100 protein-coding genes (2 of these 100 running past the window's edge) are annotated in these 114,946 nt (G+C 71.1%); 57 read left to right on the top strand and 43 right to left on the bottom strand.

The genetic code is table 11. The annotated features are described in order from the left end of the window. From P8A18_RS14195 to P8A18_RS14185, 3 genes are all read right to left on the bottom strand, one after another. Positions 1-1,314, bottom strand: the 5' portion of a protein-coding gene (locus P8A18_RS14195; protein ID WP_306060900.1) for a DUF2637 domain-containing protein. 63 nt of this gene lie to the left of the window's left edge; only the first 1,314 of its 1,377 coding nucleotides appear in the window; its start codon is at positions 1,312-1,314; the stop codon falls past the left edge of the window. A 142-nt stretch (positions 1,315-1,456) separates the two neighbouring features. After that, a complete protein-coding gene (locus tag P8A18_RS14190) occupies positions 1,457-2,248 on the bottom strand; it encodes a DUF3558 domain-containing protein (protein ID WP_306054739.1) in 792 nt (263 codons plus the stop codon). A 177-nt stretch (positions 2,249-2,425) separates the two neighbouring features. Beyond that, a complete protein-coding gene (locus tag P8A18_RS14185; RefSeq protein WP_306054737.1) occupies positions 2,426-3,286 on the bottom strand; it encodes a DUF3558 domain-containing protein in 861 nt (286 codons plus the stop codon). Positions 3,287-3,456: 170 nt separating this feature from the next. On the opposite strand from P8A18_RS14185, the gene P8A18_RS14180 reads away from it, so the two are divergent. Then, complete coding sequence (locus P8A18_RS14180; RefSeq protein ID WP_306054735.1) at positions 3,457-4,650, top strand: RtcB family protein; 1,194 nt, start codon at positions 3,457-3,459, stop codon at positions 4,648-4,650. Positions 4,651-4,757: 107 nt separating this feature from the next. Here P8A18_RS14180 and P8A18_RS14175 read toward each other — a convergent pair whose 3' ends face one another. Together P8A18_RS14175 and P8A18_RS14170 are read right to left on the bottom strand one after the other, a co-directional pair. Next, a complete protein-coding gene (locus P8A18_RS14175; RefSeq protein ID WP_306054733.1) occupies positions 4,758-5,516 on the bottom strand; it encodes an SDR family NAD(P)-dependent oxidoreductase in 759 nt (252 codons plus the stop codon). A gap of 58 nt (positions 5,517-5,574) precedes the next feature. Beyond that, the gene (locus P8A18_RS14170; RefSeq protein WP_136318695.1) at positions 5,575-5,910 is read right to left on the bottom strand and encodes a YnfA family protein; all 336 of its coding nucleotides are present in this window, start codon (positions 5,908-5,910) and stop codon (positions 5,575-5,577) included. 90 nt (positions 5,911-6,000) lie between these two features. Here P8A18_RS14170 and P8A18_RS14165 point away from each other — a divergent pair, with 90 nt between their 5' ends. After that, a complete protein-coding gene (locus P8A18_RS14165; RefSeq protein WP_306054730.1) occupies positions 6,001-6,525 on the top strand; it encodes a hypothetical protein in 525 nt (174 codons plus the stop codon). 131 nt (positions 6,526-6,656) lie between these two features. Further along, the gene (locus P8A18_RS14160; RefSeq protein WP_306054728.1) at positions 6,657-7,154 is read left to right on the top strand and encodes a MarR family winged helix-turn-helix transcriptional regulator; all 498 of its coding nucleotides are present in this window, start codon (positions 6,657-6,659) and stop codon (positions 7,152-7,154) included. 2 nt (positions 7,155-7,156) lie between these two features. Here the strand turns inward: P8A18_RS14160 and P8A18_RS14155 are convergent, their stop codons facing one another. The 4 genes from P8A18_RS14155 to tnpA all read right to left on the bottom strand — a co-directional run bounded on the left by P8A18_RS14155 (position 7,157) and on the right by tnpA (position 9,955). After that, on the bottom strand, positions 7,157-7,894 hold the full coding sequence (locus tag P8A18_RS14155) for a Mut7-C RNAse domain-containing protein (RefSeq protein WP_306054726.1): 738 nt from the start codon (positions 7,892-7,894) through the stop codon (positions 7,157-7,159). A gap of 40 nt (positions 7,895-7,934) precedes the next feature. Continuing rightward, entirely contained in the window at positions 7,935-8,774 is an 840-nt protein-coding gene (locus tag P8A18_RS14150) for an NAD(P)H-binding protein (protein WP_306054724.1), read from the bottom strand. Positions 8,775-8,914: 140 nt separating this feature from the next. Further along, entirely contained in the window at positions 8,915-9,445 is a 531-nt protein-coding gene (locus P8A18_RS14145; RefSeq protein WP_306054722.1) for a GNAT family N-acetyltransferase, read from the bottom strand. Positions 9,446-9,523: 78 nt separating this feature from the next. Further along, on the bottom strand, positions 9,524-9,955 hold the full coding sequence (gene tnpA, locus P8A18_RS14140; protein WP_306054720.1) for an IS200/IS605 family transposase: 432 nt from the start codon (positions 9,953-9,955) through the stop codon (positions 9,524-9,526). Between the two features lie 50 nt (positions 9,956-10,005). On the opposite strand from tnpA, the gene P8A18_RS14135 reads away from it, so the two are divergent. After that, positions 10,006-11,220 carry an RNA-guided endonuclease InsQ/TnpB family protein gene (locus P8A18_RS14135; protein ID WP_306060898.1) on the top strand — a complete coding sequence of 405 codons (1,215 nt, stop codon included), beginning with the start codon at positions 10,006-10,008 and terminating at the stop codon, positions 11,218-11,220. Positions 11,221-11,304: 84 nt separating this feature from the next. Here P8A18_RS14135 and P8A18_RS14130 read toward each other — a convergent pair whose 3' ends face one another. The 7 genes from P8A18_RS14130 to P8A18_RS14100 form a co-directional block, all read right to left on the bottom strand. Further along, entirely contained in the window at positions 11,305-12,126 is an 822-nt protein-coding gene (locus P8A18_RS14130) for a helix-turn-helix domain-containing protein (RefSeq protein ID WP_306054718.1), read from the bottom strand. Positions 12,127-12,137: 11 nt separating this feature from the next. Next, positions 12,138-12,413 carry a hypothetical protein gene (locus tag P8A18_RS14125; RefSeq protein WP_306054716.1) on the bottom strand — a complete coding sequence of 92 codons (276 nt, stop codon included), beginning with the start codon at positions 12,411-12,413 and terminating at the stop codon, positions 12,138-12,140. A 113-nt stretch (positions 12,414-12,526) separates the two neighbouring features. Beyond that, positions 12,527-13,222 carry a formyltransferase family protein gene (locus tag P8A18_RS14120; protein ID WP_306054714.1) on the bottom strand — a complete coding sequence of 232 codons (696 nt, stop codon included), beginning with the start codon at positions 13,220-13,222 and terminating at the stop codon, positions 12,527-12,529. 43 nt (positions 13,223-13,265) lie between these two features. Beyond that, the gene (locus P8A18_RS14115) at positions 13,266-14,507 is read right to left on the bottom strand and encodes a cytochrome P450 (protein ID WP_306054712.1); all 1,242 of its coding nucleotides are present in this window, start codon (positions 14,505-14,507) and stop codon (positions 13,266-13,268) included. Next, positions 14,504-16,288: a beta-ketoacyl synthase N-terminal-like domain-containing protein gene (locus P8A18_RS14110; RefSeq protein ID WP_306054710.1), complete on the bottom strand. Its 1,785-nt coding sequence runs from the start codon at positions 16,286-16,288 to the stop codon at positions 14,504-14,506. The genes P8A18_RS14115 and P8A18_RS14110 overlap by 4 nt, the downstream gene beginning before the upstream one ends. Before the next feature lie 35 nt (positions 16,289-16,323). After that, a complete protein-coding gene (locus tag P8A18_RS14105; RefSeq protein ID WP_306054708.1) occupies positions 16,324-18,144 on the bottom strand; it encodes a non-ribosomal peptide synthetase in 1,821 nt (606 codons plus the stop codon). Then, the gene (locus P8A18_RS14100) at positions 18,141-24,197 is read right to left on the bottom strand and encodes a polyketide synthase (protein ID WP_306054706.1); all 6,057 of its coding nucleotides are present in this window, start codon (positions 24,195-24,197) and stop codon (positions 18,141-18,143) included. The genes P8A18_RS14105 and P8A18_RS14100 overlap by 4 nt, the downstream gene beginning before the upstream one ends. 1,254 nt (positions 24,198-25,451) lie before the next feature. Between P8A18_RS14100 and P8A18_RS14095 the strand changes: the two genes are divergently transcribed. Continuing rightward, positions 25,452-26,804, top strand: coding sequence for an MFS transporter (locus P8A18_RS14095; RefSeq protein WP_306054704.1), 1,353 nt, complete (start codon positions 25,452-25,454; stop codon positions 26,802-26,804). Positions 26,805-26,900: 96 nt separating this feature from the next. Here P8A18_RS14095 and P8A18_RS14090 read toward each other — a convergent pair whose 3' ends face one another. After that, positions 26,901-27,494 (bottom strand): hypothetical protein, encoded by a 594-nt coding sequence (locus P8A18_RS14090; RefSeq protein WP_306054703.1) that lies wholly within the window; start codon positions 27,492-27,494, stop codon positions 26,901-26,903. Positions 27,495-27,624: 130 nt separating this feature from the next. Between P8A18_RS14090 and hemL the strand changes: the two genes are divergently transcribed. From hemL to ccsB, 7 genes are all read left to right on the top strand, one after another. Beyond that, positions 27,625-28,941 carry a glutamate-1-semialdehyde 2,1-aminomutase gene (gene hemL / locus P8A18_RS14085; protein ID WP_078622559.1) on the top strand — a complete coding sequence of 439 codons (1,317 nt, stop codon included), beginning with the start codon at positions 27,625-27,627 and terminating at the stop codon, positions 28,939-28,941. Further along, a complete protein-coding gene (locus P8A18_RS14080; protein ID WP_306054700.1) occupies positions 28,938-29,636 on the top strand; it encodes a histidine phosphatase family protein in 699 nt (232 codons plus the stop codon). Before hemL ends, P8A18_RS14080 begins: the two co-directional genes overlap by 4 nt. A gap of 246 nt (positions 29,637-29,882) precedes the next feature. Continuing rightward, positions 29,883-31,145, top strand: coding sequence for a polysaccharide deacetylase family protein (locus tag P8A18_RS14075; protein WP_306054698.1), 1,263 nt, complete (start codon positions 29,883-29,885; stop codon positions 31,143-31,145). 67 nt (positions 31,146-31,212) lie between these two features. Continuing rightward, positions 31,213-31,821 (top strand): TlpA family protein disulfide reductase, encoded by a 609-nt coding sequence (locus P8A18_RS14070; RefSeq protein WP_306054696.1) that lies wholly within the window; start codon positions 31,213-31,215, stop codon positions 31,819-31,821. 4 nt (positions 31,822-31,825) lie between these two features. Next, complete coding sequence (locus tag P8A18_RS14065; protein ID WP_018552204.1) at positions 31,826-32,587, top strand: cytochrome c biogenesis CcdA family protein; 762 nt, start codon at positions 31,826-31,828, stop codon at positions 32,585-32,587. 6 nt (positions 32,588-32,593) lie between these two features. Continuing rightward, positions 32,594-34,360, top strand: a complete 1,767-nt coding sequence (resB, locus tag P8A18_RS14060) for a cytochrome c biogenesis protein ResB (RefSeq protein WP_306054693.1) — start codon at positions 32,594-32,596, stop codon at positions 34,358-34,360. After that, a complete protein-coding gene (gene ccsB / locus P8A18_RS14055) occupies positions 34,357-35,439 on the top strand; it encodes a c-type cytochrome biogenesis protein CcsB (RefSeq protein ID WP_306054691.1) in 1,083 nt (360 codons plus the stop codon). Before resB ends, ccsB begins: the two co-directional genes overlap by 4 nt. Positions 35,440-35,516: 77 nt before the next feature. Here ccsB and P8A18_RS14050 read toward each other — a convergent pair whose 3' ends face one another. After that, positions 35,517-35,915 (bottom strand): PLD nuclease N-terminal domain-containing protein, encoded by a 399-nt coding sequence (locus tag P8A18_RS14050; RefSeq protein ID WP_306054690.1) that lies wholly within the window; start codon positions 35,913-35,915, stop codon positions 35,517-35,519. A 253-nt stretch (positions 35,916-36,168) separates the two neighbouring features. On the opposite strand from P8A18_RS14050, the gene P8A18_RS14045 reads away from it, so the two are divergent. From P8A18_RS14045 to mqnP, 3 genes are all read left to right on the top strand, one after another. Next, entirely contained in the window at positions 36,169-36,933 is a 765-nt protein-coding gene (locus P8A18_RS14045; protein WP_018552200.1) for an MHYT domain-containing protein, read from the top strand. A gap of 77 nt (positions 36,934-37,010) precedes the next feature. After that, complete coding sequence (locus P8A18_RS14040) at positions 37,011-38,468, top strand: menaquinone biosynthesis decarboxylase (RefSeq protein WP_306054688.1); 1,458 nt, start codon at positions 37,011-37,013, stop codon at positions 38,466-38,468. Further along, positions 38,465-39,382 carry a menaquinone biosynthesis prenyltransferase MqnP gene (gene mqnP / locus P8A18_RS14035; protein ID WP_306054686.1) on the top strand — a complete coding sequence of 306 codons (918 nt, stop codon included), beginning with the start codon at positions 38,465-38,467 and terminating at the stop codon, positions 39,380-39,382. Before P8A18_RS14040 ends, mqnP begins: the two co-directional genes overlap by 4 nt. On the opposite strand, the gene P8A18_RS14030 is transcribed toward mqnP, so the two are convergent. Continuing rightward, positions 39,372-39,950: a rhomboid family intramembrane serine protease gene (locus P8A18_RS14030; RefSeq protein WP_306054684.1), complete on the bottom strand. Its 579-nt coding sequence runs from the start codon at positions 39,948-39,950 to the stop codon at positions 39,372-39,374. The two genes, mqnP and P8A18_RS14030, sit on opposite strands and share 11 nt — an antisense overlap. 109 nt (positions 39,951-40,059) lie before the next feature. On the opposite strand from P8A18_RS14030, the gene P8A18_RS14025 reads away from it, so the two are divergent. After that, positions 40,060-40,743 (top strand): UbiX family flavin prenyltransferase, encoded by a 684-nt coding sequence (locus P8A18_RS14025; protein WP_511101552.1) that lies wholly within the window; start codon positions 40,060-40,062, stop codon positions 40,741-40,743. An 11-nt stretch (positions 40,744-40,754) separates the two neighbouring features. On the opposite strand, the gene P8A18_RS14020 is transcribed toward P8A18_RS14025, so the two are convergent. Then, the gene (locus P8A18_RS14020) at positions 40,755-40,889 is read right to left on the bottom strand and encodes a hypothetical protein (protein ID WP_306054680.1); all 135 of its coding nucleotides are present in this window, start codon (positions 40,887-40,889) and stop codon (positions 40,755-40,757) included. 132 nt (positions 40,890-41,021) lie between these two features. On the opposite strand from P8A18_RS14020, the gene P8A18_RS14015 reads away from it, so the two are divergent. The 6 genes from P8A18_RS14015 (at position 41,022) to P8A18_RS13990 (ending at position 46,435) form a co-directional block, all read left to right on the top strand. Further along, the gene (locus P8A18_RS14015) at positions 41,022-41,477 is read left to right on the top strand and encodes an Lrp/AsnC family transcriptional regulator (protein ID WP_018552194.1); all 456 of its coding nucleotides are present in this window, start codon (positions 41,022-41,024) and stop codon (positions 41,475-41,477) included. A gap of 98 nt (positions 41,478-41,575) precedes the next feature. Beyond that, positions 41,576-42,739: an aminofutalosine synthase MqnE gene (mqnE, locus tag P8A18_RS14010; RefSeq protein WP_136203133.1), complete on the top strand. Its 1,164-nt coding sequence runs from the start codon at positions 41,576-41,578 to the stop codon at positions 42,737-42,739. A 125-nt stretch (positions 42,740-42,864) separates the two neighbouring features. Further along, the gene (locus tag P8A18_RS14005) at positions 42,865-43,389 is read left to right on the top strand and encodes a GNAT family N-acetyltransferase (RefSeq protein WP_306054678.1); all 525 of its coding nucleotides are present in this window, start codon (positions 42,865-42,867) and stop codon (positions 43,387-43,389) included. Positions 43,390-43,553: 164 nt separating this feature from the next. Then, entirely contained in the window at positions 43,554-43,808 is a 255-nt protein-coding gene (locus P8A18_RS14000; protein WP_018552191.1) for a DUF4229 domain-containing protein, read from the top strand. Positions 43,809-44,256: 448 nt separating this feature from the next. After that, entirely contained in the window at positions 44,257-45,600 is a 1,344-nt protein-coding gene (locus P8A18_RS13995; RefSeq protein WP_306054675.1) for a dicarboxylate/amino acid:cation symporter, read from the top strand. A gap of 172 nt (positions 45,601-45,772) precedes the next feature. After that, positions 45,773-46,435: a TetR/AcrR family transcriptional regulator gene (locus tag P8A18_RS13990; RefSeq protein ID WP_306060896.1), complete on the top strand. Its 663-nt coding sequence runs from the start codon at positions 45,773-45,775 to the stop codon at positions 46,433-46,435. A 171-nt stretch (positions 46,436-46,606) separates the two neighbouring features. Here P8A18_RS13990 and P8A18_RS13985 read toward each other — a convergent pair whose 3' ends face one another. Continuing rightward, a complete protein-coding gene (locus P8A18_RS13985; protein ID WP_306054673.1) occupies positions 46,607-47,428 on the bottom strand; it encodes a MaoC/PaaZ C-terminal domain-containing protein in 822 nt (273 codons plus the stop codon). A gap of 4 nt (positions 47,429-47,432) precedes the next feature. Next, positions 47,433-48,752, bottom strand: a complete 1,320-nt coding sequence (locus P8A18_RS13980) for a 3-oxoacyl-ACP reductase (protein WP_306054671.1) — start codon at positions 48,750-48,752, stop codon at positions 47,433-47,435. Between the two features lie 76 nt (positions 48,753-48,828). On the opposite strand from P8A18_RS13980, the gene P8A18_RS13975 reads away from it, so the two are divergent. After that, positions 48,829-50,106 carry an acetyl-CoA C-acetyltransferase gene (locus tag P8A18_RS13975; RefSeq protein ID WP_306054669.1) on the top strand — a complete coding sequence of 426 codons (1,278 nt, stop codon included), beginning with the start codon at positions 48,829-48,831 and terminating at the stop codon, positions 50,104-50,106. Positions 50,107-50,486: 380 nt separating this feature from the next. Next, a complete protein-coding gene (locus P8A18_RS13970) occupies positions 50,487-52,400 on the top strand; it encodes an AMP-dependent synthetase/ligase (RefSeq protein ID WP_306054666.1) in 1,914 nt (637 codons plus the stop codon). A gap of 140 nt (positions 52,401-52,540) precedes the next feature. On the opposite strand, the gene P8A18_RS34300 is transcribed toward P8A18_RS13970, so the two are convergent. Beyond that, positions 52,541-53,278: a helix-turn-helix domain-containing protein gene (locus P8A18_RS34300; protein WP_371933772.1), complete on the bottom strand. Its 738-nt coding sequence runs from the start codon at positions 53,276-53,278 to the stop codon at positions 52,541-52,543. Positions 53,279-53,578: 300 nt separating this feature from the next. On the opposite strand from P8A18_RS34300, the gene P8A18_RS13955 reads away from it, so the two are divergent. The 7 genes from P8A18_RS13955 to P8A18_RS13925 all read left to right on the top strand — a co-directional run bounded on the left by P8A18_RS13955 (position 53,579) and on the right by P8A18_RS13925 (position 61,799). Then, entirely contained in the window at positions 53,579-54,538 is a 960-nt protein-coding gene (locus tag P8A18_RS13955; protein WP_306054664.1) for an ATP-binding cassette domain-containing protein, read from the top strand. After that, positions 54,535-55,311, top strand: a complete 777-nt coding sequence (locus P8A18_RS13950; RefSeq protein ID WP_306054662.1) for an ABC transporter permease — start codon at positions 54,535-54,537, stop codon at positions 55,309-55,311. Before P8A18_RS13955 ends, P8A18_RS13950 begins: the two co-directional genes overlap by 4 nt. 148 nt (positions 55,312-55,459) lie before the next feature. After that, on the top strand, positions 55,460-56,377 hold the full coding sequence (locus P8A18_RS13945; RefSeq protein WP_371933771.1) for an LLM class F420-dependent oxidoreductase: 918 nt from the start codon (positions 55,460-55,462) through the stop codon (positions 56,375-56,377). Between the two features lie 10 nt (positions 56,378-56,387). Then, positions 56,388-57,173, top strand: coding sequence for an SDR family NAD(P)-dependent oxidoreductase (locus P8A18_RS13940; RefSeq protein ID WP_306054658.1), 786 nt, complete (start codon positions 56,388-56,390; stop codon positions 57,171-57,173). Between the two features lie 100 nt (positions 57,174-57,273). Continuing rightward, positions 57,274-58,395, top strand: coding sequence for an LLM class flavin-dependent oxidoreductase (locus P8A18_RS13935; RefSeq protein ID WP_306054656.1), 1,122 nt, complete (start codon positions 57,274-57,276; stop codon positions 58,393-58,395). 204 nt (positions 58,396-58,599) lie between these two features. Further along, entirely contained in the window at positions 58,600-60,339 is a 1,740-nt protein-coding gene (locus P8A18_RS13930; protein ID WP_306054654.1) for an N-acyl-D-amino-acid deacylase family protein, read from the top strand. Beyond that, positions 60,336-61,799 carry an aldehyde dehydrogenase family protein gene (locus tag P8A18_RS13925; protein WP_306054652.1) on the top strand — a complete coding sequence of 488 codons (1,464 nt, stop codon included), beginning with the start codon at positions 60,336-60,338 and terminating at the stop codon, positions 61,797-61,799. The genes P8A18_RS13930 and P8A18_RS13925 overlap by 4 nt, the downstream gene beginning before the upstream one ends. Positions 61,800-61,868: 69 nt before the next feature. On the opposite strand, the gene P8A18_RS13920 is transcribed toward P8A18_RS13925, so the two are convergent. Then, positions 61,869-63,674 carry a serine/threonine-protein kinase gene (locus P8A18_RS13920; protein ID WP_306054650.1) on the bottom strand — a complete coding sequence of 602 codons (1,806 nt, stop codon included), beginning with the start codon at positions 63,672-63,674 and terminating at the stop codon, positions 61,869-61,871. 247 nt (positions 63,675-63,921) lie between these two features. On the opposite strand from P8A18_RS13920, the gene P8A18_RS13915 reads away from it, so the two are divergent. The 4 genes from P8A18_RS13915 (at position 63,922) to P8A18_RS13900 (ending at position 69,644) form a co-directional block, all read left to right on the top strand. Next, positions 63,922-65,253, top strand: coding sequence for an MFS transporter (locus P8A18_RS13915; protein ID WP_306054648.1), 1,332 nt, complete (start codon positions 63,922-63,924; stop codon positions 65,251-65,253). A gap of 111 nt (positions 65,254-65,364) precedes the next feature. Then, positions 65,365-66,204 carry a hypothetical protein gene (locus P8A18_RS13910; RefSeq protein ID WP_306054647.1) on the top strand — a complete coding sequence of 280 codons (840 nt, stop codon included), beginning with the start codon at positions 65,365-65,367 and terminating at the stop codon, positions 66,202-66,204. Between the two features lie 113 nt (positions 66,205-66,317). After that, positions 66,318-67,163: an LLM class F420-dependent oxidoreductase gene (locus P8A18_RS13905; protein WP_306054645.1), complete on the top strand. Its 846-nt coding sequence runs from the start codon at positions 66,318-66,320 to the stop codon at positions 67,161-67,163. Positions 67,164-67,535: 372 nt separating this feature from the next. Beyond that, complete coding sequence (locus tag P8A18_RS13900) at positions 67,536-69,644, top strand: eCIS core domain-containing protein (protein WP_306054643.1); 2,109 nt, start codon at positions 67,536-67,538, stop codon at positions 69,642-69,644. 67 nt (positions 69,645-69,711) lie between these two features. Here the strand turns inward: P8A18_RS13900 and P8A18_RS13895 are convergent, their stop codons facing one another. Then, complete coding sequence (locus P8A18_RS13895) at positions 69,712-70,437, bottom strand: class I SAM-dependent methyltransferase (RefSeq protein WP_306054641.1); 726 nt, start codon at positions 70,435-70,437, stop codon at positions 69,712-69,714. A 191-nt stretch (positions 70,438-70,628) separates the two neighbouring features. Between P8A18_RS13895 and P8A18_RS13890 the strand changes: the two genes are divergently transcribed. From P8A18_RS13890 to P8A18_RS13880, 3 genes are all read left to right on the top strand, one after another. Next, positions 70,629-71,099: a hypothetical protein gene (locus P8A18_RS13890; RefSeq protein ID WP_306054639.1), complete on the top strand. Its 471-nt coding sequence runs from the start codon at positions 70,629-70,631 to the stop codon at positions 71,097-71,099. Between the two features lie 83 nt (positions 71,100-71,182). Then, entirely contained in the window at positions 71,183-71,806 is a 624-nt protein-coding gene (locus P8A18_RS13885; protein ID WP_306054637.1) for an RraA family protein, read from the top strand. 119 nt (positions 71,807-71,925) lie between these two features. Beyond that, complete coding sequence (locus P8A18_RS13880; RefSeq protein ID WP_306060892.1) at positions 71,926-72,546, top strand: DUF4333 domain-containing protein; 621 nt, start codon at positions 71,926-71,928, stop codon at positions 72,544-72,546. A 44-nt stretch (positions 72,547-72,590) separates the two neighbouring features. Here the strand turns inward: P8A18_RS13880 and P8A18_RS13875 are convergent, their stop codons facing one another. The 3 genes from P8A18_RS13875 to P8A18_RS13865 form a co-directional block, all read right to left on the bottom strand. After that, positions 72,591-72,731 carry a prevent-host-death family protein gene (locus P8A18_RS13875; protein ID WP_306054635.1) on the bottom strand — a complete coding sequence of 47 codons (141 nt, stop codon included), beginning with the start codon at positions 72,729-72,731 and terminating at the stop codon, positions 72,591-72,593. 79 nt (positions 72,732-72,810) lie between these two features. Further along, positions 72,811-73,056, bottom strand: coding sequence for a DUF397 domain-containing protein (locus P8A18_RS13870; RefSeq protein ID WP_306054633.1), 246 nt, complete (start codon positions 73,054-73,056; stop codon positions 72,811-72,813). Next, complete coding sequence (locus tag P8A18_RS13865; RefSeq protein WP_306060890.1) at positions 73,053-73,919, bottom strand: helix-turn-helix domain-containing protein; 867 nt, start codon at positions 73,917-73,919, stop codon at positions 73,053-73,055. The genes P8A18_RS13870 and P8A18_RS13865 overlap by 4 nt, the downstream gene beginning before the upstream one ends. Positions 73,920-74,052: 133 nt before the next feature. On the opposite strand from P8A18_RS13865, the gene P8A18_RS13860 reads away from it, so the two are divergent. Next, positions 74,053-74,478 carry an ATP-binding protein gene (locus P8A18_RS13860; protein WP_306054631.1) on the top strand — a complete coding sequence of 142 codons (426 nt, stop codon included), beginning with the start codon at positions 74,053-74,055 and terminating at the stop codon, positions 74,476-74,478. 60 nt (positions 74,479-74,538) lie between these two features. On the opposite strand, the gene P8A18_RS13855 is transcribed toward P8A18_RS13860, so the two are convergent. From P8A18_RS13855 to P8A18_RS13835, 5 genes are all read right to left on the bottom strand, one after another. After that, entirely contained in the window at positions 74,539-74,973 is a 435-nt protein-coding gene (locus P8A18_RS13855) for an NUDIX hydrolase (RefSeq protein WP_306054629.1), read from the bottom strand. 183 nt (positions 74,974-75,156) lie between these two features. Then, positions 75,157-75,363 (bottom strand): hypothetical protein, encoded by a 207-nt coding sequence (locus P8A18_RS13850; RefSeq protein WP_306054628.1) that lies wholly within the window; start codon positions 75,361-75,363, stop codon positions 75,157-75,159. 15 nt (positions 75,364-75,378) lie between these two features. Then, on the bottom strand, positions 75,379-75,798 hold the full coding sequence (locus P8A18_RS13845) for a hypothetical protein (RefSeq protein WP_306054627.1): 420 nt from the start codon (positions 75,796-75,798) through the stop codon (positions 75,379-75,381). A 365-nt stretch (positions 75,799-76,163) separates the two neighbouring features. Next, complete coding sequence (locus tag P8A18_RS13840) at positions 76,164-78,233, bottom strand: serine/threonine-protein kinase (RefSeq protein ID WP_306054626.1); 2,070 nt, start codon at positions 78,231-78,233, stop codon at positions 76,164-76,166. Between the two features lie 97 nt (positions 78,234-78,330). Then, positions 78,331-78,885, bottom strand: a complete 555-nt coding sequence (locus P8A18_RS13835) for an ArsR/SmtB family transcription factor (protein WP_306054625.1) — start codon at positions 78,883-78,885, stop codon at positions 78,331-78,333. Positions 78,886-78,942: 57 nt separating this feature from the next. Here P8A18_RS13835 and P8A18_RS13830 point away from each other — a divergent pair, with 57 nt between their 5' ends. Then, a complete protein-coding gene (locus P8A18_RS13830; RefSeq protein WP_306054624.1) occupies positions 78,943-79,848 on the top strand; it encodes a S41 family peptidase in 906 nt (301 codons plus the stop codon). Between the two features lie 135 nt (positions 79,849-79,983). On the opposite strand, the gene P8A18_RS13825 is transcribed toward P8A18_RS13830, so the two are convergent. Next, entirely contained in the window at positions 79,984-80,697 is a 714-nt protein-coding gene (locus P8A18_RS13825) for an HAD family hydrolase (RefSeq protein WP_306060888.1), read from the bottom strand. Between the two features lie 117 nt (positions 80,698-80,814). On the opposite strand from P8A18_RS13825, the gene P8A18_RS13820 reads away from it, so the two are divergent. Further along, positions 80,815-83,397 (top strand): bifunctional FO biosynthesis protein CofGH, encoded by a 2,583-nt coding sequence (locus tag P8A18_RS13820; RefSeq protein ID WP_306054623.1) that lies wholly within the window; start codon positions 80,815-80,817, stop codon positions 83,395-83,397. A 40-nt stretch (positions 83,398-83,437) separates the two neighbouring features. On the opposite strand, the gene P8A18_RS13815 is transcribed toward P8A18_RS13820, so the two are convergent. The 3 genes from P8A18_RS13815 to eccE all read right to left on the bottom strand — a co-directional run bounded on the left by P8A18_RS13815 (position 83,438) and on the right by eccE (position 87,504). Then, the gene (locus P8A18_RS13815; protein ID WP_371933670.1) at positions 83,438-85,285 is read right to left on the bottom strand and encodes an eCIS core domain-containing protein; all 1,848 of its coding nucleotides are present in this window, start codon (positions 85,283-85,285) and stop codon (positions 83,438-83,440) included. 273 nt (positions 85,286-85,558) lie between these two features. After that, positions 85,559-86,329, bottom strand: coding sequence for a hypothetical protein (locus P8A18_RS13810; protein WP_018552155.1), 771 nt, complete (start codon positions 86,327-86,329; stop codon positions 85,559-85,561). Then, positions 86,326-87,504 (bottom strand): type VII secretion protein EccE, encoded by a 1,179-nt coding sequence (eccE, locus tag P8A18_RS13805; RefSeq protein WP_306054622.1) that lies wholly within the window; start codon positions 87,502-87,504, stop codon positions 86,326-86,328. The genes P8A18_RS13810 and eccE overlap by 4 nt, the downstream gene beginning before the upstream one ends. Before the next feature lie 317 nt (positions 87,505-87,821). On the opposite strand from eccE, the gene eccB reads away from it, so the two are divergent. The 12 genes from eccB (at position 87,822) to P8A18_RS13745 (ending at position 97,876) form a co-directional block, all read left to right on the top strand. Next, positions 87,822-89,372: a type VII secretion protein EccB gene (gene eccB, locus P8A18_RS13800; protein WP_306054621.1), complete on the top strand. Its 1,551-nt coding sequence runs from the start codon at positions 87,822-87,824 to the stop codon at positions 89,370-89,372. A gap of 181 nt (positions 89,373-89,553) precedes the next feature. Then, positions 89,554-90,693 carry a type VII secretion-associated serine protease mycosin gene (gene mycP / locus P8A18_RS13795; RefSeq protein ID WP_306054620.1) on the top strand — a complete coding sequence of 380 codons (1,140 nt, stop codon included), beginning with the start codon at positions 89,554-89,556 and terminating at the stop codon, positions 90,691-90,693. A 156-nt stretch (positions 90,694-90,849) separates the two neighbouring features. Further along, positions 90,850-91,200, top strand: coding sequence for a WXG100 family type VII secretion target (locus tag P8A18_RS13790; protein ID WP_018552151.1), 351 nt, complete (start codon positions 90,850-90,852; stop codon positions 91,198-91,200). An 86-nt stretch (positions 91,201-91,286) separates the two neighbouring features. Continuing rightward, on the top strand, positions 91,287-91,568 hold the full coding sequence (locus P8A18_RS13785) for a WXG100 family type VII secretion target (protein ID WP_018552150.1): 282 nt from the start codon (positions 91,287-91,289) through the stop codon (positions 91,566-91,568). A 111-nt stretch (positions 91,569-91,679) separates the two neighbouring features. Then, the gene (locus P8A18_RS13780) at positions 91,680-92,174 is read left to right on the top strand and encodes a DUF2563 family protein (protein ID WP_018552149.1); all 495 of its coding nucleotides are present in this window, start codon (positions 91,680-91,682) and stop codon (positions 92,172-92,174) included. 31 nt (positions 92,175-92,205) lie between these two features. Then, on the top strand, positions 92,206-93,669 hold the full coding sequence (locus P8A18_RS13775) for a WXG100 family type VII secretion target (RefSeq protein WP_306054619.1): 1,464 nt from the start codon (positions 92,206-92,208) through the stop codon (positions 93,667-93,669). Positions 93,670-93,833: 164 nt separating this feature from the next. Next, positions 93,834-94,964: a type VII secretion-associated serine protease mycosin gene (gene mycP, locus P8A18_RS13770; protein ID WP_306054618.1), complete on the top strand. Its 1,131-nt coding sequence runs from the start codon at positions 93,834-93,836 to the stop codon at positions 94,962-94,964. 54 nt (positions 94,965-95,018) lie between these two features. After that, positions 95,019-95,774 carry a hypothetical protein gene (locus P8A18_RS13765; protein ID WP_306054617.1) on the top strand — a complete coding sequence of 252 codons (756 nt, stop codon included), beginning with the start codon at positions 95,019-95,021 and terminating at the stop codon, positions 95,772-95,774. 38 nt (positions 95,775-95,812) lie between these two features. Then, on the top strand, positions 95,813-96,112 hold the full coding sequence (locus P8A18_RS13760; protein ID WP_018552145.1) for a hypothetical protein: 300 nt from the start codon (positions 95,813-95,815) through the stop codon (positions 96,110-96,112). 15 nt (positions 96,113-96,127) lie between these two features. Then, complete coding sequence (locus P8A18_RS13755; protein WP_306054614.1) at positions 96,128-96,865, top strand: hypothetical protein; 738 nt, start codon at positions 96,128-96,130, stop codon at positions 96,863-96,865. 67 nt (positions 96,866-96,932) lie between these two features. Then, entirely contained in the window at positions 96,933-97,268 is a 336-nt protein-coding gene (locus P8A18_RS13750) for a hypothetical protein (protein WP_306054612.1), read from the top strand. Between the two features lie 26 nt (positions 97,269-97,294). Further along, positions 97,295-97,876, top strand: coding sequence for a PH domain-containing protein (locus P8A18_RS13745; RefSeq protein ID WP_306054610.1), 582 nt, complete (start codon positions 97,295-97,297; stop codon positions 97,874-97,876). 83 nt (positions 97,877-97,959) lie between these two features. On the opposite strand, the gene eccCa is transcribed toward P8A18_RS13745, so the two are convergent. Then, positions 97,960-101,928: a type VII secretion protein EccCa gene (gene eccCa / locus P8A18_RS13740; RefSeq protein ID WP_306054608.1), complete on the bottom strand. Its 3,969-nt coding sequence runs from the start codon at positions 101,926-101,928 to the stop codon at positions 97,960-97,962. 202 nt (positions 101,929-102,130) lie between these two features. Here eccCa and eccD point away from each other — a divergent pair, with 202 nt between their 5' ends. After that, on the top strand, positions 102,131-103,600 hold the full coding sequence (gene eccD / locus P8A18_RS13735) for a type VII secretion integral membrane protein EccD (RefSeq protein ID WP_306054606.1): 1,470 nt from the start codon (positions 102,131-102,133) through the stop codon (positions 103,598-103,600). A 12-nt stretch (positions 103,601-103,612) separates the two neighbouring features. Here eccD and P8A18_RS13730 read toward each other — a convergent pair whose 3' ends face one another. Continuing rightward, positions 103,613-104,521 (bottom strand): aminoglycoside phosphotransferase family protein, encoded by a 909-nt coding sequence (locus tag P8A18_RS13730; protein ID WP_306054604.1) that lies wholly within the window; start codon positions 104,519-104,521, stop codon positions 103,613-103,615. Positions 104,522-104,689: 168 nt separating this feature from the next. Here P8A18_RS13730 and P8A18_RS13725 point away from each other — a divergent pair, with 168 nt between their 5' ends. Next, a complete protein-coding gene (locus P8A18_RS13725) occupies positions 104,690-105,802 on the top strand; it encodes an ADP-ribosylglycohydrolase family protein (RefSeq protein ID WP_306054602.1) in 1,113 nt (370 codons plus the stop codon). Here P8A18_RS13725 and P8A18_RS13720 read toward each other — a convergent pair. From P8A18_RS13720 to P8A18_RS13705, 4 genes are all read right to left on the bottom strand, one after another. Beyond that, positions 105,790-107,379 carry a sodium:solute symporter family protein gene (locus P8A18_RS13720; RefSeq protein WP_306054600.1) on the bottom strand — a complete coding sequence of 530 codons (1,590 nt, stop codon included), beginning with the start codon at positions 107,377-107,379 and terminating at the stop codon, positions 105,790-105,792. The genes P8A18_RS13725 and P8A18_RS13720 overlap by 13 nt on opposite strands. 505 nt (positions 107,380-107,884) lie before the next feature. Further along, positions 107,885-108,091, bottom strand: a complete 207-nt coding sequence (locus P8A18_RS13715) for a DUF397 domain-containing protein (RefSeq protein ID WP_306054598.1) — start codon at positions 108,089-108,091, stop codon at positions 107,885-107,887. 241 nt (positions 108,092-108,332) lie between these two features. Further along, positions 108,333-109,202, bottom strand: coding sequence for a helix-turn-helix domain-containing protein (locus P8A18_RS13710; RefSeq protein ID WP_306054596.1), 870 nt, complete (start codon positions 109,200-109,202; stop codon positions 108,333-108,335). Between the two features lie 307 nt (positions 109,203-109,509). Further along, positions 109,510-110,232, bottom strand: coding sequence for a GOLPH3/VPS74 family protein (locus P8A18_RS13705; RefSeq protein WP_018552135.1), 723 nt, complete (start codon positions 110,230-110,232; stop codon positions 109,510-109,512). Positions 110,233-110,425: 193 nt separating this feature from the next. Between P8A18_RS13705 and P8A18_RS13700 the strand changes: the two genes are divergently transcribed. Beyond that, complete coding sequence (locus tag P8A18_RS13700) at positions 110,426-113,050, top strand: D-alanyl-D-alanine carboxypeptidase family protein (RefSeq protein WP_306054593.1); 2,625 nt, start codon at positions 110,426-110,428, stop codon at positions 113,048-113,050. Positions 113,051-113,465: 415 nt separating this feature from the next. After that, a protein-coding gene (locus P8A18_RS13695; protein WP_306054591.1) for a DUF8823 domain-containing protein crosses the window boundary here: on the top strand, positions 113,466-114,946 show its 5' portion. 385 nt of this gene lie beyond the right edge of the window; only the first 1,481 of its 1,866 coding nucleotides appear in the window; the start codon lies at positions 113,466-113,468; the stop codon falls past the right edge of the window.

Here is a 114,946-nt window from a genome sequence, read left to right as displayed (position 1 = left end):
CATCAGCTGCCGGATCAGCGCCTCGCTGCGCGGGTGCCGCACGTTGTGCCCGTCCGACAGGTGTATGTCCAGCACCGCGATGCTCGGGTAGTCGTTGTTCTCGGTCACGAACGCCGCGAACACCTCGTACGCGATCTCGCTGAACTCCGCGTCCTCCTGCGCCCATTCCTCGGCCCACTCCTCGGCGGCCTCGGCGACGGGCTGCTCCGCGAGCTGCTGCTGCGGAAGCTGCTGCTGCGCGAGCTGTTCCGGGAGCTGCCCCGGGAGCTGTTCCGGGAAGGGGAGCTGCTGTTCGGGGGCGGTGCTGCCGACCGTGCCCACGTTGCCCAGGGGGCGGGTGCGGCCGCCCGGACCCGAGGGGACCTGGAGCGGGGTGGGCTCGGGGCCTTCGTAGTCGGGGTTGTACGTGCCCTCGTAGACCTTGGCGGTCGCCTGCGCGGGGAACCAGGGGTTCTCCTCGTTCTGCGCGGGGGCGGGCTGCTGGGGGTGCTCCTGGGGCTGCTGAGGGTCGGCCGGCGGCTGCTGGTGCTGCTGCTGCGGCTGGTGTGCGGCCTGGGGGAGTTCGGGGTGCTGCTGGGCCGTCTCCACCGCGGGGGCTGCGGCGGCCGGGGCGGGGGCCGGGGGGAGGAGGGCCGGTTCGATGCCGGCGGCTGCCAGACCCGCGGGGCCGGTCTCGGCCAGCGGTACGCCGTACTTCGCGAGGCGGAGCGGCATCAGGGACTCGACGGGGGCCTTGCGGCGCCAGTTGCGGCCGTAGCGGGCCTGGAGGCGGGCCTGATAGATCAGCCGGTCCTGTTCGAGCTTGATGACCTGCTCGTAACTGCGCAGCTCCCACAGCTTCATGCGGCGCCAGAGGCGGAAGGTGGGGACGGGGGAGAGGAGCCAGCGGGTGAGGCGGACGCCTTCCATGTGCTTGTCGGCGGTGATGTCCGCGATCCGGCCCACCGCGTGGCGGGCGGCCTCGACGGAGACCACGAAGAGCACCGGGATCACGGCGTGCATGCCGACGCCGAGCGGGTCGGGCCAGGCGGCGGCGCCGTTGAACGCGATCGTCGCGGCCGTCAGGAGCCAGGCCGTCTGGCGCAGCAGCGGGAAGGGGATGCGCAGCCACGTCAGCAGCAGGTCCAGGGCCAGCAGGACGCAGATGCCCGCGTCGATGCCGATCGGGAAGACCAGCGAGAAGTCCCCGAACCCCTTCTGAAGGGCCAGTTCGCGCACCGCCGCGTAGGAACCGGCGAAGCCGATCGCGGCGATCAGGACCGCACCGGCCACCACCAGCCCGATCAGCACGCGATGCGTGCGCGTCAGCTGCATCGCAGCCACCCCCCATCCCCTCCCTGTTCCCTTGTCCTGTGCTCTCGCCGGCTGCTGTGGCCTGTTGCCGTGGCTTGTTTCCGGCGGGCACAGCCTGGCACATGTGTGCGAGAGGTGTCGCGGGGGGAGGGGAGAAGGCCCGTCAGTCCGACTTCTTGGTGGTGGCCGAGGAACTGGGGGAGTTGGAGGTCTTCGTCTCGGGCGAGGCGCCGGTCTCCTTGCTCCCGTTGGCGTCGGCGACGGCGGCGACCGCGTCCTTGACCGCCATCGTGGCGCCCTTCAGGATCGTCTCCGCGGTGGGCGTCTTCGACCCGGCGTAACCCGCGCCGTTGTAGTTGACGACGACCACGACGTTGCCCGTACGGGCGACGATCGTCGTGTACCTGAAGTCCTCGTCCGCCTTGGACTGGTCGTACGTGACCTTGGTCGCCTGGTCGCCGATGCCGGTGACGGGCTCGGACTTGACGTTCTTCGCGCCGTCCGTCGCCTCGGTCTTGCCGACCTGCTTGGTGAAGTCCTCGCCGGCGCGCGCGGCGCCGCTGCCCAGGGTCTGGTCCGAGGCGAAGCGGGTGAAGCCGACGTCGAGCCAGCGGTACTGGGAACCCTTGACGCCCTTGTCGGCCAGGCCGTTCCAGGAGCAGCTGCCCCGGGCGGAGGAGTCGCTGGACTTGCCGCGGGTGCCGTTCTTGCTCTTGGCCGAGGGGACCAGGGACTTGACGGTCTTCGCCGCGACCGACGAGCAGGGGTCCGGCAGCTCGGCGAACTTCGCGGCCTCGACGGTCGGTTCCGACTTCGTCACCTGCGGCGACGCGGAGGCGGACGCGTCGGCGTCCTTCTTGCCGTCGGAGTCCGACGAGCAGCCGGCGACGACGAGCATCACCGGGACGGCTGCGCAGGCGAGTATGCGGGTGAGTCGCGGGGCTGATCGGTGCATGGTTCCTTCAGTCGGTGGCGCGGCGGTCGGGGGACGGTTGCGCGGCGGTAGCCGTGCGGAGCGGGCGGCGGCGGGTGGCCGCCGGTGGCTCCGAGGGGCCACGGTACGACGGACGGCGGGCGGATGCCGCCTCGGCCGGGCGGCCCGGAGAGCGGTCCGGGCCGGGTTCCGGCGGGGTCAGGCGTTGAACGATTCGACCAGCTGCCGGGCCAGGGCCTGCGCCTTCTCCTGGAGTTCCTTGCCGTCGGGGGCCTGGGTGGAAAGGGCCGGCTGGGCGGTGTACTCGATGGTGACGATGACGTTGGATGTGCGGAATACCACGCTCACCGTGCGGTGCCGCGCGGTGGAACCCGCCCGGGGGAGCGCGTCGTCCAGGAACGCGCTGTCGCCGAGCTTGTCGAGCGGCCGGGGCTGGAGGTTCTCTGCGGGGCTGCCGCCGGTCTCCCCGTCGGACGCGCCGCCGTCGGCGGTTCCGTCCGGTGTCTTGCCGTCGGTGTCCGCGCTCGCGTCGCCGGTCGCGTCCGCTCCGCTCGTGTCCCCGGTCGCGTCCGAGGCCGACTTGCCGGAGCCGGTCGGGGTGGCGCCGGGGGTGTCGCCGGTCGCGCCCGCCGTCGGGAGGTCGGCCGCCGCCTCCTTCTTCGCGTACACCTCGCGGGCGCGGTCGTCGTCGCTCACGGACGTGTCGTAGGAGACGACGCGCTCGAAGTCCAGGTGGATGCTGCGGGCGCCCTCGGGGGCGTCCGACTTCCAGCGGCAGCCGATCCGGCGGTCCGTGTCGTAGGTGACCGTGGGGGCGCCCTCGAACACCTTCTCCTGCTGGGCCTCGGGCATGTCGGCGGTGCCGGGCAGGAGGTCCTTGAGCGTGGCCAGCGGGATGGCGCGGCAGGCGTCGGGGAGGGTGCGGTACTTGCCCGGCGGAGCGGGCGAGGAGGTCGTGTTACCCGGCTTGCCGTCGGGGGCGGAATCGCCGCTTCCGGAGCCGCCGGAGCAGCCGGCGGCGAGCGCTGCGATGAGCACGGCGCCGGTCGCGTACGCCATTCGTCGCACGGTCCTGGGCTCCCTTCGTGCGAAAAACGGTTGCCGCCCGATGGCGGCCGATGGACACAATGTGTATCGCACGCGCCGCTGTGAATGCCGGTCGGCCGACCTCTTTGCCGATCTTGGCGCCGGTTTTGCGCTTTCAGACTTTTCGGGGGAATCGAGGGGTTATGTCGTATGTAGAAGTACCGGGGGCGAAGGTTCCCATCCGTATGTGGGCCGATCCGGCCTCGGTCGAGGACGCGGCGATGCAGCAGCTGCGCAACGTCGCCACGCTGCCGTGGATCAAGGGCCTGGCCGTCATGCCCGACGTCCATTTCGGCAAGGGCGCCACGGTCGGCTCGGTGATCGCGATGCACGGGGCGGTCTGTCCGGCCGCGGTCGGCGTGGACATCGGCTGCGGCATGTCCGCGGTGAAGACCTCGCTGACCGCCAACGATCTGCCCGGGGACCTGTCGGGGCTCCGCTCGAAGATCGAGCAGGCCATTCCGGTGGGCCGCGGGATGCACGACGAGCCGGTGGACCCGTCCGGTCTGTACGGGCTCGGCGCGTCCGGCTGGGACGACTTCTGGGGGCGGTTCGACGGGGTGGCCGAAGCGGTCAAATTCCGTCAGGAGCGGGCCACGAAGCAGATGGGGACGCTCGGATCGGGAAACCACTTCATCGAGTTCTGTCTCGATGAGTCGGGTTCGGTCTGGCTGATGCTGCACTCCGGGTCCCGGAACATCGGCAAGGAGCTGGCCGACTTCCACATCGGCGAGGCGCAGAAGCTCTCGCACAACCAGGGCCTGGTCGACCGGGACCTCGCGGTCTTCCTCGCGGACACCGAGCCCATGCGCGACTACCGCAACGATCTGTTCTGGGCGCAGGAGTACGCGAAGCACAACCGCGCGGTCATGATGGCGCTCTTCCAGAACGTCGTCCGCAAGGAGTTCAAGAAGGCCAAGGTCACCTTCGAACCGGTCATCTCCTGCCACCACAACTACGTGTCGGAGGAGCGGTACGAGGGGATGGACCTGCTGGTCACCCGCAAGGGCGCGATCCGGGCCGGCTCCGGCGACTTCGGGATCATCCCCGGCTCGATGGGCACCGGTTCGTACATCGTGAAGGGCCTCGGCAACGCCAAGTCCTTCAACTCCGCCTCGCACGGCGCGGGCCGGAAGATGAGCCGGAACGCGGCGAAGAAGCGGTTCTCGGTCAAGGACCTGGCGGACCAGACCCGGGGCGTGGAGTGCCGCAAGGACTCGGGTGTCGTGGACGAGATCCCGGGCGCCTACAAGCCGATCGAGAAGGTCATCGACCAGCAGCGCGACCTGGTCGAGGTCGTCGCGAAGCTGAAGCAGGTCATCTGCGTGAAGGGCTGAGCCGGGGGCGGGGTCGGGGCGGGGTCGGGGCGTGGCCGAGCCGGGTCCCGCAGGGCCCGCCCGGCTCGGCTCATGCGGCTCAGCCCGCCCGGCTCGGCTCGTGCGGCTCAGCTCGTGCGGTGCACCTTCGAGTTGGACGCCTGGGCGCGGGGGCGGACCACCAGCAGGTCGATGTTGACGTGGCTGGGGCGGGTCACGGCCCAGGTGATCGTGTCGGCCACGTCGTCGGCGCTGAGGGGGGCATCGACGCCCGCGTAGACCTTGGCGGCCTTCTCGGCGTCGCCCCGGAAGCGGGTGGTGGAGAACTCCTCGGTCCTGACCATGCCGGGGGCGACCTCGATGACGCGGACCGGGGTGCCGACGATCTCCAGGCGCAGGGTCTCGGCCAGGACGTGTTCGCCGTGCTTGGCGGCCACGTAGCCGGCGCCGCCCTCGTAGGTGGCGAAGCCCGCGGTCGAGGAGAGGATCACCACCGTGCCGTCGCCGCTCGCGGTGAGGGCCGGAAGCAGCGCCTGGGTCACGTTGAGCGTGCCGATGACGTTGGTCTCGTACATCTGGCGCCAGTCCTGCGGGTCACCCGTGGCGACCGGGTCGGCTCCGAGCGCGCCGCCCGCGTTGTTGACGAGGACGGCGAGGCCGCGGAACGCGGTGGCGAACTCGTCGACCGCCGCGCGGTCCGTGACGTCCAGGGCGTAGGCCGTCGCCTCGTGGCCCGCCTCGGTGATCTCGGCGGCCAGCGCCTCGATGCGGTCCTTGCGGCGGGCGGTGAGCACGACGCGATAGCCGGCGGCCGCCAGCTGCCGGGCGGTCGCGGCGCCGATGCCGCTGCTCGCTCCGGTGATGACGGCGATGGGGGATGCGGCCATGACGGGCTCCTCGGACAGCTGATCGGTACCCGGCCAGGATATGCGGGGGCGTGGCCGGTCAGTGGTTGCGGGGGGCGTACATGATCACGGCCATCCCGGCCAGGCAGATCAGCGCGCCCGTCACGTCCCAGCGGTCCGGGCGGTAGCCGTCGGCGGCCATCCCCCAGGCGATCGAGCCCGCCACGAAGACCCCGCCGTACGCCGCGAGCACCCGCCCGAACTCGCCGTCCGGCTGGAGCGTCGCCACGAAGCCGTACGTGCCCAGCGCGATGACCCCGGCGCCGATCCAGGCCCAGCCCCGGTGTTCGCGCACCCCCTGCCAGACGAGCCAGGCACCGCCGATCTCGAAGAGCGCGGCGAGGACGAACAGGGCGGTGGAACGGAGGACCGACATGGCAGCAGGGTGCCATGCGTCGCGTACCGCCAGACGCGCCGAACCGGTCGGTAAATACGCGCAATTCGGGGTGATCGGTATCTTCAGGGCATGCTTCTGACGTGTAAGGCTCTGCTCGGGGTGACCGCCGCGGCGGTGACGGCGGTGGCGACGACTCCGGTCGCGGGCGGGACGGCCACGGCCGTGGGCGCGCCGGGCGCCGGTTCGCCGGTGGTGCGCACCCTCGTGCCCGAGGCGGACGTGTCGCACCACGGCCACGTCTCGCTCCGGGGCGACGTACTCGGGATCTGGCTGCGCAGCGAGAACGACGGGCCCTCGGACCTGCCCGGGGTCACCGTGCGGCTGCGGGTGTCCGTGCCGCCGGCCGAGGGGCAGGAGCTGCCCGGCGCGTGCCTGCGGGCCGACCCGCGGACCGTGCTGTGCCGGACCGGCCCGCTGCGGGCCGACGGTTCCCAGCAGCGGCGGCTGGCCCTCCACCTCAAGCTGCGGGGCCGGCCGGACGAGGTCGTCGTGCGGATCGACACCGCGTGGAACGGCGGGGCCACGGACCGGAACGCGAAGAACAGCGAGCACGAGGTGCTGGCCCCGGCGACCGGGGACCCGTACGTGTTCTGAGGACCGGGGACCTGTACGTGTTCTGACGACCGGGGACCCGCGTGTCCTGAGGGCCGCAGAGCCCGTACGTGTTCCGAGGGTCCGGCTCGTTGGGGGCCGGACGCCCGGTCTCCGCTTCGTACACTCTCCGCATGCCGCCCAAGCCGTCCCCCCGCCGCAGCACGCTGCTGGCCGAGCTGTCCACCGCGTCGCGGCGCTACATGGCCGCGTACGCGCTGTTCAACCAGGCCGTAGCCGACCGGCTGGGGCTCCACCCGACCGACCTCCAGTGCCTCAACCTGCTCGGGCTGGAGGCGGCACCCGTCACCACGGGCCGCGTCGCCGAGCTGACCGGGCTCACCACCGGCTCCGCGACCCGGCTGGTGGACCGCCTGGAGCGGGCCGGTTATGTGACGCGCGCCCGGGACACGGCGGACCGGCGGCGGGTGCTCGTGACGACCGTGCCCGAGCGGATGGCGGAGTTCGGCGCGGTCTGGGGGCGGCTGACCGGCGGCTGGGACGGCCTGTTCGACGCGTACGACGACGACGAGATCGCCCTGCTCCTCACCCACATGCGGCGGACGGCGGAGCTGAGCGCGGTGCAGATCGCCCGGCTGCGGGCGGAGGGCGACGCGCCGGACAGCCCTTAGCGTCAGCCGGCGGTCGCGGTGCCGAAGTCGCGGACCGCCTCCGTGACGATCGCCTCCAGGCGGGCGTGGTGCGCGCCGCGCCAGTAGACCCGCTCGCACGCGGCGCACTGCGCGAAGACGTCGTACGAGCGCCGCGTGCCGTGCTCCAGGTGCGGGCCGACCGTGTCCTTGTCGGCCGTCCTCAGCCGTCCGTTGCAGGCGGTGCACCGGGTCCACGGTGCGAGGGCCGGCGCGAACCGGCCCAGCACGTCCCGCAGTTGCTCCTCCGGCCGGTCGCTGTACACGTACGCCCCCGCCCAGATCTCCCGGCGGTGCAGCAGTCCGCGGTCCCGGGAGAGCAGGACGCGACGTTCCTTCGCCGAGAGCGCGGCCAGGGCCGGATCGCCGATGTCCTCGCTCTCGTACGCGGCATCGACGCCGAGCAGCCGCAGCCGCCGGGCGAGCGTCCCGAGGTGGACGTCGAGCAGGAAGCGCAGGGGCGCGCCGGGCACGCTCTGCGGGCGTGACACCGGGCGCACCTCGACCAGTTCCCCCGCCGCCGGGATGTGCGCGGCGGTGACCGGGCTGCCGTCGACGAGGAGGCGGCCCGCCTCGGTGAGCGGGATGCCGAGGGACTCCACGACGTGGCCGAGCGTGGACACGCCGTCGGTGGTCACCGGCGTCCGCCCCTGCCGGCGCCCGTGGGCCACGAAAAGCCTGAGTTCGGGGGCGACTTCGAGGTGGATCTCCGGTCCGTTCACCTGGTCAGGATGCCATCGGGGCGGCGCGCCGCCCACGGATTTAAGCGCGGAAGGATGCGGCGTGGTCGGCGGCCCAGGAGGCGAAGGTGCGGGCCGGGCGGCCGGTCAGTCTCTCGACCTCGCCGGTCACTTCGGCCGGGGTGCCGTCGGTGAGCGCCCAGTAGGCGAGCAGGCCGTCGGCGACCTCGGCCGGCACGAAGGGGGACACCGCCTCCTTCCAGGCTGCCGGGCTCACCTCGTTGACGGTGGCTGGGGTGCCGGAGGCGGCGGCCAGGACGGCGACCTGCTCGGCGGCGCTGAGGGATTCGGGGCCCGTGAGGTGGTACGCGGCGCCCTGGAACGCCGGGTCGGTGAGCGCGGCGAGGGCCGCCTCGGCGATGTCGGTCTCGTGGAGGGGGGCGCCCTCGCTGCGGGGGTGGGGCAGGTCGACGGGGTGCCCGGACCGGAAGGCGCCCGACCACTGGTAGGCGTTGCTGGCGAAGGGGCCGGGGCGCAGGAGCGTCGTGGTCAGGGGCGAGGCGGTCAGGGCCTGCTCGACCGTGTGGTGCGAGGCGGCGACGGGGTTGGACGCCGGGTCCGGGGCGAGGACCGAGCTGGAGGAGAGCAGCACGATGTGCCGTACTCCGGCGGCCCGTGCGGCGGTGAGGAAGGCGTCGATGTGCGCGGGCTCGGCGTACAGGAAGACGGAGCCGACGCCCTCCAGGGCGGCCGGGAAGGTGGCGGGGTCGCCGAGATCGCAGGCCACGGCCGGGACGCCGGCCGGCAGGGCGAGGCCGGCGGGGTTGCGCGAAGCGGCGCGGACGGCGTGGCCGCCGCGGTGCAGGAGGGCGGTGAGCGCGGAGCCGACGCGGCCGCGGCATCCGGTGACGAGCGTGAGCATGGGGCTGGTCTCCTCGGTAGTTCTTCCGCGTCACCCATTGTCTGCGTGGCGCAGATAAATATGCGGGAGGAGCCCGCGCCCGTCAACCGAATTGAGCCGCCCCGCCCCCCGGAGGCGCCTTCCCCCGAGCTGCCTTCCCGTCAGCCGGCCGGGCGCAGGTCCAGGCGCCAGTCGTTCGTGAGGAGCGGGTGCCCCGGCGGGTACTCGACCTCGCACTCGCCGAGCAGCGTGAAGCCCGCCTTGCGGCACACGCCGTTCGACGGGCCGTTCTCCACGGACGGGTAGGCGTGCAGATAGCGGTGCTTGTGCTCGGCGCGCGCCGCGTCGGCCACCGCGCGCGTCGCGGCCGACGCGATGCCCCGGCCCTGGAACTCCGGGAGGACCGTCCAGCCCGTCTCGTACACCTCCTGGTCCCGCCAGGTCCGCTCCCAGAAACCGATGGTGCCCACGGAACCGGCCTCGCCGTCCAGCACGATCCGGAACATCCTGCCCCGGCCCGTACGATCCGCGCTCAGCGCGACATAGCGGGCGTGCCGCCCCATGAGCTGCTCCTGCGACTCGGGGCCGCCGAGGTGGTCCATCAGCTCGGGTGCGTTGGCGCGGCGGAGGAGGTCCAGGTCGTCGTCCGACCAGGGCTCGATCCGTACGGAAGATGCTGCGGTGCGTTCCATCAGGTCCTCCGTTGGGTATCCCCGGCTTCAGCCGGGGCGGGAAAACGGAACGGTGCGGAGCACCGTTGTTCGGTGACGTCAGGACAAGGGGCGACGCTGTCCCTCGATGTACTGACGGACGATCGACAGCGGCGCTCCGCCACAGGATGCTGCGAAGTATGAGCGTGACCAGAAGACCGATCCCATACCGGTCCGGTTGACGCGGCCGGTGTACTCGGCGCGCAGGTACCGGGAGCTGACCCCCTTGAGGCTGTTGACCAGCCTGGAGAGGGCGAGCTTGGACGGGTAGTGCACCAGGAGATGCACGTGGTCGGCCTCGCCGTTGAACTCCCGCAGCTCCACCTCGAACTTGTCGCACACCTCCCGCATGATCTCTTCGCACCGCTGAAGCATGGCGTCATCGAAGATCCCCTTCCGGTACTTGGTGACAAACACCAAGTGAGCATGTAGATGGAAGGTGACATGACGCCCCCTGCGGATATCGGCATCTGGTTCCCAGCGCGGTGACATACACCAAGTCTAGTAAGGTGATCGCGTCGACCTGGAAGGAGGTGGGCTGGATGATCCGTGCGTACAAGTTCCTCATGCGGCCCACCGTGGGCCAGGCCACCATGCTCGGAGAGATGCTGCGCGATCACTGCGACCTCTATAACGGGGCCTTGCAGGAGCGCCGCGACGCCTACCGGCATACCTCGAAGACGAGCATCAAATACGGGCAGCAGTCCGCACAGCTCAAGGAGATCCGGGCGTTCGACCCGGACCGTCAGGGCCGGTGGTCGTTCTCTTCCCAGCAGGCGACCTTGCGCCGGTTGGACAAGGCATTCGCCGCGTTCTTCCGCCGGATCAAGTCCGGGGACACTCCCGGCTACCCGCGCTTTCGCGGGGCGAACTGGTTCGACACCGTGGACTTCCCCAAGGATGGCGACGGCTGCCGCTGGGACTCCACCCCGCACGACCCGCAGACCCGCGTACGGTTCCAGGGTGTCGGGCACGTCAAGGTCAAGCAGCACCGACCGGTGATCGGCAAGGTAAAGACCGTGTCTGCCAAGCGCGAAGGCAAGCGCTGGTACGTGGTGCTCACGGCCGAGCAGGAACAACCCGAGCCGCTTCCGGCGACGGGCTCCGTGGTCGGCGTCGACATGGGCGTCGCCTCGTTCCTCACCACCTCCAACGGTGAGCACGTCGAGAACCCGCGTCACGGCAGGAAGGCCGCCGCCAAGCTGGAGACCACACAGCAGAAGCTCAGCCGGTTCGGCCGGGTCCGCCGCGACAAGCGGACCGCCAACCACCAGCGGGCCGTCCAGCGAGTTGCCGACCTGCACCGCAAGGTCCGCCGCCAGCGCCTCGACCACGCACACAAGACCGCGTTGGGTCTCGTTCGTGAGCACGATTTCATCGCGCACGAGGATCTCAAGATCCGCAACATGGGCAAGGCTCCCGCACCGAAGCCGGATCCCGACAAGCCGGGCAACTCCCTGCCCAACGGGGCCGCCGCGAAGGCGGGTCTGAACCGTTCGATCTCGGATGCCGGTTGGGGGGTGTTCCTGACGATCCTCACCGCCAAGGCTGAAAGCGCCGGACGTGACGTGATTGCTGTGGACCCCCGCAACACCTCCCGGACCTGCCCCGAGTGCGGGCATGTCGCGGCGGAGAACCGGCCCACCCAAGAGAAGTTCCACTGCGTCTCGTGCGGCCATCAGGCGCACGCCGACATCGTGGGGGCTTCCAATGTTCTGCGGGCCGGGCTGGCCCGTCGTCAAGCTCAGCCAGCTTGACGAGAAGCCCCCGCATTCATGCGGGGGAGTAGTCACACCGGCACTGTAGGGCGGGCCACTGACAGTCGGCCCTTGGCCGGCGGGTCAGGGGGCGGTCAGTGCCGTGGGCGGTACGCCGATCGTCGCCGTGAAGTCCCTGACCAGGTGCGCCTGGTCGCTGTAGCCGAGGTCGGCGGCGAGGCCCGCCCAGTCCACGGCCGGGTCCGATCCGGCGCGCTCCAGCGCCTCGTGGATGCGGTAGCGCAGGATGACCCACTTGGGGCCCACCCCCACGTACGCGGCGAACAGCCGTTGCAGGGAGCGGACCGACACCCCCTCGGCGCGGGCGAGCGCGTCCACCCGCAGCACCGTGCGGTCGGTGCGCACCAGGTCGACCAGGGCCATCGCCCGCTCGGCCCGGGGGTCGGGCCCGGGGCCGAGCGCCAGCAGGTACGCGTCGAGCGCGGCGACCCGCTCGTCCTCGTCCGCCGGGTCCAGCACGGCCGAGGCCGGGGCGGGCGGCGCGAACACCTCGGCCACCGGGAGCCGCCGCCCGGTCCACCGCGACACGGGCGCCCCGGGCGCGAAGGGCCGGAAGCCGCCCGGCCGGAACTGCACCCCGCAGACCCGCCCGCGCGCCTCCAGTTTCTGCGTGAACAGCTCCAGGCCGATGCCCGAGACCTCCGCGTACCCCGCCTCCTCGTCGCCGCAGCCCGGGTACCGCTCGAAGACGAGGTTGACGCTGGGGTGCGGGACGAGGTGGGAAGCGTACGGCTGGGGGAGGTCCCAGTCGATCAGCCAGTAGTGCTCCAGGTAGGGCCGCAGCGCGGGGGCGGGCTCGCGGCGCCGGAACTGTACGTGCGCGAACAGCTCGGGGGCGTCGACGATGCCGCGGGTGTCGCGCCGGGGACCTCGTTGACCGGCCATGACGGCCGATTTTAGGACGCGGCACCCACCTGGTGCGAGGACCGCGCGGCGGCCCGGTGCGCCGGGGCGGGCTGCCCGTCGTAGAGGCCGCCGAGCGTCCCGTACGCCTCGTCCACGATCCGCTCGGCGTCCACCAGCATCGCCCGCTCCGCGAGGCGGGCGGCCTGATGCGTGTACGGCGACGGCGGCGCCGGGTGCCTGCGGCGCCACCAGGTCGCGGCCACCGCGTACATACCACTGGCGAGGACCAGCGCGGGGATGGACAGGGCCGGCAGAACGTCGCCCATGGCAGCCTCCTTCAGGGTCGGTGCCTCCTGCATCGGCAGGTCTGCCCGCTGCCCTAAAGATCACTCTCCGGCCAATGAATGGCCGGATGCGGCCTTCCGGCGCACACTCGCCTTCAGCGCGAGTGAATGGCCCACCTGCTGCCCTCGACGGACGTCGTACCGGGCAACGCGATGAGCTCCGGCTTGAACAGCGGCGGCGCGCCCATCGCGGGCTCCCAGGTCGCGAACCGCTCGTCCTGCGGGACCTCGACGCGCCTGCCCCCGGCGAGATCCGCGACCACGCGCAGCAGCAACCGCACACCGAGCGGCGCCAGATGCTCGCGCCACAGGCTCTGCGCGGTCGAACCCGGGGGCACGAACAGGTGCTCCTGGGCGGCGAGCGGCCCGCCGTCGGTGCGTTCGGTGAGGTGGTACACGCTGCCGCCCGTCACCCTGTCACCGTCGCGGATCGTCCAGCGGATCGCGTCCCGGCCGCGGTGCAACGGCAGCAGGCTGGGGTGGTAGCCGATCGTGGCGACGGAGGCCCTGGCACGTGTGCGGCGGCCGAGGAAGGCGTGCGAATGCGCGGCGACGATCACATCCACCCCGTCCGGGACGTGCGCCGCGCGCAGTTCGGCCGAGTCCGTCCACGCGATGCTCCGGGGGTAGGCCCAGGTGCGCAGGCGGTCCCAGGACGACGCGTTGCTCTCGTCCGACTGCCCCTGGCGCAGCCGGGGTGCGGCCACGCCGGAGATCTTGTGCCCTTCGTCCAGCAGGGCCTCCGCGACCTGCACCGCGAATGCTCCTCGTCCTGAGATGTAGATGTTCACTCGTGCTCCAGCCGGTCGCCCTCGCCGGCGAAGGGATTACCACTCATCGGTCGGCCTCTTTCAGTCCGGAGTGATCGGGGTGGAACCGCACGGGCAGCGTGGAGAACCCGGTCAGGAAGTTGGACCGGATAGGCCGCGCCTGTCCGGTCTGCTCGAAACCGGTGGTGAAGTCCCGCAGGGCCATGAGCAGTTCGGAGATCTCCACCTTCGCGAGGAACGAGCCGACGCAGAAGTGCGGGCCGTAGCCGAAGGCGATGTGCTTGTTGGGGGTGCGGCCGAGGTCGAATTCCCCCGGCCGGTCGAAGATCCGCTCGTCCCGGTTGCCCGAGGCGTGCCAGAGCGTGACGATCTCGCCGGGCCGCAGCCGTACGCCGTGCAGTTCGGCCGGCCGGACGACGCTGCGCCCGAAGTGCATCGTGGGCGACGCCCAGCGCAGCACCTCGTCCACCGCGGTGTCGATCGCGACCTCGCCGTGCTTGAGCCGCCGCCACTGCTCGGGGTGGGAGGCGAGCGTACGGACACAGTCGATCATGGTGAGCCGGCTGGTCTCGTCGCCGCCGATGATCAGGCTGTAGCAGTTGAGGACGACGTCCTCGTCCGACAGCGGCACCCCGTCGATGGAACTGGCGATCAGCATGCTGATCACGTCGTCGCCCGGTGACTCGCGCCGCTCCTCGACGATGTCCATGAAGTACATCAGGAGCTCGTTGCGGGCCATCTCGGAGTCGACCTCGTCGATGTCCTCGTCGTCCGTGGACAGCGCGGCCTTCGTCCGGGCCAGCAGGTAGTCCCGGTCCTCCTCGGGCACACCGAGGAGGTTCGAGATCGTGGTCATCGGAATCCGGCCGGCGATCTGTCCGGCGAAGTCGAGGCCGCCGGCCCCGGCGGCCTCGCGGATCAGCTGCCGGGTGCCGGCCCGCACGGCCCGCGCGACCTCGTCGAGCACCCTGGGCGAGAGCACCCGCTGGAGGATCTTGCGCAGTTCGTGGTGCCGGTGCCCGTCGGTCACGGCCAGCATCCGGCCGGCCCCCGCGTCACCGCCGCCCAGCAGCGTGACGAGCACGTTGCCGCGCTCCGACGTGAAGTTCACGTCGTCCCGGTAGGTGGCCATGATGTCGTCGTGGCGGGAGAGCACCCAGAATCCGCCGCGGCCGTCGGCCGGGGGGTTCCAGTACACCGGAGCGGTGTCCCGCACGGTGCGCCAGAACTCGTCCAGGTCGTGGTCCGCGAAGGTGTCCGGGTCGCCGAGGTCCACGGTGTCCGGTGCCGGTGTGCTCATGGTCACCAGTCCGTACGCCAGAACCGGCGCGGCCGGAACGGGTAGGTCGGCAGCGGAACACGGTGACTGGTCTCCCCGGCGTGCAGGGAGGCGAAGTCCACCCGCCGGCCGCTCACCCACGCGGCGGCCAGATCGGGGAGCGCCCGGGTGTCCCCGTCGGACAGCACGATCCCGTCGTCGGTGTGGCGGAAGGAGACCGCGTTCACCCGCGGCGCGTCGGCGGTGGTGACGGCCCGGCCGGCGAACGCGCCGCCGGACAGCGCCTCGACCAGCTCCTCCCTGCTGCGGACCACGGCCGCCCACCGGCGGTCCATCACCCTGCGGCCCATGGTGAGGCTGAAGACGATGTCGTCGAGACGCAGTCCGGGGTTCTCGACGAGCCATTCCCTCAGCCTCGCCCGCTGGTCGGCCAGCGCCTCGTCGTCCATGGCGGACAGGGTGGCCAGCCGGGGCCGGCCGGTGGCCTCGGGAGCCCGGCCGGCGGCGGGCGGCGGCTCCTCCAGCACCAGGTGCGCGTTGTAGCCACCGCCGCCGATCGAGGTGATGCCCGCACGGCGGATGCCGGACTCCGGCGCCCAGTCGGCCGATTCGAGCTGCGGCAGGAACGGGGTGCTGGGGAAGTCGAGGTCCTCGTTGACGTCCGTCAGGTTGACCGTCCGTGCCAGCTTCCTGTGGTAGAGCGACATCACGGCCTTCATCGTGCCGAAGCCGCCCGACACCACACCGCCGTGACCGACGTTGCCCTTGACCCCGCCGATCGAGCTGGTGCCGGTCTGCTTGCCGAACGCCATGGTCGCCGCGTGGACCTCCAGCTCGTCGGTGACCGGCAGACCGAGACCGTTGGCCTCGTACATGGACACGGTGTCGGGTGTGACACCGCCGACCTCCATGGCACTGGCGATGCACGCGCTCAGCCGCTCGGGCTGCGCCAGGCCGTAAGCCATCGCGCTGACACCGTTGTTGTTGACGGCCGAACCCTTGACCACGGCGTAGATGTGGTCGCGGTCGGCGACGGCCTGCGACACCGGCTTGAGCAGCAGCGTGACGACGCCGCTGGACAGCGCGGTACCGGTGCCGTTGGCGTCGAACGGGCGGCAGTGGCCGTCCCTGGACAGGACGCGGTTCTCCTCCCACAGGTGCCCGCGGGGGTGCGGCAGACGGACCATGGCGCCACCGGCGATCGCCATGTCGGTCTGGCCGAGCAGCAGCGACTGGCAGGCCAGGTGCACCGAGTAGTGGAAGCCGGCGCAGACGGCGGCGAGGGTGACGGCCTCGCCGGTCAGGCCCATGTAGTACAGGGCGTTGGACGTCATGGTGTCCGGCGACCAGGCCAGGCTCGCCTCGATCGCCTCGGGGCCGACCGACACCCGGTCGGGCGGGGAGCTGTAGAGCGCGGCGGTCTGCGGGTTGTTGGCGCCGTAGATCCCGACCTCGGCCTCGACCCGGTCCGGGTCGTAGCCACCGTCCTCCAGCGACTCCCACGCGCTCTCCAGGAACAGCCGGTTCTCCGGGGTCATCGCGTTCGCCATCCGGTCGCTGATGCCGAACACCGAGGGATCGAACCGGTCGTAGCCGTCGAGCAGACCGCAGGCCCGCACGTAGAACGGGCTGTGGATCAGCGTCTCGTCGACCAGGATCTCGTCCTTGGAAAGGAACGACACGGTCTCCCTGCCGTGCACCAGGTTGTCCCAGAACTGCTCCTTGGTGGCGGCGCCGGGCGCCCGGCACGACATGCCTATGACGGCCACATCGCCCGGGTCGTACTCCTGCTCGGGGCTCTCGGTCATGGGGAGGCTCCTCTTCGGGTCGTGAGTGGGGTTGCTCAGCTGCCGGTGGAGCCGCCGCGGCCGCGCAGGGCGGCGCGGCGGGCGCCGGCCCGGCGGCGGGCCGACGTGACCACCTCGGGGGTGGCCCCGCTCTCGTCGTCGAGCCAGCGGCCGAGGGAGGAGATGTCGCGGAAGCTGAACAGGTCGGGCACCCGGACGCGGCGGCCGAACCGCCGGGTCATCAGCCGGGCCAGCCGGATGAGCAGCAGCGAGTCGCCGCCGAGGTCGTAGAAGGCGGACCGGACGTCGATGCTCGCCGGTTCGAGGTCCAGGAGCTGACCCCAGATCTCGGACAGCGCCACCTCGGTCGGTGTGCCCGCGGCCCTCAGGGGGCGGCCGGTGTCGGCGGCGGGGGGCTCGGGGAGCGCGGCACGGTCGAGCTTTCCGCCCGGGGCCAGCGGCAGCGCGTCCAGGAACACGATCGTCGCGGGCACCATGTAGTCGGGCAGCTCGGTGGCGAGCTTCCCGGTGATGGCGGCCTGGAGAGCGCCGTCCAGCCGGACGCCGCTCCGTGCGCCGCCCTCGGGCACGACGTAACCGACGAGCCTGCGGCCCGTCACGGTCGCGGCGGCCTCCCGGACGCCGGGGCACCCGGTCAGCCGGGCCTCTACCTCCTCCAGCTCGATGCGGTAGCCGCGCAGTTTGACCTGGTGGTCGGAGCGGCCGCCGAAGCGGAGCTCGCCGTCGTCGGTGAACGAGACGACGTCACCGGTGCGGTACATGCGCTCGCCGTCCATGAACGGGTCCGGCACGAACCGTTCGGCCGTGGTGCGGGGCCGGTTGACGTAGCCGTGGGCGAGGCCGGCACCGCCGATGCAGAGCTCGCCGGACGCGCCGGCCGGCAGCTTCCGCAGGTTCTCGTCGAGCACATAGGCGCGGACGCCCGCCGACGGTGTGCCGATGGAGGGCTCACCGGTCCCGTCCCGCGCCACGAGCTTGAACGAGCAGAAGACGGTCCCCTCGGTGGGGCCGTAGGCGTTGAAGACTCGCTCGGCGCCGGTCTCCCGGTAGGCCCGGTCCACCAGCTTGCGCCGCAGGGGTTCGCCGCCGAACACGACGGTCCGCACGTTCGGTGGCAGACAGGAGGCGTCGAGCAGTCCGTTCATCACCGAGGGGACGACGTTGAGGTGGGTGATCCTGTCGGCGTACCGGCTCTCCGGCAGGTGGACGGCGCTCTCCACCAGGACGACGGCGCCGCCGCGGCACAGCGCGCCGAAGATCTCCATCACGGACATGTCGAAGCAGACCGAGCTCGCCGCCGAGACGCCGCTGAGGTCGCAGCCGTCGAAGATCCGGTCCATCGCGGACAGCATGGCGACGCAGCCGCTGTGGTGGATGGCCACGCCCTTGGGCCGGCCGGTGGAACCCGAGGTGTAGATGATGTACGCGGTGTCGCCGGGCACGACCGGCACGGGCTTCTCACCGGGCTCGGTCGTCACGGTCCCGTCCAGCAGGACCACGGTCGGGCCGGCCGGGCAGTTGGCCCGGGAGGCGGGGGTGGTCAGCAGCAGGCGGGTCCCGCTGTCGCGGACCATGAAGGACAGCCGCTCGGCCGGATACGCGGGGTCCAGCGGCAGGTAGCAGGAGCCGGCGCGCAGAGCGGCCAGGACGGCGACCAGCAGGTCGGGTGTCCGCTCGACGCAGATGCCCACCGGGACACCGGGACCGGCACCGTCCGCGACGAGCCGTTCGGCCAGCAACCGGGAGCGCGCCTCCAGTTCGCCGTAGCTCAGGACGCCGGCCTCGGAGTAGACCGCGGGCGCCAGGGGGTCCTTGACCGCTTGCCCGATGAATTCGGAGTGCAGGGTGGCGGTCACTTGTCCGCCCCCTCGGGGCGTCCGCTCGGCGCGATCTCCCGCAGCGGCAGGCCGGGTTGGGCGATCGAGTCGAAGAGTACGGTGCGGAAGAGCGCGAGCAGTGCCGTCACGGTCTGCCTCTCCAGGTAGCTCGGTTTGTACTGGATGTGGCCGGCCACCTCGCCGTCGATGTCGGCCATCGAGATCTCCAGGTCGAATTTGGCGAGGTGCCGGCGCACCGGCAGCGGTTCGAGCGGCAGGGCGCTGCCGGGCGCGATGGTGGAGCCGACGCCGTGGAAGAGCTTCACGGAGCGGGGGAAGGCGTCCGAGGACAGCCAGTTCACCACCACGTCGAACCACGGCGACCGGCCCTCGGCCCTGGCCGGCTTGAGGTGGGACGCCAGCAGGTCGAGGGGGTAGTCCATGTGTTCCAGCAGGCCGAGCGAGAAGGTGTGGACCTCGCTCAGCAGGTCGCGGAAGCTGCGCTCGCCGGACGGTTCGGCGCGTACCAGCACCGTGTTCAGGTAGTAGCCGACGGCCGACTCCCAGCCGGGTTCGCCGCGTTGGGCGATGGCGGTGGCCAGTACGGAGTCCTCGACCAGCGCCGCCCGGTTGAGCGTGGCGAAGAATCCGGCCAGTACGACGGTGCTGACCGACACGCCCTCGCGTACCGCGAACTCCCGGAGCAGCATGGACTCCTCGGCACTCCAGCGGAAGGTGAGGTCGCGGCCCTCGTAGGTGACACCGGGCGGGCGCTCCTTGGCGGACAGATCCAGGTGCGGGGGCGGATCGGCCAGCTTCCGCGACCACCACTCCAGCGCTGCCCCGGCCGCCGGTCCGGCCAGCCACTCCCGTTCCGCCGCCACGAACTCGGTGTAGGGGGCCACGGGAGCGCTCCGAGCCGGGTCGACGCCGCCGTAGAACTCCTGGAGTTCACGGATCATGACGTCGGCCGACGCGGCGTCCGACGCGATGTGGTGGACCAGGACCAGCAGGTAGTGATCCGCCGGGCCGCGGTTCATCAGCACCACCCGCACCAGTGGCCCGTTGTCCAGGTCGAGCGGCAGGTGGCCGTATTCCGCAAGCTCCTCGCGGGCCTGTTCGTCGTCCAGGTCCGTGCTGTCCACGACGGTGAACTCGTAGACCGGTTCGTCCAGGATGACCTGGACCGGGCTGCCGCCGGCCTCGACGAAGAGGGTGCGCAGGGCGGGGTGGCGCTCCACCACGGCCCGTACGGCGTCCTGGAGCGCCTCCTCGTCCACCGCGGCCCGGATCCGGGCGGTCACCATGAAGTTGTAGGGGACGGCGTCTGGGTCGACCTGCTGCATGAACCACAGGGACGTCTGGCCGTGTGACGCGGGTGCCAGTTCGAGACCGAGACTGTCGGCGCGGAGCTGCTCGGCCGCCGGCGCGTCGGTCGGGTCCAGGAGCCCGCGCGCTGCCAGCTCCTCCAGCAGCTCCTCGGCGTCGAGCTCGGGCAGATCGTCGAGGAAGGTGCCGGCCGGCCTGTCCCGGGGCCTTCGAGCCGGTACGGGCACCGCCTCGCCGGGCAGCCGCGCGGTCCGGGCCGGTTCCGGCCGGGCGGCCGGCCGCTCCGGCTCGGCCGTACCGGGCCCGGCGGCCGGGGCCGCGGGCGGGCGGCCGATCGTCGTGACGATGTGGTCGACCACCTCGGATATGGAGCGGCCGTCCAGGAACACCACCGGCGACACCCGCTGCCCGAAGAGTGCCTGGAGCCTGTTGATGAGGCGTATCGCCAGCATCGAGTCCAGGCCGAAGTCCCTGAGGGCGGCGCCTTCGTGGAATCGGGCGGCCGGTACGCCGAGCGCGTCGGCGATCTCGCCGAGGACGACGTCCTCCAGCGGCCTGCTCTCCACGGGTGCGGCCACGGGCGCCGCCACCGGCTCGTGGTCCGGTGCCTGCGCGGTCGCGCCCGCGGCGGCAGCCCGGACCGGCGCGGTGCCGGGCTCGGGTGCGGTGTCCAGCCAGTAGCGCTCCTTCTGCCACTGGACGAGCGGCGTCTCCACGACCTCGACGTCGTCGTCGAACAGCGAGTCGTAGGTCAGTGGGAGCCCCCTGACGTACAGCGAAGCGGCGGCCTCCAGCAGGCAGCGGACGTCGCTCTCGTCGCGCCGCAGCGAGCTGATCGCGTGCACCTCGGCACCGCGCGTCAGCGCGATCTCCTCGACCGCGCCGCGCAGCGTCTCGTGCGGGCCGATCTCGATCAGCGTCCCGATGCCTTCGTCGACGAGCGCGCCGATCGTCTCGGCGAACCGGACCTGGTTGCGCAGGTTGTGCACCCAGTAGTCGACGTCGGCGACCGGGTTCACCGTGCCGGCCAGTGCCGTGGATCGGAACTCGATGGTGTTCGCCAGCGGGGTGATGCCGGCGATGCTCTCGCGCAGCGGCTCGATCAGGGGGTCCATGCCGGGGCTGTGCACGGGCCGTTCGACCCGGATCCGCCTGGTCGGGACGCCGTCCCGGGCGAGGTCGGCCTCCAGGGCGCCGATGGCGTCGGGCGTGCCGGACACCGCCGCGCTCGTGGGGCTGTTCACCACGGCGATCGCCGCGTGCTCGGCGTACGGGGCGATCCTCGGCAGCAGATCCCGCTCCGGCAGGTCGACCGAGATCATGGCACCCGCGGCGGCCTTCCGTTCCAGCAGGTGCGACCGGGCGACCACCACGCGGGCGGCGTCCTCCAGCGACAGTGATCCCGCGACACAGGCGGCCGCCACCTCACCCAGGCTGTGTCCGACGACGGCGGTCGGTTCGACGCCGAGTCCGAGCCAGACCTGCGCCAGGGAGACCTGGAGGGCGAACAGGACCGGCTGCTGGAAGTCCATTTCCTCGAACCTGGCCCGGTCGGGCGGGGCGGCGAGTTCGTCGAGCACCGAGCAGCCGCCCGCCGCTCGCACGGCGGCGTCGCAGGCTTGCATCGAGGCGCGGAATCCGGCGTGCGAGCGCAGGAGCTCCCGGCCCATGCCGACCCACTGCGTGCCGCCGCCGGAGAACACCAGCGCCACCCGCCGGTCGGTGTTGCCGGCGACGGTGCCCGTGACGACATCGGGGTGCGGCTGACCGGAAGCGACCCGGGCGAGCCCGTCCAGGACGTCCTGACGGTTACGGGCGAACAGCGCGATCCGGTGGCTGTGGTGGGTGCGCCTGGCCGCGAGCGTGTAGGCGAGGTCGCAGACCCGCAGGCCCGTGTCGCGTTCGACGTGGCTGGACAGCTCACGGCAGGTGTCGGCCAGCGCGTCCGCCGTGCGCGCCGTGACCGGGACAAGACGCACCCGGTCGTCGGGCGCGGTGTCGCCCCGGCCGGGTGTGACGTGCCGCCCCCGGTCCCCCGCGGTGAACGGGCCGGGCGTGACGGGGTGGCCGGCGGCGTGCAGCGCGCCGAGCGAGCCGAGCAGTGTCCGGGCCTCGTCGGCGCCCCGCCGGAGCGAGGGCAGCGTGGCCGCGGGCAGGATCTCCGCCACGGACTTGAGGAGTACGGGATGCGGGCTGAGCTCGATCACCGCGTCGATGTCGTGGTCGCGCAGAGCCGTCAGGGCATCCACGACGCGGATCTCCCCGCGCAGGTTGTCCGCCCAGTAGTCCGGCCCGAGCTCCGCCCCGTCGACCAGTTCACCCGTCACGGTCGAGACCATCGGGACGCGGGTCGTCCGGGGCCGGATGCCGTCGAGTTCGACCCTCAGCGGGTCGAGGACGTGGTCGACCAGCGACGAGTGCGGTGCGTGGCCCATCCGTACCCGGTGGCTCGTGATGCCCTCTTCGGTGAGCTGCCCGACCAGTGTGTCGATCTCCTGCGGTGTGCCGGTGACCAGGGTGGAGTTCGGGCCGTTGCGGCCGGCGACCGCGAGCCGGCCGGTCAGGTACTTCCTGACCGCGTCGGCGTCGGTCGTCACGACGATGCCCTCGCCCCGCCCGACGGCCAGCTGCTGGAGGAGCCTGCCGTGGCCCGCGGCCAGGCGGGAGGCGTCCTCGAAGTCGAGTGCGCCGGCGATGTGCGAGGCCGCGAACTCACCGACGCTCTGGCCCACGACGACGTCCGGCTCGACCCCCAGCGACCGCCAGGCGTCGGCCAGCGCGACCTGGATGCAGAACAGCAGCGGCTGGAAGACGTCCATGTCGTCGATGCGGCCGTCGGCGGCCAGCATCTGGTCGACGAGCGAGAAGCCCAGCAGCTTCCGCATCCGCTTGTCGGAACGCGTCATGGACCGCCGGAACACGGGCATACCGGCGAGCAGTTGCCTGCCCATGCCCAACCACTGCGAGCCGTTGCCCGAGAACAGGAACGCCACGCGCGGCCCGCGTCCGGCCGGCTCCCCGACGCTCAGCCCGTCCATGGCCGTGCCGGCGGTGAAGGCGTCGAGCTGGGCCCGGAGTTCGGTCATGTCGCGGGCCGCCGCCGCGAGCCGGAAGCCACCGTCACCGGGCGTCCGGGCGCAGACCGCCCGCAGGTCGTTGTCGTCACGCAGTGCGCGGGCACGCGCGGCCAGGGCTTGCCCGGAGTCCTCGGCCAGCAGGAGGAGCGAGGTCTCGGGCCGGGGCAGCTCCTCGACGGCGACATGGCATATCGCCCCGCCGAAGCCGAACGAACTGACGCCCGCCCGGCGCGCGTCGGACCGCCGGGGCCACGGCGTCAGCCGGTCCTGGACGGTCAGGTTGTACGCGTCGAACATGATCTGCGGGTTCGGGGCGGCGTAGTGCAGGCTCGGCGGCAGCACCCCGTTGCGGATCGACAGCGCCAGTTTGACCAGGCCGACGATGCCGGCTGCCGCTTCCAGGTGCCCGACGTTGGACTTGACGGAGCCGAGCCGCAGCGGCTCCGTGCGGTCCCCGCCCAGGACGGCGCCGATGGCATTGGCCTCGATCGGGTCACCGAGGGGCGTCGCGGAGCCGTGGCACTCGATGTAGTCCACGAGGGACGGCGCGATGCCGGCCCGGCGGTAGGCGTTGCGGAGCATCAGCTCCTGGGCCTGGGGGTTCGGCGCGGTCATGCCGTTGCTCAGGCCGTCGTTGTTGGACGAGCTGCCCTTGATCAGGCAGTAGACCGGAAGATCGCGTTCCAGGGCCACGCTCAGCGGGGCGAGCAGGACGACTCCGGCGCCCTCTCCGCGGACGTAGCCGTCGGCCCGTGCGTCGAACGACTTGCAGCGGCCGTCCGGGGCGAGCGCGCCCATCTGGGCCATGGCGGTGTAGTAGTCGGAGACGAAGCTCAGATTCACCCCGCCGGCGAGCACGAGTTCGCTCTCGCCCATCCAGATCGACTGGCATCCCACGTGCACGGAGACCAGCGATCCGGCGCAGGCCGCGTCGATGGCCATGCTGGGGCCTTGCAGTCCGAGGGCGTAGGAGACGCGGTTGGCGATGATGCCGTCGTGCATGCCGGTCGCGGTGTGCGGGGTGATCCGGGCGTCGGGGCCGCGGTAGTGCGCCAGCGCCGCGTAGTCGCCCCAGCAGGAGGCCATGAACACGCCGGTGTCGCTGCCGACGAGGCTGTGGGGCGCGACCCCCGCGTCCTCCAGTGCCTCCCAGGCCAGTTCGAGCACCAGACGCTGCTGCGGGTCCATCTGGACGGCTTCGCGGGGTGAGATGCCGAAGAACAGCGGGTCGAAGCGGTCGATGTCGTCGATGAAGCCGCCCCAGCGCACCGCGTCGCCCAGAAGCTCGCGCCGGGCCGCCGGCACCGGTCCGACGGCGTCGCGGCCCTCGGAGAGCAGCTGCCAGAACGAGGTGGGGTCCGGGCCGCCGGGGAACCGGCAGCCGATGCCCACGATCGCGATGGGCTCGTGCGCCGCCACCCGCCGCTCGCCGCTGCCCGGCGCGGGATCCGCCGCCCGGGGACCGTCCACGAGCGCACGGGCCAGCGCGTCGACGGTCGGGTACTGCCACATCCAGGTGAGCGGAACCTTCCGGCCGAGGAATTCGGACAGTGAGGCCGAAATGGTCGAGAGCTTCAGCGAGTCCAGGCCGTACTGGTGCATCGGTGCCCACCGGTCCACTGTGTCCCTGGGCAGGTCCATCACATCGGCAATACGGGACAGGAGGAAGTCTGATGTGGCGTGCACATCTCTTGCTGCGCGCTCGTGGGGCATTTCGGCTCCTCGGCAGGACAAATGAAATGTACGGGTGGAGCTTGCGGCCGGCTGATCAAGGGCGCGGAAACTCCGTCAGCCATGCGATAGCGGTGGGACCGAAGCGGGCGTGACACAAAAGCGTCGAGGCCGGAAAGCGAGGCCGGGCCGGTGGCGCTGGAAATGATCAGCCGGTGTCCGGATGGCCGGTCATGAGCAGGGAAACGTACCGGAAGATTTGCTTCCGCCGTAGGCGGGTGCCGTGTGCGGTTACATGTGGGGAAGCCCTCCGGGCACCCTCAGGAGGGGCCCCTCAGGGGCAATGAGGTCCGTGTCGTTCCGGACGGTCCGTCCCGTCCGAGACAGAAGGACATGGTTGCCGAAATACGAATACGCGCACTGAGACCCAACCCCCGTCAAGCCGTCCTGGCTGAATCAGATCGCGACCTGATTCAGGATCACTGCCCGGCGATCCAACCACCGTGGTACGCCTGGCCGAGCTGATCCGCGACCGCGCCGTCCTTGCCGACGTGCGGGCGGAGCCGAACACCTCATCCGCGCTGCCGGCCGGCATGTGTCTGGATTCGATCCGTCCAGGTCAAGGGGTATGCGGATTGACGTGGACGGCGGCACTTGCCCGACCGGCGGGAATCAGACTGCCATTCGAGGAATGGCGAGACAAGAGTGCCCGGAGGTGCGGAAGGTACGGTGGCGCGATTTAGACCCTGAGGCGTGGGATTCGCTGTCTTTCCCCTCGCCGCCGGCAGATGGTCCGGACGCCGTGGGCAACGGTGGGCATCCACGCTCAACACGGGTCAATGCCGACGTGAATCCGGCCCTCGCCGCCGATGCATTTCGGCCGTCGGCAACACAAACCGGGCTCTATCCCTTCCCCGTGAAAATGTCCGTTGTGGGTGTGTCGGAGGTGACCGGATTTGAACCCGCGCCACATTTATTCGCTAATTTTCGGCCGACGAATGGTTGGGTGAAGCGGTTCGGACCGGACTCCGGCGCCCTATTCACCGGCGCGGCCTGGACAGGCGGTGGGCGGCATTGCAGCATGCTCGGCATGAAATCCATGGACCACAGAGCGGTGTCGGCCGGCAGCCGCGTCCCGGTGAGGGGAACCGGACAGCCGGGACTCGCCACCGCGCGGGCGTCCGGTGCCGACGCGCCCTTACCCGGATGTTCACCGCGGCGTCCAGCGGTCGCGTCCTTCGACGGTGGCGCGTTCGCCGGGAGGGCCGCGTGACGGGTACGGGGGTGGTGCCACGCCGACGGCCGGGCCTGGCACTCGGAGTGCTGGCCGGGGCACTCGCACTGGACGTGAGCGGGCTCGGGGTGCTCAACGCGGCCCTGCCGTCCGTCGGGGAACGGTTCCGCCTGGACGACGCCACGCTCCAGTGGGTCATGATCGCGTATGCCGTCGCGTTCGCCGGCTTCCTGCTGGTGGGCGGCCGGCTGGCCGATGTGTTCGGCCGGCGGCGGGTGTTCGAGGCCGGGATCGCCCTGTTCACCGTGGCCGCGCTGGCCGGCGCCCTGGCACCGGACATCGCGGTGCTGCTCGGCGCGCGGGCGGCGCAGGGCATCGGCGCGGCCCTGTCCGGTCCGGCCGCACTGGCCCTGCTGACCGAGGTGTTTCCGGCCGGCCCGGCCCGTAACCGGGCGTTCAGCGTGTACGCGGCGGTGGGCGCCGCGAGCTTCAGCGGCGGTGTGCTGCTGGGCGGTGTGCTCACCCAGTTCTTCGGCTGGCGCTCGGTGCTGTGGTTCTCGGTCGTGGTGGGGGTCGCGGTGCTGGCCACGACGCGCGCGGGACTGCCCGCCGGTGTCGCGCGCGGCGGGCGGCTGGACCTGCCGGGGGCGATATCGGGCACGCTCGGTCTGACCCTGCTGGTCGTCGGCGTGAGCAGCAGCGGCGCGGTGGTCTGGAGCGCGCTCAGCGCCGCGGTGGTCTTCCTGGTGCTCTTCGTCGTACGTGAACTGCGCACCGCCGACCCGGTGCTTCCCCTCGGCCTCTTCCGTATCCCGTCGGTGCGGGCGGCGAGTCTGGCGGCGTTCCTCCAGTACATGGGCTCGGTCGGGATGCTGTTCTTCGCGCCGCTGTATCTGCAGGGGATGCTGAAGTACTCCCCGCTCGAATCCGGTCTGGCGCTGGTGCCGATGTCGTTGGCCGTGTTTCTCACCGCCAACTACGCCACCGGGCGCCTGCTGGCCACGTACACCCCGCACGCGCTGATGGCCGTCGGACTCGTCCTGATCGGCGTGGGAACGGGGCTGTGGATGAGCACACCGCATCACGGCAGCTACGCGCTGCACGTGCTGCCGGGCCTGGTGATCAGCGGCATCGGGCAGGGGCTGAACTTCCCCTCGATGACGTCCGCCGGTCTCACCGGGGTCGAGCCGGAGGGGCACGCGGTCGCCGGTGCCGTGAACGTCGTGGCCCAGCAGATCGGCTCCAGCGTCGGAGTCGCGGTCATGGTCCTGGTCGCGGCGACCAGCGACGACCAGCTGACCGGCTACCACCTGGCCTACCTGACAGCGGCGGTCGCCTGTGTGGCCGGGGCGGTCACCATCACGCTCGCGCGGCGGCGGGTGGCGTGAAGCCGGCGGGCGCCGGCCCGGACAGCTCTCCTCCGGGGCGGGCACCGCCCCGGAAGGGGAGCCGAAGCTCCCGCCCGTCCTCGGGTGCGCCCAGGGTCACGGCCACACCAGGCAGTACGCCTGGTGCCCCGCGTCGTGCAGCCGGTGCGAGAAGTCCTGCCACTCGTGGAGCAGCTGGTAGACGTTGAACGCGTCGCGCGGGCCGCCGCGGTCCGGGACCGTGGACCAGATGAAGGCGGCGGCGCCGACCGATTCCTCGCCCACGCCGCGCAGCGGGTCCACGACCGTCATCGGAAGCTTGACCACCGCGTAGTCGGGGTGCAGGACGACCAGCTCCAGCGGCGGGACCTTGTGCAGAGGTATGCCCTGTATGCCGGTGAGGACCATCGCGGCCACCGTCTCCGGCTTGATCTTGGTGAACATGCCGCCCATGCCCAGCTCGTCCCCGCCGAGCTCCTCCGGGCGCATGGAAATGGGCACACGGGCGGCGGTGGCCCCGTCGGGAGCCCCGAAATACTTGTAGGTCACCCCCACCCGGCCACCACTCCTGCTCCCGGCTCCATCGCTCGTCTGCGCCTCACCGGCCTGTATGGCCTGTTTGCGCTCGGCCTCGCGCCGGTGCCGACCACGCCGGGCAGGCTCGGGCCCCGGGCCGTCGGTCCCTTCGCCCACTCCGCCACCGCGATGCATATCTCATCCACCCGACTACTCACTGGGAGGCACAGCCCCCGCCGTGCAACCCGATCATCGTGTCAGTGACCTCCCCCACGGGCGTGCGGTGAAACACCTGTCCGCAAAGACCGTCCGTGGCTCTGACACCATGGCATGTGTGAGCTTTCCCTATGACGCCCCAGTTTCGCAGACGCTTTTCGACCGCGCGTCCCTCGTGACGCCCGGCGGCGTGAACTCTCCCGTCCGTGCGTTCCGGGCCGTGGGCGGTACGCCCCGGTTCATGGTGTCCGGTACCGGTCCGTACCTGACCGACGCGGACGGACGTGAGTACGTCGACCTCGTGTGCTCGTGGGGGCCGATGATCCTCGGCCATTCCCACCCCGAGGTCATCGCCGCAGTCCAGGAGGCCGTCGCCCGCGGCACCTCGTTCGGTACGCCCGGCGAGGGCGAGGTCGCGCTCGCCGAGGAGATCGTCGCGCGCGTCGAGCCGGTCGAGCAGGTGCGGCTGGTGTCGTCCGGGACCGAGGCGACCATGTCCGCGATCCGCCTCGCCCGCGGCTTCACCGGCCGGGCCAAGGTCGTGAAGTTCGCCGGCTGCTACCACGGCCACGTCGACGCGCTGCTCGCCGCGGCCGGTTCCGGGGTGGCGACCTTCGGGCTGCCGGACACGCCCGGGGTCACCGGTGCCCAGGCGGGCGACACGATCGTGCTGCCGTACAACGACCTGGAGGCCGTGCGTGCCGCGTTCGCCGCGCGGCCCGGCGAGATCGCGTGCGTGATCACCGAGGCGTCGCCGGGCAACATGGGCGTCGTGCCGCCGCTGGACGGTTTCAACGCGGGGCTCAAGGAGCTCTGCGCCGCCAACGGGGCCCTGTACATCTCCGACGAGGTGATGACCGGTTTCCGTACGTCGAAGGCCGGCTGGTTCGGCGTCGACGGGGTGCGGCCCGACCTCATGACGTTCGGCAAGGTCATGGGCGGCGGCTTCCCGGCCGCGGCGTTCGGCGGCCGCGCCGATGTGATGGCCCACCTGGCGCCGGCCGGGCCCGTCTACCAGGCGGGGACGCTGTCCGGCAATCCGGTCGCCACCGCCGCGGGGCTCGCGCAGTTGCGGCTGCTGGACGACGCCGCGTACGCCAGGGTCGACGCGGTCTCCGCCGAGATCCGGGGTCTGGTGAGCGCCGCCCTGGACAAGGAGGGCGTCGCGCACACCGTCCAGGCGGCGAGCAATATGTTCTCCGTCTTCTTCACCGACGAGCCCGTCCGTAATTACGAGGACGCCAAGGCGCAGGAAGCCTTCCGCTTCACGCCGTTCTTCCACTCGATGCTGGCGCAGGGTGTCTACCTCCCGCCGTCCGCCTTCGAGTCGTGGTTCGTCTCCACCGCCCACGACACGCAGGCCGTCGAGCGCATCGCCGCCGCCCTGCCCGCCGCCGCCCGCGCCGCATCGGAGGCCACCGCATGAGCGAGAACGCCGACACGAAACGCCAGGACATCACCGTCGTCCATCTGATGCGCCACGGCGAGGTGCACAACCCGGAAGGCGTCCTCTACGGGCGCCGGCCCGGCTACCACCTCTCCGAGCTGGGGCGGAAGATGGCCGACCGGGTGGCCGAGCACCTGGAGAAGCGCGACATCACCCATGTCGTCGCCTCCCCGCTGGAACGTGCCCAGGAGACGGCGACGCCGGTCGCCAAGGCGCACGGCCTGGACCTCGCCACCGACGAGCGGCTCATCGAGGCCGCCAACGTCTTCGAGGGCAAGACCTTCGGCGTCGGTGACGGGGCGCTGCGCAAGCCGGACAACTGGAAGCACCTGACCAACCCGTTCCGGCCGTCCTGGGGCGAGCCGTACATCGAGCAGGTCGTCCGGATGATGGGCGCGCTGGACGCCGCGCGGGACGCGGCCCGGGGGCACGAGGCGGTCTGTGTCAGCCACCAGCTGCCGATCTGGATCGTGCGCAGCTTCGTGGAGCGGCGGCGGCTGTGGCACGACCCGCGCAAGCGGCAGTGCACCCTCGCCTCGCTGACCAGCTTCACGTACCGGGGCGACAAGATCGTGTCCGTGGGGTACTCGGAGCCGGCCCGGGATCTGGTCCCCGCGCATCTGCTGGCGGGCGCGAAGCCGGTGAAGGGCGCGTCGAAGGGGGTTGGGGCGTAGCGGCCCCGGCGGGCCGGAGCTTTCGGCCCGGGTCCGCGCCGACGGCGGTCGGCGCAGGGCCCGGGCCACCCTCTTTGGGTGGTTTTGCCCCCACTCGTCGGCTAGGACCTGTGTTCGGTCAAGGGTTGGGGCTGGTTCCGTAAAGAATTGTGTGCTAAACGGGGGAACCTCTGTGTGGCTTCACTCATCTAAGGCTTTGCCAGTTTGTATGTACTTGAGGCAAAACGACCGCAGATGGGAAGCCGCATGCGAGAGATCAGCCGAAGAGGACTGCTGGGCGCCGGGCTCGGGGCCGCTGCCGCCGCCGGGATCGCGGGCTGCAGTACCGCCGGCTCGTCCGACACCGGGAGCGGTGGACCCGACAAGGGTGCCACCGGCGAGAAGGCGGCCGGCGGGACCTCCAAGGGCTCCGGGACCAAGAAGAAGGACGTCCGCGCCATCGGGGACGGTTCCACCGCCGACACCGGGAAGCAGCCGAAGCAGCCGCAGGCCCCCCTCCCGCTGGAGCCGGGCCAGAAGCCGCCGCAGTTCGTGATCTTTTCCTGGGACGGGGCCGGCGAGGTCGGCAACGGGCTGTTCCCGCGCTTTCTGGAACTCGCCCGGGAACACGACGCGTCGATGACCTTCTTCCTCTCCGGCCTCTATCTGCTCCCGGAATCGAAGAAAACCCTCTACCGCCCGCCGGGCAACCCCGTCGGCGCCTCCGACATCGGCTATCTCACCGACGGCCACATCAAGGAGACGCTCAAGAACGTCCGCCAGGCCTGGCTCGACGGCCACGAGATCGGCACCCACTTCAACGGGCATTTCTGCGCGGGCTCCGGATCGGTCGGCAACTGGACCCCGGCCCAGTGGCAGAGCGAAATCGACCAGGCGATCTCCTTCGTCACCGAATGGCGCACCAACACCGGCTGGAACGACGAGGAATCGCTCCCCTTCGATTACCGCAAGGAACTCGTCGGAGGCCGCACCCCCTGTCTGCTCGGACAGGACAACCTGCTGCCCACCGCGAAGAAGCTGGGCTGGCGCTACGACGCCAGCTCGCCCGGCGGCACCCAGGTCTGGCCCACCAAGCGCCAGGGCGTATGGGACCTGCCGCTCCAGGGCATCCCCTTCCCCGGGCACACCTTCGAAGTCCTCTCCATGGACTACAACATCCTGGCCAACCAGTCGCAGAACTCCACCAAGGGAATGCCCTCCCGCTATCCCGGCTGGCGCGAGCAGGCCACGCAGTCGTACCTCGCCGGATTCAAGCGCGCCTACGAGACGAACCGCGCGCCCTTCTACATCGGAAACCACTTCGAGGAGTGGAACGGCGGCATCTATATGGACGCCGTCGAAGACGCGCTCAAGCACATCGCCGGGAAACAGGATGTGCGCCTCGTCTCCTTCCGGCAGTTCGTGGACTGGCTCGACGTCCAGGACCCGGCGGTCCTCGCCAAGCTCCGTACCCTTCAGGTCGGAGAGGCGCCCGCGGGCGGCTGGAACACCTTCTTTAAACAGGCCTGACAACGGGCTTTACGGGCACCGAGGGGGGTGCCCAAGATCCCCGAAACCGCCATGCGAAACTTTTCACATGAGCCATGGCCGCGCACCCCGACGCCGCTTCACCCTGCTCGCCGCCCCCCTGGCGGCCGCCGCGCTCGCGGTGACGCTGACCGCGTGCGACTCGGGCAACCAGACCAGTGGCGGCGGCGACACCAACTTCGTCACGAGCAACAGCGGGATCGCGACCGCGGCCAAGGACGAGCGCGTCGACGCACCGCCCCTCGACGGCGAGACCCTGGACGGCGAGAAGCTCGACCTCGCCGACTACAAGGGCAAGATCATCGTCCTCAACGCCTGGGGCTCGTGGTGCGCCCCCTGCCGGCTGGAATCGAAGTACTTCAACAAGGTGGCCAAGGAGACCGAGGACCAGGGCGTCCAGTTCGTCGGGATCAACACCCGCGACAACTCCCGGTCCAACGCCATCAGCTTCGAGGAGGAACACGGGGTCGTCTACCCGAGCTTCTACGACCGGACCGGGAAGCTCCTGCTGCGCTTCCCCAAGGGCACCTTCAAGCTCCAGTCCATCCCCTCGACCGTCGTCATCGACCGGGACGGCAAGCTCGCCGCCCGCTACGTCGGCCCGCTGGACGACACCCAGCTGCACAAGATGATCGACCCGTTGATCGCGGAGAAGTGATCAGGTGATCACCCTCGCCGCCGCCATGCAGAACGACACGGTCCTGAGCGGGGCCCTCCTGGTCGCCCTGCCCATCGCCCTGCTCGGCGGGCTCGTCTCCTTCTTCTCGCCCTGCGTCCTGCCGCTCGTCCCCGGCTACCTCAGCTACGTCACCGGGGTCAGCGGCGCCGACCTCGCCGAGGCCCGGCGCGGCCGCATGGTCGCCGGCGCCTCGCTGTTCGTCGTCGGCTTCACCGCCGTCTTCGTCTCCGGCGGCGCCCTCTTCGGCTACTTCGGCGACACGCTCCAGGAGAACAGCGGACCCCTCACCAAGGTCCTCGGCGTGCTCATGATCCTCATGGGCGTCTTCTTCATGGGCCTCATGCCGTGGATGACCCAGCGCGAATTCCGCATCCACCGCAAGCCGGTGACCGGCCTGGTGGGCGCCCCGCTGCTCGGCGCCCTCTTCGGCATCGGCTGGACGCCGTGCCTCGGCCCCACGCTCAGCTCGGTGTCCATCCTCGCGATGGACCAGGGCACCGCCGGGCGCGGCGCCATACTGACCGTCGCCTACTGCCTGGGCCTGGGCATCCCCTTCGTGCTCGCCGCCGTCGCCTTCCGCAAGGCGCTCGGCGCGTTCAGCTGGGTCAAGCGCCACTACGCCTGGGTCATGCGCATCGGCGGCGGCATGATGATCGTGACCGGGCTGCTCCTGCTGACCGGTGTGTGGGGCAGCATGATGCAGGAACTGCAGGGCTGGTCGACCGGCTTCACGGTGGGGATCTGAGTACCAATGAGCAACACCACGTCCAACCCTTCGTCCAGCCCTTCCCAGGAGCGGGACCAGGAGCAGGAGCAGGAGCGGGACCAGCGGGAGCAGGAGAACGCCCGTGAGCTCGGCGCCGCCGGCTCCCAGCTCTCCACCGCCCCGCGCGAGGAGGCCATGGCGGACCTGCCCGCCATGGGCGTCATCGGCTGGGCCCGCTGGTTCTGGCGCCAGCTCACCTCGATGCGGGTCGCCCTGATCCTGCTCTTCCTGCTGTCGCTCGGCGCCATCCCCGGCTCGCTGATCCCGCAGAACAGCGTGGACGAACTCAAGGTGCAGACGTTCAAGGACGCGCACACCGTCGTCACGCCGATCTACGAGAAGCTCCAGTTCTTCGACGTCTACAGCTCGGTGTGGTTCTCCGCGATCTACATCCTGCTGTTCGTCTCGCTGATCGGCTGCATCGTGCCGCGCACCGGCACCTTCGTCGGCCAGCTGCGCAGCCGCCCGCCGGGCGCTCCGAAGCGCCTCACCAGGCTGCCCGCGTACACCACCTGGCGCACCGGGGCCGAGCCCGAGCAGGTCCGCGAGGCCGCCCTCAGGATGATGCGCAAGCGGCGCTACCGGGCCCACGTCACCGGGAACGCCGTCGCCGCCGAGAAGGGCTACCTGCGCGAGGCAGGCAACCTGATCTTCCACATCGCGCTCATCGTGATGCTGATCGCCTTCGCCTGGGGGCAGCTGTTCAAGTCCGAGGGCGCCAAGCTGGTCGTCGAGGGCGACGGGTTCTCCAACACGATCACCCAGTACGACGACTTCAAGTCCGGCTCGCTCTTCGACAACGACTCGCTGGTCCCGTTCAGCTTCACCCTGGACGACTTCATCGGCACGTACGAGCGCGAGGGTCCGCAGGTCGGCACGCCGCGCACGTACGAGGCGCACGTCACGTACTCCGAAGGGGCCTACGGCGAGCCGCAGAAGAAGGTCATCAAGGTCAACGAACCCCTCGTCGTCGACGGCACCAAGGTCTACCTCAACGCCCACGGCTACGCGCCCGTCGTCTCCGTCAAGGACGGCCGGGGCAAGGAGGTCTACAAGGCCGCCGTGCCGCTGCTGCCCATCGACAACAACGTCACCTCGACCGGCGCCATCAAGGTCATGGACGGCTACCGCGACAAGAACGGCAAGAAGGACCAGCTGGGCTTCCAGGCGTTCTTCGTGCCGACCTTCGCCGGCAACGGCCAGGGCACGATGTTCTCGCAGTTCCCCGCCGCCGACATGCCCGTCCTCGCGCTCAACGGCTACCACGGATCGCTCGGCGTCAACTCCGGCATCGCGCAGAACGTGTACCAGCTGGACAAGACGAAGATGACGGAGTTCAAGGGCTCCGACGGCAAGCAGCTCAAGGAACGCCTCCTCGTCGGCGAGACGATGAAGCTGCCCGACGGGGCCGGCTCCATCACCTTCGAGGGCATCCAGGAGTGGGCCAGCTTCCAGATCTCCGAGCAGCCCGCCAGCGGCTGGGCGCTCACGGGGGCGATCGGCGCCATCGCCGGACTCGCCGGCTCGCTGTTCATCCAGCGCCGCCGCGTCTGGGTCCGGGCCGTGCGTGGCGCCGACGGCGTCACCGTCGTGGAGATGGCGGGGCTCGGCCGCAGCGAGTCCGCGAGACTTCCCGAGGAGCTGGCCGATCTCGCGGTCACGCTCAACGCCGAGGCGCCCACCGCGCCCGACACCGAAACGGACGCCGCCGAGGCGTCCACCGCAGAGCCTGCCGAAGGGGCTGAGAAGTGAATCTCGCCGCCGCAACGAACGAGAACCTCGCGCACACCAGCAATGTGCTGATCTATTCGTCGATGGCCGTCTACACCCTGGCCTTCTTCGCGCACATCGCGGAGTGGGTGTTCGGCAGCCGCAGCAAGGTCGGCCGCACCGCCGCCGCGCTCACCACCGAGGAAGCCGCCGCCGGCACGGTGAAGGTCCAGGTCGCACAGAAGGGCGGGGGCACCGCCGTACTGGAACGGCCGAAGGTCGTGACCCGGTCCGCGGCAGGCTCCCGTGACGTCCCGGACGGCCCCGGCGCCGCCGGAGGCACGTTCAAGGGCGACCTCTACGGGCGGATCGCGGTCTCCCTGACCGTGCTCGCCTTCCTCGTGGAGGCCGGCGGTGTCGTCACCCGCGCCCTGTCCGTACAGCGCGCCCCCTGGGGCAACATGTACGAGTTCTCCATCACCTTCTCCACGGTGGCGGTCGGCGTCTACCTCGCCCTGCTCGCGCTGAAGAAGAACGTCCGCTGGATGGGGCTGCTGCTGATCACCGCCGTCCTGCTGGACCTCGGTCTGGCGACCACGGTGCTCTACACCTCCAGCGACCAGCTGGTGCCCGCGCTGCACTCGTACTGGCTGTGGATCCACGTCTCCACCGCCATCATCTGCGGCGCCGTGTTCTTCATCGGCGGCATCGGCACCCTCATCTACCTCTTCCGCGACAGCTACGAGAACAAGATCGCCAGTGGCGGGGAGCCGGGCGCCTTCGCCCACTCCGTGCTCTCCCGGATGCCTTCCGCGTCGAGCCTGGACAAGTTCTCGTACCGGATCAACGCCGCCGTCTTCCCGCTGTGGACGTTCACGATCATCGCGGGCGCGATCTGGGCCGGGGACGCCTGGGGCCGCTACTGGGGCTGGGACCCCAAGGAGGTCTGGTCCTTCATCACCTGGGTCGCCTACGCCGCCTACCTGCACGCCCGCGCCACCGCCGGCTGGAAGGGCCGCAAGGCCGCCTACCTGGCGCTGATCGCCTTCGGCTGCTGGATCTTCAACTACTACGGCGTCAACATCTTCGTCACCGGCAAGCACTCCTACGCCGGAGTCTGACGCCCCCCCCCCGCACGACGGCTGCCCGCCACCCGGAGGACCGGGGGGCGGGCAGCCGTCGTGCGGGGGGCCGGTGGTTACGAGGCCTCGGGACCGTTCTCGCGGCGCTTCAGCTCCTCCTCGCGGCGGCGCAGGTCCGCCTCCCAGTCCTTGAGGTCAGCCTCGTCCTTCCGGGGCCCGTCCTCCCGGGGCTCGTCCTTCAGCGACTTCAGGAAGTCCGGGTTGTCGTCCGGCGCCACCCACTGCTGCCGCCGGCCCCGGGGCCAGTCGGACGGCGCACGGCCCCCGGCGGGCGCCTCGCGCACCTTGCCCGCGGCCAGCCACACGATCGGGCCGACGATCCAGAACAGCAGGATGATGAAGACCCAGGCGATCTTCGGCAGGTGCTTGGCCTCGTCCTCCGGGGTGTTCAGGCAGTCGATGAACGCGAAGATCGTGAGCGCCAGCGGCAGAAGGTAGATCAGAGCCCGGAGCATGGTGGAAAAGTCCCCCCGAGGAGAGTTGGCGGGGCAATGTCCCGCCCCGGTGACGGGCCCAGAGTAGCCGGTGGCCCCGCCGCGGACCGTGTGACGAATCAACGTCGTGACAATGACCATACGGTCTGAATTACAGGATATCCGGACGCACATGGTTGATTGGGCGCAGACGGCTCGCTCTCCGCGGACCGCTCCACCTCGCCGTTCCCCGTGAGGTGTCCGAGTCCGTCAGGGCATGCGAAGGGTTTGCGTCGTGGCTGCCACGGTGACCGATTTCCACTACGGCGCGGTGACTCCCCTCGCCGCCTATCTGATGGCCGTCCTGGGCTCCGCCCTCGGCCTGCGCTGCACGGTCCGCTCCGTACGCAAGGGGCCGCGCGGCAAGAAGAACGGCTGGCTCTCCCTGGCCGCGGTGTCCCTGGGCTGCGGCATCTGGACCATGCACTTCATCGCGATGATGGGCTTCCGTGCCGACGGCACGGACATCTCGTACGACACCCGGCTGACGCTGCTGAGCCTCGTCGTCGCCATCGCCGTCACCGCGATCGGCGTCTTCCTCGTCGGGCACCTGGGCGCGGGCCCCAAGATCCTGGCCTCGGCCGGAGTGCTCATGGGCCTCGGCGTCGCCGCCATGCACTACATCGGCATGTCCGCCCTCCAGGTGCACGGCCGCATGCGCTACGACACGGTGACGGTGTCCCTGTCCGTGCTGATCGCCGTGGCCGCCGCCACCGCGGCCCTGTGGGCGGCGGTCACCGTGCGGGGCCTGTGGTCGAGCATCGGCGCCAGTCTCGTGATGGGTATCGCCGTCACCGGCATGCACTACACGGGCATGGCCGCCGTGAGCGTGGACGTCGACCACACGGCGGGCACGCACGCCCAGTCCTCGATCGACCAGCTCTCCTTCCTGCTCACCATGGTCGCCGGCCCCGTCATCATGCTCGTCGTCGCGGCGACCGTCGTCATGTTCGACCCCGATCTCGTGCTCGGCGACGAACCGTCGCCCGCGCCCCGCTGACGCCGTACCGGCTCCTTCGGCCGCCAACGCGGGGAGCCCCGGCGGCCGCCGTCCGGGGGGATGTCAAACTGGACAGCATGGCTTACGACGATCTTCGTTCCCTCCTCCGGGCTCTGGAGCGCGAGGGCGAGCTCAAGCGCATCAAGGCAGAGGTCGACCCCTACCTGGAGGTCGGTGAGATCGTCGACCGGGTGAACAAGGCCGGCGGGCCCGCGCTGCTCTTCGAGAACGTCCAGGGGTCGTCGATGCCCCTGGCCATGAACGTCTTCGGCACCGACAAGCGGCTGCTCAAGGCGCTCGGGCTGAAGTCCTACGGCGAGATCAGCGACAAGATCGGCGGGCTGCTCAAGCCCGAGCTGCCGCACGGCTTCGTCGGGGTGCGGGAAGCCTTCGGCAAGCTCGGCACGATGGTCCACGTACCGCCGAAGAAGGTGAAGAGCGAGAACGCGCCCGTCCAGGAGGTCGTCCTGACCGGCGACGACGTCGACCTGGACCTGCTGCCCGCCCTGTTCACCTGGCCCAAGGACGGCGGCTCCTTCTTCAACCTGGGCCTCACCCACACCAAGCACCCGGAGACCGGCGTCCGCAACCTCGGGCTCTACCGGCTCCAGCGGCACGACCGGCGCACCATCGGGATGCACTGGCAGATCCACAAGGACAGCCGCAACCACTACCAGGTCGCCGCCCGGCGCGGGGAGCGGCTGCCGGTCGCCATCGCGTTCGGCGCGCCGCCGGCCGTCACGTACGCCTCCACCGCGCCGCTGCCCGGGGACATCGACGAGTATCTGTTCGCCGGGTTCATCCAGGGCAAGCGCATCGAAATGGTCGACTGCAAGACCGTGCCGCTCCAGGTCCCGGCCAACGCCGAGGTCGTCATCGAAGGGTGGCTGGAGCCCGGCAAGACGCTCCCCGAGGGGCCGTTCGGCGACCACACCGGCTTCTACACCCCGCAGGAACCGTTCCCCGCACTGACGATCGACTGCGTGACCATGCGCAAGCGGCCGCTGCTCCAGTCGATCGTGGTGGGCAGGCCGCCGACCGAGGACGGGCCGCTGGGGCGCGCCACCGAGCGGTTCTTCCTGCCGCTGCTGAAGATCATCGTGCCGGACATTGTGGACTACCACCTGCCGGAGTCCGGCGGCTTCCACAACTGCGCGATCGTCTCGATCGACAAGAAGTACCCGAAGCACGCGCAGAAGGTGATGAGCGCCATCTGGGGCGCGCACATGATGTCGCTGACCAAGCTGATCGTCGTCGTGGACTCCGACTGCGATGTCCACGATCTGCACGAGGTGTCCTGGCGGGCGCTCGGCAACACGGACTACGCCCGCGACCTGACGGTCTCCGAGGGCCCGGTGGACCACCTCGACCACGCCTCCTACCAGCAGTTCTGGGGCGGCAAGGCGGGGATCGACGCGACGAAGAAGTGGCCCGAGGAGGGCTACACCCGGGACGGGGGCTGGCCGGACATGGTCGAGTCCGACCCGGAGACGGCCGAGCGGGTCACGCGACGCTGGAAGGAGTACGGGCTGTGAGCGCCGCCGAAGCGACCCTGGGCTCCGGGCCCGCGCAGCCGAGCAGCAGGGTCAAGGCGTTCCTGCGGCTCGTGATGATCGAGCACTCGGTCTTCGCGCTGCCCTTCGCCTACATCGCCGCCCTGACCGCGATGTTCCGGGTGGACGGGACCATCCACTGGGGCACGCTGCTGCTCGTCACGCTCGCCATGGTCGGGCTGCGGACCTTCGCGATGGCCGCGAACCGGATCATCGACCGCGAGATCGACGCCCGTAACCCGCGGACCGCCACCCGCGAGCTGGTGACCGGTGCGGTGTCGGTGAAGTCGGCGTGGACGGGGGCGCTCGTCGCCGTCGTCGTGTTCCTCGGGGCCGCGGCCCTGCTGAACCCGCTGTGCCTGGCGCTGGCGCCGGTCGCCGTGATCCCGATGGTCGTCTACCCGTACGGCAAGCGGTTCACGAACTTCCCGCACGCGATCCTGGGGCTCGCCCAGGCCATCGGGCCCATCGGCGCCTGGCTGGCGGTGACGGGCAGCTGGTCGTGGGACGCGGTCATCCTGGGCCTGGCCGTCGGCATCTGGATCGGCGGCTTCGACCTGATCTTCGCCTGCCAGGACGTGCGCGCCGACCGGGCGCACGGGGTGCTCTCCTTCCCGGCGCGCTTCGGTATCCCGGCCGCGCTGTGGGGGGCGCGGGTCTGCCACGTCGTGACGACGGGGCTGCTGGTCTGGTTCGGCCTGGCGACGGACGCGGGGGTCCTCTACTGGGCGGGCATGGTGATCGTCGCCGTGGCCTTCGTGTACGAGCACCGGGTGGTGCGGCCGCACGACCTGTCGCGGCTGAACCGGGCGTTCTTCTCGGTGAACGGCTTCATCGGCATAGCGCTCTTCGTCTGCGCGCTGCTGGACCTGGTGGTGCGCGGGCTCACGGTGTGAGCGCGCGGGGGGTGGTGGAGCGGCGCAGCGCGAAGGCCGCCACCACCCCGCCTATCAGCCCGAAGAGGTGGCCCTGCCAGCTGACGCCGGGGTCGGTGGGCAGGACGCCCTGGAGCAGCGAGCCGTACACCACGGCGACGATCAGCCCGACGACCACGTCGAGCGGGCGGCGGTCCACGAAGCCGCGGACCAGCAGGTAGCCGAAGAGGCCGAAGACCACGCCCGACGCGCCGAGGGTGATGGTGTGGGCGGGGGCGGTGAGCCAGACGCCGAGGCCGCCGATCAGGATCACGGTGAGCACCACGCCGGCGAAGCGGCGCAGACCGCCGAGCGCGGCTATGAAGCCCAGGACCAGCAGCGGGACGCTGTTCGACGCGACGTGGGCCCAGCCGTCGTGGAGGAAGGCGGCGGGCACGATGTCGAGCAGTTCGCCGGGCTCGCGGGGGCTGATGCCGTGGTCGTCGAGGCCGTGTCCGGTCGCGAGGTCGATGGCCTCCAGGACCCAGAGCAGCCCGACCCAGCCCAGCACGACCGCGCCGGCCGTCAGGGCCCGGTAGCCGGTCCTCACGCGGACGTCCGCACATCGGTCATGGCAGGACCCACCCCCCTTCACTCCTCGGAACGTACCGGACCCCTCGGACAGTTCCGGGTGCCGTGCGCCGGATAGGCTCGGGGGTGTGGATTCCCGGACTTCAGCGAGTCAGCAGCAGCGAATGCCTTGGATTGTCGGGGTTTCCGGCGCTTCGGGCACGCCATTCGCGGCCGCGGTGCTGCGGGGGCTGCTGGCGGCGGGGGAGAGCGTCGACCTGGTGGTGAGCCGGGCCTCGCGGCTGACCCTGCTGGACGAGACGGGGATCGCCTACCGCGACGCGCACTGGCGCGAGGACCTGGCCGGCTGGCTGGCCCGGGGGGCGGACGGCAAGCCGGACACCTTCGACGTGGACGTGTCCGGCGTACGGCACTGGGCGGCCGGTGATCTGGCCGCGGGGCCGTCCTCGGGGTCGTACCCCGCCAAGGGGATGCTGATCGTCCCGGCGTCGACGGCGTGCGTGGCGGGGGTGGCGCTCGGGCTCTCGAAGGACCTGTTGCAGCGGGCCGCGAGCGTGACGCTCAAGGAGCGGCGGAAGCTGGTCGTCGCGGTCCGCGAGACGCCGTTGAACGGGCAGACGCTGAAGCATCTGGTGGCCCTGGACGAGGCGGGCGCGGTCGTGCTGCCCGCCTCTCCGGGGTTCTACGCGGGGGCGACGCACATCCAGGACCTGGTGGACTTCGTCGCGGGGCGGGTGCTGGACGCGGCGGGGGTGCCGCATCAGCTGTACCGCCGCTGGAAGGGGGAGCTGGGTGGCGGCTTTGGGGGCTGACCCGGGTGGGGTCAGCGCTTCTTGGGGGCGCGCGGGCCGCGGGTCCGGTCGACCCGGAGGGCGGCGGCGGGGTGGTGGGCACGCGAGCGGTTGGCCAGGTCCTGCAGCTCGCGCATCCGGGCGTAGGCCATCTCGATCGTGTACACGGTGCTATCACTCCTGAAGATTCGAAAGCGTTTTTTGATTAAGCGGGAAGATTTGCAGGTGTCAATGCCTGCACGCCTTAGATTCTACACGTAGACTTGCTGTACTGCTAAACAATGGAAGGTTTCAGTCACATGGACGCGGTGGACAGGCAGCTCATCCAGGCCCTCCGGGAGAACGGCAGGGCCTCGTACGCCGAGCTCGGACGGCTCGTCGGGCTCTCCGGGCCCAGCGTCACCGACCGCATCAACCGGCTGGAATCGGCCGGTGTCATCACCGGCTACCGCGCCACCGTGGACGCGGCCTCGCTCGGCCTCGGCGTGACGGCCCTGATCGGCATCTCGCTCTCCGACGCCGCCGACCACGAGGACGTGGCGCGCCGGCTGAAGGACCTCGCGGAGATCGAGGACGCCTGGTTCATCGCGGGCGACGACTCCTACATGCTCAAGGTCCGCGTCGGCGACGTGGACGGCCTGGAGCGGACGATCCGCCGGCTCAGCGGCACCAAGGGCGTCTCGCGCACCCGCACCACGATCGTGCTGTCCACCAAGTGGGAGAACCGGGTCGGGGAGCTTCCCGAGGAGGGCTGAGCGCCGCGGCGGCCAAGGGCGGGGCGGACCTTGGCCGCCGCGGCACTAGGCGTACGGTGGGCGGGGTTCGGTCACGGAGAGAAATGGGAGGCGCCCTAGTGGACGCGGGACTCAAGCGCGAGCTGGAGCAGAAGGTCAGGGCCGGTGAGCGGCTGACCCGCGAGGACGGGATCGCGCTCTACGAGTCCGACGACCTGGCGTGGCTCGGCGGTCTGGCCCATGAGGTGCGTACGCGCAAGAACGGTGACGTCGTCCACTTCAACGTCAACCGGCACCTCAACATGACCAACGTGTGCACCGCCTCGTGCGCGTACTGCTCCTTCCAGCGCAAGCCGGGCGAGAAGGACGCGTACACGATGCGCATCGAGGAGGCGGTGAAGCTCGCCAAGGCGATGGAGGGCGAGAACCTCACCGAGCTGCACATCGTCAACGGGCTGCACCCCTCCCTCCCGTGGCGCTACTACCCGCGCTCCCTGAGCGCGCTCAAGGAAGCGCTGCCGCAGGTCTCGCTCAAGGCGTTCACCGCCACCGAGATCCACCACTTCGAGACCATCTCCAAGCTGTCCGCGTCGGAGATCCTGGACGAGCTGATCGAGGCCGGTCTCGAATCGCTGACCGGCGGCGGCGCCGAGATCTTCGACTGGGAGGTCCGCCAGCACATCGTGGACCACCGCACGCACTGGGAGGACTGGTCGCGCATCCACCGCCTGGCGCACGAGAAGGGGCTCAAGACCCCGGCGACCATGCTGTACGGGCACATCGAGGAGCCCCGGCACCGCGTCGACCACGTGCTGCGGCTGCGTGAACTCCAGGACGAGACCGGCGGCTTCCAGGTCTTCATCCCGCTGCGCTACCAGCACGACTTCGTGGACATGAAGGACGGCAAGATCCGCAACAAGCTCCAGGCGCGGACGACGATGGCGACCGGTGCCGAGGCGCTGAAGACCTTCGCGGTCTCCCGGCTGCTGTTCGACAACGTGCCGCACGTCAAGGTGTTCTGGGTGATGCACGGCGTGCAGACCGCCCAGCTCGCCCTTCAGCACGGCGCGGACGACATGGACGGCTCGGTCGTCGAGTACAAGATCACGCACGACGCGGACAACTACGGCACGCCGAACAAGCTCGGCCGCGAGGACCTGCTCGACCTGATCCGCGACGCGGGCTTCAGGCCCGTCGAGCGCAACACCCGGTACGAGATCATCCGCGAGTACCCGGGCCCGGACGCGGAGCGGCGCGAGTCGCCGCAGCCGATGCGGGTCTGACGCCCGGCGCCGTCGCGCCCGCGGCGCCGCGCGTACGAAAGCTCCGGCCACCGTCCCCGGCCGGAGCTTTCTCGCGTTCCGGACGCTGGTTGAGCCGACGGGTAGGTAATAGTTAATCTGCCTCTATGGCGCTTACATTCGAGGTGGACCCGAAGTTCGACCGGTCGCTGCGCGACGGCATAGCCGCGCTCTGGGCCGATGTCTCCAACGCCGGCGGCGCCGTGGGCTTCGTGCCGCCCGTGACGGCCGACGACGTCCGGCCCGAGCTGGTCAAGCACCTCGTCGCCATCGCCGAGGGCCGCACCCGGCTCCTCGTCGGCTACGACGAGGACGGCACCATCGCCGCCACCGCCTTCCTCACGCGCAACACGCACCGGCTGATGGCCCACTGGCTGTGGGCGTACACCGTGATGGTCCACCCTCGCCACCAGGGCCGCGGCTACGGCCGCGACCTGATGGCGGCCGCCGCCGACGCGGCCCGCGCGACCGAGGGCATCGAGGCCATCCGGCTCACCTGCCGGGGCGGCACGGGCGCCGACCGCTTCTACACGGCCTGCGGATACAAGGAGGTCGGCCGGGTGCCCGGCGCGATCCGGGTGGCCGAGGGCGACGACCGCGACGACATCATCATGCTGCTGCCGCTGGGCTGATCGCGGCCGGTGGCCTGATCACGGCCGATGGCCGCCTCGGGATGCAGCCCTGCGAATCGCTCGATTGCGGGGCATGCTTCACTGGTCGGGCAGGACTGTCGTACGTAGAGAGAAGGCCAGCTGTGTCCGCTGCCAAGCCGAGCGCAACGATCCGGTACACCGCGATGCGTCTCAGCATCTTCGTCGGCTGCTTCGTCGTCGCCGCCATCGCCGTCAACTTCGGGCTGGTGCCGTCCGGTGCCGGGGGATCCAACGTCGTCTGGGTCATCCTGCTCGCCCTGGTGCTGTCCGCGCCGCTCAGCTACGTCCTGCTGCGCAAGCAGCGCGACGAGATGTCCCAGCAGATCGTCTCCTCGGTCGACCGCGCCAAGGCCCGCCTGGAGGCCAACCGCACGCGCGAGGACGGCGTCACGCAGTGAGGAGGGCCGCAGGGAAGGCGCACGGAAGGCTGTAAGGGGAACGTAAGCTTCCTCACAGTCCTCCTCTTCCTCCGTCGAACCCCAGTACGGGAGCACTCGCTCCCGTACTGGGGTTTTTCGTTCCTTCAGGCGGAGTTGAGGATTCCGGGCCGTCCCCGAAGGGCTGCCGGGGCGCTGCTTCGTACCAAAGAAGACCTTTGAGGTTCTCAAAGTTCAAGTGTTAACGTGTTCGCCATGAAGACAGCTGTGCGCCTCCGTTCTGCCACGAGCATCCCGCTCGTGGAGCGCCTTCATGTCGACCTCTGCCGCTGTATGTCCGCGGTCTGTTGCCGCAACGTCTGAAACCGGCATCATGCAGCGGCGCCGCCCCTGACGCGGGCGCCGCACCCCCGTCCCCCTCCGCACACCGTCCCCGTGCGTCCCGATGCGTCACATCTGGAGTGTGTCCGTGTCCGCGAACCCCGCGTCCACCACCGAGAAGCCCGCAGGCTCCGGCTTCCGTATACCCAAGGTCCCGTTCTGGGCCCAGATCGTCGCCGGTCTGGTCCTCGGTGTCCTCCTCGGCTGGCTCGCCCGCAGCCAGGACATCGGCTGGCTCTACACCACGCTCGACAAGGTCGGCCACATCTTCGTCCAGCTGCTGAAGCTGGCCGTCGCGCCCCTCGTCTTCTTCGCGATCCTGGTGTCGATCACCAACCTGCGCAAGGTCAACAACGCCGCCAGGCTGGCCACCCGCACCCTGCTCTGGTTCATGATCACCTCGCTGATCGCGGTCGCCATCGGCCTCGCCATCGGCCTGATCACCAACCCGGGCTCCGGCACCGGCCTCACCCCGAAGGACGGCAAGCTCCCCGAGCACGCCGGCTCCTGGCTCGACTTCCTGACCGGCATCATCCCGGACAACGTCATCACGCCGTTCGCCGAGCTGAACGTCCTCCAGATCGTCTTCATGGCCGCCGTCGCCGGCATCGCCGCCCTCAAGCTCGGCGAGAAGGCCCAGCCGATCCTCACCCTCAGCGAAGCCGTCCTGGAACTCCTCCAGAAGGCCCTGTGGTGGGTCATCCGCCTCGCCCCCATCGGCACCATCGGCCTCATCGGCTACGCCATCGCCGACTACGGCTGGGACCTCATCGGCAAGTACGCCACGTTCACCGCCGACGTCTACATCGGCTGCGCCCTGGTGATGTTCGGCGTCTACCCGCTGCTGCTCGCCACCGTCGCCAAGGTCAGCCCGCTCCAGTTCTTCAAGGGCGCCTGGCCCGCGATCCAGCTGGGCTTCGTCTCGCGCTCCTCGGTCGGCACGATGCCGGTCACCCAGAAGGTCACCGAGCGCCTCGGCGTCCCGAAGGAGTACGCCTCCTTCTCCGTCCCGTTCGGCGCCACCACCAAGATGGACGGCTGCGCCGCGATCTACCCGGCGCTCGCCGCGATCTTCATCGCGCAGATCTTCGACGTGCAGCTGGGCATCGGTGACTACATCCTGATCGCGTTCGTCTCGGTCATCGGTTCGGCGGCCACCGCCGGTCTGACCGGCGCCACGGTCATGCTGACGCTGACCCTGTCGACCCTGGGCCTCCCGCTGGAGGGCGTCGGCCTGCTGATGGCCATCGACCCGATCCTGGACATGATGCGGACCGCTACGAACGTTGCGGGCCAGGCGCTCGTCCCGGTGATCGTCTCGGCGCGCGAGAAGATCCTCGACCACGACGCGTACAACTCGGCCTCGGCCTCCCCGGTCGACGACGTGGAGGTGCGCGACTCCGAGCCGGAGCGCGTGCCGGTCGCGGCCTGACCGCCCCGGACCGACCCTCGCACCTGTGGGCCCCTTCTCTCTCGCGGAGGAGGGGCCCTCGTGCGTTCCGCGCTCGGTACGGCGGGGCCGGGGCGCGGCCCCGTACCCTTACCCGGGAGTAGTGCTGCGGGGGAGGGAGGAAGTCGACGTGGGTGCTGTGAGGAACAAGCGGATGCCGCGTGCGGTGCGTGAGCGGCAGATGATGGACGCCGCGGTGCAGACGTTCGGGCAGCGGGGGTACCGGGCCGCCTCGATGGACGAGATCGCCGAGCTGGCCGGGGTGTCCAAGCCGCTGGTCTACCTGTATCTGAACTCCAAGGACGAGCTGTTCACCGCGTGCATCCGGCGCGAGGCGCAGGCGCTGCTCGCCGCTGTTCAGGCGGGCGTCGAGCCGGGGCTGCCGGCCGACCGGCAACTCTGGGCCGGGCTGCGGGCGTTCTTCACGCACACCGCGGAGAACCCGGACGGCTGGGCGGTGTTGTACCGGCAGGCGCGGACGCACGGGGAGCCGTTCGCCACCGAGGTCAACGTCATGCGCGAGGAGATCGTCGCCTTCGTGACGGGTCTGATCGGGGCCGCCGCCCGCGAGGCGCACCACGATCCGGCGCTTCCGGACCGGGATGTGGCGGGCCTCGCGCAGGCGCTGGTGGGCGCGGCGGAGGCGCTGGCCGGCTGGGCCAACGAGACCCCGGGCGTCTCGGCCCGGGAGGCGGCGGCCACCTTGATGAACTTCGCCTGGGCGGGGCTGGAGAACCTGATGAACGGGCGGCCCTGGCAGCTGCCGGCGGAGGGCGTCCAGGGCCCGTCCCGCGAAGATCCGCCGGACAGGCCCTAGGGCCTGTCTTCAAACTGCCGTCTGCCGGGCGACGCCATGCACGCACTCTCGCCGCACCGGTCCCAGACCCCGGTACGTCCAGTACAGGGGCCTGGGGCCGGCACGCCGAGAGCACGCACCTGACGCCGCCCGGCCGCCCTTCGGGCGACGACGGCAGTTTGAAGACAGGCCCTAGCCGGTGCCGGCCGTCCCCGTGAGGTGGACGCGCTCGCCGTCCCCGCCGCCGCGCAGCTGGAACGCCGTGCCGTCCGTGGCGTAGGTGACCGTGGCGGGCAGCAGGACGGGTGCGCGGAAGTCGGCCCGTACCGTGCGGAGCAGGGACGGTTCGGGTGCTTCGGCCAGGCAGCGGGCGACGGTCCACATGCCGTGGGCGATGGCCCGGGGGAAGCCGAACAGCCGGGCGGTCAGCGGGTGGAGGTGGATCGGGTTGCGGTCGCCGGATGCGGCGCCGTAGCGCCGGCCGAGGTTCGCGGGCAGCCGCCACTCGGCGACGGGGGGGAGTCCAGGGGCCGGGGGCTGGGGTGCGGGCCGGTCGCCGGTCGTCGCGTGGCGGGAGAGGTAGCCGCTGCGGGACTCCCAGACCAGCTCTCCGCCGATGTGCGCCTCGGTCACCACCGTGACCTCCGTGCCGCGTCGGTGCGGGGTCAACTCCTGTGCGTACAGCGTGAGTTCGAACCGGTCCTCCGGGTGGAGGGTGCGGTGGGCGGTGATCTCGATCCAGGTGTGGACGAGGCCGGTGACCGGGAGCGGGAAGTCGCGCCGGGTCATCAGCCGCATGGCGAGCGGGAACGCCAGGACGTGCGGGTAGGTGACCGGCAGCGGGCCGGTCGCCGGGAAGCCGCAGATCGTCCGGTACGCGGTCAGTGGGCCGGGTGCGACGGGGGCGGCCGGCAGGCTGAGGCGGTCGGCGGGGAGGGTGGCGTCCGGCCGTCCGGCCCTTTTGAACGGGGAGGTGACGGCGCCCCGGGCCAGCGAGAGGGTCAGGCTCGGCACGGGGTCACGCCCCCAGCAGGCTCTGGCCGCAGACCCGGACGACCTGGCCGTTGACGGCCGCCGACGCGGGCTGGGCGAACCAGGCGGTGGTCTCGGCGACGTCGACCGGGAGGCCGCCCTGCGCCAGGGAGTTCATCCGGCGGCCCGCCTCGCGGATGAAGAGGGGGACGGCCGCGGTCATCTTCGTCTCGATGAAGCCGGGGGCGACCGCGTTGACCGTGACGCCGTGGTCGGCGGCGGCGCGCGGGGCCAGGGAGCGGACGAGGCCGATGATGCCGGCCTTGCTGGCCGCGTAGTTGGTCTGGCCGTTGTTGCCGGCGATGCCCGCGATGGAGGCGGTGGCGACGATCCGGCCGCCCCGGTTGACCGTGCCGGCCTTCAGCAGGGCGTCGGTGGTGCGCAGGACGCTGTCCAGGTTGACGTCGATGACCGAGGCCCAGCGCTCGGCGGGCATGTTGGCGAGCCGCCGGTCGCGGGTGATGCCGGCGTTGTGGACGAGGATGTCGAGCCCGTCGGGGGCGGCGGCCGCGATGCGTTCGGCCGCGTCGTCCGCCGTGATGTCCAGCGGGAGCGCGGTGGCGCCGAGGCGGTCGGCGGTGCGCACCAGGTCCTCCTGGGCCTGCGGGATGTCCAGGCAGATGACCCGGGCGCCGTCGCGGGCCAGGACCGAGGCGACGGAGGCGCCGATGCCCCGGGCCGCGCCGGTGACCAGGGCGGTGCGGCCGGCCAGCGGGGCGGCCCAGTCGGCGACCGGGTCGGGGGCGGCGTCGGTGACCTCGATGACCTGGCCGCTGATGTACGCGGACCGGGGCGAGAGCAGGAAGCGCAGCGTGGAGCCGGCGGCGGCGACGGCTCCGGGGGCGATGCGCACCAGCTGCACGGTGGCGCCCTTGCCGATCTCCTTGCCGAGGGAGCGCACGAACCCCTCAAGTGCCTGCTGGGCGGCGGCCTGGTGGTGGTCGTCCGGGGACGGCCGCACCCCGAGGACGACGACCCGGCCGCCCGGGGCGAGCGAGCGCACGACCGGGTGCAGGGCCGCGTGCACGGCGGCGAGCCCGGCGGCGGTGTCGACGGCCGTCGCGTCCAGCACGAGCGCGGCGGGCCGGTCGGCGCGTGCGGCGACCTCCAGGCCGGTCGCGGCGAGGAGCGCGGAAAGCTCCTGGGTGACGGCGGACTCCCCGGCGGTGAGGTGGAGGACCGGGCCGGTGAGCGCCGGGGTCTCCAGGGTCCAGCGGCGCAGTCGCGCGGGCTGGGGGAGGCCGAGCTTCCGGGTGAGGAACTTGCCGGGTGCCGTGCCGGTCAGGTGCAGATAGCGGTCGGCCATTGTCCAGACTCCCTGCTCGGTCGTAGATTTACTCCAGAGTAAGGTTACTCAAGAGTCAGGAGTTGGTCGAGATGAGTTGGTCGAGTTGATCCCCCTCGCACTCCCGCAGCCCCGCCGGGTCGCGGTCATCGGCGGCAGCCGCATCCCCTTTGCCCGTTCCGACGGGCCCTACGCGCGGGCGTCCAACCAGCAGATGCTGACCGCCGCGCTGGACGGGCTCGTCGAGCGGTTCGGGCTCCAGGGGGAGACGGTCGGCGAGTTCGCCGCGGGCGCGGTGCTCAAGCACAGCCGCGACTTCAACCTGGCCCGCGAGACCGTGCTCGGCTCGCGGCTCGACCCGCGCACCCCCGCGTACGACGTCCAGCAGGCCTGCGGCACCGGCCTCCAGGCGGTGATCGCCGCCGCCAACAAGATCATGCTCGGGGCCATCGACTCGGCCGTCGCGGGCGGTACGGACACCACGAGCGACGCGCCGCTCGGCGTCAACGACGAGCTGCGCAGGCTGCTGCTGTCGGCCCGGCGCGCGAAGTCGGCGGGCGGCCGGGCGAAGGCCCTCACGGGCGTACGGCCCCGGCACCTCGTCCCCGACATCCCGCGCAACGCGGAACCCCGCACCGGTCTCTCGATGGGCGATCACGCGGCGGTCACCGCCCGGCAGTGGGACGTAGCCCGCGCCGATCAGGACCTCCTCGCCGCCACCAGCCACCAGCGGCTCGCCGCCGCGTACGAGCGGGGCTTCCTGGACGACCTCGTCGTCCCGTACCTCGGCCTGGACCGGGACCAGAACCTGCGCCCCGGCTCCACCGTGGAGAAACTCGCCACGCTGAAGCCGGTGTTCGGCACGGACCACCCGGACGCGACGATGACCGCGGGCAATTCGACCCCGCTCACGGACGGCGCCGCGACGGTGCTGCTGGCGAGCGAGGAGTGGGCCGAGCGGCACGGTCTGGAGCCGCAGGCGTATCTGTCCCTGTACGAGACGGCCGCCGTCGACTACGTGGGCGGCGAGGACGGGCTGCTGATGGCGCCCGCGTACGCGGTGCCCCGGCTGCTGGAGCGGGCCGGGCTCGGCATCGAGGACTTCGACCTCTTCGAGATCCACGAGGCGTTCGCCTCCCAGGTGCTGGCCACGCTGGCCGCCTGGGAGAAGCGGGGGCTCGCGCCCGTCGACCGGGACCGGCTCAACGTGGCGGGGTCCTCCCTCGCCACCGGGCACCCGTTCGCCGCGACGGGCGCCCGGATCGTCGCCACGCTGGCCAAGCTCCTCGCGGAGCGGGACGCGCCGGGCCGGGGCCTGATCTCGATCTGCGCGGCGGGCGGCCAGGGCGTCACGGCCATCCTCGAACGCGTGTGAGGCCGCGCCCCGCGAGGACGTGAGCGGTGCGCGGCGGGACCGCGCGCCGGTTCCGGCCCCCGGCCGGGCGCACCAGCACCCCCGCGCCGTCCGGCCGGGCCGGCGTCGGCCGCAGGCGCACGTACCGGTTGTCGTCGTCCTGGCGTCGGCCGTACGGGCGTGTACCAGTTGTCGTCGTCCCGGCGTCGGCCGTACGCGCACGCACACGGGGGGCCGACGCCCCCCCCGCCGTACGCGCACGGCCACCGGGGGCCCCCGCCCCCGCCGTACGCGCACAGCCACCGGGGGCCCCCGCCCCCTCCCTACCTCGTACGAGAACCAGCCGGCCGTCACCCGCCGGTCGCAGTGAACCGCCCGCCCCCGATGCCGAGGAGCCGCTCGTGTCCACGCCACCCGCCCCGTCCCCCGCACCCGCCGCCCCCGTCCTGGTCGAGCCGGCCAAGGTCCGGGACGCCGACGGCACCGTCCGGCAGGTCTCCGTACCGGCGTTCGCCCCGCCCGTCCGGCGCGGCTCGCTCGCCGAGATACCGTTCGACAACGCCCGCGAGGCCCCCGCCGACGCCGTCCTCAGCCGCAAGCAGCCCGACGGCAGCTGGCAGGACGTGACGGCGGCCGAGTTCGCCGCCGAGGTGCTCGCCGTCGCCAAGGGCCTGATCGCCGAGGGCCTGCGCGGCGGCGACCGCATCGCGATCATGGCCCGTACGACGTACGAGTGGACGCTGCTCGACTTCGCCGCCTGGGCCGCCGGGCTGGTCACCGTCCCCATCTACCCGACCTCCTCCGCCTTCCAGACCCGCTGGATACTCCAGGACTCCGGGGCCGTCGCCTGCGCCGTCGAGACCGCCGACCAGGGCCGGATCATCAGCCAGGAACGCAAGCAGCTCGGCGACCTCGCCCACCTCTGGCAGTTCGACACGGGCGCGCTCGGCCGGCTGAAGAAGCTCGGCAAGGACCTCCCGGACGACGCTGTCGCCGCCCGCCGCGCCACCCTGGAGCCGGAGACCCCGGCCACCCTCATCTACACCTCCGGCACCACGGGCCGCCCCAAGGGGTGCGTGCTGACCCACGGCAACTTCTTCGCCGAGGTCGACAACGCGATCGAGCTGCTGCACCCGGTCTTCAAGTCGGTCAGCAAATACCCCGCGTCCACGCTGCTGTTCCTGCCGCTGTCGCACGTCTTCGGCCGGATGGTCGCGATCGGCTGCCTGCGGGCCCGGGTACGCCTCGGCCACGCCCCGTCGATCCAAACCGAGGACCTGCTCGCCGACCTGGCCGGGTTCAAACCGTCGTTCCTGCTGGCCATCCCGTACGTCCTGGAGAAGGTCTACAACACCGGCCGGGCCACCGCCGAGAAGATGGGCCGCGCCTCCTCCTTCGACCGGGCCGCCCGGATCGCCCAGCGCTACGGCCAGGCCGTCGAGGCCGCCGAACACGGCACGGGGCCGGGCCCCGGCCTCGGGCTGCGGGCCGCCCGCGCCCTGTACGACCCGCTGGTCTACCGCCGCATCCGGGCCGCGCTCGGCGGCCACGTCCGGTACGCGATCTGCGGCGGCTCCCCGCTGGGCCGCCGGCTCGCCGCGTTCTACGCGGGCGCCGGCATCGAGATCTTCGAGGGCTACGGCCTGACGGAGACCACCGCAGCCGCCACCGTCACCCCGCCGCTCAAGCCCCGGCTGGGCACGGTCGGCTGGCCGATGCCCGGCACCGCCGTCCGGATAGCCGACGACGGCGAGGTGCTGCTCAGCGGCGGGCAGGTGTTCCAGGGGTACTGGGACACCGAGCGCGGCGAGGCCGTGTCCGTGCTCGACGGCGGCTGGTTCCCCACCGGAGACCTCGGCGCGCTCGACGAGGACGGCTACCTCACGATCACCGGCCGCAAGAAGGACATCATCATCACCTCGGGCGGCAAGAACGTCACCCCGGCCCCGCTGGAGGACTGGCTGCGCGCCCACCCGCTGGTCAGCCAGTGCATGGTGGTCGGCGACAACCGCTCGTTCATCACCGCCCTGATCACCCTGGAGCCGGACGGGCTCGCGCACTGGCGGCAGATGCGCAAGAAGCAGGACGTCCCGATGCGCGAACTCGTCCACGACGAGGAGCTGCGCACGGCGCTCCAGCGCGCGGTGGACGAGGCCAACCGGCTCGTCTCCCGGGCCGAGTCGATCCGCAAGTTCACGGTCCTGCCGGTGGACTTCACCGAGGAGGGCGGGCACCTCACGCCGTCGCTGAAGCTGAAGCGGGACGCCATCGCGCGGGACTTCGCGGCGGAGATCGAGGAGCTGTACCGCAAGTGAGGGCGCCGGGCCGGGAGTGAGGGGGCTGTACCGCAAGTGAGGGCGCCGGGCCGGTAGTTGAGGCGGCCGGATCGGGAGTGAGAAGGCCGGGCCGGGAGCGAGGGGCGTCCCGGCCGCGTCCCCGGTTGCCGGGGGCGCGGTCAGGCCGGGGCGTCGGGGGGCGGCGTGCCCGGCTTCGTGTGGAGGAGGTCGCGGGCCTGCTCCGCCGCGCGGGCCACGGCCTCGGAGACGTGGTCCAGGAACCGGGCCATGTTCTCCAGGCGGATGCCCGCCGGGGTCCCGGGACCGAAGACGGGGGCGCCCTCGCGTGCGGTCCGCGCGAGTTCGGCGGTCGAGCGGGCGCTCGCCATCATGGAGTCGTACATGATGTCGTCGTCCACGGTGTAGCGCTCGCGGCGGCCACCGTCGCGCTCCCGGCGGATCATGCCCTGGCCCTCCAGGTAGGTGATCGCCTTGGAGACGGACGCCGGGCTGACCCCGAGTCGCCCGGCGAGACCGGCGGCGGTGAGGCTCCCGCTGTCGGTGAGGGACAGGCAGGCCAGCACCCGGGACACCATCGGGGGCGCGCCCGACGCCATGATCATCGAGGTGAACACCTCCTCGTACGCGCGCACCGCGTCGGCGTCGCGCCCGTACGGCTGCGGGGCCGGGCGCGTCTCGCGGGGCCCGGCCCCGCGGCGGCGGTGGGCGCGGTGCTCGGTGGCGCGGTGGGCGGTCTCGGCGCGGTAGGCGGCGGGGCCGCCGTTGCGCGTCACCTCGCGGGTGACGGTCGAGGTGGGGCGGTCCAGGCTCCGCGCGATCTCGGCGTAGGGCAGGCCCTCGGCCACACCCCGGGCGATCTGCCGGCGTTCCTGCTGGGTGAGCCTGCCTCCCGGCATCGCGGTCTCCTTCGTGCGTGGCCCGGTCGCGGCCGTGGGGCGGCCGTGGGGCGACCGGTGCGGCTTCCGGTGGGCGACTATAGCGTTCGTGTCCATTTCATTGCAACGTATCGAGGTGCTATTCGTTGCGTTATCTGTAACCCATTGCATCAACTTCGCTGCTCTGACGTGTGTTTATGTGCTCAGTGTTGGCTGATGTCGTTGCTGGGATCGTGAACGCAACGTAGCGTTTCGGGCATCGGAAAGTGCGGGCCGGTGGGGTCCGCGCGACCGGAGAAGGACCCCGAAGGAGCTTCTGCCATGACGAACCCGGCCATCGCGGCGGGCGGGCTGCGCAAGTCGTACGGCGACAAGGTCGTGCTCGACGGGATCGATCTGCGTATTCCGGCCGGGACCGTGTTCGCGCTGCTCGGCCCGAACGGCGCCGGCAAGACCACCGTCGTCAAGATCCTCTCCACGCTCATCCCGCCCGGCGAGGGCTCCGGCCCGATCGGCGTCGGCGGCCACGACCTGGCCACCGAGCCGCAGGCGGTGCGCGCCGCGATCGGCGTCACCGGGCAGTTCTCCGCCGTGGACGGGCTGATCACCGGCGAGGAGAACATGCTCCTGATGGCGGACCTGCACCACCTGTCCAAGGCCGAGGGGCGGCGGGTCGTCGCGGAGCTCCTGGCCCGGTTCGACCTCACCGAAGCGGCGGGCAAACCGGCCTCCACCTATTCCGGCGGCATGAAGCGGCGCCTCGACATCGCGATGACCCTCGTCGGGAACCCGCGCATCATCTTCCTGGACGAGCCGACCACCGGCCTCGACCCGCGCAGCCGCCACACCATGTGGGGCATCATCCGGGGCCTGGTCGCCGAAGGCGTGACCGTCTTCCTCACCACCCAGTACCTGGAGGAGGCCGACGAACTCGCCGACCGCATCGCCGTACTCCACCGCGGCAGGATCGCCGCGGAGGGCAGTGCCGACGAGCTGAAGCGGATCGTCCCCGGCGGGCACGTACGGCTGCGCTTCACCGGTCCGGACGCCTACCGCGCCGCCGCCCTCGCCCTGGCGGACGCCACTCCGGACGACGAGTCCCTCGCCCTGCATCTGCCCAGCGACGGCACCCAGCGCGCCCTGCGCGCGATCCTCGACCGGCTGGACGCCGCCGGTGTCGAGGCCGACGAACTCACCGTGCACACCCCCGACCTGGACGACGTCTTCTTCGCACTCACCGACGCCGCCGTCCCCGCCCCGGCCGAGGAGGCCGTCCGATGAGCACCCTCTCCCTCGCCGTGCGCGACTCGGCCACCATGCTGCGCCGCGACCTGCTCCACGCCCGGCGCTACCCGTCGCTCACCCTGAACCTGCTGCTCACTCCGGTGATGATGCTCCTGCTGTTCGTCTACATCTTCGGCGACACCATGAGCGGCGGCGCGGGCCGCGACGCGTACATCGCGTACATCGTGCCGGGCATCCTGCTGATGACCATCGGCTCGACCACCGTCGGCACCGCCGTCTCGGTCTCCATGGACATGAGCGAAGGCATCATCGCCCGCTTCCGCACCATGGCGATCCACCGGAGCTCGGTCCTGTTCGGCCATGTCATGGGAAGCGTCCTGCGGACGCTCATGAGCGTCGTGTTCGTCGGCGCCGTCGGGGTGGCCATGGGCTTCCGCTCCACCGACGCCACCGTCCTGGAGTGGTTCGCCGCCTTCGGGCTCCTCGCCCTCTTCGCCCTGGCCTTCACCTGGATCGCCGTGGGTATGGGCCTGGGCAGCCCCAACGCGGAGGCCGCCGGCAACAACGCCACGCCCCTGATCCTCCTGCCCCTCATCTCCAGCGCGTTCGTCCCGCTGGGTTCGATGCCCGGCTGGTTCCGGCCGGTCGCCGAGTACCAGCCCTTCACACCGGCCATCGAGACCCTGCGCGGACTGCTGCTCGGTACGGAGATCGGTCACAACGGCCGGCTCGCGGTGGCCTGGTGCGTCGGTCTGGCCGTCCTCGGCTACTTCTGGTCCAGGGCCCGGTTCGCCCGCGATCCCGAGTAGGCCGCCCGCCCGGTTCGCCCCTCCCCCTTGCCTGATGACTCGTCAGATACGACGATGGCCCCCCGCGGCCCTCAAGTGACGGGCCGTCAGGTCGAGGGGAAGGGGTCGTTCGGTGCCGATACCGCTCACCGGGCCGCTGTCGTACGGGATGCAGCTGCCCATCCAGTCGCAGAGTGCCCTCTTCGCCGAGCCGTGGGAGGCCGGGGCCACCCCGGCCGACCTCGCCGAGATCGCCCGCGCCGCCGACCGGACCGGCTTCGCCTACATCGCCGGCTGCGACCACGTCGCCGTCCCGCGCCGGCTCGCGGCGGGCATGGGCACCGTCTGGTACGACCCGGTGGCCACCCTCGCCTTCCTCGCCGGGGTCACCGAGCGCGTCCTGCTGATGAGCCATGTCGCCGTCGTCGGGCTCCGTCATCCGCTGGCCACCGCCAAGCAGTACGCCACCCTCGACCACCTCAGCGGCGGCCGGCTGATCCTCGGTGTCGGGGCCGGTCATGTGCGCGAGGAGTTCGAGGCGCTCGGGGCGGACTTCGACGGGCGCGGGGCCGTGCTCGACGAGAGCATCGACGCGCTCAGGGCCGCGCTCGGGCCCGAGGAGTACCCGGAGTTCGCGGGGGAGCGGTACGCCTTCGGCGGCCTCGGGCAGCTGCCCCGGCCCGCCCAGGAACGGGTGCCCCTCTGGGTGGGCGGCTCCTCGCCCGCCGCGCTGCGCCGGGCCGCCGTGCGGGGGGACGGCTGGCTGCCGCAGGGTGATCCCCGGGACCGGCTGCCCGCGCAGATCGCCCGGCTGCACGCGCTCCGCGCGGAGGCGGGGGTGGCCGGGCCGATCACCGTCGGAGCCATCACCGAACCGCTGTACGTGGGGGAGCCCGGCTGGTCCGTCGGGCGGCGCACGCTCAGCGGGAAGCCGGAGGCCCTCGCCGATTCGCTGCGCGCGTACGCCGCGATGGGCGTCCACCAGATCCAGGTGCGCTTCCGCAGCCGGGGCGTGAGCGAACTGACCGATCAGATGGCGGCGTTCGCCGCCGAAGTCGCACCTCACCTCGACAACCCCGACAGGTAGGAGTCAGGTCATGGGCAAGCTGGACGGACGGACCGTGCTGATCAGCGGAGCCGCGCGCGGGCAGGGCGAACAGGAGGCGCGGCTCTTCGCCGCCGAGGGCGCCCAGGTGGTGATCGCCGACGTGCTGGACGAGCAGGGCGCGGCGCTCGCGAAGGAGCTGGGGGAGGAGTCCGCGCTCTACGTCCACCTGGACGTGCGCCGGGAGGAGGACTGGCAGGCCGCCGTCGCCGCCGCCCGGGGCGCCTTCGGGAAGATCGACGGGCTGGTCAACAACGCGGGCATCCTGCGTTTCAACGAGCTGGTGGGCACGCCGCTGGAGGAGTTCCAGCAGGTGGTGCAGGTCAACCAGGTGGGGGCGTTCCTCGGGATCAGGACCGTCGCGCCGCTGATCGCGGAGGCCGGGGGCGGCACGATCGTCAACACCTCCTCGTACACCGGGCTCACCGGGATGGCGTTCGTCGGCGCGTACGCGGCGAGCAAGCACGCCGTGCTGGGGCTGACCCGGGTGGCGGCGGTGGAGCTGGCGGCCAAGGGGGTCCGGGTCAACGCGCTGTGCCCGGGTGCGGTGGACACCGCGATGACCAACCCGGCGGCGCTGGACCCGGACGCGGACCCGGAGGAGACCAAGGAGGCGGTGGACGCGCTCTACCGCAAGCTCGTGCCGCTCGGCCGGATCGGCAGGCCCGAGGAGGTGGCGGCGCTCGCCCTCTTCCTGACCTCGGACGACTCCTCGTACATCACCGGCCAGCCGTTCGTCATCGACGGCGGCTGGCTGGCCGGCGTCAGCCTCTTCTGACGATGCGTCAGCTATTGACTGACCCCGGCCCCGGTGGAACAGTCGGACGCACATCACGATCTGACGATGCGTCAGAAACGATTGAGGACGGTGAACCCCCTTGGAATTCGGGCTCTTTGTACAGGGGTACGTGCCCGCCGCGCGGGCCCAGGCGGACCCCGGGGCAGAGCACAAGGCGCTGATCGAGGAGACCGAGTACGTCATCCAGGCGGACAAGTCCGGCTTCAAGTACGCCTGGGCCTCCGAGCACCACTTCCTGGAGGAGTACTCGCACCTCTCCGCCAACGACGTCTACCTGGGCTACCTCGCCCACGCGACCGAGCGCATCCACCTCGGCTCCGGCATCTTCAACCCGCTCGCCCCGGTCAACCACCCGGTCAAGGTCGCGGAGAAGGTCGCCATGCTCGACCACCTCTCCGAGGGCCGCTTCGAATTCGGCTCCGGGCGCGGGGCGGGCAGCCACGAGATCCTCGGGTTCATGCCGGGCATCACCGACATGAACCACACCAAGGAGCTGTGGGAGGAGACCATCGCCGAGTTCCCCAAGATGTGGCTCCAGGACGAGTACGTCGGCTTCCAGGGCAAGCACTGGTCGCTCCCGCCGCGCAAGATCCTGCCCAAGCCGTACGGGAAGTCCCACCCGGCGATGTGGTACGCGGCCGGCTCGCCGTCCTCGTACGCGATGGCCGGGCGGCGTGGGCTCGGTGTGCTGGGCTTCAGCGTGCAGAAGGTCTCCGACATGGAGTGGGTCGTCGACTCCTACAAGACCGCCGTCAAGGACGCCGAGCCGGTCGGTGACTTCGTCAACGACAACGTCATGGTCACCTCCACCGCGATCTGCGCGGAGACCCATGCGAAGGCGGTCGAGATCGCGGTCGGCGGCGGGCTCAACTACCTCCAGTCGCTGCTGTTCCGCTACCACGACACGTTCCCCCGTCCCGAGGGCATCCCGGAGTGGCCCGAGCTGCTGCCGGAGTACACCGAGGAGATCATCGAGCTGCTGATCGCCGAGGAGCTGATGATCTGCGGCGACCCGGACGAGGTGCTGGCCCAGTGCCGGAGGTGGGAGCGGGCGGGGGCGGACCAGCTGAGCTTCGGCCTGCCGATCGGGATCGGGCGCGAGGACACGCTCGAGTCGATCCGGCTGATCGGGGAGCACGTGATTCCGGCGATCGACACGGACCCGGTCCACCGGACGTCCCGGTTCCGGGACGCGGCGTAGTCGCGGGGGCGCTGCCCCCGTACCCCCGCTCCTCTCGGAGATCCCCGAACGGGCGGCGGCATCCCGGTCCGTCGCTCGCCGGCCGGGGTGCGTACCGCGGCCGTACGCACCCCGGCGCACACCACACCCACAGCGCCCCGGCGCACATCACCCCCCCCAGCACCCCCCGCACACCACACCCACAGGACAGGAAGGGACCCCGCCATGCTCGACCACCTCATCCGCGGAGCGACCGTCGTGGACGGCACGGGCGGGCCCTCCTACCCGGCGGACGTCGGCGTGCGCGACGGCCGCATCGCCGTCATCGCGGAGCCAGGCACCGTCACCGAGGAGGCCGTGACCAGCGAGGACGCCCACGGGCTCGTCCTCGCGCCCGGCTTCGTCGACCCGCACACGCACTACGACGCGCAGCTGTTCTGGGACCCGTACGCCACGCCCTCGATGAACCACGGCGTCACGACCGTCGCCGGAGGCAACTGCGGGTTCACGCTGGCCCCGCTGCACCCGGACCGCCCCGAGGACGCCGACTACACGCGGCGCATGATGGCGCGGGTCGAGGGCATGGCCCTCAAGGCGCTGGAGGAGGGCGTCGACTGGACCTGGTCCGGATTCCGGGAGTACCTCGACGCGCTGGAGGGCCGGATCGCCGTCAACGCCGGGTTCATGGTCGGGCACTGCGCCCTGCGCCGCCACGTCATGGGCGCGGACGCGATCGGCGGGCAGCCGACGCCCGAGCAGATGGACGCCATGCTGGCGCTGTTCCACGACGCGATGGCCGCCGGGGCGTGGGGGCTGTCCACCACGCAGTCCTCGACCCACTCCGACGGCGACGGCCGGCCCGTCGCGTCGCGGCACGCGCTGCCGGAGGAACTGCTCGCGCTCTGCCGGGCCGTCGGCGAGCACGAGGGCACGCAGATCGAGGCGATCGTCGCGGGCTGCCTGGACCAGTTCGCCGACGAGGAGATCGACCTGCTCGTGGACATGACGGCCGCCGCCGGGCGCCCGCTGAACTGGAACGTGCTGACCATCGACGCCGCCGTCCCCGCACGCGTACCGCGCCAGCTCGTGCCCAGCGAGCGCGCCCGCCGGGCCGGCGGCCGGGTCGTCGCGCTGACCATGCCGATCCTGACCCCGATGAACATGTCGCTCGGCACGTTCTGCGCGCTCAACCTGATCCCCGGCTGGGGCGACATCCTCGCCCTGCCCGTACCCGAACGCATCGAGCGGCTGCGGGACGCGGACACCCGTGCCGGGATGCTGCGCCGCGCCGACAGCAAGGAGGCCGGTGTCTTCCGGCGCCTCGCGGACTTCGGCCGGTATGTCATCGGCGACACCTACAGCGCGGCCAACGAGGGCCTGACCGGCCGGGTCGTGAAGGACATCGCGGCCGAGCGCGGCCAGGACCCCTTCCACTGCCTGGTCGAGATCTGCGCCGCCGACGAGCTGCGTACGGTGCTGTGGCCGATGCCCACCGACAACGACCCGGCCTCCTGGGCGCTGCGCAGGGAGACCTGGGACCACGAGGACGTGCTGCTCGGCGGCTCGGACGCGGGCGCGCACCTGGACCGGATGTGCGGCGCCCCCTACACGACCCGCTTCCTCGGCGACTGCCTGCGCGGCCGGAAGCTCCTGCCGCTGGAGAGGGCGGTGAAGATGCTCACCGACGACCCCGCGCGCCTCTTCGGCCTGCGGGAACGCGGCCGGGTCGAGGAGGGCTTCCACGCCGACCTCGTCCTCTTCGACCCCGAGCGCGTCGACGCGGGCCCGGCGACCCTCGTCCACGACCTGCCGGGCGACAGCCCCCGGCTCGACTCCAAGGCCCTCGGGATCGTGTCGGTCCGGGTCAACGGGGTGGAGACCCTGCGCGACGACAAGGTGACCGGGGCCGTCCCGGGCACGGTGCTGCGCTCCGGCCGCGACACCAGGACGGTGAGCACCCGGTGACGAACGCGCCCCAGCGCCTGTTCATCGACGGCGAGTGGACCGAACCGGCCGGCGGCCACTACGAGGTGACCGACCCGGCCACCGAGGAGACCGTGGGCCTGGCCCCCGAGGCGAGCCGGGCGCAGGTGTACGAGGCGGCGGCCGCCGCCCGTGCCGCCTTCGCCTCCTGGTCCCGGACCCGCCCCGGGGAACGCGCCGCGATCCTCGACCGCGCGGCCGGCCTGATCCAGCGGGACTCCGCCGCCCTCGCGGACCTCGCCCGCGCGGAGAGCGGCGCCACCACCGCGACGGCCCGGGGGATGCAGGTCGCCGTGGGCGCGGCCCGGTTCCGGCGGTACGCGAAGGGGGCGCTCGAACCCGTCGAGGAGGCGGTCGCGCCGCAGATCAACGAGGCCGGTCCGATGGGCCGGGCCGGGATCTTCGGCGCGCTGGCCGTACGCCAGCCGGTCGGCGTCGTCACGTGCGTCACCTCGTACAACAACCCCTGGGCCAACCCGGCGGGCAAGATCGCCCCCGCGCTGGCCATGGGCAACACCGTCGTCGTGAAGCCGGCCCCGCAGGACCCGCTCTCCGTCTACCGGATGGCCGAGGCGCTGGCCGAGGCGGGCGTCCCGCCGGGTGTCGTCAACGTCGTCAGCGGCTCGGCTCCTGAGGTGGGCGAGGCGGCCGTCGACGCCGGGGACGTGGACATGGTGAGCTTCACCGGCTCCACGGCGGTCGGGCAGCGGATCGCGGAGGTCTGCGGCCGTTCCATGAAACGGCAGTTGATGGAGCTGGGCGGCAAGGGGGCGGCCCTCGTCTTCGAGGACGCGGACCTGGGCGCGGCGGTCGCGGGGATCGGTACGACGTTCTCGTTCTACAGCGGACAGATCTGTACGGCTCCGACCCGCGTCCTGGTCCAGCGGGGCGTCCAGGACGCGCTGATCGCCCAACTGGCCGCGTACGCCGGTCACTTGAAGGTCGGCGATCCGGCGGTGAAGGGCACGGTCGTCGGGCCGGTCATCTCCGCCGCCCATCGCGACCGCGTGGAGTCGTACGTGGAGCTCGGCCGCGAGGAGGGGGCCCGGATCGTCACGGGCGGCGAACGGCCCGACCCCACGGGCCGGGGCTTCTACGTCGCCCCGACGCTGCTGGCGGACTGCACCCCGGACATGCGGGTGGTGCGCGAGGAGATCTTCGGCCCGGTCGTGGTGGTGGTCCCCTTCGACGACGAGGAGGAGGGCATCGCGCTGGCCAACGACAGCGACTACGGGCTGATCGACTACGTCTGGTCCGGCGATGTGGCCCGCGCCTTCCGGGTGGCCCGCAGGCTGCGGGCCGGCGGGGTGGGCGTGAACACGATCGGCCGGAACATGGAGGCGCCGTTCGGCGGGTTCAAACGGAGCGGCGTCGGCCGGGACGTGGGCTCGTACGCGCTGCACGCGTACAGCGAGGTGCAGTCGATCGTCTGGCCGGGGTGAGGGGGCGGGCGCCGAGGGTGGCAGGCGATTTCCGGGCGGGCCGGTGAGGCGGCGGCCCTCTTCGGTCGGTCATTCCGCCTTGTTGCGCTTGATGATCTCACCGTCGAGTCCGGCGATCAGCGTGGCCGATGTCTGGTACGCGCCGCTGGCGTAGATCTCCATGGCCGGCCTTCCGTTGTTCCAGGCGAAGATCACGTGGCTGGCATCGGGGTCTGCCTTCCGTACGCCCAGTTCGGTCTGGCATATGTGGAGAAGCCGGGGCAGGGCGTCCCAGTCCACCTGGGAGAGGTCCGTCATGCGCTGGCCGTTGACCAGACCTTCGTTGCCATGGCGGTTGCCCCGGCCGTCCCGGTAGTCGAAGCCGTCGAACACCTTGCCGTCCGGCATGTTCCCGGCCTTCACGATCACGTTGCCGGTGGCTCGACTCGGGTGCAGATCGAGCCAGAGCACCTCCGTTCTGCCCGTCACCGCCTTCATCTTCTTGACGAGTCGCCGGCCGCCGGAGGGGGTGAGGAGATCGGTCTCCGTTGTGGGTGTGGGCGAAGGTGAGGGGCTGGAGGTGCGTGAGGGGGACGGGGTGGGGGTGGGAGAGCGGGGGGCGGAGTGGGTGGGCGCGGCGCCGCCGGACGGTTTGTCGTCGTCGGTGGTGCCGGGTATGAATTCATTGGCCAGCAGCCCGGCGGCCAAGACGGCGAGCAGGACTCCGGGGATCAGTACGCGACGCCGGGTCCGGTCGGCACTGGCGCCGCGCAGGGGTGTCCGGCTCGTCCGTGCGGCGGGATTGCCCCGGCCGTCGGTCTCCTCGGGCGCAGAGGGTGCGCCGGCGGGTTTCGGTTCGGCCGGTGGGCGGTCTCGCTTCGGGGGTGGGCCGGTGGTGGCGGCTTCCCGTTCCGGTGGAGCGGGGGCCGACGACTCCGTGCGGGTGTACGCGACCGGGACCGCGCCGGCCGCGTCGGCTTCAGCCTTCCCATCCGCCTCTGCGGGGCCGGTTGTCGGTACGGGAGGCGCGGTCACGCCGTCGATGACCGTCAGGGCGCGGTCTCCGGCGGCCTGTGCGAGGAGTTGGTCGAGGTGTTCCGCGTCGGGCCGGGAGGCCACGTCCTTGATGAGGACGGAGCGCAGTACGGGGCCGAGGGCGTCCGCGCGTTGGGGCGGTGGGACGTCTTCTTCGAGGATCGCGGCGAGGGTGGCGAGGGTGGAGGAGCGGCGCATGGGGTTGTGTCCTTCGACCGCGACGTAGAGCATCATGGCCAGTGACCAGAGGTCGGAGGAGGGGTCGTCGTCGTGGCCGCGCAGTCGTTCGGGGGCCATGTAGTCGGGGGAGCCGACGAGTTCGCCGGTGTTGGTGAGGCTGGTGGCTTCGCGTACGGCGGCGATTCCGAAGTCGGTGAGCAGGGGTGTGCCGTCGGTGCGCAGCAGTACGTTGCCGGGTTTCACGTCGCGGTGGAGGATGTCCGCTTCGTGTGCGGCTTGTAGTCCGGCGAGTACGCCGCGGCCCAGGCGGGCTGCCTCGGTGGGGGTGTACAGGCCGCGTTCCAGGCGGTCCTGGAGTGAACCGCCGTGGACCAGTTCCATGACCAGCCAGGGGTGCTCCACCTCCGTGGAGCTCACGATGTGGTGGATTGTCACGACGTTCGGGTGAGTGATCCGTGCCAGTGAGACGGCCTCGCGCAGCACGCGTTTGCGTAGCATCTCCGCAGCGTCGGGGCGTAGCCGCAGCAGTTCCGGGTCCGGCGGCCGGACCTCCTTCAGTGCTACTTCCCGGTGCAGGACGATGTCGCGTGCCCGCCAGACGAGCCCCATCCCGCCGCCGCCGAGCCGTTCCAGCAGTTCGAAGCGCCCGTCGATCACGCTTCCCTCGAAACCCGCAGTCATGGGCCGAACAGTACGGCACCGGCCGATCACGCCCCGGCGGAACCCGTTCCCCCTGAACTCCCTTATGGAGCAGCGCAGTTGAGTGCCCCGCAGGGCTCGTGCGAGTGCGGTCGGAGGGGGGGCGTGCCCCGGTACTCATTCCTCGACATCAAGTATCTCGGAATCAAGTGTCTTGACGTCGAGAATCTCGCCCGGCAGACTCTGGGGCGGTTGATCTCTTGATGTCGAGATACATTTCGGGGTGGCGGTGCGTCGTACAGGGGGCAGTGAAGCGGCGGAGACCGAGGTCGGACACGGCGGCCTGATCGCCCAGCTACGCAACCCACCGGGCGGCCGGGACGCCCGGATCATGCTGCTCGCCCTGGCCGTCGACCGCACCGGCTCCGGCCTGTGGGCGGCGTCCTCGGTCCTCTACCTCACCTTCGTCACCCACCTCAGCGCCCAGCAGATCGGCGTCCTGCTCGGCACGGCCGGTGTCGCGGGCATCGCGGGCTCACCCCTCGCCGGGCGCCTGGCCGGCCGCTTCCCGGTGCGCCCGCTGCTCATCGGCTGCCACCTGCTGCGGCTGGTGACGCTCACGCTGGTGCTGCTCTGTACGAGCTTCGGCGCGCTGCTCGTGGTGGTCGCGGTGACCTACCTGGGGGACCGGGCGGCCAAGACGCTGGAGATGCTGTTCGCCACCCGCGCGGCGGGCGAACGCCGCGTCGCCTACCAGGCGTTGTCGCGCAGTGCGGCGAACGCCGGGTACGGGCTCGGCGCCGGACTCGCCGCCATCGGCCTCGCCGTCGGCACCACGGACGCCTACCGCGCCCTGATCCTCGGCAACGCCCTCTCCTTCGTCGTCGCCGCGGCGCTGGTGTGGCGCACGGGCGAGCCGGCCGGCCGGACGAGGGAGGTGGCACGAGCGGAGCCCGTACCCGATGACGCGACCCCCGCCCCTCGCCCCAAAGGCCCCTGGCGGGACCGGGGTTACCTCCGCTTCGTGCTGCTGGACATCCCCATGAACCTGGACGACTCGGTCCTCGCGGTCGGTCTCCCCCTGTGGCTCGTCAGCCGCACCTCCGCCCCGCACGCCCTCGTACCGGCCTTCCTCGTCATCAACACCGTGCTCGTCGTCGTACTCCAACTGGCCGTCTCCCGAAGGGCCGAGGGCCCGCGCAAGGCGGTGCGGGCGGTGCTGCTGTACGGGGTCCTGATGTTCGTCTGCTGCGCCCTGACGGCCGGCGCCACCGGCTGCGGTACCTGGGCGGCGGCCACCGCCCTGCTCGCCGCGGCCGTTCTGGTCACGATGGCCGAGCTGATGCGCTCGGTCAGCTCGTGGGAGCTGGCCGTCCTCCTGTCCCCGCCGGACGAACGGGCCGCGTACCTGGGGGTGGCCGGCATGTCCCAGTCCATCCAGAAGTCGGCGGGCCCGCCGCTCCTGACGGGCGTGGTGATGGCCGCCGGGCCGGTGGGGTGGCTGGCGCTGGGAGCGGTGGTCGCGGGGCTCGCGGTGGTGCAGCAGCGGGGGTGCGCGGGGAGGCTGGGGGTCCTGGGAGCGTCGGTCCGGGGCGCCGCCCCGGCCGGGAAAGCGGCCTGACCCACGCGTACGGGGAACGCCGGGCCCGCGTACGGCCGTTGCGGCCCGGCCTCTACGCTGTGCCGACGCGTCCACCCCGGCAGCCGGGGCGGAGGGCGAGGAGGAGGGGACATGCGAAGACCTGTGCTCTGGGGCACGGTGACCACCGCGGTGGCCATGACCGTGCTGGGGGGAGCGACGGCGCACGCCGAGGGGCGGGGCGACATCAGGGTCACCAAGGCGGTGACCAACAACGGCAAGAACGTCATCATCGGCACCAGCAAGACGGTGACCTTCCCGATCAAGCTGACGATCAAGGACAACTCGGGCGTCAAGAGCCTGCGCGACATCCGGGCGGGCAACGCGAGCTCCACCGCCGGCGCACCGGTCGAGCTGGTCGGCACGACGTGCAAGAAGCTGAGCGCCACCACTTCGGAGTGCACGGCGACGATGCGCGCCGACCCGCACGACTTCCCCGACTACAACAGCGAGCGGAACGCCAACGACGCCGCCGGTGACTGGTGCGCCTACGGCAACGTGCAGGCCAACGACGGCGACTACTGGATCTTCGACTGGGTCGCCCCCTTCAAGCTCAAGCGCGCCGCGACCCTGACGGCCGCCGCGACCGGTCCGAGCCCGCTCTCCGGCGGCAGAACGGTCAAGGTCACGGGCGCACTGACCCGGGCCGACTGGGAGGCGCTGGAGTACCGCGGCTACGGCGGCCAGAGCGTCAGGCTCCAGTTCCGCAAGACCGGGGCGAGCGCGTACACGACCGTGAAGACGGTCAGGACGAACAGCGCGGGCCACGTCTCCGCGACGGTGACCGCGAGCGGCCCCGGCAGCTGGCGCTGGTTCTACCCGGGCACCTCCACCACCGCGCAGGTCGCGTCGCCGGGCTCCACCGTGACGCTGGCCCCGGCCACGATGCACGCCAACGTGCCGCGCGTCATGCACGCCGCCACAGCGGGCTGACGGGGCGTGCGGGGCGGGGAGCGGGGCGGCCGTCGAGCCGCCGATGCCGAGGCTTCCCGCCCCGGACGGCATACGTTGGAGCGGTCACGCGACAACGACGGAGGTGCCTTCGTATGCGGATCGCCACCACGATCTTCCTCACCGACGAGACCATCACCCCGGTGCGGCTCGCGCACCAGCTCGAACAGCGCGGGTTCGCCGGGCTCTTCCTGCCCGAGCACACCCACATCCCGGTGAACAGGGAGACCCCCTACCCGGCGGGCGGCGACCTGCCCCGCGAGTACGGCCGCACCCTGGACCCGTTCGTCGCCCTCGCCCAGGCCGCCGCGGTGACCGAGCGGCTGACCCTGGGCACCGGCATCACGCTGATCGCCCAGCATGACCCGATCGACCTGGCCAAGCAGGTCGCCACCCTCGACCACCTCTCCGCCGGCCGCTTCACCCTGGGCATCGGCTACGGCTGGAACGTCGAGGAGGCCGACGACCACGGCGTCACCTGGTCGACGCGGCGGCGCCTGGGCCGCGACCGGCTGGCGCTGATGCGCGCGCTGTGGGCGCAGGAACCGACCGCGTACGAGGGCGAGTTCGCTTCGGTGCGGGCCAGCCACGCCCACCCCAAGCCGTACCAGCAGCCGCGCGGCCCGCTGACCGGCCCGCGCACCCTGATCGGCGGCGCGGCGGGCCCCAGGCTCTTCGCGCGGATCGCGGAGTCCGCGGACGGCTGGCTCCCGATCGGCGGCCGGGGCCTCACGGAGTCCGTCCCCGCGCTCCGTACCGCCTGGGAGGCGGCGGGCCGCGACCCGGAGGGCCTCCACGTCGTCCCGTACGCGGTCCTCCCCGACCCGGGCAAGCTGGCCCACTACGCGGACCTGGGCATCGAGGAGGTCGTCCTCCAACTGCCCCCGGCCGCCGAACCGGAGGTGCTGCGGACGCTGGACGCGTACGCGGCGTACCTCTGAGCCGGGCTCACCCCCGGCGCGGCCGGATCGGGTGGGCCCCCACCCGATCCGGGCACCGCCGACGACGACCCCGCCCACAGTCGGCCCGAGCCCCGCCACCCCACCCCGGCCTCCCGGTAGCGGGCGGCCGGCCTGCCGCCCGCACCCGGCAGTTCCGCGTCCTTGAATGTCAGCGTCAAGGAAGCCGTCGAGCCTGTGCGCGGTGTCCAGCCGTGAGGCGGGCACCTGGCAGGGCCCCTGCCCCTGGCCGGTTCGCCGTGCACCAGGATGTATGTCTGTCGGGCCACTCAACTCTGCCCCGAGGTACCTGGAACAGGAGCTGTGCCTCCGCTATGCAGGGATGGTCGTCCCTTCAGCAGCGAAGAGGTTCTCATGCACAGTCAGGACGGTGCCGCGAAGACCGGCGTGGAGAACAAGCCCGCCCCGGCCCGCAGAACCGCGACGACGGGCGGAGTGCCACTCAACGGCCCCCTTGCCCTACAGGGCAGTATCGGGAACGCGGCCGTCATCCAACGGCTGCTGTCCGAGGGCTACCTGCCCCTCCAGAACCAGCACGGTGACGGCTGCGGCGACCAGCAGACGACTCCGCCCCCCGTGCGACGCTCCGCTGTCCTCGGCCTACTGCGCTCCTCCGGCCGACCGCTGGACAGCGCCACCCGTACCGATATGGAAGGCAGGCTCGGCGCGGACTTCTCCGATGTCCGCATCCACGACGACGACGCCGCCAAGGCCTCGGCCGTCGAGGTCGGCGCTCGCGCCTACACCTCCGGCAGCCACGTCGTCATCGGCGAAGGCGGTGCGGACGGACACACCCTCGCCCATGAGCTGACGCATGTCATCCAGCAACGCCAAGGCCCCGTCACCGGTACCGACAACGGCGCGGGGCTCAAGGTCTCCGACCCCACCGACCGGTACGAACGCGAAGCGGAAGCCAACGCCACACGGGCCATGAGCCTCGCCCCCACCCCGGCCGCCCCGGTCCAGCGAGCGGCGGAGGACCAGTCCTCGCGGCCCGCACCGGCGGAGCCGAGGGCCGTACAACGCACCAGGAACCGCCAGATGTCGGCCGGCTCGGTCGATCCCGGAGCCAGAGTCAGCGCCGGCGCTCTCGGAGCCGAGACAGAGACAGTTCCGGTCGCGGAGAGCGATGTCCCCGGGGTGGTCTCACTCGCACCCGTCGTGCTCAGCGATGGTTTGGATATCGCCGGTATCGCCCGAAAGTACAGAACAGGCTTTACCGGAACCGGGGCGATCGGGAATCAGTTCGCCTTGGTGATCGGAGTGAACTACTGGGAGGGGCTCTCAGGCCAAGAGGAACTGCTCAGGCAGAAGATCAACGAGTTCAAGGCGACCTGGACCGAAGGCGAAGCCATGTTCCCGGTCGAGGTCATCGGGTTCAACTGGCACAGTGGCCTGGCCAATAAATCCAACTACAAAGAACAGAACATCATTCCTTACGGAAGTATCAGAGACAGAATCCTGCGCGACGAAGCGGTACCCCGCCTCATTCAAGGACTGAAGGAATGCGGCAGACAGCATGTCTACGTACACACCAGCGACGCCGACACCCAGTCCTTCGTCACCCCGGCCGGTCCACTGTTCTCAGCAGCAGGAAGCCCGGCCGTCGCGGCGGGGGAACAAACCACGGACAGACCTGCCGGGCCCCTGCACGGCGGACTTCTGGACCTGTTCAGCGGCGGATACGCGGGCCCCGCCCCCAACGCTACCGCCCAGGCCCCCCAAGGCAGTGCAGGCAAGAAGACCAAGAAGACCAAGAAGGCCGACGGTTACGAGAGAGACCTCATGCTCTGGCACGCCGGGCAGGTGGACCTCGCCGTCCGGGACGTCATGGCCGAACTGAACCCACGCTCCGTCTACTACCCCGAGCCCAACACCTTTATCAAGGTGGCCGAATATCGGGACGACCTGGAGCCCGGCATCTCCTTCGAACAAGGCAACCAGGAAGGGGCCGCCCTGGTGAAAACTGCGCGTAATGAGATCGGCGAGCGAGATGCGGCCGAGGGGTCCAAGGAAGTGAAAGAGAATTTCGACTCCAGATACGCGATCACCACCGACATGAAACGGATCGGTGAGAACGTCGAGACGGATCAGAGCAACAAGGGGAAGGGAACCGTCCGGAACCCACTCGAACAGCTCTCCAACCTCGCGCAGAGTCATGCCGGACAAACGACATGGGGGGACCGCGTCGAAGAGGCGTACGCTCTGCCCGCAGGGATCAAGGGCCCGCTCGGCGAACTTGTCTTCGCACGCGTGCACGACTCGAAATTTCTCCGCACGGTGGACGTGAGTACCGTCAAGAAATCTCTGTTGGCCGAGCTGCGTAAGAATAAGGATCTGTTGAACCGATTTCCCAACAGGGCGGTCTGTGTTCAAGTCGTAAACATGGCCATCGAGAGCAGGAAAGTGCTACTCACCGCCTTCGGCCGTGCCGCCAACCAGCTTTCCGCCTCCGAAAGCTGATTTCCTGGATCGACGGACACCCGGCGCTCCGCCGGCAGCACCACTTGCGGTGAGTGAGCGCGATGCGTCAGACCCGCCGGGCCACGAAGACGAACTCGCGGCCCGGACGGTCGGGTGCGTCGCGGATGTCGTCCACCGTGTATCCGAGGGCGCGCAGGTCCCGTTCGACCTCGTCCCGCTCGCGGAAGCGCAGCGTCGAGTCCGAGGTCAGTACGTCTCCGTCCGCCGCGAACCGGTAGGTCCAGCGGAACGTGACCAGGGGCCCGGCCACCTCGGTCACCTCGACCCAGGACTCGACCGGGCCGGTGCCCGGGACCTCGGTCACGCTGCGGGAGTCCTCGCGGGTCCACTCCTCCCAGGCGCGCCGCGCCGGATCGCGCGTCTCGAAGACCAGGCGCCCGCCGGGGCGCAGCGCCTCATGGGCTCCCCGCAGGGTCGCCTGCCAGGCGTCGGGGCCGGCGATGGCCTGGGCGACGTTCGCGGTCATCGTCGCGAGATCGACGCGCAGCGGGGGGAGGGTCGTCGCATCGCCGTGAAGCCAGCGCACGCGCTCCGCGCCCGGCTTGGCCCGCGCCACGTCGAGGGATGCCAGGGCGGGATCGACGCCGACGACGTCCTTGCCGCGGCCGGCCAGGAGGAGGGCGAACACGCCTGTGCCGCAGCCGATGTCCAGGACGCGGTGCGCCTCGAACTCCTCCGCCATGCGCAGATAGGCGTCGAGGTCGCTGCGGTCCGGGTCGAGCGGATCGTAGAGCGCGGCCAGTCGTGGATGCGTGAAGCCTTCGTCAGCCATGGCCTCGAACGTAGGCGGCGTGCGGCCGGGCCGCGACCGGGTTTCGGGGGCGTACCCGGACGCGACGCCCGTACCCGCATGCTCGTTGGTCACAATAGGATCACTCCCTCTCCTCAATTCTCACACATCTCGTCCGAAGTAATACCGTCATTCCACTCGAAGTGGCGTATGCCGAGACGTGGGGGGACCACATGGCCAAGGTGTTGAGCCGGCGCAAGCGGATCTGGATAGGCGGCATCGCCCTGTTCGCCTTCGGGGCGGTGGGCTGTACGCAGTCCGGCGACGACGCGGCGACCGTGGCGGCGACGAGTGCCGCGCCGGCCCCCACGGTCACGGTGACCGTCACGGCCACGGCGACCGAGACCGCCACACCCGCCCCGGCGCCCACGGTGACCGAGACGAAGACCGTGAAGGTGCCGGGGCCGACCGTCACGGCGACCGTCACGAGGGCGACGTCCTCCGGGTCCGGCGGCTCGGGCGGCTCCGGCGGCGGGGGTTCCACCACCACCCGCTCGTGTTCCATCCGCTCCAACGCGGGGAACTGCTACAGCGCCGGCCAGTTCTGCCGGAACAGTGACCACGGCGCCCTGACGACGAACGCGGCCGGTACGCGCATCAAGTGCGCCTACAGCGGGAACGCCTGGCGCTGGACGTACGCCTGAGACGTGGCGCTGCGCACGCCGGAACGATGCGCCGTCCGCCGGGCGTTGACCTCATGGCCATCCGGACCGTGGAGAGGAAGCGTATGAACGACGTCAGCGGCTTCAAGGACATCTCACCGACCACGCTCGCCGACCTGCTGGGGCGCGGGCAGGTCATGGACGCCGGCATCCGCCCGCTCTGGCCGTCCGTGCCGCGGGTCGCCGGTCCGGCGTTCACCGTGCGCTGCCCGCCCGGTGACAACCTCATGCTGCACGCCGCCATCCACCGCGCCGGCCCCGGCTCCGTCATCGTCATCGAGGCGGGCGACGCGGACTACGCGCTGGCCGGCGGGAACGTGTGCGCGGTGGCCCAGCGCCGGGGCATCGCCGCGTTCGTCACCAACGGGGTGATCCGGGACCTGGCCGAGGTACGGGACATGGGCTTCCCCGTCTTCGCGACCGGCGTCGTCCCCTTTCCCGGTACGAAGAAGGCCGTGACGCCCCTCGGCGAACCGGTGCGGTGCGGCGGGGTGACGGTGAACGCCGGGGACATCGTCGTCGCCGACGAGGAAGGCATCGTCGTCACGCCGGCCGCCAGCCGGGAGCAGGTGCTGACCGACGCACGGGCCAAGGCCGCCAAGGAGGCCGCCGAGACCCTCGACGCCTGGGAGGCCGCGCACCGCGCCCGTATCGACAAGATCCTGGCCGAAAACGGCTACGCGGGCTGACCGTTCCGGGGGCTGGTCGGGTCGGTCTGGTGTTCGGGGGCCGGTGATAGCTTGGCACGCCAGTTCTGACGTGAACGCTTTGCCAAGGGGGAACCATGCAGCAGTCGGTGCGAGGTCGGATGGTGGCCGGAGCCGTGGCCGGAACGGTGGCCATGATGTTCGCCGCGGGCTGTTCGTTCAGCGTGGGTGGCGAAAAGGTCGTCAAGAAGGCCGAGGTCGCCAAGCAGGCGTCGGCGGGCCTCGGTAAAGAGGTCGGCCGCGAGCCCGAGGACGTGACCTGCGAGGACGACCTCAAGGCCAAGGTCGGCGAAAGCGTGCGCTGCACGCTGACCGATGGTGGCAAGAAGCTCGGCATGACGGTCACCGTGAAGTCCGTCGACGGCAAGGACGTCAAGATGGACTACAAGGTCGACGGCGCGGCCGACACCGGCGCCTCCGCCGACCCCCAGCCCAGCGACTCCGCCCAGCCCACCGACACGACGACCAGCGGCACGGGCGGCGAGCAGTCCGTGGACAAGGCCGAGGTCGCCCGCCAGGGCAAGGCCGCCCTCGCGGCCCAGGTCGGCAAGGAGCCCGACTCCTTCTCCTGCCCCGAGAACCTCCCGGCCCGCGTGGGCGCCACGATCCGCTGCCAGCTCGCGGACGGCGGCCAGCAGTACGGAGTGACGGTCACCGCGAAGTCCGTCGTCGGCGGCCAGGTGAACATGGACTTCAAGGTGGACCAGACGCCGGCGGGCTGAGGCGGGCCGTGGCGGTTGCCCCGCCTTCCGCTGTGACCAGCGCGTCAGCGCCGCTCCAGGCCGAGCCGTGCGCGCACCACGTCGTGCGGAACGGTTTCGGTGGCGCCGGAGACCTGGCGGGCCCGGTACTCGGCGAGAGCCAGTGCGTCTTCCGACTCGGCGAGTTTTTGCGGGTCATCTCTCATGCGTGAAGTGTGCCCTCTACGGGCCGGGGCAGCCCCGGACGGACGGCGAGCGTCGGGCCCGTGCTCGCCGTCCGGCTGGTCAGCCCTGACGCGCGTACGTGACGAACGCGGCCCAGGCCGTGGGTGCCACGTCGAAGTGGGGGCCCGGGATGTTCTTCGAATCGCGGACGTGGACGGCGGAGGCGCAGGAGGCGACCTCGATGCACTCGCCGCCCTCACCGCTGCTGTAGCTGGATTTGCGCCAGTCGTAGGCGACCTCGATGCAGTTGCCGCCCTCGCCATCGCTATAGCTGCTCTTGAACCAGCGCAGTTGCTCAGTGTTCATAGCTCTCCCAACATCTTCTCGATGAGCATCAGGGTCTCCCTGGGGGAGAGCGCCTGCGCCCGCATAATTCCAAAGCGTTCGGTGAAGACTCGCACCTCAGCTGGGTCCGTGATCAGCCTCGCATGCCCGTACGTCTCGGTGTACGCCGCTTCTTGGCGCCCTCTCGGAGTGACCAGGGTGAACGAAGCGTCCAGGCTAGGGTGTTCGGACCGGTCGGTGGTCATGACCTGAAGCTCGACGTTGCGCATTCGCCCCACTGCCAGCAGCCGCTGCAACTGGGCCCGGTGAACGTCCCTCCCTCCGATCGGCCGTTGGAGGACGGTCTCCTCCAGTAGGAAGCTGAGCGTAGGCGCGGGCCAGCGCTCGAAGATCTGCTGCCGGGCCATGCGGTCGGCCACGCGCTTCTCGATCGTCTGCTCGTCCAGCAGCGGGCGTCGTTGGGTGAAGACCGCCCGTGCGTACTCTTCGGTCTGAAGCAGCCCGGGGATCGCCTGGGTGCTGTAGATGTGCAACGCAACCGCCTCCGCCTCCGTCCGGGCGAAGTCGCGGAACCAGCCCGGATGGCGTGTACGAGCCCGCTTGATCGCGTCCCGTACCTCCTCCATGGCCGCCTGAAGCAGGCCGCCCGTGTTCAGGGCGCGGTCGGCGAGGACCAGGAACTCCGGCTGCGGGGTGCGGACGCCCCGTTCGATCGCGGAGATCAGGTCCTCGCCGCAGTGGGTGGCCGTGGCCAGTTCCTTCTGGCTCATGCCCGCACGTTCGCGCAGGAACTTCAGCTGCTTACCGAGCGCCCTGAACAGGTGCGCGGTGCCGTCCGATTCGGTCGGGCGCTCCGGCCGCTCTTCACGTTGTGTGTTCGTCATCATCCCCGTACCGCCTCTGTCCGTCCGGTCACGGCCGACACCCCGTACAGCCGGTCGGGCGGGCCCGTACAGCTTTCTGGAGTCGTGTGGTCACTGCTGGTCAGCGTACGAGCGGGCAGCCACGCTGGGTCACATGAACGCCGAAATCACTCTTGTGAGTACCGAGTTCGTCCAGCGCTTCAGCGCCTCGCGCCGAGGGGCCCGGCTCGCGCGCCGGCTCGCCGTGCAGCAACTGGACGCGTGGGGCACGCCGTACGGAAGCGAGCTGTCCGACGACGTGGCGGTGGTCGTGGCCGAGCTGGCGGCCAACGCGGTGCTCCACGGTCATGTGACGGGGCGTGACTTCGAGCTGCGCCTGCTTCCCGTGGCGGACGGCTTCCGTATCGAGGTGTCGGACGCGCGAGGGGAGCGACGGCCGGAGCTGTGCGCGGGCGGGGCCGACACTGCCGAGCACGGCCATGGGCTGCGGCTGGTCGAGGCGCTGGCGGCGGAGTGGGGCGTGGCCGAACGGGTGGTCGGCAAGACGGTGTGGGCGCGGGTGGGCCCCGGGGGGAGTTGAGGGCGGCCCGCCCCTCGTCTCTGGGAGGGACGGGCCGAACGGGAAGGGGCGCCGTGGTTCCTACGCGCCGGCCAGGACCTTCCGTACGCCGTCGGTGACGCCCGGCAGGTCACCGGTCGTCGCCCACTGATGCAGGTCGTGTTCGGTCAGGACGACCGGCCCGGTCTCGGCAACGGTGACGGCGAAGTTGAACTGGCGGGTGGTGGTGCCGCGGCTGTTCTCGTAGTCGAAGTGCCCGAGGTAGCGGTCCACGGAGGAGACGGTCAGGCCGGTCTCCTCCCGTGTCTCGCGACGGACCGCGTCCAGGATGCTCTCCCCTGCCTCCACGTGTCCGGAGGGGATCTCCCACAGGCCGCCCATGAAGTCGTCCTGCTTGCGGCGGACCAGGAGGACGCGGTCGGCGTCGGTGACGACGGCAGCGGCCACGAAGGTGGTGATGCCTTCGGCTTCGGCCTCCTCTGCCAGGGTTCGGGCGAGGTCGGAGGGCACGGTCACAGAAGCTCCTTGTGGTGTTCGCTGACCTTCCTGGCCGCGCTGACGTACTGCTCGGCCAGTTCCAGATCCTGTTCACGGTGCCAGACGGGCAGCTTGATCGTGTGCTTGTGCGCCTTCTCGGCGATGGGGAAGTCGCCCTCCCGGTAGCGGCTGCGGGTGTTCGGGTAGCCGGGGAAGACGACTTCACCCCCTCGGACATGGGGCGACCTCCAGCCCGGGAGTCTGCCCGAGTTCGCGGGTCAGGTAGGCGGCGATTTCCTCGCGACCGGCAAGGTAGGCATCGAGACGGGCGAGCAGGTCCAGGTCGCGGTCCTTGGCCAGCGAGGTGAGGCCGGCCATGTCGGCGGGCTTGCCCCACAGGTGGGTGACTACTGGCGGGTTGCTTTTCACCTGGCTCGCCGCTCGTTAAAGGCGCCCCACGTGGAGTGGTGGTGACGGGGTGCCCGCCGGCCCCATCGGGGTGCGCCGGCCGGCCTGTTCGAGCGCTTCCGCAGCGCTGAGAGCCTCTTCGACGTCGTTCTCGTAGGCGACGATATGCGGCCATTCGCCGTCCGCGTCGATCGTGGGGCAGCTGCCGATCTCCTCACGTCCGGACCACGTGAGATGCAGGATCGAGAAGCGGGCGGGTGTATCGAGGTGGTGGCAGAGCACGTCGTCGTTCGTCCGCCGGTGCGCGATCACCTCCAGTGCTGCCCCGAAGAACGGATGCTCGGGGTGCACCTCCGTCCTGAGCTCGCGCGGCAGCGCCGTGTGGTCGAGGTCGCAGCCCTCGCTCATGTCGCACCAGTCGTCACCGAGCCTTGCGACCCTGCCCGTGTCCTTCATCGGCGGATGCCCACCTCTCCGTCATCGCTGGACATCGATGAGCGCGGCTCCTCTCTCCGGCCCGCGCTCGCGCGGCAGCACGCGTCCCCGGAACACACCGGATCAGCCACGGGCGAGAACGATCAACTGCCAGGCCAGTATCGCGTGCACGAGGCCGCACAGGCCCCAGGCGCCGGCTGTTCGCGTTCCGTGGCGGAACACGGAAAGCCATCCGGTCCCGACGAGGAGGGCCGCTGCGGCGCAGAGTATCCAGGAAATGACCAGCCACGGGGTGGAAAGCTCCGTGAGCAGACGGATCAGGGGGAGCGGCACAATCGTCAGCAGAGGCAGAGCCCAGGTGCCCTCGGTGGCCGGGCGGGGGGCCATCAGCGCGACTCGTTGCGTCTGAGGATCTCACCGTCGAACGTGGCGATGAGCATGGCCGAGGTCTGGTACTCGCCGTTGGCGTAGATCAGCATGGACGCCTTTCCCTCGTACCAGTCGAAGATCACGTAACTGCCGTTGGGGTCCGCCTCCCGTACGCCCAGCTCGGTCTGGCATATGCGCAGGAGGCGGGGCAGGGTGTCCCAGTCGACCTTGCTCAGGTCCATCAGGTGCTGATTGCTGACTATGCCCTGGTTGTGCTGGAGCGAGCCCTCGCCGTCCTCGTACGAGAAGCTGTCGAAGACCTTCTCGTCGGGCATCTTCTCGTCCTTCACGAGCGCGTTGCCCGAAGCGTGGTTCTGGTGCAGGGAGAACCAGGGCAACACCATGGTTCGGCCCGTCACCGCCTTCAGCGCCTTGACGACCTTCCGGCCGCCGGCAGGGGTGACGAGAGTCTTCTCCTCCGTGCGTGAGGGCGAGGGCGAGGGGCTGGAGGTGCGCGAGGGGGACGGGGTGGGCGTGGGGGAGTGGGTGGCGGAGGGGGTGGACGAGGCGTCGGCCAACGGCTTGTCGTCATCGCCGGAGCCGGGTATGAACTCCCTGGCCAGCAGCCCGCCCACCAGTACGGCCGCCAGGACCGCCGGGAGTATCAGCCATCGGCGCGGCCGGTTGCCGCCGGCGCCGCGCACGGGCGTCCGGCTCGTCTCCGCGCCGGGGTTCCCCCGGCCGTCGGTGTCGTCGGCCGGTGCGGGGTCGGGTGACGGCTTCGGTGTGGCGGCCGGTTTCGGTGCCGCGTCCGGCCCGGTACTCGGTCCCCGCCCCGCGCCCCGCCCCGCGCCCCGCCCCGCGCCCCGCCCCGCGCCCGGCCCCGCGCCCGGCCCCGCGCCCGGCCCCGCGCCCGGCCCCGCGCCCGGCCCCGCGCCCGGCCCCGCGCCCGGCCCCGCGCCCGGCCCCGCGCCCGGCCCCGCGCCCGGCCCCGCGCCCGGCCCCGCGTCCCGCCCCGCGCCCGGCCCCGGAACCGGGCCCGGCTCCGCTTCGGCTTCGTCCTGCTTCCGCGCGGGCGGGTCGGCGGCGGCGGAGACCGGGGCCGACGACTCCGTGGGCGTGTACGCGACCGGGGCCGCGTCGGCCTCAGCCTCCCCCTCCGACTCCGCCTGACCCGTCGCCTCCGCCTCCGCGGGGCCGGTCGTCGGTACGGGGGGCGCTGCCACGCTGTCGATGACTGTCAGGGGGCGGTCTCCGGCGGCTTGTGCGAGGAGTTGGTCGAGGTGGTTCGCGTTGGGGCGGGAGGTTACGTCCTTGATGAGGACGGAGCGCAGTACGGGGCCGAGGGCGTCGGCCCGGCGGGGCGGTGGGACGTCCTCCTCCAGGATCGCGGCGAGGGTGGCGAGGGTGGACGAGCGGCGCATCGGGTTGTGCCCCTCGACCGCGACGTACAGCATCATCGCCAGTGACCACAGGTCGGAGGAGGGGTCGTCGTCGTGGCCGCGCAGCCGCTCCGGGGCCATGTAGTCGGGGGAGCCTACGAGTTCGCCGGTGTTGGTGAGGCTGGTGGCTTCGCGTACGGCGGCGATGCCGAAGTCGGTGAGCAGGGGTGTGCCGTCGGTGCGCAGCAGTACGTTGCCGGGTTTCACGTCGCGGTGGAGGATGTCCGCTTCGTGTGCGGCTTGTAGTCCGGCGAGTACGCCGCGGCCCAGGCGGGCTGCCTCGGTGGGGGTGTACAGGCCGCGTTCCAGGCGGTCCTGGAGTGAGCCGCCGGGGACCAGTTCCATCACCAGCCAGGGGTGCTCCACCTCCGTGGAGCTCACGATGTGGTGGATTGTCACGACGTTCGGGTGAGTGATCCGTGCCAGCGAGACGGCCTCGCGCAGCACTCGCTTGCGTAGCATCTCCGCGGCGTCGGGTCGCAGCCGCAGCAGTTCCGGGTCCGGTGGCCGGACCTCCTTCAGTGCTACTTCCCGGTGCAGGACGATGTCGCGTGCCCGCCAGACGAGCCCCATCCCGCCGCCACCGAGCCGCTCCAGCAGTTCGAAGCGCCCGTCGATCACGCTTCCCTCGAAACCCGCAGTCATGGGCCGAACAGTACGGCACCGGCCGATCACCCTCCGGCGGAATCCGTTCCTCCTGAACTCCCTTATGGATGAGCCCTGTTGGGGCACCGGTCGGTCGTCAGGCGGGGTCCCGGTCCGTCCCGGGACCGCCGGTCGGCGCCGCCTGCTCGTAGAGCGCCACCAGCACGCCGTGCACGGGTCGGCCCTCCGCGTCCTCCTCCGCCTCGTCCACCAGCCGGGTGAGGGTGTCCCCGAGCTCCTTCGCCTTTGCGGGGCTCAGGCGCAGGTGGCGCAGGGTCAGGTGGGGATCGACGGGTGCGCGGTCCAGCTCCTGGGCGACCGCGGCGAGCATCGCGGCGGTGCCGGCCGCTTGGGGCTCCGCGACGACCATCCGGCGGGCGGTGCGCTGGTAGTACTGCTCGGTGCCGCCGCGGACCTGGCGGGTCTCGGCGATGTGGACCAGCCCGGCTTCGCGGAGCACTTTGAGGTGGTGGGCCACGTTGCCCTTCTTCGCGTCGAGCCGCGCCGCCAGCCGGCTGGTGGTGGCGGGCCGCTGGCCCAGGGCGAAGAGCAGCCGCTGACGCAACGGGTGGGCGAGCGCCGCGAACTGCTCCGGCGCCCCGATCTCCATGACGTCCTCGGGGGGCTGCGGGAGGGGAGGCTGATCAGGCATGCGGAAAGTGTCTAATCTTCTTGACGCTTTCGCAAGGGCGGTGCTCTACTCCCTGCCATGACGACCCCGACGAAGCTCACGCCGGCCCCTGTCATCAACGAGATGGTCCGGCTGCTGACCGAGCAGTACGTATTCCCCGGGACAGCCGATCAGCTGGCCGCCCTGCTGACCCGACGCCTCGACGAGGGCGCCTACGACGTGGACGACGCCGAGGAGCTGGCCCGCCTGGTCACCTCGGACCTGCAGTCCGTCAACGGCGACCGGCACCTGAGACTGAAGCACCACGCCATCCCGGTCCCCCCGGAGCAGGGCGCTGCCACCCTGGACGCCATGCGCCGGGAGTTCGACTCCTCCCTGGGCGGTGTGCCCCGGGTGCAGCTGCTCGACGGAGGGGTCGCCGTGCTGGAGCCGGCACCGATGCTGTTCCCGCTGGAGTGGGCCGCCGAACCGCTGGGCGCCGCGCTCACCCTGGTCTCCCGCGCCCAGGCGCTGATCGTGGACCTGCGCACCAACCGGGGCGGCGACCCCGACACGGTCGCCTTCGTCTGCGGCTACCTGCTCGACGAGCGCACCCACCTCAACACCATGCACTGGCGCGACGGCGAGCGCGGCGAGCAGTCCTGGACCCCGCCGCACGTCCCCGGCGCGCGCTTCGGCGGCAGCAAGCCGTTGTACGTGCTGTGCGGCGGGAGCACGTTCTCCGCCGCCGAGGAGCTGGCGTACGACCTCCAGCAGCTCGGCCGCGCCGTCGTCGTCGGCGAACCCACCCGCGGTGGCGCGCACCCGTGCCGGGGCTGGACCCTGACCCCGCATCTGGAAGCCACCGTGCCCGTCGGCCGCGCCGTCAACCCCGTCTCCGGAGCGAACTGGGAGGGCACCGGCGTGCGGCCGGACAGCCCCTGCGCCGCAGCCGACGCCCTCGACCACGCGCACGCTCTGGCCCTCGCCCGTCTGGCGCCCTGACCCGCCCCCGTGCCCGCGCCGCCCTACAACGGGCCCGCGCCGCCACAACGCCCGCGCCCCACAACGGGCCCGCAGCGCCCGCGCCGCCCCACAACGCCCGCGCCCTACAACAGGCCCCGCAGTGCCCGCGCCCCCCTACAACGCCCGCAGCGCCCGGGGTCGCGGCTGTCCCGGCGCCTCGCCCTCCGGCTCCGTCGGTTTCGCCGACTCCGCCTTCTCCACCAGCCCCGGCAGCTCCGTCAGCGCGTCCACGCGGAAGTCCGCCGTCTCGATCACGTCCGGGTGGTCCGCCCACCAGTAGCCGGACGCCCCGCGCCGCAGGTGCGCCGCCCGCAGGCCGGACGACTTCGCGGGGAACAGGCCGTGCGCCGGGTGGGCGCTCACGTACAGCGTCGCGCGCGGGTCGGCGCCCGACGCCTCCAGGACGCGGGCGAAGAACTCCGGGTCGGGCGTCGCCGCGCCCCACTCCCCGGAGGTCGCCACCAGGTCCGCCGGGAGGTCGAGGGCGCGCAGCAGCTCGCCGGCCTTCGCCGTGCCGTTGCCCGCGATCACCACCCGTACGCCCAGCTCCCGCAGCCGGGCCAGGGCCGGGCGTACGTCCGGGTAGAGGTCGGACTCGTCGAGGTGTTCGCCGCGCCCGGCGGCCGCGCGGGCGTGGGCCGCCTCGGTGACGTCCATGCCGGGGCGGAGCATGGTCAGCGCGTCGGAGCTGTCGCGGCCCTGGACGACCGCCGCCCCGACCAGGGCGCTCAGCGTGTGCGGCGGGACGCCGAGCCAGTCGGCCCAGGACGCCCAGTACCGGTCGTCGCGGATGAGTGTTTCGCCGATGTCGAGGACGATCGTTTCCATCACCGGGCCGAGCCTACGGGGCATGGCCCCGCGTACGGCCGAGGCACAAGGGGCGCGTGTGACCTGCGGGAGAACCGCACAGTCGGCGGTCACCCGCTCGCTCGTATGCTCGTTGGCATGACCGATCCTCAGCGCGGACGTCCCACCACCAATTCGATGCGGCGTGCGCTCAGGCGTGCCCGTGACGGTGTCGCCCTCGACAGCGCGGAGGCCGCCGTCCTGCTCCAGGCGCGCGGCGACGATCTGACGGATCTCGCCGCGTCCGCCGCCCGGGTGCGGGACGCGGGCCTGGAGGCGGCGGGGCGGCCGGGGGTCATCACGTACTCCCGCAAGGTCTTCATCCCGCTGACCCGGCTCTGCCGCGACACGTGCCACTACTGCACCTTCGTCACCGTGCCCGGCAAGCTGCGGCGGGCCGGGCACGGCATGTTCCTGTCGCCGGACGAGGTGCTGGCCATCGCCCGCGAGGGCGCGGCGATGGGCTGCAAGGAGGCGCTGTTCACGCTCGGGGACCGGCCGGAGGACCGCTGGCCCGAGGCACGGGAGTGGCTGGAGGCCGAGGGGTACGACGACACCCTCGCCTACGTACGCGCCATGGCGATCCGGGTCCTCGAAGAGACCGGGCTGCTGCCGCACCTCAACCCCGGGGTGCTGACCTGGACCGACCTCCAGCGCCTCAAGCCCGTCGCACCCTCCATGGGGATGATGCTGGAGACGACGGCGACCCGGCTCTGGTCCGAACCGGGCGGCCCGCACCACGGCTCACCCGACAAGGAACCCGCCGTACGGCTGCGCGTGCTCGAAGACGCCGGCCGGTCCAACGTGCCGTTCACCACCGGGGTCCTCATCGGCATCGGCGAGACGTACGAGGAGCGCGCCGACGCGCTGTTCGAGCTGCGCCGCACCGCCCGCGCCTACCACGGCATCCAGGAAGTCATCGTCCAGAACTTCCGGGCCAAGCCCGACACCGCGATGCGCGGCATGCCGGACGCGGAGCTGGAGGAGCTGGCCGCCGCCGTCGCCGTCGCCCGCCACGTCCTCGGCCCGTCCGCCCGCATCCAGGCCCCGCCGAACCTGGTCGACGCGGAGTACGCCCTGCTCATCGGGGCCGGCATCGACGACTGGGGCGGGGTCTCGCCGCTCACCCCGGACCACGTCAACCCCGAGCGCCCCTGGCCGCACATCGAGGAACTCGCCGCCCGCACCGCCGAATCCGGCTTCGCGCTGCGGGAACGGCTGACGATCTACCCGGAGTTCATCCAGCGTGGCGAGCCCTGGCTCGACCCCCGGCTGCTCCCGCACGTCCGCGCGCTCGCCGACCCGGAGACGGGCCTCGCCCGCGAGGGCGCGATCCCCGCCGGGCTGCCCTGGCAGGAGCCCGACGAGGGCTTCAACGCCTCCGGCCGCACCGACCTGCACCGCACCATCGACACCGAGGGCCGCACCGGCGACCGCCGCGACGACTTCGACGTGGTGTACGGGGACTGGGAGGCGCTGCGCGAGGCGGCGGCCCCCGGGATGGTGCCCTCGCGGATCGACGGCGATGTGCGGACCGCGCTCAGCCAGGCCGCCGACGACCCGACGAAGCTCACCGACGACCAGGCGCTCACCCTGCTCCACGCGGACGGGCCGGCCCTGGACGAGCTGTGCCGGATCGCGGACACGCTGCGCCGTGACGTCGTCGGGGACGACGTCACGTACATCGTCACGCGCAACATCAACTTCACCAACGTCTGCTACACCGGCTGCCGCTTCTGCGCCTTCGCCCAGCGCCGCACCGACGCCGACGCGTACACCCTCTCCCTGGACCAGGTCGCCGACCGGGCCGTACAGGCGTGGGACGTCGGCGCGGTCGAGGTCTGCATGCAGGGCGGCATCCACCCGGACCTGCCCGGCACGGCGTACTTCGACATCGCGCGGGCGGTGAAGGAGCGCGTGCCCGGCATGCACGTCCACGCGTTCTCCCCGATGGAGGTCGTCAACGGGGCGACCCGTACGGGAATGTCCATCCGGGACTGGCTCGTCGCCGCGAAGGAGGCCGGGCTCGGCTCGATCCCCGGCACGGCCGCCGAGATCCTGGACGACGAGGTCCGCTGGGTCCTCACCAAGGGCAAGCTGCCCACCGCGACCTGGCTGGAGGTCATCAGGACCGCCCACGAGGTCGGCCTGCGCTCGTCCTCGACCATGATGTACGGGCATGTCGACCAGCCCCGCCACTGGCTGGGCCATCTGCGCACCCTGGCCGCGCTCCAGCAGGAGACCGGCGGCTTCACGGAGTTCGTGACGCTGCCCTTCATCCACACCAACGCGCCCGTCTACCTCGCCGGCATCGCCCGCCCCGGCCCGACCGACCGCGACAACCGGGCCGTCACCGCGATGGCCCGCCTGCTGCTGCACCCGCACATCACCAACATCCAGACCAGCTGGGTCAAGCTCGGTACGGAGGGCGCGGCCCAGATGCTGCGCTCCGGCGCGAACGACCTGGGCGGCACGCTGATGGAGGAGACGATCTCCCGTATGGCCGGGTCGGGTTACGGCTCGTACCGCTCGGTCCAGGATCTCGTCGCCATCGCGGACCTCGCCGGACGCCCGGCGAAGCCGCGTACCACGCTGTACGGGGAGGTGCCCGATGAGCGGGTCGCGGCGGCCGCCGCCTCGGACGGGCACCTGCCGGAGCTGCTGCCGGTGCTGCCGGACTGACGGCCGGGGGCGTGCGGTCAGCCCGCTGCCGGATGCCTCGCTACTGCGCGAATCTCTGCTGAAGACCCTGCGCGTACCCGTCCATGTAGGCGCGCAGGGCCGCCTCGGAGTCGGGCTGGCCGACGGGGATCATGTGATGGCTCGGCAGTTGGCCCTGGAACCCGGCCAGCCGGCCCTGTTCGGCCCAGCCGGCATCGACCGGGCCGCCGGTCCGGGCCTCCCGGCTCTTCCTCGCGGTCCGGGCGTTGAACAGATTGTTGACCTGACTGGTGAGCCGGTCGGGTGAGCCCGGTGCGTAGTCGTAGGCGCCATCGGCGTACGCGCTCTCGGCGTAGTCGGTGACGGCCTTGGTCACCCCGAGGTTGGCGTCGTTGTGGAGGCCCAGGCGCTTCGCGTTTTCCGCCATCTGCTGGTTCCGGGCGTAGACGCCGCTGCTCGTCGTCTCTTTCGTCAGGCCCGTGGTGATGATCCTGGTCAGTTTGACGGCCGCGATCTGCTTCTTGAGCCTGGGCAGGTGGTGCTTCTGAAACCAGTCGCGGGCCGCCTTCCCCCAGCCGCCGCCGGACTTGGTCCTGGCGAGGATCTGGGCGGGGTTGACCTCGAAACCGCCACCGACAGGGACGAGGTGCTCGCGGAGGAAGGGCTCTCCGAAGAACTCGTTCCGAGTGAACCAGTCGATGAAGTTCATGTCGCTCTTGCCCGTGGCCCCGTTGCAGTTCCGGCAGATGCGCATGAGGTTGCCCATGTCGTTCGAGTACTCGTTGACGGCCGCCTTGCTGGCCTCGATGCGGAATCCTCCGGCTTTGTCCGGGGTGGTCACGAAGAGCGCCTGGTACTCAGGCGGGATCATGCTCGGCTGGACCCCGGCGGCCGTGTATTCGGCGGCGAGTCCGTGCAGGGTATCCCTGATGTCGGTGAGTGCCTGCTGGTGGTCGACCTCGAAGGTCTTGACGTCCGCCGCCTCCGCGCACCCTGGGCATACCTGGTAGTAGGAGCCCATCACCTCCGTCCAGTTGCCTGCGCCCTTCTGCTCCGACACGAGCTCGATATTGGTGGTCGACGAGGTCTTGGAGCCCAGTTCGGCGAGGTCGTGTTCGGCGTAGCGCCAGCCCGCGTCGTTGCGCCCGGAGGCGTCGGCGACCTTCTTGGCCGCCGCCGCCGTGCGGCTGTAGCCCGGAGGAGGCTCGGCCTCGTGGAGGACCTTCGTTCCCGCCGCATTGGTGAGCATGCGTTGGACATGGCTGCCGGAGGCGGGTGCGGCGCCGGGCGATGCCTTGTGACGCTCGGGCGCGGATCCCTTGAGTACGCGCCGCGCGTTCGCCTCTGCCTCGCGTTCGAACCGGTCGGACGGGTCGGAGACCTTCAGCCCACTGCCGTTGTCGGTGCCGGCGACGGGGCCGTGCCGCTGCTGGATGACATGGGTCAGCTCGTGCGCGAGGGTGTGGCGGTCGTTCCCGCCGGCTCCGAGCACCACATGGGAACCCGAGGTGTACGCGCGGGCCCCGACCTCGGCCGCGGAGGCCCTGGCGGCCGAGCCGCTGTGGACGCGTACGTCGGAGAAGTCGGCGCCGAGCCTGGCCTCCATGTCGGCGCGGGTCGCCCCGTCCATGGGCCGCCCGGGACGGCGGAGCACGTCATGGACCGTGGACCGCTGCACCGGACGGGGTTCCCGCCCCGCGCCCTCGTGGCCGCACCCCGGGGCATGGCGGTGCTCCTCCTGCTCCCGGAGCCGGTCCGCCCGGCGCAGCATCTGGACGACGACCTCGTTGCCGACCGTGGCCTGGAGGCCGAGCAGGCCCTCCTGCTGGGTGGCCGGCGGCGGGACCGACACGGCCCTGCGCGCGGCGGCCCCGGCCCCGGTCTCCCTGACGTTCTTGTGATCGGGCAAGGCCGGCTCCTCCACGTGCGGCAGTGCGGCTTTCCTGGATACAGGGTGGGAGTCACGGTGACCAGGTCGCGGCGGACACTGTGCGAGGCCCGAGAGGCAGGTCGCGGCGGACACTGCGCGAGGCCCGAGGGGGCAGGTCGAGGCGGACACTGTGCGAGCGCCCGAGGGGGCAGTACGCCGCGGGGCAGGACTTCCGCCGCCGGATACGCGCCCGGCGCGTGCGTGCCGGGCGCGTGCGTGCCGGGCGCGTTGTGCCCGCCGTCCGGGACCTCGTCAGTCCAGTCGGCGCGGGCCGCCGAGGAGGCCCGCCTCGATGTCCGTCGGCTGGACCTTGACCAGCTTGCGGTGCTGGGGCGTGCACCACAGGACCATGTCGTCGCCCAGCTGCGACAGCGCCTCCGCGTTCGCCTGGGGCAGGCGCAGGATGCGGCCCAGGACCGCCGCCTCCTCCGGGGAGACCCGCTGGATGCCGACCAGGCCCGCGTGCTCCACCAGCTTCGGGGCCGCCGGGCCCAGGAACGGCAGCAGCGTCAGCACGGACTGCCAGGGGCCGGGCGCCAGCCGGCTGCGCGGGGGGCGCATGCCGCAGTCCCGGACCACCAGGACCGGGTTGGTGACCGACGCGCCCTGCGGCCCCACCTGCTTGACGTCGTGCACCGTCATGCACTGCTGGCCGCCGCCCGCGGCCTGCGCGAGACCCGTCCACGCCTGCGGCCTCGCCGTCTCGACGGCGACGCGGGCCCCGGTGCCGGCCGTGCGCAGCGCCAGGACCTGCGCCGTCCACACACTGCCGATGACCACGACGTCGAGCTGCACGGGCCGGAAGAGGCCGAGCACCGCGGGCTGCCCCTTCGCATCGGTGCCCGCCACGACCCCGTCGTCGCCGAGCGGCAGTCGCAGGGCGGCGAGCTGCTCCACGGGCAGTGCGTGGCGGCCGCGGCGCGGGCCGAGCAGCCCGCGCCCTGCCCGGCCCCGCCCGGCCGCCGCCGGCGGAGCGGAAACGGCGGGGCCGGTGGCGGCGGGGCTCCTACGGTGGGCGGTCAACGGGTACCTCCGAGCGGCAGGGTGGCGAGCACACCGGGCAGTTGTTCGCGGTCCAGCCGTACCAGGCCGACCTTCACTCCACGTGCGGCACGCTCCAACTGCCTCCGTACCGCGACCAGTTCCTCCGCGCCCCGCGCGGTGAGCCGGACGTGCCCGCTGACGGCCGGCGTATTGCCCGTACCGCGCGACACCGTCAGGCTGAACGTGCTGACCGGGGCCGGCATCGACGTCAGCAGCGCCACCACCTGAGCCGACGCCGCCGCGCCCGCGCCCAGGTGCGGCCAGCGGCCGACCCAGTACGTCGTGTGCCAGCGGTCGTCGCAGCGCCAGGTGCGGCTGGACTCCGCGGTGCGCCGCACCGAGGTGTCCGAGCGCACCGCCAGCGCGCTGGCCTGCGGGTTCACCCCGGCCGACGTCGCGAGCGCGGACGTCACCTGCGCCTCGGTCAGGATCGACGTGTCGAACCCGGCCGCCGTCAGCCGGCTCGCCAGCTGGTCCGCCGTACGCAACAGCGCGCGCTGCGCCCCGCCGAGCCCGCCGCCGCGCGCCCGCACCGCCTCCGGGCACAGCTTCGGGTCGAGCTTCAGGGCGATCCACGTGAGCCGGACCGCGGGCGTGCCGGCCTGCGCCTGGAGCGGCGCGTACGAGCGGGCGGCGGCGGCCTGTTCGGGCAGGTGCGGACCGGGCGCGGGCTGCGTGTGCTGCACGACCTGCACCGACTCCAGCCGGATGCCGTCCACCTCCAGGGCGTCGTGCAGCAGACCGAGCTCCAGCGGCCGCGCCTCACGGGCCGTGCGCAGCGGTTCGTCGCGCGGCTGCACGAGGAGCACGGCCGTCAGGAACGTGCCGTCACCCACCATCCCGACACCGCGCTCGCGCTGCCGGTCGGTGTAGCTGTACGTGCGCAGCGCGCCCTCGCACTCCAGGACCGGGGCCAGCGCCGGGTCGACGCCTTCGGCGGACCACGGCCGCCGCGCCGCTCTCAGCCGCCCGCGCAGCGCGAGGACCGTCTTGAGCCACTCCAGGACCGGCCGCCCCCGCCACCGCAGCGCCGCCAGCAGCACCAGCACCGCCGCGACCAGGGCCATCGGTACCAGCAGGACCCTGTTCGTCACCCAGCCGATCAGCATCAGCGCGCCGGCGATCTCCAGCAGCACCACCTGATGCAGCCGCACCCCACCGATCCGTCCAGGCTGCGGATGCAACCTCGTCACTGCGGTCGTCGTGCTGCTCATCCCCCGGTATGTCCCTCCGTGTCACGGCACTAAGGCGTGTGCGAGCCGGACCCACGCTATCGGCACACCGGCCCGCGACCGCCCACTGTCCCACGCCCGGCGACGAGCGCTTCGAACGGGGCCAGCACCGGTCACCGCCCGGCAGGGGCGCGGGCGGGCCGGGCACAGCCCGCACCCGGACAGCGGCGTGCCGGGCCCGGCGGGCATAGTGGGGGCGGTTCGCGAGGCGTCCACAATCACGGGGAGAAGTCGGGCAGATGGCATCACGGCGTGACGAACTCAATGCCTACACCTTCGCGAAGAAGCGGTTGGTCGCCGCCTTCCTGCAACCGTCCGCGGTCAGTACGGACGAGGCGGCGCCGCGCCCGCTGCGCGCCGTCGTGCCGGGGGTGATCGTGGGTGCCCTGCTGCTGGCGGGCTTCGGCGCCTGGGGCATCTTCAAGCCCAAGGTGCCCGACGGCTGGACGGACCCCGGCGCCCACGTCATCGTCGGCTCCGAATCGACCACCCGTTACGTGGTCCTGGAGACCAAGGGCGTCAAGCGCCTGCACCCGGTGCTGAACTTCGCCTCGGCCAAGCTGCTCCTGGACCCGGACAACTCCTCGGTGATGCAGGTGCCCGAGTCCGAACTCGACAGCGGGAAGCTCCAGCGGGGCCCGATGCTCGGCATCCCGTACGCCCCCGACCGGCTGCCCAGCGCGCAGGAGGCGGGCAGCAGCAGTCTGTGGGCGGTCTGCGAGCAGCCCGGCGCCGGTTCGGGCAACACCGTGCAGAAGGCGGTCTTCCTGCTCGCCGAGCGGGAGGCGGACAAGGTCGGCGGCAAGCGGAAGCTCCACGACGGGCAGGCCCTGTACGTCGAGGCGGACGGCGGCGACGGCACCCGCTACCTGGTGGACGCGGACGGTACGCGGCACGTCATAGGGACGACCGGCGGCGACAAGCCGTCGGCCCGCGACGAGGTGCTGCGGCGGTCGCTGTTCAGCGAGGGCGCCCAGCCCCAGAAGGTCACCAAGGACTGGCTCGGCACCCTGCACGCCGGTTCGCCCATCGACTTCCCGAAGCTGCCGGGCAAGGCCGGCGACCCGGCGGGCGTCGACGGCCTGGAACCCCGCCTGAACAAGGTCGGCACGGTGCTCAAGGCCGTCGCCGGTACGGGGATGCAGCACTACGTCGTCCTGCCGGGCGCGGTCTCGCCCGTCTCCGACCTCGTCGCCAGGCTGCTCCTGACGAGCCCGGAGGCGGAGGCGCTGGGCCAGAAGGCACAGGCCATCGAAGTCGCACCGCAGTCCTTCACCTCCTCGCCGGAGGAGTTCTACGCCAAGCAGGGCTGGCCCGCGAGCGTCCCGACCCAGGCCAACGACGCCTCGGCCCGCACCGGAACCGTCTGCAACGTGCTGCACGGCGTCAGCTCCAAGGGCGTGCCGGAACTGACCACCTGGGCCGGGCCCGGCTATCCGGTGAGCTTCCTGGACGGCGCCACCAGCGCGTACGTCACCCCGGGCAGCGGCGTGCTGTACCGGCAGTTCAGTGGGGCGTCCCCGACGACCGGTTCGATCTTCCTGGTGACGGACACCGGGCTGCGGTACGCCGTGCAGAGCAACAGCGACAGCAGCGCGGACCCCTCGAAGATCGGTGAGACCGCGAAGCCCGGGACGGCTGAGGAACTGGCGGCCGAGTTGAACCAGGCGCAGATCAGGCTCGGTTACAAGGACGTGAAGCCGCTGCCGGTGCCGGAGAACTGGTCGGGCCTGCTTCCCAAGGGCCCCCGTCTCGATACCAACAGTGCCAAACAGCCGCAGAGTTCCTGACGACGGAAGAAGGGGGAAGCGCGAAATGATCACCCGTAATGCATTCCGTTCCTCGGCCGTCGTGCTGCTTTTGACGTGTGCGGCGGGCGTCGGTCTGCCGGCGTTCTCGGCGGTGCCCGCGGCGGCTGAGGATTCCGTTCCGCAAACGGGTTCCGAGGGCAGCGGCGAGTGCACGTTTCCGATGAAGAAGCAGATCCAGGGCCGTCCCTGGGCCCTCCAGCGGCTGGTCTTCGACCAGCTCTGGCAGGACACCAAGGGCAAGGGCGTCCGCGTCGCGGTGATCGACACCGGGGTCGACGCCGTCAACCCGCAGCTGAAGGACGCCGTCGACCGCGGCGCAGGGACCGATCTGCTTCCGGCGCCGAAGAAGGGGTCGGCGGAGGCCGAGGAGGAGGCCAGGGCGGCGGCCGACGGCAAGGGCAGGAGCAAGGGCGGCGGTGACGGCACGACCGATGTCGTCGGCCACGGCACCAAGGTCGCCGGCATCATCGCGGCCCGCCCGCGCGCGGGCACCGGGTTCGTCGGGCTCGCCCCGGAAGCGACGATCATCCCGATCCGGCAGAACGACGACAAGGGCAGCGGCACCGCCGCGTCGATGGCCGCGGCCATCCGCCACGCCATCAAGAAGCACGCCCGGGTCATCAACATCTCGCAGGACACCACCAAGCCCCTGCGCGCCGACTCCGATCTGGCGCTCGCGGTGCGCGAGGCCCTGAAGGAAGACATCGTGGTCGTCGCGTCCGCGGGCAACGACGGGCTTTCGGCCCAGGTCAAGGAGACCTATCCGGCGGCCTATCCGGGGGTCCTGGCGGTGGCCGCCTCCGACCGCAACGACGAGCGGGCGCCGTTCTCGCAGACCGGTGACTTCGTCGGGGTCGCGGCTCCGGGCGTCGACATGGTGTCCACCGTTCCGAAGGGCGGCCAGTGCGTCGACAACGGCACCAGCTTCTCGGCGCCGTACGTCGCCGGGGTCGCCGCCCTCATCCGGGCCAAGCACCCGCGGTGGACGCAGGCCCAGGTGGTGGCCCAGATCGAGCAGACCGCCGAGCGCGCGGTGAACGGCCGGGACGACTTCATCGGGTGGGGGGTGGTCGATCCGGTGCGCGCCCTCAACGACGACGAGCATCCGGTGAACGCCCCCACTCCGGACCGCGCGGTGTCGGACGGGCCCGTGGGACCGGAACCGGTGGCGCTCCAGTTGCGTGAAACCAGGCAGGAGCGGATGACCCGGATCTCGACCTATGTGCTGGCCGCGACGGGGCTCCTCGTCGCGGTGATCGCGGGAGTCTCGATCATGGTGCGGGACCGGCGTCGTCCGTGAATAGATGAACGTCCAACAACTTGCTGCAAACATAAGTGTGTTGGAATCGTTGGCCTTCGCAGCTAAAGTGGCAACCGCAAAAATGCGTTCGATGTAGATGTGGCGCGCGAGGGTCCAGCGGTCCGCAACATCCAAATTCATGGGGGAAGGTGCGTTATGGGAGACAAGCTCAAGCTTTCAGCCGAACAGATCGACAAGCTCATCCTGGAGCTCGGCAACATGCACGACACGCTCGAAAGCAGGATCACCCACCTCAACGGGGTCATCGACGCCGTCGAGGGCCACTGGAAGGGCGTCGCGGCCAACGCGTACAACGGCCTCCAGACGCAGGTGAACCTCGACGTGCGCAACCTGAAGGAGCTCCTGGCCTTCACGAAGGAAGCCGTCCAGATGAGCCGCGACGGCTTCGACGCCGAGGAGATCGAGCGTCTCAACAGCTTCAAGGGCGTCGACGGCGGCAACCTGGGCAGCAACGGCATCCTGGACCGGTTCCAGGTCTCTTCGTAGCCCGTCGCCCGTAGCCCGTCCTCGTCACCCGTCCTCGTTCCGCACCTTCGCGTACCTTCGCGACCTTCGCGTCAGGAGACCGCTCCATGGAGATCACGTACTCCGGCGTCGTCGAGGCCTCTAACCAGGTCAAGACCACCGCCAACACCATCAAGACCCAGCTCGACGAGCTGAACACCAAGGTCAAGGCCGTCGTCGCCACCTGGGACGGCGAGACCCAGCGCGCGTTCCACGACCGCCACAGCGGCTGGGACGTCAAGGTGAACCACATGCACGAGACGCTGCTGACGATCTCGACCAAGCTCATGGAAGCCACCGAGGGCTACCGCGCGAACGACCTCGCGCAGTCCCGCCGCTTCCACGGCTGATCCAGGCCCGGATGAACCACGACGGAACCGGCACGCGGTGGGTGCGGGACGCGGACACCGCGGCCCGCACCCACGCCTGCGGGACCACGGCACGTTAGGGGAGGCGCTTCCATGGGATCCCATCTTCCGGACGACCCGCCGCTGTACGGCCCGTACGCCCCCGGCAAGGGACCGAGCGCGCCGGACCTGGACACGCCGAGCGAGTCGCTGAAGAGCTTCAAGACCCGCGTGGACAAGCTCCTCGTGGCGCTCGACGGATCACCGGCCGCCCACAGCCGCATCACCGAACAGAAGGTCACCGCCGCCGCGTACGGCACGGGCTTTCCGGAGGCGATGGGACTGCACGGCGCCTACGAGGTGGTGCACGCCCGCCTGACGCAGCTCTCCAAGACGCTCGGCGATCAGCTGGAGGCGATGGGCATCACGGTCGACCTGGCCGACCGCGGCTACCAGAACGTCGACCAGGAGTACGCCGACCGCCTGCACACCATCCAGAAGCAGGTCGAGGTCAACTACCGCAAGCCGGGGACCGACACGGACCCCGGAGCGCACAAGGACAACGGCGGCACGGGCGATGGCTCGTCCAGCGGGTCCGAAGGCTTGTAGGACGTGAAGTGAACGGGGGAGAGGGATAACCATGGGGGACAAGGGCAAGCTGCCGCCGCTCAACGCCTGCTACGTCACGACCGACTTCGAGAACGCGTCGTTCGAGGACATGCTCAGCATGATCCGTGGCGTGGACCCCACGGCGATCATGAGCCGGGGCACCGCTCTGATCGATGCGCAGACCGAGATCGAGAAGATCGGCACCGAGCTCAAGGAGCACGTCAGCCGCACCACGTGGAAGGGCAAGGGCGGCGACGCCTTCCGCGAGTGGGGCGACGGCTTCGCCAAGGAGACCCTGAAGCTGGCCGACTACGCCGGCGCCGCGGGCACCTCGCTCCAGACGGCCGGCCAGGCCCTCAGCGAGGTCTCCACGGTGATCCAGGGCCACCCCGACGCCACGACGATGTGCTACGCGGACGAGGCGAAGGAGAAGGCCCGCCTGGAGGCGGTCGAGAAGGCGCGGAACGAGGCGATTCCGCAGATGAACAAGCTCGCCTCGTACTACATGATGGCGCAGCAGACGATCGGCTCGCAGGAGGAGCCGAACTTCAAGCCGCTGCCGGATTCGGTGTTGCCGGACAGGCCGGTCGACAACTCGAAGACCAGCTATGGCACCCCAGGCGGCAATTCCGGCACGCACTCGGTTTCAGCTGTGCCGGGCGTCGGCTCGTCGGCGGGCGGCGCTCACTACTCCGTCAACCAGCCGGTAGACGGCAGCACGTCGTCCATCAGCAGTGTCTCCACCCACACACCGCAGCACGTCAACGTGGTGCCCGGAGCCCCGGACACCACTGGCACGAACATCGACACGGTGACGATGCCGGACACTCCGCCGGTCACGACGGCCCCGCCCACGGGTGGGCTCCCGCCTGTGAACCCAAGCGGCGGCGGTGGCGGAAACCAGAATCCGATTCCGCCCGTGGTCCTGCCGTCGCAGACGGGGCCGATCGGCCCCGGTGGCGGGGGAGACCGACGGACGAATCCCGTCGGGCCGATGGGCAGGAGCGTCGAAAGCGTCCGGCCCCCCGCGATCACCCGGACCGACACGGGCATCCACGGCGGTACGGCGGAGCGGACCGTGACCGGGACGCCGGCAGGGAAGACACCGCGCACAGGGGTGATCGGTGGCGAGCGGCAGGTGACCGGCCACGGAATGATGGGCGGTCACGGCGGCGGAGCCGTCGGGGCACCCGGCGGGCGCGGCGGTGTCGGCGGCTACGGAGTCTCGCAGCGCCTGGTCACCCAGCCCGGCGGCACGGTGCGGACACCGCGCGGTACCGGGGCGGGCGGGGAGTTCACACCCGGCGGCAGCGGCCTCGTCCGCGATTCGGCGCGCACGGGTGGGATGGGCCCCATGGGCGGTGCGATGGGCGGGTCCCAGGGCACGCGCCGGCGTCCTAAGCGACGTGACGGCGAGGCCCCGGACTATCTCGCGGAGGACGAGGAGACCTGGGCCACGGGGGACGACGGAGTGGTCCCGCCCGTGATCGACTAGAGCCGGTATCCGAGCAGCGACGCCGGTGGGCGGACAGAACACGAGTGGGTGGCATGAGGTCAACGGTCTGGCGACGGCGTGGGCGGGCTTCGGCGGTGGTGTCGGCGCTGGGGGCTCTCCTCCTTCTCGGGGGCGCCGTCGCCCCGGCCGCGACCGCGGACACCATGCGCGACCGCGAGTGGTACCTGGACCGGATGCAGGCCCCGCAGATGTGGAAGGTCAGCACCGGCAAAGGGATCACCGTCGCGCTGCTCGACACCGGAGTGATCCCCTCCGTTCCCGAACTGACGGGAAAGGTGCTTCCGGGCAAGAACTTCATGGAACCTGGGCGGGGCGCGCACAAGGACAAGGACGGGCACGGCACCGCCATGGCGATGCTGATCGCCGGCAACGGGGCGAACGACCAGGGCGTGAAGGGCCTTGCGCCTGACGCGCGCATCCTCCCGCTGACCGTCTTCGGGTCCTCCAAGGAGTCGGGCACCAACAGCATCCCGGCGCTGGTCGAGGCCATCCGGTATGCCGCCGACAGCGATGCCCAGATCATCAATATGTCATTGGCCTTCGAGTACTACATGGTCGATGACGACGAGCGGGCCCAGATCCAAGACGCAGTGGATTACGCCGTGAAGCGCGGGAAGTTGCTTCTGGCGGGCACTGGCAACAGCGGTTCGAAGGGGAACGACGTCGGGTACCCGGCGGCAAGCCTCGGCGTCGCGGGCATCGCGGCGGTCGACAAGACCTCCTCGGTGACGAAGTTCTCGGTGTCGGGGCCACAGGTGGCGCTCGCCGCTCCGGGGGACGAAATCCCGATCCTGTGCGGCGGCGACATGGCCGGGTACTGCAAGAGCAATGGCACCAGCCAGGCCACCGCCATCGCCTCCGCGTCCGCCGCTCTCATCTGGTCCATGCACCCGGACTGGACCGGCAACCAGGTGCTGCGCGTCCTGATGAACACCGCGGGCAAGCCCACCGAAGGCACCGTCCCCAGCCGCTACATCGGCTACGGCACGGTCCGCCCCCGCATGGCCGTCCTCGGCGACCCGGGCGATCCGGGTCCCGCCGATGTGAACCCCCTGGTGGCGGCCCGCGCGTCCGCGTCGCCGTCCGCGTCCGCGAGCCCCTCGGCCTCCTCGGAGCAGTCGGCACCGCCCGCGGCCTCAGGGGCGGAGAGCGAGGGCGGCAAGGACGGTGTGGGCGCGACCGTCTGGATCATCGCCGGAGCGGGCGTGGTCGTGGTCGTCGGTGTCGGTGCGGTCTTCCTGCTGCGCCGGAGGAGCACCGGCCCCCGGTTCTGATCCCCGCACCCCCATCGAACACACCCGTACGCGTACAGGCCAGGAGGAGGCACCATGGACGACGAATTCATCAAAGGCCTACAGCAGTTCCAGCAACACGCGCTGGGCCTTCAGAACATGCTGACGGACATGCAGTCCCGGATGTCCCAGGGCGGTGAGGGAACGGACGCCCAGGGCGCCGTGACCGTACGGCTGGCACCGGACGGGCTTCCGGAATCCATCATGGCCGCCTCGGACTGGCAGCGCAGGCAGGGGCCGGAAGCCATCGGGGCGGCCGTCGGAGAGGCCTACGGCGCGGCCATGAGCGAGCAGATGGCGGGATGGGCCCAGGCCTTCGAGGACAGCGACTGGCAGGCCAAGGCGGAGCAACTGGACGGCCCCATCGGCAAGTCCGGCCCCGCCTCCGCCCCCGCGGCTCCCCCCGAGATCCCCGAGCGGGACCTGCGTTACGTCGTCGCCCGCCCCCTGGACGAGCTCGCCGAGGACGTGCTCTCAGCCTTCGACGCGGTGGACCGGCTGGAGGAAGCCGCGTCCGAACCGGCGGTGGTCGAGGGAACGTGCTCCGGCCGCTACGTGACCCTGGTGGTGACCAAGGGCGCGCTGCGTTCCTGCGAGGTGGACCGGTCCTGGGCGACCGGGCAGTCGTACCTCAGGCTGAACCAGGCCTTCGAGGAGGCGCTCGGCGACGCCAGGGCCAAGTTGGGCAGTGCCGAGGCCGTCGCCATGGAGGGCCTCGCGGGGCTGCGGATGGACAGTCTGCTGGACGAGGCCCTGGCCGTGATCCGCGATCCGAAGCGTTTCATCGACTGAAGCGTTTCATTGACTGAGATTCGAAGGGGCAGGTCGATATGGCAGACCTCAAGCACATAACCGATGCGCTGCGGGCCGAAGCGAAGATGTGGGACGAGCAGAGCGATTCCATGGGGCAGGTGGCCGGTGCGGTCCAGGGAATGAGGATGACGCGCCTTGAGGCCGGCCTCTTCCAGATGATCGTCTCCTCCTACAGCGAGGCCATCGATCAGATATCCACGCGCTGTCTTGAGGGGCAGGTGTGCATGGCGGATGTCGCGGACGCGCTGATCAAGAACGCCAACGCTTATGACAATCAAGAAGTGGACACCACGAAGTCCGTCGAAGACGCCTACTGAAACAAGGGAACTGACGTGGCAATCAATATCGCTCAAGCCGAGGCGACGATAGAGAAGCTCAACGAGGGCATCGTGAAGCTCTCGGCCAAGATCCTGGAAATCGGTCCGCGTGCCGAGGGGGCGGTGAACCACTGGTATGTGCCGGATGCCATCGCGAAGCCCCTGATCTGGTTCGCGAACAAGATGATCGAGGTCGGGTGCTGGATCCGCGACAAGATCATCGAGTGCCTCAAGGGTGCTGTCGCGCCGGTCTTCATGTACCTGGACTCGCAGGACTGGGAAGGTCCCGAGATCCGCGGCAAGGTGTCGGGCGTCGCGGGAAACACCACCTCGGACGCGCTCAAGGCGCCCCGCAGCTGGAAGGGCGACGGCGCCGACGCGTACACGGGGGCCGTGGCGGGGCAGACCACTGCCGCGACCCAGATCGAAACGAGTTCCGACAAGCTCGCCACGGCGCTGGTGTACTGCGCGGTCGCCGGGGTGGCGTTCTACCTGGCGCTGGCGGCTGTTCTGATCAAGGCGATCGTTGTCATGGTCGCGGCAGCCGTTGCCGCGGGCTCCGTGGTGTTCTCGTGGGCCGGTCTGCTCGCCGGTATCGGCGAGGCCCTGTCGGACGCCGGAATCATCACCGGACTCGTGGTGGCGCTGGCGGGTGTGGTCACGGCCCAGGCCGGTCAGATGGCCGTCGCCAAGGGCGAAGCGAACGACAACAGTGCTTTCCCGGGCGGCAAGTGGCCGGTCGCGACCGCCTGACGGGCTCGCGGCGCCTACCGGGGTGCCGGGGCGGCGGGAACTTTGAAATGGCAGGTGAAGAGCTCGTATGGTCTGGATTCGAGTAACGTGCTGGTGCGTCGGCCTGGCCTGTCTCTATGTGGCGATCTTCCATACGCCGCACAACGTCGCGTTGATGGCTCCCCTTTACTTCTTGGGCGTCTTCCTCCCGGGTAGCGGCGAGAGCTACATCCAACGGCGACGCAGGAAAGGCTGGTACGCACAGTTCTCGTCGCCCGAAGCCATGCGGTCGATTGTCAAGGACGAGGCGGAACTCCGGCGCGTCCGCGACGAAAAAGGGGTGCTGGTGGCCGCGCGCCGGTTCAGGCGCGAATTCCCGCTGTGCCCGCTTCCCGAGGCCCTGAAGATGGTCCAGGCGTTGTGATCCAGTAGCTGTGACACAGGAGGATCATGTCCACCTTCCGAAGCTGTGCCGAAGAATTGTTCATCCCCGCCGAGCGGGCGCGCCGAGCCGGGGTCTACCTCGCGGCGGTTCTCGCGGGCATGCTCGGCCTGGTGGCCCTCGAAGCACTCGTTCTGTTCGTGGTGCTCGTGCTGATCCTGGGTGAGGGCATGGGGTCCATGGGCTGGCCAGGCGTCGGCGGGTACGTCGGCCTGGCCGTGTCCGGGGCTGTGGTGGTGCTGCTGCCGGTGCTGGCGCTGGTGTGGCGACATCCCGGTCTGCGCATCGACGCGACCGGAATGAGCAAGGTGTGGAGCAACCGCACCCAGACCGTGCGGTGGGCCGACATCGGCGACGTCCGGTTCAACAGCCGGCGGAGCTACCTGATTCTGGTCCTGAAGCCCGGCGTGAACCTGGGGGCCCCCAACGACGGCGGCGGGCCGCGATTGGCTCCGGTCCACTCGCTCGGCCACTCCCTGTGGAGCAGCCGGAGGCCGGCCCATCCCGACCTGATCATCGACGCGGTCGAGCGGTTCGCCCCGGGTAAGTACACCGCCGAACCCTTGACCGTGGGCAAGCGCCGGGCGTAGCGGAGCAGGCGCCCCGGCGTGAAGGACGTGCAGGAGGGGGCGGCCCGATGCGGGCCGCCCCCTCCTGCACGCCGTCGTGATGGTCAGTCCACCTCCGGCGGCAGCCACCCCGTCTGGATCAGGGCGGGTCCGCCCCGGCGGGCGACGAACATGCCCCGGCCCGGAGGCAGCGGGCGGCCCTTCACATCGCCGAGGAGCTCGCCCTCGTTGGGGTGGCCGGACAGGATGACGCCCTGCGCGCCGAGCTCCTTGAAGCGCTGGATGAACGGCTCGTACGAGGAGCGGCCGGCGCCCGCGCTGCTGCGGGCGACGATGAAGTTGACGCCGACGTCCCGGGCGAACGGCAGGTTGTCGACCAGCTGCGCCAGGGGGTTGCCGGAGGACGTGGCGACCAGGTCGTAGTCGTCCACGATGATGAACGCCCGCGGCCCCCGCCACCAGCTGCGGGTGCGCAGCTGCTGCGGGGTCACGTCCGGCCCCGGGATACGGCTGCCCATGAGGGTGTTCATGTCGCCCAGGTACGACTCGAACGTGTTCTGCGTCGTCGCGTAGCCGACCAGGTACGGCTCGGGCACGCACTCCAGCAGGCTGCGCCGGTAGTCACCGACGCAGATCAGCGCCTCCTCCGGCGTGTAGCGGGCGGTGATCTGCTTGATGAGCAGCCGCAGCAGGGCCGTCTTCCCGGACTCCGACTCGCCGAACACCGCGAACAGCGGATCGGTGTCGAAGTCGATGTACACCGGGGCGAGGTTCATCTCGTCGATGCCGATCGCGACCCCGCCGCGCCCGGTGTCGGGCCCGCTCGGCAGCTCGCGGGCCGACAGCATCCTGGGCAGCATCCGGACGTTCGGGGCGTGCGGGCCCGGCCAGTTGTCGTTCTTGGCCTTGACGAAGGCCTCGGTGGCCTCGGACAGGTCGTCGCCGCCGCCCGCCGAGTCGTCGATGCGCGGCAGCGCGCCCATGAAGTGGAGCTTCTCCGCCGTCAGACCGCGGCCCGGGGTGCCGACGGGGACGTTCACCGCGATCTTGCGGTCCAGCTCGGAGTCGGTCGGGTCGCCGAGGCGCAGCTCCAGGCGGTTGAGCAGCTGGTCCTTGAGCGCCGCCCGCATCTCCATGTACCGGGAGACGGTGGCGATCAGGTGGACGCCGAGGCCGAGGCCCCGGGCGGCGATGTCGGCGACGACGGGCTCCAGGAACTCGTAGTCCGTCTTGAAGGACTGCCAGCCGTCGATGACCAGGAAGACATCGCCCCACGGCTCGCCCGGCAGCCGGCCGGCCGCGCGCAGCCGGCGGTAGGTGGCGATCGAGTCGATGTTGTTGTCCCGGAAGAACGCCTCGCGCCGGTTGAGGATGCCGGCGACCTCGGCGACCGTACGGCGGATCTTCTCCGGGTCGAGCCGGGACGCGACCCCGCCGACGTGCGGCAGGCCGTCGATGGCGATCATCCCGCCGCCGCCGAAGTCCATCCCGTAGAACTGCACTTCGTGCGGGGTGTGGGTGAGGGCGAAAGAGCCGATGAGGGCGCGCAGGAGGGTGGACTTGCCGGAGCGCGGGCCGCCCACGATCAGCATGTGGCCCGCGGCGCCCGAGAAGTCCCGTATCAGGGTGTCGCGCCGCTGCTCGAACGGCTTGTCCACCAGGCCGAAGGGGACGACCAGCGCGCCGTTGTGCGCGTACTCCGGGGAGTGCAGCCCGCGCTCGGGCGTGACCGCCAGTTGGGGCAGCATCTGGTCGAGCGACGGCGCCTCGGTGAGCGGCGGCAGCCACACCTGGTGCGCGAGGGGCCCCTGACCCTCCAGGCGGCGTGCGATGACGTCGAGGACGGTGTCCGCCAGGGCGTCGGGCGTCGCGTGGCCGCCGGACGCGCAGGAGACGTGCGGATCGGGCTCGGGGTAGTGGACCGCGACCGGGGCCGCGGTGAACAGGACGGGGCGCCGGTCGATGGCGAGTTCCCCGTTGGCGGCGACCGGCGCGACGCCGGGCCGGTAGGTCCCCGACACGTAGGCGGCCTTGAAGCGGGTCATCCCCTCCGTGCCGAACTTCAGGAACCCGGAGCCGGGCACCGACGGCAGGTGGTAGGCGTCCGGCACGCCCAGCGCCGTACGGGACTCGGCGGCGGAGAACGTACGCAGACCGATCCGGTACGAGAGGTAGGTGTCCAGGCCGCGCAGGCGGCCCTCCTCCAGGCGCTGCGACGCCAGCAGCAGGTGCACGCCCAGGGACCGGCCGATGCGGCCGATCTGGATGAACATGTCGATGAAGTCGGGCTTGGCGGAGAGGAGTTCGCTGAACTCGTCGATCACCAGGACCAGCGAGGCCAGCGGCTCCAGCGGGGCCCCGGCGGCACGCGCCTTCTCGTAGTCGGTGAGGTTGGCGTAGTTGCCCGCCGACCGCAGCAGCTCCTGGCGGCGCTGGAGCTCACCCGTTATGGAGTCCCGCATGCGGTCGACCAGGGTGAGGTCGTCCGCCAGGTTGGTGATGACCGCGGCGACGTGCGGCAGCTCCGACATCCCGGCGAACGTGGCGCCGCCCTTGAAGTCGGCGAGGACGAAGTTGAGGGTCTCGGAGGAGTGCGTGACCGCGAGGCCCAGCACCAGGGTGCGCAGCAGCTCCGACTTGCCGGAACCGGTCGCGCCCACGCACAGCCCGTGCGGGCCCATGCCCTCCTGCGCGGCCTCCTTGAGGTCGAGCATGACGGGGGAGCCGTCCTCGCCGACCCCGATCGGCACCCGCAGCCGGTCGGCCGTCGAGCGGGGCCGCCACACCGTGCTGGTGTCGACCGCGGCCGGGTCGCCGATGCCCAGCAGGTCTGTGAAGTCCAGGTTGGCGAGCAGCGGCTCGTCGTCCTCCGCGCCGCTCCCCATCCGGAACGGGGCGAGCTGGCGGCCCAGCGCCTCCGCACCCTCGACCGGCAGGAGGTCCGGCGTGCCGTGATACGAGACGCTCGCCGAGTCCAGCCGCAGCCGGCCAGGCCGCACCGCTATGTGCAGCCCGCCGCGCGGCTCGTCCAGCTCCTCCGGGACCACCTCCAGGACGGTCACCCCCTGGAGGCCCTCCGCCGAGGCGAACAGCGAGTTCGCCGGGACGACGCCGCCGTCCAGCACCAGGACGACGTGCGGCTGGTCCAGGAGGGGCGTGCCCTCGCGGTTGAACCGGGAGCGGCCGTCCAGGGTGCTGTGCAGCAGCGTCTCGACCTCGGACAGGTCGTCGCTGAACAGCCGCTTGGTGCCCGCCCCGTCCGACGAGCCGGGGACCTGGGTGTGCGGCAGCCACTTCGTCCAGTCCCACTGGTCCGTCACGTCCGTGGACGCCACGACGGCGACCACGAGGTCCTCGGGGGAGTGGAGGGCGGCCAGGCCGGCCACCATCGCGCGGGCGGAGCCGCGTACGGACACCGGGTCGCCGGAGACCACGACGTGGTAGAAGGCGCGCAGCGACACCGCCATCGGGAGCCGGTCAAGCGAGCCGTGGGTCGCCAGGAACCGGTGCATCGCGCCGGCCGACAGCGGCTCCAGCTCCTCCACCGGAGCGGTGTTCGGCGCCACCAGCGGTGTCCACAGCTGCTGCGGGCCCAGACCGACGCGGACCTGCGCGAAGTCGTCGTCGGCGATGCGCCGCTCCCAGAGCCGCTCGCCCTCGGCGACCAGCGACCACAACTGGTCCGGGTCCGGGTGCAGATAGAACTGCGCGTCGCGCTGGGCGCGCGCGGTGCGGCGCACCTTGCGGCGGGTCTGCGCGAGGTACTTCAGATAGTCCCGGCGGCCCTCGGCGGCCTCGCCCTGGCTGCCCTTGCGGTGCCGCATGATCTGCGCCACCGCCATCGCGGCCGTGGACAGCAGCATCATCACGCCCATGATCTTCATGAACGGCTGGGAGCCGGGCATGAAGAAGAACACCACCGACGAGCCCATCCCGAGCATGGGCAGCAGCTGCATGGCCATGCCCTCCTGCTGCCCGCGCGGCAGTTCAGGAGGGGATTCGAGCCGCAGCTCCGTCGTGGACGTCTCGGGCGGCATCGCGCGAGGCGGGCGCTTGACGACGATCTGGGTCACCGGCGAATCAGTCCCTCAGTGCGGCCCGGAGAGTTGTGGGCCGGCACCCCCGTGGCAGCGACCTACCTCCGCGCGCCGATCATCCTAATGGAGGCACCGGGAGGGGCCCCGATAGGGTGACGCCCTGCGGCCGTACGACGGGACTTTGCCGACACGGCCGTGCCCAGGAGCGCGGCGTGCAGCGAACGAGGGGACCCAACAGGTGAGTTCGACCCTGACAACCACCGGCTTTTGCCGCATAACGGTCGTGGCGCCGGACAGTCGTATCGACGTCGCCCTGCCGGACGACGTCGCCGTCGCCGATCTCCTCCCGGAGATCCTGCGGCTGACCGGCCAGGAGACACCCCCGGGGGCGCCTCCCGGCTACCACCTGGCCCGCCGCGACAACACCGTTCTGGACGCCACCCACACGCTGGCCGTCCAGCGCGTCCTGGACGGTGACGTCCTGCGGCTGCGGCCCTTCACGGAATCGCTCCCCCCGGCCGTCTTCGACGACGTCGCCGACGCGGTCGCCTCCTCCGTCCGCCGCGACCGCGCCCTGTGGAGCGACCAGCTGCTCGGCGTCGCCGGTCTCTTCGGCGGGGCGCTCCTGCTCGTCCTCATGGGCTTCGTGGTCTGGTTCGCCGACCCGGTCCAGCACGACATGCACGGACTGCCGGGCATCGTCGCCGCCGCCGTCGGCACCCTGCTCGCCGTGCTCGCCGGCATCCGGGCCCGCCGCTACGCCGACCGCGCGTCCGCCATCGCGCTCGGCCTCGCGGCCCTGCCCCACCTCATGATCGCCGGGTCCGGCATCCTCGCCCTCGACCCCGGCACCGGGATCGGGCGCCTCCAGTTCATGCTGGGCTGCGCCACGGTGCTGCTGGTGTCCGCCGGGCTCGTCGTCGCGATGCCGACCGGCGACGCCCCGTTCGTCGCCGTCGTCTTCGCCTCGGCCGTCGGTACCCTCGCCACGTTCTTCTCGATCGTCACCGAGGCCCGCCCCCGTGACACCGCCGCCGTCTGCGCGGTCGTCGCGATCGGCGCCATCGCCTTCCTGCCCGGACTCTCCGCGCGGGTGGCCCAGCTGCCGATCGGCTACGCGGCGCCGCGCCCCGCCACGGACGCGGACCTCGACCACGAGCCCGGCCTCGGCGACCCCGACCCCGTCGACACCGACCGCATCGCGGCCCAGGCCCGGCGCGGGCACGAACTGCTGCTCGGCCTCGTCGGCGGGTGCTGCGTCGTGGTGGTCGCGTCGGCCGCCGTCCTGGGCTTCTCCTCCGACGTCTGGGGCCAGACCCTGGCCCTGGTCGCCGGACTGGCCATGCTGCTGCGCGCCCGGCTCTTCCGCTACACCGCCCAGGTCGCGTCCGTACTGAGCGCGGGCCTCGCCGCCCTCGGCCTCCTGGTGCTCGGGCTCGCCCTCAACCCGCCTGCCGAGGCCGTCGTCAAGCTCCTGATGGAGCACGACCGGGGGCCGCTCGACATCCGTACGCTCTGGCTCGCCGCCGCCGTCACGGCCGGCGCCGCCCTGCTCACCGGCATCGCCCTGGTCATCCCCAAGAAGGGCCTCTCCCCCTTCTGGGGCCGCCTCTCCGACCTGGCCGAGGTGCTCCTGCTCCTCGCCCTCGTCCCGCTCTGCCTGGCCGTCCTCGACGTCTACTCCAAGGCGCGCGGCATGACCAGCTGAGGCGTCGGTTCCTCAGCGGAAGGCGTCGTGGTCGGCCAGGACCGCGTCGACCACGCGCCTTTCGCCCGCCGCCCGCACCGGGTCCGCCCCCGCGTCCCCCGTCAGATTCAGCAGCGCCTTCCACAGCGCCCAGCCCCGGGCCCGCGCCCAGGTCCCGGCATCCTGGCCGACCGCATCCCGGAACGCCTCCCGGCCCGCGCCCTCGAACATCCCCCAGGCGATCACCAGATCACAGGCCGGGTCGCCCACCCCCGAGGTCCCGAAGTCGATGACGGCCGACAACTCGCCACCGTCGACCAGCAGGTTGCCGGACGCGATGTCGCCGTGGAACCACACGGGCGCCCCGCGCCACTCGGCGGCAAGGGCCGCCTCCCAGACCGCCCGCGCCCTCTCCGTGTCGACGACGCCCTCCAGCGCGGCCAGACAGCGCCGGGTCTCCTCGTCGTAGTACGCGGGCGAGGCGCCCCGGTACCAGCTGTGCTCACCGGCCGCCGGACCGCCCGCCGCGTCGCAGCGCTGGAGGGCACGCACGAACTCCGCCACGCCGGCCGCGAACCGGGGCAGGTCGTCGATCCGCCCGCGCGCCGCCGTCTCGCCCGGCAGCCAGCGCCGGACCGACCAGGGGAAGGGATAGCCCTCACCCGGTGCGCCCAGGGCCAGCACCGGAGGCACCGGGACCGGCAGCGAAGGGGCCAGCCGGGGCAGCCAGTGGTGCTCCTTCTCCACGGCGGGGACGTAGCCGGCCGCGGTGGGGAGCCGGGCCGTCATGGCGTCGCCGACACGGTACGTGCGGTTGTCCCAGCCGTCGATCTCGACGGGGACCACGGGCAGTCGGCTCCACTGCGGGAACTGGGCGGCGAGCAGACGCTTCACCAGCGCGGCGTCGATACCCGCGCGGCCGTCGGGGTGGGAAGAGGGCATCGGGCGATCATCGTGCCCGAGCCCGCCCGCCGCAACGGATTTCCAGGCCCTCTCGGAGCCGTACAAACCGTTCATCCCGCTCGGGCGCCGAGGGTGTTCGATTACAGTGCTGCGCAGTTACCGCACAGTCGCACAGGGGAACGAGCCACGGCGGACGGGGAGGTGCGCGTGAGCACAGGGGTCACAGCCGTCTGGGGCCGTGCCGAGCAACAGGACTTCCGCAGCCGGGTACGCGGCGCCCTGCTCGGCGGCGCCATCGGGGACGCCCTCGGGGCCGGCGTCAGCGCCCTCTCGCTGGAGGAGATACGCGCCGCCCACGGGCCCGACGCCGTCACCGACTTCGTCCCCGCCCACGGCGCACGCGGCACCGTCACCGCCGCCACCCAGCTCACCCTGTTCACCGTCGACGGACTGATCCGCGCCCAGGTCCGCCGCGACACCGGCGCCTGGCACCCGCCCACCGACGTGCACCGCGCCCACCTGCGCTGGGCCGCCACCCAGCACGACTGGGGCCCCGACGAACGCCGCAAGGACAACGGCTGGCTCGCCGCACAGGAGTGGCTCTACGCCCGCCGCGCCCCCACCCGGGAATGCCTCGGCGGCCTCGGCGACGCCGTCATGGGCACCCTGGACCACCCCAAGAACCCCGCCGCCCACGACGCCGCCGCCGTCACCCGCTCCGCGCCCTTCGGACTGCTCGTCGGCTGGGAGCCGCAACTCGTGCTCCAACTCGCCGTCGAGTGCGCCGCGCACACCCACGGCCACCCCACCGCCCTGCTCTCCGCCGGGGCCTTCGCCGTCCTCGTGCACGGCCTGGCGCGCGGCGAGACACTGGACGGCTCCGTGCAGCGCGTCCTTGCGCTGCTCGCCGAACGGCCGGGCCACGAACCCGTCACCGAGGCGCTGCGCCAGGCCCTCGGCACCGTACGCCAGGGCATTCCCGGTCCCACGCTCGTCGAGTCCCTGGGCGCCACCGGGTCCGCCGACGAGGTACTGGCGGGGGCCGTGTACTGCGCGCTGGTCGGGGAGGACGTACGGCACGGGCTGCGGCTGGCCGTGAACCACGGCGGCCCGTCATCGGCCACGGGCGCGCTGTGCGGGGCGCTGCTCGGCGCGATGCACGGCGAGACCGCGCTGCCGCCGGGCTGGCTCGCCGAACTGGAGGGGCGGGCCACCCTCCTCGAACTCGCCGACGACTTCGCCATGGAGATGACGCAGGGGCCCGCCCTGCACAGCCCGGCCACCGCGGCCCCCGGCTGGCTGGCCCGCTACCCGCGCTGATCCGGCGCCTTCGCACCCTCCGCCACGGCGATGCCTTCCGGGCCGCCCTGTGCCGGTACGGCGGCCGCGCCGGTCCCCGGACCGTCGCCGTCGGAGTTGATCCGCTCGATGAGCGCGTCCCGCTCCGGGGTGTCCTCGGGTTTGACGAAGCCGATGACGACGTAGAGCACCAGCGAGATCGCCAGCGGCAGCGCCACCTGGTACTGGAGCGCGACCCCGTCCTTGACCGAACCGTCCAGGTCGTAGTTGGTGAAGTAGAACGCCAGCAGCCCCGCCGCCCAGCTGACGAGCGCCGCCGTCGGACCCGACCGGCGGAAGCGCCGCAGCAGACCCAGCATGAACGGGATGGCGATCGGGCCCATCAGACCCGCGACCCACTTGATGACGACGGAGATGATGTCCTTGAACGTCGGCGAGTTGATCTGGGTCGCCAGCGCCATGGACAGGGCGAGGAAGCCCAGCGTGGAGACGCGCGCGGCCAGCAGCCCGGCCCGGCTGCTCCAGTCGCGGGCGGCCTTGGAGAACACCGGGGCGATGTCCCGGGTGAAGACGGCCGCGATGGCGTTGGCGTCCGACGAGCACATGGCCATCGTGTGCGAGAAGAAGCCGACGACGACCAGGCCCAGCAGACCGTGCGGCAGCAGCTGTTCGGTCATCAGCGCGTAGCTGTCCGACGCGTCCGGCTTCTGCGCGTCGACCAGCAGCGGGGCACACCACATCGGGAAGAACAGCACCGTCGGCCACACCAGCCACAGAATGGCGGAGAGCCGCGCGGAACGGGTCGCGGAGGCGGCGGAGTCCGTGGCCATGTAGCGCTGGGCCTGGTTCCACATGCCGCCGTTGTACTCGAAGGTCTTGATGAACAGGTACGCCAGCAGGAACGTCACGGTGTACGGGCCGGCCGTCGGGTCCGTGTGGCCCTCGGGCAGCTTGTCCCAGACGGTCCACAGGGTGCTGAAGCCGTCCAGCTCGTGCATGGTGATGACGAGCATCGCGAGGCCGGCGAACAGCTGGATGACGAACTGCCCCAGTTCGGTGAGCGCGTCCGCCCACAGGCCGCCGACCGTGCAGTAGACGGCCGTGATGATCCCGGTGATGAAGATGCCCTGGGTGAGGGTGATGCCGGTGAAGACGGAGAGCAGTGTGGCGATGGCCGCCCACTTGGCGCCGACGTCCACGATCTTCAGCAGCAGCCCGGACCAGGCGAGCGCCTGCTGGGTGGGGATGTTGTAGCGGTTCTTCAGGTATTCGAGCGGCGAGGCCACGTAGAGCCGTGAGCGCAGCCGGTTGAGCCGGGGTGCGAAGAGCTTGGCGCCGATCCCGATGCCGATGGCGATCGGCAGCGACCAGGTCACGAAGGACGTGACGCCGTACTGGTACGCGATGCCGGCGTAGCCCGTGAACATCACCGCGCTGTACCCCGACATGTGGTGCGAGATGCCCGACAGCCACCAGGGCATCCGGCCGCCGGCCGTGAAGAAGTCGCCGACGTCGTCCACGCGTTTGTGTGACCAGAGTCCGATCGCGATCATCACGCCGAAGTAGCCGATGAGTACGACCCAGTCGAGACTGTTCATGTGTCCCCTCCCGGGGTCCGCCTTGTGAACGGGTGCGCACTTCGTCAGTACGGCCGCCCAGCGGCATCCCCGTGCGGGAAGCGGGGACTTCGGGGATTGAACCGTCTGCGCGGCACCCCGGTCAAGAACCCCATCGGTCAGAGATGTGAACGCAGATCAGCAAGTAGAACGATTTTGCTCGTTCTTGACGTACGGGGACGTTGTCGTGAACGTGACGGCGGCCACACGATGAGCGGGCACTTCGTCAGGCCGTGGGTCCGGGCCGCGCGTTGAGGAGAAAAGTGGAGGAAACGCGAAAAGACCGCACGGGATGCGGGTCCCGTGCGGCCGGTGAGGAGGAGGACCGCCGAAGGGCGGTGGGCCGGCGCTACGTCGGTCGGCTGTGGTGACCGGGGCTCGGCGGATGTGGTGCGGGGAGCCCCCTCGGCCAGGACGGCGGGCCGGACGAGAGGGCTACCGGCGGCACCGGAACCGGTGCGGCGATACGGCGTAAAGGAAGCATCGATCAGGCGGTGACGGCACCCTCGGCGACATCGCGCACGAACGCGTTCCAGGCGCCGGGCACGAAGGTGATCGAGGGGCCCTCGATCACCTTCGAATCGCGCACGGCGATTGCCTGTACGAGAGGGGACTTGACTTCGACGCAGGCGCCGTTGCCCCCGGAATACGAAGACTTCGTCCAGTTTTCCGTAGCACCCTGACGAATGGCCATGTTCACTCCGGTTCAGAGAGTTGTGTGAGGCGCCAACGACGTTCCCGCTGGCGTGATCGACGCTACTCGCCAAGCTGCTTGAGTGAAGGGGTGGTTCACTCGACCGGGTGATCTATTACAGCCGGATCTTCCATGCGATGGTGGCGGCGGTGTATATTGCCGCCGCCCCATCCGCCACATTACTCATTTCTCGCACAACGGGCTTTATCGCCCAGGGTGTTCGAGCGGGTCCGGCCGGATCTCACTCCGTGTTCAGCCGGGTGTACTCCTTCGCGATTCCATCGATGAAATTCCGGGTCTGTTCCACGTTGTGCGCCTGTGCCCGGAGGTGTTCGTACATGACGCTGTACCGCTGAACGTCATTGGCCTTCTCCAGATAGAGATCGCTGGTGACACCCTCGATGTAGACGACGCTTGAATCCGCCGCGTCCGGGAATTCCAGAATGGCGTACTGCCCGTTGATGCCCGGGTGCGCGCCCATCTCGAACGGCAGCACCTGCACGGTCACATGCGGCAGGTGCGACAGCTCCACCAGGTGTTCCAGCTGTTCGATCATCACCTGCTTGCCGCCGACCAGCCGGCGCAGCGCGGACTCGTCGATCACCACCCAGAGCCGCAGCGGGTGTTCCGGGTCGGAGATCCGCTCCTGGCGCCGCGAGCGGACGCTCACCCGCTTGTCGATGTCGGACTGCGGCGCCTCCGGCAGGGCCCCGCTGATCACCGCCTCGGCGTAACTCCGGGTCTGGAGCAGCCCGGGAACCACCTGCGGCTCGTAGACCCGGAGCGATTCGGCGTCGGTCTCCAGCCCGATGTAGACGCTGTACGGGATGTCGCCGAAGGCGTGCCACCAGCCCTGCTGGCGGGAGTCCTTGGCCATCTGCATCAGCGAGTCCACGACGCGGTGGTCCTCGACCTCGTACACCCCGCAGAGGTCGCGCACATCGCGCTGGCTGATGGAGCGGCGGCCGTTCTCCAGGCGGCTGATCTTCGACTGCGAGACCAGCAGCCGCTCCGCCACCTCCTCGGCCGTCATGCCCTTGACCTCGCGCAGTCGGCGCAATTCCTGACCCAACCGGCGTCGCCTGACGGTGGGATTGACGTTGGACGGCACGGAAACGGCACCTCCGGCTATGTAGCTGTGCGTATCTACTGCTGAGCAGATTGCCACCCCTGCCCCCGGCCGCGCTGGGAAATGGCCACACGCAGCGGCGCGGGGCAGCCGGTGGTATCCGACTGCCCCGCGCCTGGTGCGGCTCCCGAACCGGGTCGTGAGGACGACGGTGCGGCGGTATTCGGTTGTTGACGCGGCGGGGGTTGAGGCCGTGCGTCGTGGTGGTGCGAGCGGCGTGTGCGCGGTCCTGGGGCCTGTCGTCGCCGGCCCGCCCTCCGGGCGAACGACGGCAATGTGACGACAGGCCCTAGTGGACCGCGGTGGGCGCCATGCTGCCGCGACGTGACTGCGACTGCGCTTGCGGTTGCAACGGAACACCGGCCGCCTGATTGCGGCGCGGCTGCGCGACCGCCCCGTTCTGGACGTCCATCACGGCATGCGCCACGAGACCGCCCATCGGGTCGTGTCTGATCAGGTCCCGGAGCCGGGAGCGCGATGAACGCCCCTCGTTCCCGGGGTACAGGTGCTTGCCGAGTCCGACCGCGTGGGCCAGTGCGGCGAGCGCCGCGGTCCGCGGGTCCGGCGGTACGCCGGTGCGGATCGCACTGTCCAGCCGGGCTCTGATGTCCCGGCTGATCGCCGTGTCCGTCGCCTGGTAGCGAGTCGTCGGCAGCACTCCGCACATCTGGCCCGCCACGGCATGCACCATGCCGCACCGCTCCAGATGAGCGAGGTAAATCTGGCGGAGCCCCAGCCGGGGTCCGCCGATCCAGTGGACGGCCCGGACCGGGCTGCCGCGCCTGCGCAGCAGTTCCAGTGCGGAGTCCAGAGTCGGATCTCCTGTCGGCCGTGGCATCACCACGGCGATACGATCCCCGTCAGGGGCTATCCGTCCTGCCAGGGCCAGCTCTACTAGCTGGGCTCCGGCGAGGCCGAGGTCGAGCGACTGCGGCTGCGCTGTGGTACCCGTGGTCGGGTCCAGAGCGAGCAGCAGAAGCTCCTCCGGAATTGTTCTGCGGCTCCTGCCCATCCATGCCTCCCCGCGTGGATGAATGACAGGGTGACCCCTCTCACATCCGTCTGTCGAGGGTGCCTGGGGGCTTTGTACGGGAACCAGTAGGTATGTCGTTCTCGTCTAGCAGCCCGGCCAAGGGTTCACACGGGACACTGGTAGACGGTTCGGACAGCGCGCGGGTTCCCCGCGCCGCACGGAGGAGGCATCGGTGGCGGGCGAGTCCCCCGACAGGTCGAAGCAGCAGAAGTCGTCGGGAACGACTCGGACCGAGCGCGATCCGCGGCTCGACATCTTCCGCGAACCCGCCGCGCGCCCCACAGAGGACGCGGAGACGGCTCCCGACGCCCCGGACACCCTCCCGGACGCCCCGGCCGCCCTTCCGGACGCCTCGGACACCCCTGAGGCCGCAGAGACGGCCGGGGAGCCCGGGAAGCCGGAGAACGGCGCCGCCGAGCCGGCGGAGGGCGATGCGCGGCTCCGTGCGGCGGTGGCGGCGTGGGTGTCGACGCCGGACGACGACGAGGCGTCCGGCGACGCGGGTGCCTCCGGTGGTGGCGAGGCGCCCGGTGACGCGGGTGCTTCCGGTGGTGGCGAGGCGTCCGGTGACGCGAGTGCTTCCGATGGTGGCGGTGCGTCCGGTGACGCGGCGGTGGAGGAACCGGTTGCCCGGGTGCCGCGGTCCCGGGAGGAGGCGGCCGAGCCGGAGGCTGCGGCTTCGTCCGACGAGGCGGGGTCCGATGCCGGGGCCGGCGAACCGCAGCCCGACGCGGTGGCCGCCGAGCCCGACGCGGACGAGGCGGAAGGCGCCGCCGAGCCCGAGGCAGCCTCGGGGAAGCCGGAGACGGCCGCACCGGAGAAGGCGGAGGGCGAGCCGGCGGCCGACGAGAAGGCTTCAGCGTCCACCGCCGGGGCCGATGAGAAGGCGCCTGCGGCCGGGGCTGATGAGAAGGCGTCCGCGCCTGCCGCCGCCGAGGCGGAGACCGACGAGCCCGCGCCCGCCGCCCAGGCGGAGAAGGCCGAAGGCACCGCCCAGCCCGAGGCGGACGAGCCCGCGCCTGCCGCCGCCGAGGCAGAGGCGAAGCCCGACGCCGACGAGCCCGAGCGCCCCGCCGCCAAGGCGCCGGCCGACGAGCCCGCGCCTGCCGCCGCCGAGGCGGAGACCGACGAGCCCGAGCGGCCCGCCGCCAAGGCGCCCGCGCCCGACGCGGACAAGGCGCCCAACGCCCCCGCAGCCGAGGCGGATGCCGGCAAGGCTCCCGTGGTCGATCAGCCGACCGCCGTTTTCAAGGCGCCCCGGCTGCCGCGCGTCGATCAGCCGACCACCGCGCTGAAGATCACGCGGTCGTCCTCGGGCAAGCCCGAGAGCGTGTCCGCGCCGGAGTCACTCACCGAGCGGACCAGCACGTTCGTACCGCTGCGCTCCGACGACGTACGACCGGCGCCCGTGCCGCGCGGGCCCGGGGCGCCCGGCGACGGGGCGGACGCGCGCCTGTCCGCCGCCTCGCTCGGCGAGGCCGAGCGGACCCGGCAGCAGCCGATGCCGCCCAGGCCGCCGCTCGACCTGCTCGCCGAGCTGACGAACACCCCGCCGCCGCCGGAGACCCCGGTCCGCACCGCCGTGCGCCGGGTCAAGATCTGGACGCCGCTGGTCCTCCTCCTGCTCATCGTGTTTGCGATCGCGCAGATGGTGCGCCCGCTGCCGGACCCGTCGCTCACGATGACCGCGAACGAGACGTACACCTTCGGGGGCGACGGGCTGAAGCTCGACTGGCCGTCGCAGGGGCAGTCGGCGGTCAGCGTGGACGGCGTCGGCTCGATGGGCTCGTCCGGGGCGCAGAAGCCCGCCCCGATCGCCAGCGTCGCCAAGATCATGACGGCGTACGTGATCCTCCAGGGCCACCCGCTCACAGGGAAGGACGAGGGGGAGAAGATCACCGTGGACCAGCAGGCCGAGGACGAGTCCAAGGCCGAGGACGAGTCCACGGCGCCGATCACCAAGGGACAGCAGTTCACCGAGAAGCAGATGCTGCAACTGCTGATGATCCCGTCCGGCAACAACGCGGCCCGTCTCTTCGCCCGTTGGGACTCCCCCTCCGAGGAGGCCTTCGTCGCGAAGATGAACGACGCGGCGAAGAAGCTCGGCATGACCCGCACCACGTACACGGACCCGAGCGGTCTGAAGAAGACGACCGTGTCCACCGCCGCCGACCAGCTCAAGCTGGCGCGCGCCGTCATGAAGAACGAGGTGTTCCGCGAGATCGTCGACACCCCGCAGATCAACATCGACGGCATCGACACGACGATCTACAACAACAACACCATCCTGCTGGAACCCGGGGTGAGCGGTATCAAGACCGGTTCGTCCACTCCGGCCGGCGGCAATCTGGTCTGGTCGGCCAACACCATGGTGGACGGCAAGAAGCTGTGGATCTACGGCGCGGTCATGGGGCAGCAGGCGGGGACGGGCCAGCCGTACGACAGCCTCGTGATGTCGCTGGACAACAGCCTCAAGCTGATCAAGGCCGCCCAGGAGGCGGTGACCTCCGCCAAGGTCGTCCACAAGGGCGACGTCGTCGGATACGTGGACGACGGGTTCGGCGGCCACACGCCGCTGGTCGCGACCGCCGACCTGAAGGCGAAGGGCTGGCCGGGTCTCAAGGTGGAGCTCACCGTCGAGGGGAACGGCAAGGAGATCTCGCGCAGCATGAAGGCGGGCACCAAGGTGGGTGAGGTGACGGTGGGCACAGGCAGCGGGAAGGTCAGCGCGCCCGTCGCCCTCCAGCAGGATCTGTCCGACCCGAGCTTCGGCCAGAAGCTGACGCGCATCGGCTGACGCGGCGGACCGGCCGCCCGACCCCCTGGGACAACGCCCCCTGCCGCTGCGCGACGCTTCGCCGCGCAGCGGCAGGGGGCAGGCGCGTCCGGAGCCGCCGGTCAGCCGCAGTGGCTCCGGCCGCTGGTCCACGTCTCGTCGCCACCGAACATGCCGTGCCGCTCCGCGCACTCTCCGCCGGCCGTCGGCCGCGCCGGCCCGGCATACGCGGCGCAGGACCCGCAGTCGCCCTGAGAAGCGCCTCCCAGGGGGTGCGACCTGCTGGTCCCAGCGGTCTTTCCGGACAGTGCGAGACACCGCGTGTTAGCGTCCCGGGGGCAACGCGTGAACCCTGGAACGCGTCTTCCGGCCCATGAGACCCGAGTACGAGAGCCGGCGGAAACCACGCGTCCGGGGAGGGACGGGGAGAGACGCAGTGACGACTGCCGAGCCGACACGGGCGGACGACGACGCCGCGGGCTCCACGGGCTCCGCGAAGGCCGGAGTGGACGAAGGCGCGGACGCCGGAGCCGAGTCCGGGCCCGCCGCCGACCGCACCCCGCAGGCGCCCGCGCCCGGCCGGTTCGGTGTCCTCAAGGAGCAGTGCCTGCGCCACCCGGTCCTGCTGACGACCGGGGTCGCCGCGGTCGTCCACATCCTGTGGTTCTTCTTCTTCGCGAACAGCGGGGGCGACATCGCCGCCCAGGACGCCTGGGCCGAATTCGTCGGCCGGCACCCGGGCACCGCGTACAACCTCGCCTGGTACGGGGGCATGCACCCCGTCTCGTACAGCGTCGTCTCGCCGTATCTGATGTCGCTGCTCGGCGTGCGGACGACGATGATGATCGCCGGCACGGTCTCGGCCGGGCTGACCTCGCTGATCCTCTACCGGGTGAAGGCGGTCCGTAACCCGCTGGCCTGCTCGATGGCGGGCGTCTTCGCGTATCTGTGCAACGCGCTGTCGGGCCGGGTGACGTTCGGGCTCGGCATGATGTTCGCGATCGGCGCCGCCGCCGCGGTGTTCTGCTGGCCGTACCGCTGGCGGTACCGGCGCTGGGCGAAGGCCGCCGTCGCCGCGCCCCTCGCGGGCCTCGCGACGGCCGGGAGCCCGGTGGCGGGCCTCTTCCTCGGGGTGGTCGCGGCCGCGCTGTTCCTGAACAAGCGGCGTCCGGGTGCGTACGCGCTGGGGCTCGCGCCGGTCGCGGTGGTCGCGCTGTCCGCGTGGCTGTTCCCGTTCTCCGGTACGCAGCCGATGTCGGTCGCCACGCTGTCGGGACCGTTCATCTTCGCGTGGCTCGTCTTCTTCCTCGTACCGCGCGACTGGAAGACCGTGCGCACGGCCTCGGCCGTGTACGGCGTCGGGACGCTGCTCACGTACGTCATCGACTCGCAGATCGGCTCGAACGTGTCGCGGATGGCGATGCTGTTCGCGGGGATCGTCCTGCTGGCCGCGCTGCCGTACACCGCGCCCCGATCCCGCCGCTGGTACGCGCTGGTCCTCTCCTTCGCCGCGCTGAACTTCTGGATCGGCTTCAAGGGCGTCGACGACATCGTCAGGACCGCCCCCACCGCCTCCTGGACCCGCTCGCTGGCCCCGCTGGTCGACCAGCTCCAGCGGGTCGGCGCAGAGAGGGGCCGCGTCGAGGTGGTGCCCCCGAGCAGCCACCGCGAGGCGTCCGCGCTGCCGCGGTCCGTCAACCTGGCCCGCGGCTGGAACCGCCAGGCCGACATGAAGCGCAACCCCCTCTTCTACGACGACACCCTGGACGCCATCAACTACCGCCAGTGGCTCGACCGCTGGGCCGTGCACTACGTGGTGCTGCCGCAGGGCGACCCCGACTCCAGCGGCGCCCGCCAGGAAGCCGAACTGGTCGGCAAGGGGCTGCCGTACCTGAAGGCGATCTGGTCCAACGCCGA

This window comes from Streptomyces sp. Mut1 (genome assembly GCF_030719295.1).
GTDB classification, from domain to species: domain Bacteria; phylum Actinomycetota; class Actinomycetes; order Streptomycetales; family Streptomycetaceae; genus Streptomyces; species Streptomyces castrisilvae.
The sequence above is the reverse complement of the archived record's forward strand: the minus strand, read 5'-3'. Positions and strand labels throughout refer to the sequence as shown.

Excerpts from the sequence above, each read along its gene's own strand:
- eccB (WP_306054621.1), top strand. The coding sequence starts at position 87,822 with ATGGCATCACGGCGTGACGAACTCAATGCCTACACCTTCGCGAAGAAG.
- P8A18_RS14130 (WP_306054718.1), bottom strand. The coding sequence starts at position 12,126 with ATGGCCGGTCAACGAGGTCCCCGGCGCGACACCCGCGGCATCGTCGAC.
- P8A18_RS13820 (WP_306054623.1), top strand. The coding sequence starts at position 80,815 with ATGACCGATCCTCAGCGCGGACGTCCCACCACCAATTCGATGCGGCGT.
- P8A18_RS13750 (WP_306054612.1), top strand. The coding sequence starts at position 96,933 with ATGGTCTGGATTCGAGTAACGTGCTGGTGCGTCGGCCTGGCCTGTCTC.
- P8A18_RS13715 (WP_306054598.1), bottom strand. The coding sequence starts at position 108,091 with ATGGCCATTCGTCAGGGTGCTACGGAAAACTGGACGAAGTCTTCGTAT.
- P8A18_RS14185 (WP_306054737.1), bottom strand. The coding sequence starts at position 3,286 with ATGGCGTACGCGACCGGCGCCGTGCTCATCGCAGCGCTCGCCGCCGGC.
- P8A18_RS13900 (WP_306054643.1), top strand. The coding sequence starts at position 67,536 with ATGCACAGTCAGGACGGTGCCGCGAAGACCGGCGTGGAGAACAAGCCC.
- P8A18_RS13890 (WP_306054639.1), top strand. The coding sequence starts at position 70,629 with ATGGCCAAGGTGTTGAGCCGGCGCAAGCGGATCTGGATAGGCGGCATC.
- P8A18_RS13760 (WP_018552145.1), top strand. The coding sequence starts at position 95,813 with ATGGCAGACCTCAAGCACATAACCGATGCGCTGCGGGCCGAAGCGAAG.
- P8A18_RS14015 (WP_018552194.1), top strand. The coding sequence starts at position 41,022 with ATGGACGCGGTGGACAGGCAGCTCATCCAGGCCCTCCGGGAGAACGGC.
- P8A18_RS13840 (WP_306054626.1), bottom strand. The coding sequence starts at position 78,233 with ATGACTGCGGGTTTCGAGGGAAGCGTGATCGACGGGCGCTTCGAACTG.
- P8A18_RS13705 (WP_018552135.1), bottom strand. The coding sequence starts at position 110,232 with ATGGGCAGGAGCCGCAGAACAATTCCGGAGGAGCTTCTGCTGCTCGCT.
- P8A18_RS34300 (WP_371933772.1), bottom strand. The coding sequence starts at position 53,278 with ATGCCGGGAGGCAGGCTCACCCAGCAGGAACGCCGGCAGATCGCCCGG.
- P8A18_RS14170 (WP_136318695.1), bottom strand. The coding sequence starts at position 5,910 with ATGTCGGTCCTCCGTTCCACCGCCCTGTTCGTCCTCGCCGCGCTCTTC.
- P8A18_RS13990 (WP_306060896.1), top strand. The coding sequence starts at position 45,773 with ATGCCGCGTGCGGTGCGTGAGCGGCAGATGATGGACGCCGCGGTGCAG.
- P8A18_RS14125 (WP_306054716.1), bottom strand. The coding sequence starts at position 12,413 with ATGGGCGACGTTCTGCCGGCCCTGTCCATCCCCGCGCTGGTCCTCGCC.
- P8A18_RS14090 (WP_306054703.1), bottom strand. The coding sequence starts at position 27,494 with ATGCATCGCGGTGGCGGAGTGGGCGAAGGGACCGACGGCCCGGGGCCC.
- P8A18_RS14175 (WP_306054733.1), bottom strand. The coding sequence starts at position 5,516 with ATGGCCGCATCCCCCATCGCCGTCATCACCGGAGCGAGCAGCGGCATC.
- P8A18_RS14080 (WP_306054700.1), top strand. The coding sequence starts at position 28,938 with ATGAGCGAGAACGCCGACACGAAACGCCAGGACATCACCGTCGTCCAT.
- P8A18_RS13980 (WP_306054671.1), bottom strand. The coding sequence starts at position 48,752 with ATGGCCGACCGCTATCTGCACCTGACCGGCACGGCACCCGGCAAGTTC.
- P8A18_RS14005 (WP_306054678.1), top strand. The coding sequence starts at position 42,865 with ATGGCGCTTACATTCGAGGTGGACCCGAAGTTCGACCGGTCGCTGCGC.
- P8A18_RS14150 (WP_306054724.1), bottom strand. The coding sequence starts at position 8,774 with ATGCTCACGCTCGTCACCGGATGCCGCGGCCGCGTCGGCTCCGCGCTC.
- P8A18_RS13860 (WP_306054631.1), top strand. The coding sequence starts at position 74,053 with ATGAACGCCGAAATCACTCTTGTGAGTACCGAGTTCGTCCAGCGCTTC.
- P8A18_RS13825 (WP_306060888.1), bottom strand. The coding sequence starts at position 80,697 with ATGGAAACGATCGTCCTCGACATCGGCGAAACACTCATCCGCGACGAC.
- P8A18_RS13785 (WP_018552150.1), top strand. The coding sequence starts at position 91,287 with ATGGAGATCACGTACTCCGGCGTCGTCGAGGCCTCTAACCAGGTCAAG.
- P8A18_RS13885 (WP_306054637.1), top strand. The coding sequence starts at position 71,183 with ATGAACGACGTCAGCGGCTTCAAGGACATCTCACCGACCACGCTCGCC.
- P8A18_RS14145 (WP_306054722.1), bottom strand. The coding sequence starts at position 9,445 with ATGGAACGCACCGCAGCATCTTCCGTACGGATCGAGCCCTGGTCGGAC.
- P8A18_RS13950 (WP_306054662.1), top strand. The coding sequence starts at position 54,535 with ATGAGCACCCTCTCCCTCGCCGTGCGCGACTCGGCCACCATGCTGCGC.
- P8A18_RS13870 (WP_306054633.1), bottom strand. The coding sequence starts at position 73,056 with ATGAACACTGAGCAACTGCGCTGGTTCAAGAGCAGCTATAGCGATGGC.
- P8A18_RS13880 (WP_306060892.1), top strand. The coding sequence starts at position 71,926 with ATGGTGGCCGGAGCCGTGGCCGGAACGGTGGCCATGATGTTCGCCGCG.
- P8A18_RS13940 (WP_306054658.1), top strand. The coding sequence starts at position 56,388 with ATGGGCAAGCTGGACGGACGGACCGTGCTGATCAGCGGAGCCGCGCGC.
- P8A18_RS14180 (WP_306054735.1), top strand. The coding sequence starts at position 3,457 with ATGTCGTATGTAGAAGTACCGGGGGCGAAGGTTCCCATCCGTATGTGG.
- P8A18_RS13865 (WP_306060890.1), bottom strand. The coding sequence starts at position 73,919 with ATGACGAACACACAACGTGAAGAGCGGCCGGAGCGCCCGACCGAATCG.
- P8A18_RS13905 (WP_306054645.1), top strand. The coding sequence starts at position 66,318 with ATGCGGATCGCCACCACGATCTTCCTCACCGACGAGACCATCACCCCG.
- P8A18_RS14110 (WP_306054710.1), bottom strand. The coding sequence starts at position 16,288 with ATGACCGAGAGCCCCGAGCAGGAGTACGACCCGGGCGATGTGGCCGTC.
- P8A18_RS14070 (WP_306054696.1), top strand. The coding sequence starts at position 31,213 with ATGAGCCATGGCCGCGCACCCCGACGCCGCTTCACCCTGCTCGCCGCC.
- P8A18_RS13775 (WP_306054619.1), top strand. The coding sequence starts at position 92,206 with ATGGGGGACAAGGGCAAGCTGCCGCCGCTCAACGCCTGCTACGTCACG.
- P8A18_RS13830 (WP_306054624.1), top strand. The coding sequence starts at position 78,943 with ATGACGACCCCGACGAAGCTCACGCCGGCCCCTGTCATCAACGAGATG.
- P8A18_RS13845 (WP_306054627.1), bottom strand. The coding sequence starts at position 75,798 with ATGAAGGACACGGGCAGGGTCGCAAGGCTCGGTGACGACTGGTGCGAC.
- P8A18_RS13835 (WP_306054625.1), bottom strand. The coding sequence starts at position 78,885 with ATGCCTGATCAGCCTCCCCTCCCGCAGCCCCCCGAGGACGTCATGGAG.
- P8A18_RS14135 (WP_306060898.1), top strand. The coding sequence starts at position 10,006 with ATGATCCGTGCGTACAAGTTCCTCATGCGGCCCACCGTGGGCCAGGCC.
- P8A18_RS13910 (WP_306054647.1), top strand. The coding sequence starts at position 65,365 with ATGCGAAGACCTGTGCTCTGGGGCACGGTGACCACCGCGGTGGCCATG.
- tnpA (WP_306054720.1), bottom strand. The coding sequence starts at position 9,955 with ATGTCACCGCGCTGGGAACCAGATGCCGATATCCGCAGGGGGCGTCAT.
- P8A18_RS14050 (WP_306054690.1), bottom strand. The coding sequence starts at position 35,915 with ATGCTCCGGGCTCTGATCTACCTTCTGCCGCTGGCGCTCACGATCTTC.
- P8A18_RS13720 (WP_306054600.1), bottom strand. The coding sequence starts at position 107,379 with ATGAACAGTCTCGACTGGGTCGTACTCATCGGCTACTTCGGCGTGATG.
- P8A18_RS13945 (WP_371933771.1), top strand. The coding sequence starts at position 55,460 with ATGCAGCTGCCCATCCAGTCGCAGAGTGCCCTCTTCGCCGAGCCGTGG.
- P8A18_RS14000 (WP_018552191.1), top strand. The coding sequence starts at position 43,554 with ATGCGTCTCAGCATCTTCGTCGGCTGCTTCGTCGTCGCCGCCATCGCC.
- resB (WP_306054693.1), top strand. The coding sequence starts at position 32,594 with ATGAGCAACACCACGTCCAACCCTTCGTCCAGCCCTTCCCAGGAGCGG.
- P8A18_RS13765 (WP_306054617.1), top strand. The coding sequence starts at position 95,019 with ATGGACGACGAATTCATCAAAGGCCTACAGCAGTTCCAGCAACACGCG.
- P8A18_RS13730 (WP_306054604.1), bottom strand. The coding sequence starts at position 104,521 with ATGCCCTCTTCCCACCCCGACGGCCGCGCGGGTATCGACGCCGCGCTG.
- P8A18_RS13955 (WP_306054664.1), top strand. The coding sequence starts at position 53,579 with ATGACGAACCCGGCCATCGCGGCGGGCGGGCTGCGCAAGTCGTACGGC.
- mycP (WP_306054620.1), top strand. The coding sequence starts at position 89,554 with ATGAAGAAGCAGATCCAGGGCCGTCCCTGGGCCCTCCAGCGGCTGGTC.
- P8A18_RS14165 (WP_306054730.1), top strand. The coding sequence starts at position 6,001 with ATGCTTCTGACGTGTAAGGCTCTGCTCGGGGTGACCGCCGCGGCGGTG.
- P8A18_RS13895 (WP_306054641.1), bottom strand. The coding sequence starts at position 70,437 with ATGGCTGACGAAGGCTTCACGCATCCACGACTGGCCGCGCTCTACGAT.
- P8A18_RS13875 (WP_306054635.1), bottom strand. The coding sequence starts at position 72,731 with ATGAGAGATGACCCGCAAAAACTCGCCGAGTCGGAAGACGCACTGGCT.
- P8A18_RS13780 (WP_018552149.1), top strand. The coding sequence starts at position 91,680 with ATGGGATCCCATCTTCCGGACGACCCGCCGCTGTACGGCCCGTACGCC.
- P8A18_RS14075 (WP_306054698.1), top strand. The coding sequence starts at position 29,883 with ATGCGAGAGATCAGCCGAAGAGGACTGCTGGGCGCCGGGCTCGGGGCC.
- hemL (WP_078622559.1), top strand. The coding sequence starts at position 27,625 with ATGGCATGTGTGAGCTTTCCCTATGACGCCCCAGTTTCGCAGACGCTT.
- P8A18_RS14040 (WP_306054688.1), top strand. The coding sequence starts at position 37,011 with ATGGCTTACGACGATCTTCGTTCCCTCCTCCGGGCTCTGGAGCGCGAG.
- P8A18_RS13790 (WP_018552151.1), top strand. The coding sequence starts at position 90,850 with ATGGGAGACAAGCTCAAGCTTTCAGCCGAACAGATCGACAAGCTCATC.
- mycP (WP_306054618.1), top strand. The coding sequence starts at position 93,834 with ATGCGCGACCGCGAGTGGTACCTGGACCGGATGCAGGCCCCGCAGATG.
- P8A18_RS13920 (WP_306054650.1), bottom strand. The coding sequence starts at position 63,674 with ATGACTGCGGGTTTCGAGGGAAGCGTGATCGACGGGCGCTTCGAACTG.
- P8A18_RS13930 (WP_306054654.1), top strand. The coding sequence starts at position 58,600 with ATGCTCGACCACCTCATCCGCGGAGCGACCGTCGTGGACGGCACGGGC.
- P8A18_RS14190 (WP_306054739.1), bottom strand. The coding sequence starts at position 2,248 with ATGCACCGATCAGCCCCGCGACTCACCCGCATACTCGCCTGCGCAGCC.
- P8A18_RS14160 (WP_306054728.1), top strand. The coding sequence starts at position 6,657 with ATGCCGCCCAAGCCGTCCCCCCGCCGCAGCACGCTGCTGGCCGAGCTG.
- P8A18_RS13745 (WP_306054610.1), top strand. The coding sequence starts at position 97,295 with ATGTCCACCTTCCGAAGCTGTGCCGAAGAATTGTTCATCCCCGCCGAG.